This window comes from Georgenia sp. AZ-5 (genome assembly GCF_043952095.1).
GTDB lineage: Bacteria > Actinomycetota > Actinomycetes > Actinomycetales > Actinomycetaceae > Georgenia.
Genome location: NZ_JBINOU010000001.1, coordinates 894250 through 1007110 on the forward strand (window position 1 = coordinate 894250; position 112861 = coordinate 1007110).

Annotated in this window: 104 protein-coding genes and 4 tRNA genes (2 of these 108 running past the window's edge); 76 read left to right on the forward strand and 32 right to left on the reverse strand. The window is 72.0% G+C overall.

All coding sequences use genetic code 11. The features are described from left to right. Both ACF0H8_RS04270 and ACF0H8_RS04275 read left to right on the forward strand, forming a co-directional pair. Nucleotides 1–4, forward strand: the 3' portion of a protein-coding gene (locus ACF0H8_RS04270) for a bifunctional metallophosphatase/5'-nucleotidase (RefSeq protein WP_395287751.1). It extends 1964 nt beyond the left edge of the window; the window shows 4 of its 1968 coding nt (coding positions 1965–1968); the start codon falls outside the window, past its left edge; its stop codon occupies nucleotides 2–4. A gap of 100 nt (nucleotides 5–104) precedes the next feature. Beyond that, entirely contained in the window at nucleotides 105–527 is a 423-nt protein-coding gene (locus ACF0H8_RS04275; RefSeq protein WP_395287752.1) for a sterol carrier family protein, read from the forward strand. Nucleotides 528–542: 15 nt separating this feature from the next. Here ACF0H8_RS04275 and ptsP read toward each other — a convergent pair whose 3' ends face one another. After that, entirely contained in the window at nucleotides 543–2225 is a 1683-nt protein-coding gene (gene ptsP, locus ACF0H8_RS04280; RefSeq protein ID WP_395287753.1) for a phosphoenolpyruvate--protein phosphotransferase, read from the reverse strand. Nucleotides 2226–2394: 169 nt separating this feature from the next. Between ptsP and ACF0H8_RS04285 the strand changes: the two genes are divergently transcribed. The 8 genes from ACF0H8_RS04285 (at nucleotide 2395) to purM (ending at nucleotide 11814) form a co-directional block, all read left to right on the forward strand. Then, nucleotides 2395–3162 (forward strand): DeoR/GlpR family DNA-binding transcription regulator, encoded by a 768-nt coding sequence (locus ACF0H8_RS04285; RefSeq protein WP_395287754.1) that lies wholly within the window; start codon nucleotides 2395–2397, stop codon nucleotides 3160–3162. Then, the gene (gene pfkB, locus ACF0H8_RS04290) at nucleotides 3159–4118 is read left to right on the forward strand and encodes a 1-phosphofructokinase (protein ID WP_395287755.1); all 960 of its coding nucleotides are present in this window, start codon (nucleotides 3159–3161) and stop codon (nucleotides 4116–4118) included. Before ACF0H8_RS04285 ends, pfkB begins: the two co-directional genes overlap by 4 nt. A gap of 90 nt (nucleotides 4119–4208) precedes the next feature. Then, entirely contained in the window at nucleotides 4209–6323 is a 2115-nt protein-coding gene (locus ACF0H8_RS04295) for a fructose-specific PTS transporter subunit EIIC (protein ID WP_395287756.1), read from the forward strand. A gap of 76 nt (nucleotides 6324–6399) precedes the next feature. Next, nucleotides 6400–6666, forward strand: a complete 267-nt coding sequence (locus tag ACF0H8_RS04300; protein ID WP_395287757.1) for an HPr family phosphocarrier protein — start codon at nucleotides 6400–6402, stop codon at nucleotides 6664–6666. 79 nt (nucleotides 6667–6745) lie between these two features. Next, the gene (locus tag ACF0H8_RS04305; RefSeq protein WP_395287758.1) at nucleotides 6746–7387 is read left to right on the forward strand and encodes a hypothetical protein; all 642 of its coding nucleotides are present in this window, start codon (nucleotides 6746–6748) and stop codon (nucleotides 7385–7387) included. A gap of 9 nt (nucleotides 7388–7396) precedes the next feature. Then, on the forward strand, nucleotides 7397–8959 hold the full coding sequence (locus tag ACF0H8_RS04310; protein ID WP_395287759.1) for an RNB domain-containing ribonuclease: 1563 nt from the start codon (nucleotides 7397–7399) through the stop codon (nucleotides 8957–8959). A 147-nt stretch (nucleotides 8960–9106) separates the two neighbouring features. Next, entirely contained in the window at nucleotides 9107–10687 is a 1581-nt protein-coding gene (gene purF / locus ACF0H8_RS04315) for an amidophosphoribosyltransferase (protein WP_395287760.1), read from the forward strand. Then, complete coding sequence (gene purM / locus ACF0H8_RS04320; RefSeq protein ID WP_395287761.1) at nucleotides 10684–11814, forward strand: phosphoribosylformylglycinamidine cyclo-ligase; 1131 nt, start codon at nucleotides 10684–10686, stop codon at nucleotides 11812–11814. The genes purF and purM overlap by 4 nt, the downstream gene beginning before the upstream one ends. Before the next feature lie 207 nt (nucleotides 11815–12021). Here purM and ACF0H8_RS04325 read toward each other — a convergent pair whose 3' ends face one another. Further along, on the reverse strand, nucleotides 12022–12216 hold the full coding sequence (locus tag ACF0H8_RS04325; RefSeq protein ID WP_395290804.1) for a DUF3073 domain-containing protein: 195 nt from the start codon (nucleotides 12214–12216) through the stop codon (nucleotides 12022–12024). A 344-nt stretch (nucleotides 12217–12560) separates the two neighbouring features. Between ACF0H8_RS04325 and ACF0H8_RS04330 the strand changes: the two genes are divergently transcribed. Continuing rightward, entirely contained in the window at nucleotides 12561–12782 is a 222-nt protein-coding gene (locus ACF0H8_RS04330; RefSeq protein WP_395287762.1) for a BldC family transcriptional regulator, read from the forward strand. A gap of 76 nt (nucleotides 12783–12858) precedes the next feature. Here the strand turns inward: ACF0H8_RS04330 and ACF0H8_RS04335 are convergent, their stop codons facing one another. After that, nucleotides 12859–13125, reverse strand: a complete 267-nt coding sequence (locus ACF0H8_RS04335; RefSeq protein ID WP_395287763.1) for a DUF3618 domain-containing protein — start codon at nucleotides 13123–13125, stop codon at nucleotides 12859–12861. Then, entirely contained in the window at nucleotides 13122–13568 is a 447-nt protein-coding gene (locus ACF0H8_RS04340; protein WP_395287764.1) for a phage holin family protein, read from the reverse strand. Before ACF0H8_RS04340 ends, ACF0H8_RS04335 begins: the two co-directional genes overlap by 4 nt. A gap of 376 nt (nucleotides 13569–13944) precedes the next feature. Here ACF0H8_RS04340 and ACF0H8_RS04345 point away from each other — a divergent pair, with 376 nt between their 5' ends. Next, nucleotides 13945–16473 (forward strand): ExeM/NucH family extracellular endonuclease, encoded by a 2529-nt coding sequence (locus tag ACF0H8_RS04345; RefSeq protein ID WP_395287765.1) that lies wholly within the window; start codon nucleotides 13945–13947, stop codon nucleotides 16471–16473. Nucleotides 16474–16653: 180 nt separating this feature from the next. Here ACF0H8_RS04345 and ACF0H8_RS04350 read toward each other — a convergent pair whose 3' ends face one another. The 5 genes from ACF0H8_RS04350 to ACF0H8_RS04370 all read right to left on the reverse strand — a co-directional run bounded on the left by ACF0H8_RS04350 (nucleotide 16654) and on the right by ACF0H8_RS04370 (nucleotide 20707). Beyond that, a complete protein-coding gene (locus tag ACF0H8_RS04350; protein ID WP_395287766.1) occupies nucleotides 16654–19236 on the reverse strand; it encodes an ABC transporter permease in 2583 nt (860 codons plus the stop codon). After that, entirely contained in the window at nucleotides 19236–20189 is a 954-nt protein-coding gene (locus ACF0H8_RS04355; protein WP_395287767.1) for an ABC transporter ATP-binding protein, read from the reverse strand. Before ACF0H8_RS04355 ends, ACF0H8_RS04350 begins: the two co-directional genes overlap by 1 nt. 202 nt (nucleotides 20190–20391) lie before the next feature. After that, nucleotides 20392–20464 (reverse strand) — tRNA-Phe (locus ACF0H8_RS04360). A gap of 42 nt (nucleotides 20465–20506) precedes the next feature. Next, a tRNA-Asp gene (locus ACF0H8_RS04365) sits at nucleotides 20507–20580 on the reverse strand. A 54-nt stretch (nucleotides 20581–20634) separates the two neighbouring features. Next, nucleotides 20635–20707, reverse strand: a tRNA-Glu gene (locus ACF0H8_RS04370). 150 nt (nucleotides 20708–20857) lie between these two features. Between ACF0H8_RS04370 and ACF0H8_RS04375 the strand changes: the two genes are divergently transcribed. Then, a complete protein-coding gene (locus tag ACF0H8_RS04375) occupies nucleotides 20858–21214 on the forward strand; it encodes a metallopeptidase family protein (RefSeq protein ID WP_395290805.1) in 357 nt (118 codons plus the stop codon). A 17-nt stretch (nucleotides 21215–21231) separates the two neighbouring features. Here the strand turns inward: ACF0H8_RS04375 and surE are convergent, their stop codons facing one another. Next, nucleotides 21232–22092 (reverse strand): 5'/3'-nucleotidase SurE, encoded by an 861-nt coding sequence (surE, locus tag ACF0H8_RS04380; protein ID WP_395287768.1) that lies wholly within the window; start codon nucleotides 22090–22092, stop codon nucleotides 21232–21234. Between the two features lie 71 nt (nucleotides 22093–22163). Then, entirely contained in the window at nucleotides 22164–23234 is a 1071-nt protein-coding gene (locus ACF0H8_RS04385; RefSeq protein WP_395287769.1) for a 1-phosphofructokinase family hexose kinase, read from the reverse strand. Between the two features lie 135 nt (nucleotides 23235–23369). On the opposite strand from ACF0H8_RS04385, the gene ACF0H8_RS04390 reads away from it, so the two are divergent. The 9 genes from ACF0H8_RS04390 (at nucleotide 23370) to ACF0H8_RS04430 (ending at nucleotide 31754) form a co-directional block, all read left to right on the forward strand. Continuing rightward, complete coding sequence (locus tag ACF0H8_RS04390; RefSeq protein WP_395287770.1) at nucleotides 23370–23867, forward strand: GNAT family N-acetyltransferase; 498 nt, start codon at nucleotides 23370–23372, stop codon at nucleotides 23865–23867. Between the two features lie 69 nt (nucleotides 23868–23936). Next, nucleotides 23937–25880, forward strand: a complete 1944-nt coding sequence (locus ACF0H8_RS04395) for a mechanosensitive ion channel family protein (RefSeq protein WP_395287771.1) — start codon at nucleotides 23937–23939, stop codon at nucleotides 25878–25880. Between the two features lie 69 nt (nucleotides 25881–25949). Further along, a complete protein-coding gene (gene msrB, locus ACF0H8_RS04400; protein WP_395287772.1) occupies nucleotides 25950–26363 on the forward strand; it encodes a peptide-methionine (R)-S-oxide reductase MsrB in 414 nt (137 codons plus the stop codon). Further along, nucleotides 26360–27160 (forward strand): endonuclease/exonuclease/phosphatase family protein, encoded by an 801-nt coding sequence (locus tag ACF0H8_RS04405; protein ID WP_395287773.1) that lies wholly within the window; start codon nucleotides 26360–26362, stop codon nucleotides 27158–27160. The genes msrB and ACF0H8_RS04405 overlap by 4 nt, the downstream gene beginning before the upstream one ends. Before the next feature lie 151 nt (nucleotides 27161–27311). Continuing rightward, nucleotides 27312–28235 carry an AEC family transporter gene (locus ACF0H8_RS04410; RefSeq protein ID WP_395287774.1) on the forward strand — a complete coding sequence of 308 codons (924 nt, stop codon included), beginning with the start codon at nucleotides 27312–27314 and terminating at the stop codon, nucleotides 28233–28235. Beyond that, entirely contained in the window at nucleotides 28232–29125 is an 894-nt protein-coding gene (locus tag ACF0H8_RS04415) for an EamA family transporter (protein WP_395287775.1), read from the forward strand. The genes ACF0H8_RS04410 and ACF0H8_RS04415 overlap by 4 nt, the downstream gene beginning before the upstream one ends. Nucleotides 29126–29291: 166 nt before the next feature. After that, nucleotides 29292–30899, forward strand: coding sequence for a DEAD/DEAH box helicase (locus ACF0H8_RS04420; protein WP_395287776.1), 1608 nt, complete (start codon nucleotides 29292–29294; stop codon nucleotides 30897–30899). Between the two features lie 158 nt (nucleotides 30900–31057). Continuing rightward, a complete protein-coding gene (locus ACF0H8_RS04425; RefSeq protein WP_395287777.1) occupies nucleotides 31058–31336 on the forward strand; it encodes a GlsB/YeaQ/YmgE family stress response membrane protein in 279 nt (92 codons plus the stop codon). A 169-nt stretch (nucleotides 31337–31505) separates the two neighbouring features. Then, the gene (locus ACF0H8_RS04430; RefSeq protein WP_395287778.1) at nucleotides 31506–31754 is read left to right on the forward strand and encodes a DUF2945 domain-containing protein; all 249 of its coding nucleotides are present in this window, start codon (nucleotides 31506–31508) and stop codon (nucleotides 31752–31754) included. 81 nt (nucleotides 31755–31835) lie between these two features. On the opposite strand, the gene ACF0H8_RS04435 is transcribed toward ACF0H8_RS04430, so the two are convergent. Then, on the reverse strand, nucleotides 31836–32168 hold the full coding sequence (locus ACF0H8_RS04435) for a hypothetical protein (protein WP_395287779.1): 333 nt from the start codon (nucleotides 32166–32168) through the stop codon (nucleotides 31836–31838). Nucleotides 32169–32452: 284 nt separating this feature from the next. Further along, nucleotides 32453–32525 (reverse strand) — tRNA-Lys (locus ACF0H8_RS04440). A gap of 226 nt (nucleotides 32526–32751) precedes the next feature. On the opposite strand from ACF0H8_RS04440, the gene ACF0H8_RS04445 reads away from it, so the two are divergent. The 10 genes from ACF0H8_RS04445 (at nucleotide 32752) to pstB (ending at nucleotide 45863) form a co-directional block, all read left to right on the forward strand. Continuing rightward, entirely contained in the window at nucleotides 32752–33390 is a 639-nt protein-coding gene (locus ACF0H8_RS04445; RefSeq protein ID WP_395287780.1) for a hypothetical protein, read from the forward strand. Between the two features lie 143 nt (nucleotides 33391–33533). After that, on the forward strand, nucleotides 33534–35516 hold the full coding sequence (locus ACF0H8_RS04450; protein WP_395287781.1) for an acyl-CoA dehydrogenase family protein: 1983 nt from the start codon (nucleotides 33534–33536) through the stop codon (nucleotides 35514–35516). Between the two features lie 237 nt (nucleotides 35517–35753). Further along, nucleotides 35754–36629 carry a mycothiol synthase gene (gene mshD, locus ACF0H8_RS04455; RefSeq protein WP_395287782.1) on the forward strand — a complete coding sequence of 292 codons (876 nt, stop codon included), beginning with the start codon at nucleotides 35754–35756 and terminating at the stop codon, nucleotides 36627–36629. Nucleotides 36630–36997: 368 nt separating this feature from the next. After that, entirely contained in the window at nucleotides 36998–39211 is a 2214-nt protein-coding gene (locus ACF0H8_RS04460) for an RNA degradosome polyphosphate kinase (RefSeq protein WP_395290806.1), read from the forward strand. Between the two features lie 11 nt (nucleotides 39212–39222). Next, nucleotides 39223–40191 (forward strand): NUDIX domain-containing protein, encoded by a 969-nt coding sequence (locus ACF0H8_RS04465; protein WP_395287783.1) that lies wholly within the window; start codon nucleotides 39223–39225, stop codon nucleotides 40189–40191. A gap of 197 nt (nucleotides 40192–40388) precedes the next feature. Beyond that, the gene (gene pstS / locus ACF0H8_RS04470) at nucleotides 40389–41531 is read left to right on the forward strand and encodes a phosphate ABC transporter substrate-binding protein PstS (protein ID WP_395287784.1); all 1143 of its coding nucleotides are present in this window, start codon (nucleotides 40389–40391) and stop codon (nucleotides 41529–41531) included. 364 nt (nucleotides 41532–41895) lie between these two features. Continuing rightward, entirely contained in the window at nucleotides 41896–42930 is a 1035-nt protein-coding gene (locus ACF0H8_RS04475; protein WP_395287785.1) for a phosphate ABC transporter substrate-binding protein PstS, read from the forward strand. Between the two features lie 45 nt (nucleotides 42931–42975). Beyond that, nucleotides 42976–43959 (forward strand): phosphate ABC transporter permease subunit PstC, encoded by a 984-nt coding sequence (gene pstC, locus ACF0H8_RS04480; protein ID WP_395287786.1) that lies wholly within the window; start codon nucleotides 42976–42978, stop codon nucleotides 43957–43959. Continuing rightward, nucleotides 43959–45005: a phosphate ABC transporter permease PstA gene (pstA, locus tag ACF0H8_RS04485; protein WP_395287787.1), complete on the forward strand. Its 1047-nt coding sequence runs from the start codon at nucleotides 43959–43961 to the stop codon at nucleotides 45003–45005. The genes pstC and pstA overlap by 1 nt, the downstream gene beginning before the upstream one ends. A 78-nt stretch (nucleotides 45006–45083) precedes the next feature. Next, the gene (pstB, locus tag ACF0H8_RS04490; RefSeq protein WP_395287788.1) at nucleotides 45084–45863 is read left to right on the forward strand and encodes a phosphate ABC transporter ATP-binding protein PstB; all 780 of its coding nucleotides are present in this window, start codon (nucleotides 45084–45086) and stop codon (nucleotides 45861–45863) included. Between the two features lie 451 nt (nucleotides 45864–46314). On the opposite strand, the gene ACF0H8_RS04495 is transcribed toward pstB, so the two are convergent. Further along, complete coding sequence (locus ACF0H8_RS04495) at nucleotides 46315–47037, reverse strand: winged-helix domain-containing protein (RefSeq protein WP_395287789.1); 723 nt, start codon at nucleotides 47035–47037, stop codon at nucleotides 46315–46317. 229 nt (nucleotides 47038–47266) lie between these two features. On the opposite strand from ACF0H8_RS04495, the gene ACF0H8_RS04500 reads away from it, so the two are divergent. The 4 genes from ACF0H8_RS04500 to ACF0H8_RS04515 are packed head-to-tail and all read left to right on the forward strand — an operon-like array spanning nucleotide 47267 to nucleotide 51020. Then, nucleotides 47267–47992 carry a hypothetical protein gene (locus tag ACF0H8_RS04500; RefSeq protein WP_395287790.1) on the forward strand — a complete coding sequence of 242 codons (726 nt, stop codon included), beginning with the start codon at nucleotides 47267–47269 and terminating at the stop codon, nucleotides 47990–47992. Nucleotides 47993–48035: 43 nt separating this feature from the next. Next, nucleotides 48036–48644, forward strand: coding sequence for an FABP family protein (locus tag ACF0H8_RS04505; protein WP_395287791.1), 609 nt, complete (start codon nucleotides 48036–48038; stop codon nucleotides 48642–48644). 1 nt (nucleotide 48645) lies between these two features. Further along, nucleotides 48646–49791: a YgfZ/GcvT domain-containing protein gene (locus ACF0H8_RS04510; protein ID WP_395287792.1), complete on the forward strand. Its 1146-nt coding sequence runs from the start codon at nucleotides 48646–48648 to the stop codon at nucleotides 49789–49791. Further along, nucleotides 49788–51020 carry an aromatic acid exporter family protein gene (locus tag ACF0H8_RS04515; protein WP_395287793.1) on the forward strand — a complete coding sequence of 411 codons (1233 nt, stop codon included), beginning with the start codon at nucleotides 49788–49790 and terminating at the stop codon, nucleotides 51018–51020. The genes ACF0H8_RS04510 and ACF0H8_RS04515 overlap by 4 nt, the downstream gene beginning before the upstream one ends. On the opposite strand, the gene ACF0H8_RS04520 is transcribed toward ACF0H8_RS04515, so the two are convergent. After that, complete coding sequence (locus ACF0H8_RS04520; RefSeq protein WP_395287794.1) at nucleotides 51021–51479, reverse strand: Rieske (2Fe-2S) protein; 459 nt, start codon at nucleotides 51477–51479, stop codon at nucleotides 51021–51023. It abuts the gene before it with no gap. A 92-nt stretch (nucleotides 51480–51571) separates the two neighbouring features. On the opposite strand from ACF0H8_RS04520, the gene ACF0H8_RS04525 reads away from it, so the two are divergent. The 4 genes from ACF0H8_RS04525 (at nucleotide 51572) to ACF0H8_RS04540 (ending at nucleotide 55694) form a co-directional block, all read left to right on the forward strand. After that, the gene (locus ACF0H8_RS04525) at nucleotides 51572–51877 is read left to right on the forward strand and encodes a DUF2516 family protein (RefSeq protein ID WP_395290807.1); all 306 of its coding nucleotides are present in this window, start codon (nucleotides 51572–51574) and stop codon (nucleotides 51875–51877) included. A 4-nt stretch (nucleotides 51878–51881) separates the two neighbouring features. Continuing rightward, nucleotides 51882–52307 carry a D-aminoacyl-tRNA deacylase gene (gene dtd / locus ACF0H8_RS04530; RefSeq protein ID WP_395287795.1) on the forward strand — a complete coding sequence of 142 codons (426 nt, stop codon included), beginning with the start codon at nucleotides 51882–51884 and terminating at the stop codon, nucleotides 52305–52307. Nucleotides 52308–52392: 85 nt separating this feature from the next. After that, complete coding sequence (locus ACF0H8_RS04535) at nucleotides 52393–52962, forward strand: O-acetyl-ADP-ribose deacetylase (RefSeq protein ID WP_395287796.1); 570 nt, start codon at nucleotides 52393–52395, stop codon at nucleotides 52960–52962. A 155-nt stretch (nucleotides 52963–53117) separates the two neighbouring features. Further along, nucleotides 53118–55694, forward strand: coding sequence for an ATP-dependent Clp protease ATP-binding subunit (locus tag ACF0H8_RS04540; RefSeq protein ID WP_395287797.1), 2577 nt, complete (start codon nucleotides 53118–53120; stop codon nucleotides 55692–55694). A gap of 379 nt (nucleotides 55695–56073) precedes the next feature. Here ACF0H8_RS04540 and ACF0H8_RS04545 read toward each other — a convergent pair whose 3' ends face one another. Continuing rightward, the gene (locus ACF0H8_RS04545) at nucleotides 56074–56883 is read right to left on the reverse strand and encodes a glutamine amidotransferase (RefSeq protein WP_395287798.1); all 810 of its coding nucleotides are present in this window, start codon (nucleotides 56881–56883) and stop codon (nucleotides 56074–56076) included. A gap of 123 nt (nucleotides 56884–57006) precedes the next feature. Here ACF0H8_RS04545 and ACF0H8_RS04550 point away from each other — a divergent pair, with 123 nt between their 5' ends. Next, on the forward strand, nucleotides 57007–57198 hold the full coding sequence (locus ACF0H8_RS04550) for a CsbD family protein (protein ID WP_395287799.1): 192 nt from the start codon (nucleotides 57007–57009) through the stop codon (nucleotides 57196–57198). 603 nt (nucleotides 57199–57801) lie between these two features. On the opposite strand, the gene ACF0H8_RS04555 is transcribed toward ACF0H8_RS04550, so the two are convergent. Further along, on the reverse strand, nucleotides 57802–59040 hold the full coding sequence (locus ACF0H8_RS04555) for a thiolase family protein (protein ID WP_395287800.1): 1239 nt from the start codon (nucleotides 59038–59040) through the stop codon (nucleotides 57802–57804). Between the two features lie 187 nt (nucleotides 59041–59227). Here ACF0H8_RS04555 and ACF0H8_RS04560 point away from each other — a divergent pair, with 187 nt between their 5' ends. The 5 genes from ACF0H8_RS04560 (at nucleotide 59228) to ACF0H8_RS04580 (ending at nucleotide 66925) form a co-directional block, all read left to right on the forward strand. Then, nucleotides 59228–61294: a 3-hydroxyacyl-CoA dehydrogenase NAD-binding domain-containing protein gene (locus ACF0H8_RS04560; RefSeq protein WP_395287801.1), complete on the forward strand. Its 2067-nt coding sequence runs from the start codon at nucleotides 59228–59230 to the stop codon at nucleotides 61292–61294. Then, complete coding sequence (locus tag ACF0H8_RS04565; protein WP_395287802.1) at nucleotides 61291–62472, forward strand: acyl-CoA dehydrogenase family protein; 1182 nt, start codon at nucleotides 61291–61293, stop codon at nucleotides 62470–62472. Before ACF0H8_RS04560 ends, ACF0H8_RS04565 begins: the two co-directional genes overlap by 4 nt. Before the next feature lie 5 nt (nucleotides 62473–62477). Then, on the forward strand, nucleotides 62478–63647 hold the full coding sequence (locus ACF0H8_RS04570; protein WP_395287803.1) for an MFS transporter: 1170 nt from the start codon (nucleotides 62478–62480) through the stop codon (nucleotides 63645–63647). A 318-nt stretch (nucleotides 63648–63965) separates the two neighbouring features. Next, complete coding sequence (locus ACF0H8_RS04575; RefSeq protein WP_395287804.1) at nucleotides 63966–65894, forward strand: 2-oxoacid:acceptor oxidoreductase subunit alpha; 1929 nt, start codon at nucleotides 63966–63968, stop codon at nucleotides 65892–65894. After that, nucleotides 65879–66925, forward strand: coding sequence for a 2-oxoacid:ferredoxin oxidoreductase subunit beta (locus tag ACF0H8_RS04580; RefSeq protein ID WP_395287805.1), 1047 nt, complete (start codon nucleotides 65879–65881; stop codon nucleotides 66923–66925). Before ACF0H8_RS04575 ends, ACF0H8_RS04580 begins: the two co-directional genes overlap by 16 nt. 137 nt (nucleotides 66926–67062) lie before the next feature. Here the strand turns inward: ACF0H8_RS04580 and fdxA are convergent, their stop codons facing one another. Beyond that, nucleotides 67063–67392 carry a ferredoxin gene (gene fdxA / locus ACF0H8_RS04585; RefSeq protein WP_395287806.1) on the reverse strand — a complete coding sequence of 110 codons (330 nt, stop codon included), beginning with the start codon at nucleotides 67390–67392 and terminating at the stop codon, nucleotides 67063–67065. Between the two features lie 117 nt (nucleotides 67393–67509). Between fdxA and ACF0H8_RS04590 the strand changes: the two genes are divergently transcribed. From ACF0H8_RS04590 to ACF0H8_RS04715, 26 genes are all read left to right on the forward strand, one after another. After that, nucleotides 67510–69252 carry an FAD-dependent oxidoreductase gene (locus tag ACF0H8_RS04590; protein WP_395287807.1) on the forward strand — a complete coding sequence of 581 codons (1743 nt, stop codon included), beginning with the start codon at nucleotides 67510–67512 and terminating at the stop codon, nucleotides 69250–69252. A gap of 273 nt (nucleotides 69253–69525) precedes the next feature. Continuing rightward, entirely contained in the window at nucleotides 69526–70704 is a 1179-nt protein-coding gene (locus ACF0H8_RS04595) for an ABC transporter substrate-binding protein (RefSeq protein WP_395287808.1), read from the forward strand. Nucleotides 70705–70783: 79 nt separating this feature from the next. After that, nucleotides 70784–71671 (forward strand): branched-chain amino acid ABC transporter permease, encoded by an 888-nt coding sequence (locus tag ACF0H8_RS04600; protein ID WP_395287809.1) that lies wholly within the window; start codon nucleotides 70784–70786, stop codon nucleotides 71669–71671. Next, nucleotides 71668–72630 carry a branched-chain amino acid ABC transporter permease gene (locus tag ACF0H8_RS04605; RefSeq protein WP_395287810.1) on the forward strand — a complete coding sequence of 321 codons (963 nt, stop codon included), beginning with the start codon at nucleotides 71668–71670 and terminating at the stop codon, nucleotides 72628–72630. The genes ACF0H8_RS04600 and ACF0H8_RS04605 overlap by 4 nt, the downstream gene beginning before the upstream one ends. Then, nucleotides 72627–73412: an ABC transporter ATP-binding protein gene (locus tag ACF0H8_RS04610; protein ID WP_395287811.1), complete on the forward strand. Its 786-nt coding sequence runs from the start codon at nucleotides 72627–72629 to the stop codon at nucleotides 73410–73412. The genes ACF0H8_RS04605 and ACF0H8_RS04610 overlap by 4 nt, the downstream gene beginning before the upstream one ends. Then, a complete protein-coding gene (locus ACF0H8_RS04615) occupies nucleotides 73405–74121 on the forward strand; it encodes an ABC transporter ATP-binding protein (RefSeq protein ID WP_395287812.1) in 717 nt (238 codons plus the stop codon). Before ACF0H8_RS04610 ends, ACF0H8_RS04615 begins: the two co-directional genes overlap by 8 nt. Before the next feature lie 49 nt (nucleotides 74122–74170). Next, nucleotides 74171–75331, forward strand: a complete 1161-nt coding sequence (locus tag ACF0H8_RS04620) for an ABC transporter substrate-binding protein (RefSeq protein ID WP_395287813.1) — start codon at nucleotides 74171–74173, stop codon at nucleotides 75329–75331. Between the two features lie 112 nt (nucleotides 75332–75443). Beyond that, the gene (locus tag ACF0H8_RS04625) at nucleotides 75444–76613 is read left to right on the forward strand and encodes an ABC transporter substrate-binding protein (RefSeq protein WP_395287814.1); all 1170 of its coding nucleotides are present in this window, start codon (nucleotides 75444–75446) and stop codon (nucleotides 76611–76613) included. 23 nt (nucleotides 76614–76636) lie between these two features. After that, on the forward strand, nucleotides 76637–77116 hold the full coding sequence (locus ACF0H8_RS04630) for a nuclear transport factor 2 family protein (protein ID WP_395287815.1): 480 nt from the start codon (nucleotides 76637–76639) through the stop codon (nucleotides 77114–77116). Next, the gene (locus tag ACF0H8_RS04635) at nucleotides 77116–78795 is read left to right on the forward strand and encodes an FAD-dependent oxidoreductase (RefSeq protein WP_395287816.1); all 1680 of its coding nucleotides are present in this window, start codon (nucleotides 77116–77118) and stop codon (nucleotides 78793–78795) included. Before ACF0H8_RS04630 ends, ACF0H8_RS04635 begins: the two co-directional genes overlap by 1 nt. Further along, nucleotides 78792–79397, forward strand: a complete 606-nt coding sequence (locus ACF0H8_RS04640; protein WP_395287817.1) for a nuclear transport factor 2 family protein — start codon at nucleotides 78792–78794, stop codon at nucleotides 79395–79397. The genes ACF0H8_RS04635 and ACF0H8_RS04640 overlap by 4 nt, the downstream gene beginning before the upstream one ends. A 119-nt stretch (nucleotides 79398–79516) precedes the next feature. Continuing rightward, nucleotides 79517–79924, forward strand: a complete 408-nt coding sequence (locus ACF0H8_RS04645) for a nuclear transport factor 2 family protein (protein WP_395287818.1) — start codon at nucleotides 79517–79519, stop codon at nucleotides 79922–79924. An 8-nt stretch (nucleotides 79925–79932) separates the two neighbouring features. Further along, nucleotides 79933–81489: an AMP-binding protein gene (locus tag ACF0H8_RS04650; RefSeq protein WP_395287819.1), complete on the forward strand. Its 1557-nt coding sequence runs from the start codon at nucleotides 79933–79935 to the stop codon at nucleotides 81487–81489. Beyond that, nucleotides 81482–81940, forward strand: a complete 459-nt coding sequence (locus ACF0H8_RS04655; protein WP_395287820.1) for a hypothetical protein — start codon at nucleotides 81482–81484, stop codon at nucleotides 81938–81940. The genes ACF0H8_RS04650 and ACF0H8_RS04655 overlap by 8 nt, the downstream gene beginning before the upstream one ends. Next, nucleotides 81937–82374, forward strand: a complete 438-nt coding sequence (locus tag ACF0H8_RS04660; protein ID WP_395287821.1) for a MaoC family dehydratase — start codon at nucleotides 81937–81939, stop codon at nucleotides 82372–82374. Before ACF0H8_RS04655 ends, ACF0H8_RS04660 begins: the two co-directional genes overlap by 4 nt. Further along, the gene (locus ACF0H8_RS04665) at nucleotides 82371–82850 is read left to right on the forward strand and encodes an acyl-CoA thioesterase (RefSeq protein WP_395287822.1); all 480 of its coding nucleotides are present in this window, start codon (nucleotides 82371–82373) and stop codon (nucleotides 82848–82850) included. The genes ACF0H8_RS04660 and ACF0H8_RS04665 overlap by 4 nt, the downstream gene beginning before the upstream one ends. Before the next feature lie 8 nt (nucleotides 82851–82858). Continuing rightward, entirely contained in the window at nucleotides 82859–83506 is a 648-nt protein-coding gene (locus ACF0H8_RS04670; RefSeq protein WP_395287823.1) for a nuclear transport factor 2 family protein, read from the forward strand. An 89-nt stretch (nucleotides 83507–83595) separates the two neighbouring features. Next, the gene (locus ACF0H8_RS04675) at nucleotides 83596–84423 is read left to right on the forward strand and encodes a mycofactocin-coupled SDR family oxidoreductase (protein WP_395287824.1); all 828 of its coding nucleotides are present in this window, start codon (nucleotides 83596–83598) and stop codon (nucleotides 84421–84423) included. Between the two features lie 43 nt (nucleotides 84424–84466). Then, the gene (locus ACF0H8_RS04680; protein WP_395287825.1) at nucleotides 84467–85306 is read left to right on the forward strand and encodes a mycofactocin-coupled SDR family oxidoreductase; all 840 of its coding nucleotides are present in this window, start codon (nucleotides 84467–84469) and stop codon (nucleotides 85304–85306) included. Nucleotides 85307–85317: 11 nt separating this feature from the next. Further along, on the forward strand, nucleotides 85318–86901 hold the full coding sequence (locus ACF0H8_RS04685) for an AMP-binding protein (protein WP_395287826.1): 1584 nt from the start codon (nucleotides 85318–85320) through the stop codon (nucleotides 86899–86901). Continuing rightward, nucleotides 86898–87701, forward strand: a complete 804-nt coding sequence (locus tag ACF0H8_RS04690) for an enoyl-CoA hydratase/isomerase family protein (RefSeq protein WP_395287827.1) — start codon at nucleotides 86898–86900, stop codon at nucleotides 87699–87701. Before ACF0H8_RS04685 ends, ACF0H8_RS04690 begins: the two co-directional genes overlap by 4 nt. 159 nt (nucleotides 87702–87860) lie before the next feature. Then, the gene (locus ACF0H8_RS04695; protein WP_395287828.1) at nucleotides 87861–88727 is read left to right on the forward strand and encodes an SDR family oxidoreductase; all 867 of its coding nucleotides are present in this window, start codon (nucleotides 87861–87863) and stop codon (nucleotides 88725–88727) included. Continuing rightward, nucleotides 88724–89752, forward strand: coding sequence for an alpha/beta hydrolase (locus ACF0H8_RS04700; RefSeq protein ID WP_395287829.1), 1029 nt, complete (start codon nucleotides 88724–88726; stop codon nucleotides 89750–89752). The genes ACF0H8_RS04695 and ACF0H8_RS04700 overlap by 4 nt, the downstream gene beginning before the upstream one ends. Beyond that, nucleotides 89749–90159: a metal-sulfur cluster assembly factor gene (locus ACF0H8_RS04705; protein ID WP_395287830.1), complete on the forward strand. Its 411-nt coding sequence runs from the start codon at nucleotides 89749–89751 to the stop codon at nucleotides 90157–90159. The genes ACF0H8_RS04700 and ACF0H8_RS04705 overlap by 4 nt, the downstream gene beginning before the upstream one ends. Nucleotides 90160–90162: 3 nt before the next feature. Further along, complete coding sequence (locus ACF0H8_RS04710; protein ID WP_395287831.1) at nucleotides 90163–91260, forward strand: amidohydrolase family protein; 1098 nt, start codon at nucleotides 90163–90165, stop codon at nucleotides 91258–91260. 34 nt (nucleotides 91261–91294) lie between these two features. Beyond that, complete coding sequence (locus ACF0H8_RS04715; RefSeq protein ID WP_395287832.1) at nucleotides 91295–91705, forward strand: nuclear transport factor 2 family protein; 411 nt, start codon at nucleotides 91295–91297, stop codon at nucleotides 91703–91705. An 82-nt stretch (nucleotides 91706–91787) separates the two neighbouring features. Here the strand turns inward: ACF0H8_RS04715 and ACF0H8_RS04720 are convergent, their stop codons facing one another. The 8 genes from ACF0H8_RS04720 to ACF0H8_RS04755 form a co-directional block, all read right to left on the reverse strand. Next, entirely contained in the window at nucleotides 91788–92987 is a 1200-nt protein-coding gene (locus tag ACF0H8_RS04720; protein ID WP_395287833.1) for a helix-turn-helix domain-containing protein, read from the reverse strand. Nucleotides 92988–93255: 268 nt separating this feature from the next. Continuing rightward, nucleotides 93256–93693: a nuclear transport factor 2 family protein gene (locus ACF0H8_RS04725; RefSeq protein ID WP_395287834.1), complete on the reverse strand. Its 438-nt coding sequence runs from the start codon at nucleotides 93691–93693 to the stop codon at nucleotides 93256–93258. Nucleotides 93694–93855: 162 nt separating this feature from the next. Then, complete coding sequence (locus ACF0H8_RS04730; RefSeq protein WP_395287835.1) at nucleotides 93856–94977, reverse strand: NDMA-dependent alcohol dehydrogenase; 1122 nt, start codon at nucleotides 94975–94977, stop codon at nucleotides 93856–93858. 226 nt (nucleotides 94978–95203) lie between these two features. After that, nucleotides 95204–96667: an aldehyde dehydrogenase gene (locus ACF0H8_RS04735; RefSeq protein WP_395287836.1), complete on the reverse strand. Its 1464-nt coding sequence runs from the start codon at nucleotides 96665–96667 to the stop codon at nucleotides 95204–95206. 299 nt (nucleotides 96668–96966) lie between these two features. Further along, nucleotides 96967–97275: an EthD family reductase gene (locus ACF0H8_RS04740; RefSeq protein ID WP_395287837.1), complete on the reverse strand. Its 309-nt coding sequence runs from the start codon at nucleotides 97273–97275 to the stop codon at nucleotides 96967–96969. A 98-nt stretch (nucleotides 97276–97373) separates the two neighbouring features. Then, nucleotides 97374–97940, reverse strand: coding sequence for a hypothetical protein (locus ACF0H8_RS04745; RefSeq protein ID WP_395287838.1), 567 nt, complete (start codon nucleotides 97938–97940; stop codon nucleotides 97374–97376). Further along, nucleotides 97859–98236 carry an FAD-dependent oxidoreductase gene (locus tag ACF0H8_RS04750; protein WP_395287839.1) on the reverse strand — a complete coding sequence of 126 codons (378 nt, stop codon included), beginning with the start codon at nucleotides 98234–98236 and terminating at the stop codon, nucleotides 97859–97861. Before ACF0H8_RS04750 ends, ACF0H8_RS04745 begins: the two co-directional genes overlap by 82 nt. A gap of 4 nt (nucleotides 98237–98240) precedes the next feature. Then, nucleotides 98241–99206, reverse strand: a complete 966-nt coding sequence (locus ACF0H8_RS04755) for an alpha/beta hydrolase (RefSeq protein WP_395287840.1) — start codon at nucleotides 99204–99206, stop codon at nucleotides 98241–98243. 604 nt (nucleotides 99207–99810) lie between these two features. On the opposite strand from ACF0H8_RS04755, the gene ACF0H8_RS04760 reads away from it, so the two are divergent. The 4 genes from ACF0H8_RS04760 to ACF0H8_RS04775 all read left to right on the forward strand — a co-directional run bounded on the left by ACF0H8_RS04760 (nucleotide 99811) and on the right by ACF0H8_RS04775 (nucleotide 104185). Continuing rightward, nucleotides 99811–101340: an aldehyde dehydrogenase family protein gene (locus ACF0H8_RS04760; RefSeq protein ID WP_395287841.1), complete on the forward strand. Its 1530-nt coding sequence runs from the start codon at nucleotides 99811–99813 to the stop codon at nucleotides 101338–101340. A gap of 80 nt (nucleotides 101341–101420) precedes the next feature. Then, the gene (locus tag ACF0H8_RS04765) at nucleotides 101421–102182 is read left to right on the forward strand and encodes an SDR family NAD(P)-dependent oxidoreductase (protein ID WP_395287842.1); all 762 of its coding nucleotides are present in this window, start codon (nucleotides 101421–101423) and stop codon (nucleotides 102180–102182) included. A 117-nt stretch (nucleotides 102183–102299) separates the two neighbouring features. Then, complete coding sequence (locus tag ACF0H8_RS04770; RefSeq protein ID WP_395287843.1) at nucleotides 102300–103382, forward strand: LLM class flavin-dependent oxidoreductase; 1083 nt, start codon at nucleotides 102300–102302, stop codon at nucleotides 103380–103382. A gap of 8 nt (nucleotides 103383–103390) precedes the next feature. Further along, complete coding sequence (locus tag ACF0H8_RS04775) at nucleotides 103391–104185, forward strand: SDR family NAD(P)-dependent oxidoreductase (protein ID WP_395287844.1); 795 nt, start codon at nucleotides 103391–103393, stop codon at nucleotides 104183–104185. 1107 nt (nucleotides 104186–105292) lie between these two features. Here ACF0H8_RS04775 and ACF0H8_RS04780 read toward each other — a convergent pair. From ACF0H8_RS04780 to ACF0H8_RS04805, 6 genes are all read right to left on the reverse strand, one after another. Then, a complete protein-coding gene (locus tag ACF0H8_RS04780; protein WP_395287845.1) occupies nucleotides 105293–106159 on the reverse strand; it encodes a mycofactocin-coupled SDR family oxidoreductase in 867 nt (288 codons plus the stop codon). A gap of 27 nt (nucleotides 106160–106186) precedes the next feature. Further along, entirely contained in the window at nucleotides 106187–107323 is a 1137-nt protein-coding gene (locus ACF0H8_RS04785) for a sugar ABC transporter substrate-binding protein (protein WP_395287846.1), read from the reverse strand. A 55-nt stretch (nucleotides 107324–107378) separates the two neighbouring features. Next, entirely contained in the window at nucleotides 107379–108329 is a 951-nt protein-coding gene (locus tag ACF0H8_RS04790; RefSeq protein ID WP_395287847.1) for an ABC transporter permease, read from the reverse strand. A 125-nt stretch (nucleotides 108330–108454) separates the two neighbouring features. After that, a complete protein-coding gene (locus ACF0H8_RS04795) occupies nucleotides 108455–109945 on the reverse strand; it encodes a sugar ABC transporter ATP-binding protein (protein ID WP_395287848.1) in 1491 nt (496 codons plus the stop codon). A 518-nt stretch (nucleotides 109946–110463) separates the two neighbouring features. Then, nucleotides 110464–111834, reverse strand: coding sequence for a CynX/NimT family MFS transporter (locus ACF0H8_RS04800; RefSeq protein ID WP_395287849.1), 1371 nt, complete (start codon nucleotides 111832–111834; stop codon nucleotides 110464–110466). After that, nucleotides 111831–112861 carry the 3' portion of an NAD(P)/FAD-dependent oxidoreductase gene (locus ACF0H8_RS04805; protein ID WP_395287850.1) on the reverse strand. The gene runs 145 nt beyond the window's last position, so only the last 1031 of its 1176 coding nucleotides appear in the window; its start codon lies off the right edge, out of view; the stop codon is at nucleotides 111831–111833. The genes ACF0H8_RS04800 and ACF0H8_RS04805 overlap by 4 nt, the downstream gene beginning before the upstream one ends.

Sequence of the window (112861 nt, forward strand, 5' to 3'; positions counted from 1 at the left end):
CTGACGCACGCCCTCCATCCGGCCCCGGCCAGCCCAGCGCTGACCGGGGCCGCGGTGCGTGCGGGCCGACCAGGGCACCGGCGGCGGTGACCTACCGTGGGGACGTGCCCCCTCGCCGACGCATCGACCCCTCGGACGGCCTGGCCGCTCTCAAGCGGTGGGCCACGGCCAGGGACGCGCAGGCCGTCCCCGCCACCGCGGCCGCCGAGCCGCCCGCCACGGCCGAGCCGCCCTCCGCCGTCGTGCGCACCGCCGTCCGGTTCACCCTGGAGGAGCTCTCCGTGAGCTCGCCCGGCAACAGCGTCGAGGTCCGCGTCCCGCCGGCGGGCGCCGTGCAGGCGATCGCCGGGCCGCGGCACACCCGCGGCACCCCGCCCAACGTCGTCGAGACGGACCAGGAGACCTGGCTGGCGCTCGCGACCGGGCGGCTGGGGTGGGACGACGCCGTCGCGGCCGGCCGCGTCTCGGCCTCGGGCGTCCGGGCGGACCTGTCAGCGGTGCTGCCGCTGGTGCGCGTCCGGCCCTGAGGCGCCCGGGGCCGCTCAGCCGAGCGCGCCCGCCGCGGCCTGGCGCGCCTGCCGGGAGTCCGGAGCCTGCAGCGCCAGCCGCCCGGCCTCCTCGCACGCCTCGAACGACACCTCCGCCAGGCGGGCGCCCACGGCCGGGACCGCGGTCGCCGCCATGGACAGCGAGGTGATGCCCAGGCCCACGAGCACGCACGCCAGGTCCGGGCTCGCGGCCGCCTCGCCGCACACGCCGACCGGCTTGCCCGCCTCCTTCCCCGCGGCGGCGGTCATCGCGACGAGGCTCAGCACCGCCGGCTGCCAGGGGTCGGTCAGGTCGGCCAGGTGCGGCGAGAGCCGGTCCGCCGCCATGGCGTACTGCGACAGGTCGTTGGTGCCGATGGACAGGAAGTCCACGTGCTCGAGGAAGTGCCGCGCCAGCAGGGCCACCGAGGGCACCTCCACCATGATGCCGGGCACCAGCCGGCGCTCCCGGCAGAGGGCCGCGAAGTGCGCGGCCTCCGGCACGGTGGCCACCATCGGTGCCATCACCCACGGCGCCTCCCCGTCGCGCCCCTCCGCCGCCTGCACGACGGCGTCGAGCTGGTGCGTCAGCAGCCCCTCGTCCCGGGCGGCGACGCGGATGCCCCGCACGCCCAGGGCCGGGTTCTCCTCGTGCTCGAGGTTCGCGAAGCGCAGCGGCTTGTCGGAGCCGGCGTCGAGGGTGCGGACCACCACCCGCTTGCCCGGGAACGCCTCGAGCACCCCCCGGTAGATCCGCGCCTGCGTCGCAACGCTCGGCTCGTGGTCCGCGGTGAGGAAGCACAGCTCGGTGCGGAACAGGCCCACGCCCTCCACCGGACCCGCCGAGGCGGCGCGCGCGGCGGCGCCGTCCTGGACGTTGGCCATCAGCTTCACCGGGCGGCCGTCCTTCGTCGCGCCCGGGCCCTGCCAGGCCCGGGTGACCTCCCGCCGTGCCCGGTCGGCCTCGACGGCGGCGCGCGCCTCCTCCTCCGGCACGCCCCGGCGCAGGGACCCGGCGGCGCCGTCGACCAGCACCATCTCGCCCTCCTCCACCGCGTCGAGACCGGTGGCCGCCACGACGCACGGGATGCCGAGCTGGCGGGAGATGATCGCGGTGTGGCTGGTCGGGCCGCCCAGCGAGGTGACCAGGGCGACGACGAACTTCGGGTCGAGCTCGGCGGTGTCCGCCGGGGCGAGGTCCTCGGCCAGCAGCACCACCGGGCTCTCCGGCGTGGGGATGCCGGGCTCAGGGAGTCCATCGAGCTCTGCGACCACCCTGTCGCGGATGTCGCGCAGGTCCGTGGCCCGCTCCGCCATCAGCCCGCCGAGCTTCTCGAAGGTCTCGACGAACTGGCCCGTCGCCGCGGCCGCCGCCTGCGGAGCCGGTGTGCCGCCCTTGATCATCCTGGTGGCCGCCCGCAGCCACCCCCGGTCACGGGCCAGCGCCGCAGTGGCCTCCAGGACCTCCTTGGCCGGCCCGGTAGCCCTCTCCGCCCGCTCGGTGAGCCGCTCGGCCACGACCCGGGTGGCGGCGTCGAACCGGGACGCCTCGCCCTCTCGCTGGTCCTCCTCCAGCGGCGGCGCGTCCATGGCCACTGCCGGGCGCGGTCGCGTCCAGGCGGCCGGGGCGTACGCCAGTCCCGGGACGACGCCGGTGCCCTCGATCGTGGACGCGGCCGTGGGGTGGGTGGTGGTCATCTTTCGCCTCCGCGCTGAGGTCGGGCGGCACCGCGCCGTCCCGCTTGCCGCCCAGCGTACGGCAGCGCCTGTTGCTAAGCCACAGAGCCACATGTAATCTCACACGAGACAACATCCGGGTCGGTGGGATGCAAGGCAAGGGACGACGAGGTTCGAGGGCGAGGGCGCCGTGTACGCAGCAGAACGTCAGCAGGTCATCGCCGCGCGGGCGCTCCACGAGGGCCGGGTGTCCGTCTCCGTGCTGGCCGACGAGCTCGCCGTGACCGCCGAGACGATCCGCCGCGACCTGGAGGCGCTCGACCGGCGCGGCGTGCTGCACCGCGTCCACGGCGGCGCCGTCCCCGCCCAGGCGGTGCGGCTCGTGGAGGCGGCGCTGGGGGAGCGGGAGGGCACCCGCGTCGCGGAGAAGGAGCGCATCGCCAGGGCGGCGCTCGCCCACGTGCCCGCCGGCGGCGGCAGCATCATCCTCGACGCCGGCACTACCACCGGGCGTCTCGGTGCCCTGCTGCCCTCGGACGCCGACCTCAGCGTGGTCACCAACTCCGTGCCCACCGCCTCCGCCGTGGCGATCCGGTCCAGGTCCCCGGTCTTCCTCCTCGGCGGCCGCGTGCGGGGACTGACGCAGGCCACCGTGGGCGCCGACGCGGAGGAGCGGCTCCGGCGCACCCGCGTGGACGTGGCCTTCCTCGGCACCAACGGCATCACCCCACGCCACGGGCTCTCCACCCCGCACCCGGCCGAGGCGGCGGTCAAGCGCGCCATGGTCGCCGCCGCCCGGCGCGTCGTCGTCCTGGCCGACTCCAGCAAGGTCGGGCAGGAGCACCTCGTCAGCTTCGCCGGGCTGGAGCAGGTGGACGTGCTGATCACGGACGCCGCCGTCGACGCCCAGGACCGCGCCCAGATCGAGGAGCGCGGGGTCGAGGTCGTGGTCGCATGATCGTCACGGTGACGGCGAACCCGAGCCTGGACCGCACCGCGGGGCTCGGCGGGCCGCTCGTGCGCGGGGGCGTCAACCGCATCCTCTCCGTGGGAGTCCAGGCCGGCGGCAAGGGCGTCAACGTGGCACGCGTGGTCGCCATGGGCGGGGGCGAGGCGCTCGCGCTGCTGCCGGCCCGGGCGGACGACCCGCTCGTCGCCGCCCTCGGCGAGCTCGCGGTCCCGTTCCGCACCGTGCCGGTCCCGGGCCTGGCACGCACCAACCTCACCGTCGCCGAGCCGGACGGGACCACCACCAAGATCAACGAGCCCGGCGCCGCGATGACCGAGGCGGACCTGACGGCGCTCGGGTCGCTCGTCCTGGACGCCGCCCGGTCCGCCGACTGGGTGGCGCTGTCGGGTTCCCTGCCGCCCGGCGTGCCGGAGGACTGGTACGCGCACATGGTGCGCCAGCTGCACGCGCACGGCTGCCGGGTGGCGGTGGACACCTCCGACGCCCCGCTGCGCGCGCTCGCGGCGCGGATGCCCGACGCGGCGCCCGACCTGCTCAAGCCGAACTCCGAGGAGCTCGCCCAGCTCACCGGGGCCGACGCCGAGACGCTCGAGGCCACGGCGGCCGCCGGGGACCTGCGCCCCTCCGTCGAGGCGGCCCGCGCGCTCGTCGGCCGCGGCGTCGGTGCCGTCCTGGCCACGCTCGGCGCGGCCGGGGCGCTCCTGGTGACCGGAGAGGGCGCCTGGGCCGCCACGCCGCCGCCCGTCACCCCCCGCAGCACCGTGGGGGCGGGGGACTCCGCGCTCGCCGGCTACCTCCTCGCCACCACCTCGGGCGGGCAGCCGCCCGACTGCCTGCGCCAGGCCGTCGCCTACGGCTCGGCCGCCGCGTCCCTGCCGGGGACGACGCTTCCCCAGCCCGACCAGACCGACCCGAACGCCGTCCGGGTGAGAGCGGCCGCCTGAGCGGGACGCCCGTCCCACCGAGCCGGCCACCCGCACGACCTGTCCACCCAGGACTTCTGCACAGCACCTCCCTCCCGGAAGGAGACCCCCATGTCCGTAGCGGCACCGGGGCTGATCACCACCGAGCTGGTCGCCCTCGACGTCGACCTCGGCAGCTCCAAGGACCAGGTGATCGCCGGCCTCGCCGGCATGGTGGCCGCCGCCGGGCGCGCCACCGCCGAAGGGCTCACCGCCGACGTGATGGAGCGCGAGGCGAAGGCCGCGACCGGTCTGCCGGGGGGCATCGCCATCCCGCACTGCCGGTCACCGCACGTCACGCAGGGCTCCCTGGCCTTCGCCCGCCTGTCCCCGGCGGTCGACTTCGGCGCCCCGGACGGCCCGGCCGACATCGTGTTCCTCATCGCCGCCGCCGAGGGCACGGGGCAGGAGCACATGAAGCTCCTGACCAAGCTGGCCCGCGCGCTGGTGCGAAAGGACTTCGTCGCGTCGCTGCGCGCCGCGCGGACGCGGGAGGACGTCGTCGAGCTCGTCGACGCCGTCGTCAACCCGCCGGCGCAGGCACCCGCCGCGGCCGCTCCCGCCGGCGTGGACGCCGCCGCCCGGGCGGGCGCCGCCACCGAGGCACCCGCCGGCACGCCACAGGGCGCCGCGGGCACGGCCACGGGCCCGGGGGACGCCGCGGCGGCGGCGGGCGTGGCCTCGACCGCCGCGGCGGCGGCGGGTGCCGGCGCGCCCCGCACGATCGTCGCCGTCACCGCCTGCCCCACCGGCATCGCCCACACCTACATGGCCGCCGACGCGCTCGTCGCCGCCGGCAAGGAGACGGGCGTGACCGTCGAGGTCGAGACGCAGGGCTCGGCCGCCGGCACCCCGCTGAGCCCGGACGTCATCGCCCGCGCGGACGCCGTCATCTTCGCCACCGACGTGGGGGTGAAGGGGCGTGAGCGTTTCGCGGGCAAGCCCGTGATCGAGTCGGCGGTCAAGCGCGCCATCGCCGAGCCGAAGGTGATGGTCGCCGAGGCCCTGCGCGCCGCCGACAACCCCGACGCCCGCCGCGTCGGCGGCACGGCCGCGGCGGCAACGACGGCCGACACCAAGGGCCTCGGCTTCGGGACCCGGCTCAAGCAGGCGCTGCTCACCGGCGTGAGCTACATGATCCCGTTCGTGGCCGCGGGCGGCCTGATCATCGCGCTGGCGTTCCTCGTCGGCGGGTACGCCATCGTCGACAACTCCGCCACCGTCGTCATCGAGAACTCGCTGCTCAACCTGCCCGCCGGCGGCCTCGCGGAGTACGTCGGCTCCGTCCTGCACCAGCTCGGCGCGGCCGCCTTCGCCTTCCTCGTGCCGGCACTCGCCGGGTACATCGCCTTCGCCATCGCCGACCGGCCCGGCATCGCCCCCGGGTTCACCGCGGGCGCGGTGGCCGTGTTCGTCGGGGCCGGGTTCCTCGGCGGCCTGCTCGGCGGCCTGGTCGCCGGCGTCGCGGCGCTGTACATCTCCCGCATCCGGGCGCCGCGATGGCTGGCCGGGCTGATGCCGGTGGTGATCATCCCCCTGCTGGCGACCATCGTGGCGGGCGGGCTGATGTTCCTCTTCGGGCAGCCGCTCGCGGCCGTCACGAACGGCCTGTCCAGCTGGCTGAGCGGGCTGAGCGGCGCCTCCGCCGTCATCCTGGGCGTCATCCTCGGCCTGATGATGTGCTTCGACCTCGGCGGCCCGGTCAACAAGGCGGCCTACGCGTTCGCCACCGCCGGCCTGAACATCGACGACCCCGCGACCCTGCGGATCATGGCCGCCGTCATGGCGGCGGGCATGGTGCCGCCGCTGGCCATGGCGCTGGCGACGGCGATCCGGCCTCGGCTCTTCACCGAGGTGGAGCGGGAGAACGGCCAGGCGGCGTGGCTGCTCGGCGCCTCGTTCATCTCCGAGGGTGCGATCCCGTTCGCGGCGGCGGACCCGCTCCGCGTGATCCCCTCGCTCATGGCGGGCGGCGCGCTCACCGGGGCCCTGACCATGGCGCTCGACGCCATGTCGAGGGCGCCGCACGGCGGCATCTTCGTGTTCTTCGCGATGTCGAACGTGCTCGCCTTCGTCGGGGCGATCATCGCGGGCATGGTGCTCTCGGCCATCCTCGTCATCGCGCTCAAGGAGATAGGCGCCCGGCGCCCGGCCCGCGTCGAGGCCGGCGAGCCCGTCGCCGCCTGACCGCGCGAACCGTTAAGGACTCGGTCACGCTGGTGCGCACGACCGAGCGCAGCACCACACACCCACAGGAGAACCCATGCCCAGCAAGACCGTCATCGTCGGCTCCGCCATCGGCCTGCACGCCCGGCCGGCCGCCCTCATCGCCGAGGCCGCCGGCAAGTACGACGACGAGGTCACCCTCGCCGTGGACGGGGAGGAGCCCGTCGACGCGGCCTCGGCCCTGATGATCATGACGCTCGGGGCCGAGAAGGGCGCGGAGGTCACCGTGTCGTCGGACAACGCCGACGCCCTTGAGGAGGTCGCCGGCCTCGTCGAGAAGGACCTCGACGCCGTCGACGCCTGAGAACCCGTGCCTCCGCGCCCGCCGTCAGGTGGGTGAGGCGGCACGGCTCCCGCGGGGGAGCGCCAGGTACGTTGGTGCGGTGAGAACTGACCCCAGCGAGCCACGGCCTGCGGGGCCGTCGCAGCCCGACCAGGCGGGGCCCGAGGCCCGGGCACACGAGGCGACGGCCGCCGACGACGGTGCCGGGGCTGCGGCAGGAGCGCCCGCCGACGCGACCGCACCGGCAGCGGACCCGACGCCGGCCGCCGACGCCGGCACGACCGCCGCCGAGGGGCCTGCCGTCGAGCTGGCTGACGACGCACCCCGCTATCGCGTGGCGGACCTGGTGGACCCCGCGACCGTGCGTCGCGCCCCGCGGTTCGGCCGCTTCATCCTGACCGGCGTGGTGCTCGGCGCCCTGGTCTCGTTCGCCGTCACCCTGTTCCCGGGCTCCAGCGCCCTCGCCAGGTCGGATCTGTTCTGGCTGGTCTTCGTCACGCTCGGCACCGTGGGCGGGCTTGCGGGCGCCGGCCTCGCCGTGCGCGCGGACCGCCGCTCGTGGCAGCGCCGGCAGGCCTCGCACGCCCCGCGGGCGCACGAGGCCGCCGGGCACCAGGACGGGGCCGCCGGGGAGCAGGGCTCCGCCGCCGAGGAGGCGGCGGCCACGCCCGGGCCCGGTGCGGCCACGGCCGCGCCCGCGGAACCGGACGACCGCCGGGCGGAGGAGCGGCCACAGCCGTAGGGTGCCGGTGTGCCGAGCCTGCGCCTTGCCGCCGCGGCGCCCGAGGTGGGCGCCGCCCTCGATGAGCTGCGGGACGAGGTCGGCATCCCGCGTGACTTCTCGCCCGAGGCGCTGGCGGAGGCCGAGGGCGCCCGGATCGCGGACCTGCCGCACGAGGACGCGACGGACGTGCCGTTCGTCACCATCGACCCGCCTGGGTCCGAGGACCTGGACCAGGCCGTGCACATCGCCCGCGACGGCGCGGGCTACGTGGTCAGCTACGCCATCGCGTCCGTCGCGAGCTTCGTCGTGCCCGGCGGGGCGCTCGACCGGGAGGTCCACGCGCGCGGGATGACCGTCTACGGCCCGGCAGGGTCCTTCCCCCTCCACCCGCCGGTGCTCAGTGCGGGCGCGGCCAGCCTCCTTCAGGAGCAGGAACGCCCGGCCTACCTGTGGACGCTCCGCCTCGCCGCCGACGGGCGGCTGACCGACGCGGACGTGGTGCGCGCCCGGGTACGGTCCCGCGCCCGGCTCACGTACGAGCAGGTGCAGGCGGCGCACGACGGCGGCCCCGACCTTCCCGGCACCGTGCCGGCCGACCTGCCCGTGCTGCTCCGCACCGTGGGTCGGCTTCGCCAGCAGCAGGAGGTGGAGCGCGGTGGAGTCTCGCTCGACATCCCCGAGCAGGAGGCCGTGCGGGTCGACCACGGCTACGTCCTGCGCCACCGGGCCACGCTGCCGGTGGAGGGCTGGAACGCGCAGGTCTCCCTGATGACGGGGATCGCCGCCGCCCGCATGATGCGCGAGGCCGGAGTCGGGATATTGCGGACCCTGCCGCCGGCAGACCCCCGGGACGTCGCCCGGCTCCGTCGCACCGCCGTCGCCCTCGGCCTGGGCTGGCCGGAGGACGTCAGCTACGGCGAGCTGCTGCGCACCCTGGACTCGGCGGTGCCCACGCACGCGGCGTTCCTGACGGAGGCCACCACCCTCCTCCGCGGCGCCGGCTACCTGGCCTTCGGCGTGCCCGACGACGCCTCCGGACCCGACCGGGCCGCCGTCAGGCACGCCGGCGCCGCCACCTCCGGAACCGCAGCCGCCGCGCCCGCGTCCGCCGAGGACGCAGCGCCGGGGCTGGACGGCCGCGTGCCGGCGGAGATGGCGCACGCAGCCATCGCCGCGGAGTACGCCCACGTCACGGCGCCCCTGCGGCGGCTCGTGGACAGGTATGGGCTGGAGGTCTGCGTCGCGCACCGGGCCGGCGCCGCCGTCCCGGACTGGGTGATCGACGCGCTGCCCGGCCTGCCCGCGACCATGGCGGCCGCCTCGCGCCGCGCCGGCGCGTTCGAGCGCGGGGCCATGGACGCCATCGAGGCCCTGGCGCTCGAGGGTCACGTCGGCGAGCACTTCGGCGGCGTGGTGGTCGACGTCGAGGACGAGTCGGACTCCGCTCCCCGCCGCGGCACCGTCGTGCTGAAGGATCCCGCCGTCCGCGCCCGCGTGGAGGGCGACCGGCTGGCGCTGGGTGAGTCCGTCACCGTCCGGCTGGCCGAGGTCGACGTGCCCGCCCGCCGGGTCCGGTTCACCCTGCCCTGACCGGCGGACGCGGACGCGAGCACGACGGCCCAGAGGACCCGCGCCGGCGACCCGCTGCCCGGCCAGGTGGCGCGCGCCTGAGAGGCGCCGGTCCCCGATGCCGGACCGGCCCGCCGCGGCCTCCGCGGGGTGTGCGACCATGGGCGCGTGGCACGCGGTGACGGACGGCTTTCCCACGACCTCCTACCCGGCGAGAAGGGACCGCAGGACGAGTGCGGTGTCTTCGGCGTCTGGGCCCCCGGTGAGGACGTCGCCCGGCTGACGTACTTCGGGATCTACGCCCTGCAGCACCGCGGGCAGGAGTCGGCGGGCATCGCGACCTCCGACGGCGAGAAGATCCTGGTCTACAAGGACATGGGGCTGGTCTCGCAGGTCTTCGACGACCGGGCGCTCGAGCCGCTCAGGGGCCACATCGCCATCGGGCACACGCGGTACTCCACGACCGGGTCCTCCTCGTGGGAGAACGCCCAGCCGACGCTCGGCCCGACCGCCTCGGGCACGGTCGCCCTCGGGCACAACGGCAACCTCACCAACACCCGGGCCCTCATGGACCTGGTCCAGCAGCGCTTCGGCAAGGACCTGCGCGGTGAGCTCGGCCGCGGCTCCTCCACCGACACCGCCGTCATCACCGCCCTCCTCGGCGGCACCGCCGAGGCCGGGGACCGGCTGGAGGACGTCGCCATGGAGGTGCTCCCGGTGCTGGAGGGCGCCTTCTCGCTGGCGTTCATGGACGAGCACACCCTCTACGCCGCCCGCGACGCCCACGGCGTGCGGCCGCTGGTGCTCGGCCGCCTCGAGCGGGGCTGGGCCGTCGCGTCGGAGACCGCGGCCCTGGACATCGTCGGCGCCACCTTCGTGCGCGAGGTGGAGCCGGGCGAGCTGCTCGTCATCGACGCCGACGGGCTGCGCACCCGCCGCTTCGCGGAGGCCACGCCGCACGGCTGCGTCTTCGAGTACGTCTACCTCGCGCGCCCGGACACCAAGATCGCCGGCGTGCCGGTCAACGCGGCACGCACCGAGATGGGGCGCGTGCTGGCCCGGGAGCACCCGGTGGACGCGGACCTGGTCATCCCCACGCCCGAGTCGGGCACCCCCGCGGCGATCGGGTACGCCCAGGAGTCCGGCATCCCCTTCGCGCAGGGGCTGGTGAAGAACTCCTACGTCGGGCGCACCTTCATCCAGCCCACCGACACGATCCGCCAGCTCGGCATCCGCCTGAAGCTCAACCCGCTCAGGGAGGTCATCGCCGGCAAGCGGCTCGTCGTCGTCGACGACTCCATCGTCCGCGGCAACACCCAGCGGGCGCTGGTGCGGATGCTGCGCGAGGCCGGGGCGGCGGAGGTGCACGTGCGCATCTCCTCCCCGCCGGTGAAGTGGCCCTGCTTCTATGGCATCGACTTCGCCACCCGCGCCGAGCTCATCGCCAACGGGCTGAGCACCGACGAGATCCGCGACTCGCTGGGCGCCGACACCCTGGGCTACATCTCCCTCGACGGCATGGTGGAGGCCACCACGGTGCCGCGCCAGCGCCTGTGCACCGCCTGCTTCACCGGTGCCTACCCGATCCCGATCCGCTCGGGCGCCACCGTCTCCGGCGCCGACGCGCCCAGCGTCCCGGACGCCCTCGGCGCCCCGACCGCCGGGCCCGAGGTGCCCGGCGTCCCCGCGGAGGCCGCGCCCCCCGCCCGCGTCTCCACCCCGACCACCGCAGGAGCCCCGCAGCCGTGAGCGAGACCCGTCCCAATTCCGCGCCCATCACCTACGCCCAGGCGGGCGTGGACACCGAGGCCGGGGACAAGGCCGTCGAGCTCATGAAGGACGCCGTGCGGGCCACGCACGGGCCGGCCGTGGTCGGCGGCGTCGGCGGCTTCGCCGGGCTCGTGGACGTCTCCGCGCTGCGCGGCTACCGGCGCCCGCTGCTCGCCACCTCCACCGACGGCGTCGGCACGAAGGTGGCCGTCGCGCAGGCGCTGGACATCCACCACACCATCGGCCACGACCTGGTCGGCATGGTCGTCGACGACATCGTGGTCGTGGGCGCCCGGCCGCTCCTCATGACCGACTACATCGCCACCGGCAAGGTGGTCCCCGAGCGGGTCGCCGACATCGTGCGCGGCATCGCCGAGGCGTGCGCCGTCGTCGGCACCCCGCTGCTGGGCGGGGAGACCGCGGAGCACCCCGGGCTGCTCGCTCCGGACGAGTACGACGTCGCGGGCGCCGCCACCGGCGTCGTCGAGGCCGACGCGGTGCTCGGCGCGGAGCGCGTGCGCCCGGCCGACGTGGTGGTGGCCATGGCCTCCTCCGGTCTGCACTCCAACGGGTACTCGCTGGTGCGGCGCGTCCTCGACGTCGCCGGCTGGGGCTACGAGCGCGAGGTGCCCGAGCTCGGCCGCACCCTCGGGGAGGAGCTCCTCGAGCCCACCCGGCTCTACACGCCCGCGTGCCTGGACCTGATCGAGGACGACGGCGTCGAGCTCCACGCCCTCAGCCACGTCACGGGCGGCGGGCTCGCGGCCAACCTGGCGCGGGTGCTGCCGCAGGGCGTCGTGGCCGACGTCGAGCGGGCGAGCTGGGTCGTCCCGCCGGTCTTCGAGCTGGTCCGCGGCCTCGGCCAGGTGCCGTGGCACGACCTGGAGGGCACGCTCAACCTCGGGGTCGGCATGGTGGCCGTCGTGGCCGCGGACAGCGCCGACGCCACCGTCGCGGCCGTGCGGGCGCGGGGCATCGACGCGTGGGTGCTGGGCCGGGTGACCGATGACGACGGCGCCCACGCCCCGGGCGGCGACGTGGTGCGGGGGACGAAGGGCGTGGACGGCGGTGCCGTGCGCCTGCACGGCAGCTACCGCACTGCCTGAGCGTCCGGGAGAGGGCCGTCGGCGCGCGGAGCGTCGCCGAAGAGTTTCCGCGGGATGTGTTCGCTACCGATCAACGACGCAGGGCGTCGTGGTTCTGGCCTGCCCTCGCCGGGTGTGCACCCGGCAGGTGGGCAGGCCAGAACCTCACTGAGACCGACCGTGATTCACGACATCAGGCCCCGGCGCCGACCGAGGCCGGTGGAGGGGTCAGCGAGCGGACGGGACGTCCCAGTCCTCGTCCCAGTCGTCCGTTGCCGGAGGGATCCGCTCGTAGTCGCTGTCTACGTCGTCAGTGCGCGACGCGAGCTCCTTCTCGAGAGCCCGGTAGTCGGTCTCGGGGCTGAAGTACTTCAGCTTCCGAGCGACCTTCGTCTGCTTGGCCTTTTGACGGCCGCGCCCCATGGCGTCGACCCCCTCCAACGTAGAACCGGGGCAGGCACCTGCTGGTGCGGCCCCGCGTATGTGGTCATCTTTGTCGTGGGGCCACGCTACATGGTCGAAGTGCCTTACAGCCATTCCTGCGTGCGCATCCGTCGCCGCGCGCGTCGGCGCCGCGTCGGGCCGGGTCCTCGAGGGGCGCCATGCCGCCGGTTGGTTGCGGGGGAGACCTCCGGCGTGTGGCAGAAGTTACGCCGCAACAGTCCAGATTGTCGGGACCATGGGCCCGGCTGCGCCTGCCGGGCGCGTGATTGGCTGAGCTCCTGCGGCGCGCACGTAGCGCGCGGCCGAGGAGGAGGGAGGAAGCCATGGCCACGACCGATGGCGCCACCGGGCAGCTGCTCACGCCGTCCGAGGTGGCGGCACGGTTCCGCGTCGACCCGAAGACCGTGACGCGCTGGGCGAACGCCGGGAAGATTTCCTCGATCCGCACGCTCGGCGGCCACCGGCGCTTCCGCCGCAGCGAGGTGGAAGAGCTGCTCGCCGCCGGCGGACTCACCGACGACGGGCGCCAGGAGTCGCTGCACTGAGAGCCGCGGCGCGGGACGCCACGACGGACTACGGCGCGCCCTTGCGGGCGCGCCATCACGTCGCGGGGCCGGGGCGTCAGCGCCCTCGGCGCGCCGCCCCGACGATCATGAGACCGATGAACGCGAGCGCGCCGCCGACGATCGCGACCGCCTTCGGCTCGCCCTTCTTGACGTCGCCGGCGAAGGTCTGAGCCTTCGCCGTGGCGGCGGACCGGGCGGCGTCCAGCTGCGCGCGCGGGTCGAGGCGGTCACTCAGCTCGTCGACCGTGCTGGTCAGCTCGAGCCGCGCCCTGGCGATGTCGGCCTCGATCTCCTCCGCGGAGCGCTTGCGCTGGTCGTTCACCTCTGGATCCCCTTCTTCACGGCCTCGAGGTCGTCCTTGAGGCCCTCCTGGGGCTTCGGCGCGAACCGCTTGGAGGCGTCGATCTTCTTCTTGCCCAGCAGCGCGGCGATCCCCGCCACGATGAGCAGCACCACGCCGACGATGAGCGCGGAGAGCCAGGCCGGCAGCACCGTGGCCAGCCCCAGGATGGCAGCCGCCAGCAGCACGCCCACGGCGTAGAGGGCGACGACGCCGGCGGCGCCGAGGAAGCCGGCACCGGTGCCGAGCCGCTTGCCCTTCTCCGCCAGCTGGATCTGCGCCAGCTGCAGCTCGTCCCGGATCAGGCGCGAGAGCTGCTCGGACACCGTGGCGATCAGCTCGCCGACGCTGCGCCCCCTCCCGGGCCCCTCGACCTTCGTGGCCTCGACCACCGGGGTGGTCTGGTGCTGTGCGGATGTGCTCACCGCGATCGTCTCCTCGTCAGCGCCGTCACCGGCGCCCAGTCGCTTGCGGGCGATCCGGCCCGAACACCTCATGATTGCGGTCTCGGGCCGGGCGTGCACGCCCATCGCCCCAGGGTTTCACGATTGTGACCGGCCGTAGGCGCGCCGGGCCGGGCGATCGCGGCCCGCGCCGCCCGGGGCGGGCACGGGTGCTGGGGCGGCGGGTGTCCGGCGGATGACCTGTGGATGAAAATTCGGGCGGTAGCGCGCGCTTTTCCTTGACCCCGGGTTGACCCGTCTGAATCATGACTCGTGCCTCCCCCGTGGGGGAGGACCAACGTGTGCGGGGGCACCCGCGTTCGAGCCCGCCGGTGCGCCGGCGCATGAAGGAGTGGCCGTGAGCCTGCTGTCCCGTCTGTCCCCGAGCAGGAAGGCGGGTGCGGCGGCTGCCGTCGCGGGCGCCGTCGTCCTCGCTCCCGTCGCCGGCGCCGTGCCGGCCTTCGCCGCGCCCGACGGCAGCGGCGTGGTCATCAACGAGGCGTACCTCGTCGGCGGCAGCGCCGGCCAGCCGTACACCAACAAGTTCGTGGAGCTCTACAACCCCACCGACGCGCCGGTGGAGCTCACCGGGCTGAGCCTCCAGTACAAGTCGGCGACCGGCACCACCTGGAGCGTCGTCCCGCTGAGCGGCACCATCGCCGCCGGCGGCTACTTCCTGGTCCAGGGAGGGGCGAACAGCAGCAACGGTGAAGCCCTGCCTTCTCCAGATCTGCAGACGAGCCTCAACCCGGGCGGCGCCAACGGCGTGCTGCTGCTGGCCGAGGGCACCACGGGCGCCACGATCCCCACCGGCGACGCCGCCGGCGCGCCCGGGGTCGTGGACCTGGTCGGGTACGGCTCCGCCAACACGTACGAGGGCACGCCGGCGCCGGCCGGGAGGGGCACCGGGACGGTCGGTTCGCTGGCGCGCATCGACGGTGCGGACACCGACGACAACGGCGCGGACTTCTCGTTCGTCACCGAGGTGACGCCACAGGGCTCCGGGGGCACCGGCGGCGGCGACCCCGAGCCGGCGGAGCCGACCGAGGTCACCATCGCCGAGATCCAGGGCACCGGGGACGCCTCGCCGTTCGTGGGCCGGGAGGTCGTCACCCGGGGTGTCGTCACCGCCGCGTACCCCACCGGCGGCTTCGACGGCGTGTACGTCCAGACGCCCGGCACCGGCGGCGACCTCGCCGGGCACGACGCCTCGCACGGCGTGTTCGTCTACGGCTCGGGGATCGCCGGCGCGGTGCAGGTCGGCGACCACCTCGAGGTTACCGGCGAGGTGGACGAGTACCTCGGACTGACCGAGATCGTCTCCCCCGAGTGGACGGTGCTGGACGAGGAGGTCGCGCCCGTCGTGCCCGCCGAGATCGCCTTCCCCGGCACCGACGCGGAGCGTGAGGACTTCGAGGGCATGCTCGTCGCCCCGCAGGGCGCGTACACGGTGACCGACACGTACTCCACCAACCGCTACGGCCTGGTGGGGCTCGCCGCCGGCGAGGAGCCGCTGCACACCCCCAGCGAGATCGCCAACCCGGTGACCGACCCGGCCGGCTACGCCGCGGTCGTCGCGGACAACGCCGCCCGGGCCGTCTCCCTCGACGACGGCGCGAGCTGGGACTACACGAACTTCAACCGCGACTACCACGAGACGCCGCTGCCGTACGTCAGCCTGGAGAACCCGGTCCGGGTGGGCGCCGCGGTCACGTTCACGGACCCGGTGATCCTGGACCACCGCTTCCAGTGGAACTTCCAGCCGGCCACCCAGGTGACCGGCGACAACGGCGCGGCGCCCGCGACCTTCGAGAACACCCGCGAGGCCGCCCCGCAGCAGGTCGGCGGCGACATCCAGATCGCCTCGTTCAACGTGCTCAACTACTTCACCTCCCTGGGTGAGGACGAGCCCGGCTGCGACGCCTACGTCGACCGCGAGGGCGAGGAGACCACCACCGACTACTGCGACGTCCGCGGCGCCTACGACGAGGACAGCCTCGAGCAGCAGGAGGCCAAGATCGTGGCCGCGATCAACGCCCTGGACGCGGAGATCGTCGCGTTGGAGGAGATCGAGAACTCGATCCACTTCGACGGCGACCGCGACGAGGCCCTGGCCACCCTCACCGCCGCGCTCAACGCGGCCGCCGGCGCCGGCACCTGGGCCTACGTGCCCTCCCCGTCCGTGGTGCCCGAGGGCGAGGACGTCATCCGCAACGCCTTCATCTACCGCTCCGCCCGGGTGGTGCCGGTGGGCGAGTCGGTGATCCTGGACGACCCCGCGTTCGACAACGCCCGCCAGCCGCTGGCCCAGACCTTCCGGGCGCTGAACCCCGGCGGCCGGCCCCAGGGCGCCGAGCTCGCCGTCATCACCAACCACTTCAAGTCCAAGGGGTCCGGCGAGGGCCCGGGCAACGAGGTGGACGAGGGGCAGGGCAGGTCCAACGCCGACCGCGTCGAGCAGGCCGAGGCGCTGGCCGCCTTCGCCGACGACCTCTACGGCGCGGACACCCCGGTGTTCCTCGTGGGGGACTTCAACGCCTACACGGCCGAGGACCCGCTCGCCGTGCTGGCCGAGGCGGGTTACACCAACGTCGGCCAGACGATGACCACGGAGGACACCTACTCCTTCGACGGCATGGTCGGCTCCCTGGACCACGTCTTCGCCAACGAAGCCGCGCTCGGGCTGGTCACGGGTGCGGACATCTGGAACATCAACTCCGGGGAGTCCATCGCGCTGGAGTACAGCCGGGCGAACTACAACGTGCTGGACCTGTACGAGCCGACTCCGTTCCGGTCCTCCGACCACGACCCGGTCCTGGTCGGGCTCGACGTGCTGCCCGGCGAGGCGCCGGACCACGCCTGGGTGGAGGGCGAGCGCGGCCGGTAGCCCGGGCCGTGCCCGCGTCGGCGGACCGGCCACGTAGAACGGCAGCGCCGAGGTAGAACGGCAGCGCCGAGGTAGAACGCCACAACGTTCTACCTCGGCGCTCGCGTTCTACCTCGCCGCTTGTGTTCTACCTGGGGGTGGTCCTGTTCCTGCCTCGCCGTCGAACCGGGCCGCCGCCCGCTACTCGTCGGCCACGGCCTGCAGCACCGGCAGCGACGTCGCCCGCCACGCCGGCAGCACCGCCGCCACCACCCCCACCACGCCCGAGAGCAGCACCATCACCGCGAGCAGGTCCCAGGGGATCGCGAGCTCGGTGAGCCCCTGGTCGGCGAAGACGCTGGGCAGCGCGGAGGCGAGCCCCACGCCGACGGCCACGCCGAGGACGGTGCCGTACACCGCCGTCAGCACGGACTCGATGACGATCGTGGCGGCGAGCTGGAGCCGGCCGAGCCCGACGGCGCGCATCAGCCCGATCTCGCGGGTGCGCTCGATGACCGCCAGGGCGAGGGTGTTGACGATGCCGAGCACCGCGATGACGACGCTCAGCCCGAGCAGGGCGTACAGGATCACCATCGCCCGCTCCACCTGCTCGGCGAGGGAGCTCGTGAGCTCCTCGGCGTCCTGGACGGTCAGCACGGCGTACGGCTCGACGACGGCGTCCAGCGCCGCCCGCAGGTCCTCCGACGCCACCCCCGGGGCGCCGTCGACCAGCACGGCGAGCACCGACGTCTCGTTCGCGGGCACCGCGGCGCGGAACAGCCCGGCGTCCATCACCACCGGCGCGGCCAGCAGCTGGGACTCCACGACCGCCGTCACCGGGGCCTCTCGCGGCCCGTCCGCGGTGGGGACGGTGAAGGTGTCGCCGACCTGCCAGCCGTGCTGCACGGCCGCCGTGCGCGCGACCGCCAGCTCGCCGTCCGCCAGGCCGCCGAGGTCGCCGTCGACCACGGCCACCTGGATGGTCTCGCCGAGGGCGTCCGCCGGCAGCCCCGCGGCGCGGAAGGCCTCCGAGGCGCCGTCCGGCCCGGTCAGGGTCACCCGCCCGAGGGTGACCGTGTCCGCCCGCCCCACCTGCGGCACGGCGGCGATGTCCGTGGCCACCTGCGGCGGCACCGCCCGCGTCGCCGACTGCACCCAGAAGTCCGCCCGCGACTCGGTGGCCACGATGGCGCTGGTGGAGGCCTGGGCGGACTCGGCGAGCACGGCGCACGCGCCGACCAGCGCCATGCCGATCATCAGCGCCCCCGCGGTGCTGGCGGTGCGGCGGGGGTTGCGGGTGACGTTCCCGCGGGCGAGCCGGCCCATGGGCCGGGCCAGGGCCACGAAGGGCACGGCCAGCCCGGCGAGCACCGCGCGGGCGATGGCGGGGGAGACGGCGAGCATCCCGAGCAGCACCGCGCCGGCGCCCACGCCGAGCCAGGTGCCCGCCCGCTGGTTACCCTCCTGCACCGACCACACGGTGGCCGCCACGCCCCCGGCGAGGGCGACGGCGCCGACGACCGCCCGCAGCCGCAGGGACCGCTCGACCACGACCACGTCGTCGCGCATGGCCTCCACCGGCGGGGTGCCGGCCGCGCGCCGGGCGGGCACGAGCGCGGCCACCAGGGACATGCCGGCGCCCAGGACGACGACGGCGACCGCCTGCCCGCCCGTGATCACGACGTCCCCGGCGAGCTCCATGCCCATCGACCCGAGCCAGCTGCGCACCAGGGCGATGAGCCCGATGCCGCCGGCGATGCCGGCCGCCGAGCCCACGATCCCGACGACGCTCGCCTGGCCCAGCACGGTGAGGAGCACCTGGCCGGGGGAGGCGCCCACCGCGCGAAGCAGCGCGAACTCCCGCTGGCGCTGGCGCACGGCCATGGCGAAGGTGTTGGCGATGATGAACGCGCCGACGAACAGCGAGATGAGGGCGAACACGAGCAGGAACGTGCCGAGGAACCCGAGCAGCCGGTTGACGGCGTCCGTGGCCTCCTCCCGCATGCGCTCGCCGGTGACGACCTCGACGGCGCTGTCCGCGACCTCCGCGGCCACCCGGTCCTCGAGCGCGGCGAGGTCGGTGCCCTCCTCGGCGAAGATGGCCACCTGCGGGACCAGCCCCTGCGGCGCGAAGGCGGCCGCCCCGGTCGCGGGGTCGACCAGCACCAGGGTCGTGCCGACCATCGGGTTGCCGTAGGTCACCTCGCCGACGACCGTGACGTCGCGCAGCTGGCCGTTGCCCACCACGACCTGGGTGGCGTCGCCGATCTCCAGGCCCGAGGCCTCGCGGGTCGTGGTCTCCAGCGCGATCTCGCCCGCGTCCCGCGGGGCGCGGCCCGCGACGAAGGTGGCCGAGGGGTCGTTCTCACGCACGGCGCTGCCCAGCGACGGCGCCTGCCCGTTGACCACCGCCTGCCCGTCCGCGCCGATGAGGACGACGGTGCCGAGCAGGTCGGGCACCGCCTGCTCCACGCCGTCGACGTCGGCGACCTGCTCGGCCAGCGTCAGCGGGACCGGGGCGCGGGCCTCCGTCAGGGTGCCGCCGGGCGCCTCCGGGGCGCCGCCGCCCTCGCCGGCCGCGCCGTCGGGCACGGCGGGCTCGGCGCCGCGCAGGTACAGGTCGCCCTGGGTGGTGGAGGCGATGATCGAGCCGAAGGTGTCGGCCAGCATGGCGCGCAGCGAGAACGTGCCGGTGACGAACGCGATTCCCAGCGTCACGGCGAGCACGCTGAGGAGGAAGCGGCCGAGGTGGGCGCGGATCTCGCGCAGGGCGACGCGGAGCATCAGGCGCCGCGCCGGCGCTCCCGGGCGGCGCTGAGCGCGCCCAGGGCCTCCAGGATCGTCGCCTCGTCCGGGCGGAGCAGCTCGGCCTCGATGCGCCCGTCGGCGAGGAAGATGACGCGGTGCGCATAGGCGGCCGCGCTCGGCTCGTGCGTCACCATGACGACCGAGTGGCCCAGGTCGTCGACGCTGCGGCGCAGGAAGGCGAGGACCTCCGCGGCCGCCCGGGAGTCGAGGTTGCCGGTGGGCTCGTCCGCGAAGACCACCGACGGCTCGGCGATCAGGGCACGGGCGCACGCGACCCGCTGCTGCTGGCCGCCGGAGAGCTCCGAGGGCCGGTGGTGCAGCCGGTCCTCCAGGCCGACGGCCCGGACCACGGAGTCGAAGTGCGCCTTGTCCACCGGGCGCCGGGCGATGTCCAGCGGCAGGCGGATGTTCTCGGCCGCGGTGAGGGTGGGCACGAGGTTGTAGGCCTGGAAGACGAAGCCGATGCGGGTGCGGCGCAGCTTGGTCAGCTGGCGCTGGTTCATCCGGGAGATCTCCACGCCGTCCACGACGACGGAGCCGGCCGTGGGCGAGTCCAGCCCGGCCATGCAGTGCATGAGGGTCGACTTGCCCGAGCCCGACGGGCCCATGACCGCCGTCAGGGCGCCGCGGCCGAGGTCGACGTCCACGCCGTCGAGGGCGCGGACCTGCGTCGGGCCGGCGCCGTAGACCTTCGTCAGGCCGCGCGCCGAGGCGATGACCTCCCCGCCGGGCGCGAAGGCGACGCCCGGGCGTGCCGCGGTGGCGGCGCGCGGCCCGGGCCGCCCGGCGCCCGCCGGAACGGGACCGGCGGCGGTGACCGCGCCGCCCGACGTCGCGCTCGCGGCCGCGACCGTGCTCGTTGCCGGGGCCACGCCCACCGCGCGCGCGCCGGCGCCGTCGGGTGGCCCGCCGGCCCTGTGCCTGCCCATGTGGCGATTGTCGCCCACCGCCGTCCCCCGCGTCCCGACGGCGGGGCGGGGACGGTCCACGGCGACGGCGGCGTGGTGGCGTGGCGCGGGGACGGGTGAACGGCCGCACGACGACGGGCGAGCGGAAGCGCGAAGGGCCGCGGCGTGCGGACTCACCGGAGACGCGCGAAGGCCCCGCACACAAGTGCGGGGCCTTCCGAGGTGGCTCCGACCGGCGTCGATCCGGTGACCTTTCGATTTTCAGTCGAACGCTCTACCAACTGAGCTACAGAGCCCTGACACGAACGCCCGGTCCTGAGACCGGGCGTCCGTACCGGCGACCCCGACGGGACTTGAACCCGCGACCTCCGCCGTGACAGGGCGGCGCGCTAACCAACTGCGCTACGGGGCCTCGTGTGAGGCGTGGAGCCTGGTACTGCTATGAAGTTGTGGTCCTGCTGGAGCGTACCCCCAACGGGATTCGAACCCGTGCTACCGCCGTGAAAGGGCGGGGTCCTAGGCCGCTAGACGATGGGGGCCCGTTCTTGCAGTGGACGCCCGTGACGCCGGAGCGCCCCAAGACCTCGGTAAGCATATGGGGAAGGTGGGGCCGGGAGCAAAATCGGGAGACTGTGCTTCCGGTCACCCCCGTGCCGGGCCCCGGGGGGCAGGATGGTGGCGTGGTGGAGATGACGCGCGAGGCCTTCGAGGAGGCCGTCTCGGACGCGCTGGACCTCATCCCCGTCGAGCTGGCGGACCGGATGGACAACGTGGTCGTCCTCGTCGAGGACGAGCCGACGGCGGAGCAGCTCCAGGGCGAGGAGGACGACCTGCTGGGCATCTACGAGGGCACCCCGCTCACGGAGCGGGACTCGTGGTGGGCCGGGTCGCTGCCGGACCGCATCACGATCTTCCGCGGGCCGACGCTGCGGATGTGCGACTCGGCCGAGGAGGTCGTGGAGGAGGTGGCCGTCACGGTCGTGCACGAGGTCGCGCACCACTTCGGCATCGACGACGAGCGCCTCCACGAGCTGGGCTGGGCCTGACGTACCGGCGTCGCCGCTCAGACCTCCTCGTCCTCGGCGACCTCGCCCGCCACGGCGTCCGCGCCGGAGGACATCACCGTGCCCGTGCTGACCTCGACGAGCCCCTCCGCCTCGGCCACCGCCCCGTCGAAGGCGGGGAGCACGATGTCGCTGTCGTCGTCCACCGGGGCGCGCACCATGCTGACCGTCGCCCAGCCGCGGGCCAGGAGGTAGTGGTCGGTGCCGGGCTCCTCCTCCGCCTCCACGCCCGAGTAGGTGAGCTGGACGTAGCCCGAGCCCTTCTCCTTCACCCGCGCCTGCACGGCACCGAAGCTGGCCAGCGGGGCCGCGCGCAGGCCGCGGAGCCGGTCCGGGGCGACGTCCGGCACGTTGATGTTGAGCACCCGGTCGTGCCAGGGCTGCTCGACCAGCCAGTGCAGGGCCCGCGCGGAGACCTCCTGGGCCGTGTCCCAGTGCTGCGGCTTGGCGGAGGAGATCGACACCGCCATGGCGCGGATCTGGTGCGCCGAGGCGGAGAGAGCCGCCCCCACCGTCCCGGAGTGCAGGGTCGCGCGGCCGGTGTTGGCGCCGAGGTTGATGCCGCTGAGCACGACGTCGGGCTTGGGGCCGAACGCGCCGAAGGAGGCGACGAACGTGATGAGCGCGGGGGCCGCCTTGACCCCGAAGGACTGGACGTCGTCGGGCAGGCCGGGTGGCCGCTCGTCCACGAGCACCAACTGCCCGTCCTCCTCCTGCGCCGTGAGCGACGCGCTCGCACCGGAGTACTGCCGGTGGGGCGCGGCCACGACGACCTCGTGCCCGGCTTCGAGCGCCGCCTGCGCCAGCACCGTCAGGCCGGGGGAGGCGATGCCGTCGTCGTTGGTGACGAGAACCCGCACCGTTGACCATCTCCTTCAGATCCTCGAGGCGCTCCCACCATCATCGACGAGGAGGCCCTTCCACGCCCGCGCTACGCCATCGCGCGGATGGTGATGCGCTGGGCGAAGCGCTCGATCTGGTCCCGGCGCCCGGTGCCCAGGCCTCGGCGGGTCACGTTGAGCGCGCCGGCGGCGGCCCCGAGCCGGACGGCGTCGGTGATGTCCAGCCCCCGGCCGAGCCCGACGGCGATCCCCGCCGTCATCGAGTCGCCGGCGCCGCGGTGGTCCAGCGGCGTCATCACCGGGCCCTCCGCCTCGTACACGCCGTCCGCGGTGACCAGGAGCGAGGGGTCCTGGGCGCGGGAGATCACCATCGCCCCGACCCCGTCGGCCACCAGCCGCTCCGCGACGGCGACCAGCGACGTCGGGTCCGCGTCCGGCGCCAGGCCCGCCCCGCAGACCTCCTCGTGGCTCATCTTCAGCACGTTGGGGCCGGCCTTCGCGGCGGCGACGGCGGCTTCGCCGGACAGGTCCGCCACAACGGGGTACCCCGCCGAGCGCAGGTCCCGCACGATGCGCCCGAAGAAGCTCGCCGGCACCACGTCCTCCGGCTCCGAGCCGGTCACGACGAGCACGTCCGCCTCCAGCGCGTCCACGAGCACGGTGCCGTAGAGGTCGTCGAGCTCGTGCCGGTTGAGCGCGAACGGCGGCATGTGCGCGACGATCTCGCGGTCCTCCCCGCGCAGGTCGTACACGTAGGCGCCGTTGCCACCGTTGTAGGTGACGCCGTGGATCGTGAGCTTGTCGGTGCTCAGCATCTGCGCGACGAGCGGGCCGATCTCCCCGCCGAAGGGCCCACAGACCGTGACGTCCGCCCCCAGCGAGACGGCCATGCGCGCCACCCACAGGCCCTGACCGCCCGGATGGAGATGGACGTCCGCCTGGTAGTCGGAGCGGCCGGGGACTCCCTGGGGGTCGGCGATCTCCACGGCCAGCAGCGGGGTGGGGGCGAGCACGCAGATCCGCGGCCGGCCGTGCGCGGCGCCCGCCACGGCGTCCGGCATGCCGCCGGGCGTGCGCGCCGAGGGGGCCTGGCGGGTGGAGCGCCAGCCGGTGGCGTCGGGCGCGAAGACGGGGTCGCCCGGCCCGGAGGTGCCGTCCATGCAGGGAGACTAGGGGGGCGCGCCGTCGCGCGCGCGGGATCAGTCGACGAGCGCGGATGGCCCCGCGCGAAACCGGCACAACTCCATCTGTCTCACCCCCTGGCACCTGACGGCGCCCGGGGGCACCATGGGGGCATGACGAGCCCCCAGCAGGCGACGTCGACGCCGCCGGTGCGCATCCTCGAGGGCCAGGCCGCCAGCGAGCGCGCCACGCGCGCCCTGAACGCCTACTTCGCCGAGCTGGACGAGCGCCTGCCCGGCGGCTTCGACCCCGCCCTGACCGAGCAGGTGGACCCCGACGACGTCACGCCGCCGCGGGGGGACTTTCTCCTGCTGACCGAGCTGGCGACCGGGCGGGTGCTCGGCTGCGGCGGGGTGCGGCGGCTCGAGTCCGGCGACATCGAGCTGCGCCGCATGTGGCTCGCCCCCGATGCGCGCGGCAAGGGCCTGGGCCGGTTCCTCCTCCGCGCCCTGGAGAACCGTGCCCGCTCCCTGGGCGGGCGCCGCGCGGTGCTCAGCGTCAGCGAGGAGCTCACCGAGGCCATCGCGCTGTACAAGGCCGCCGGCTACACGCCGACGGACCCGTTCGAGGAGAACCCGTACGTGCAGACCTTCCTCGGCAAGGACCTGTGACGGGTCCGACACGGGGCGTTGCCGGTCCACCCAGGAAACGCCCAGGGTGGCTTCCGTAGCCTGGGACGCATGACGTCAGACTCGCTCGAGGACACCGTCTCCGACACGCTCGATGACACGCTCCAGGTGACCGTCGACCTCCTGACCCTGGTCCTGTGGGTCGCCGGAGGGGTGGTCGCCGCCCTGCTGCTCAGCTACGTGATCACCGGCATCGCCCGGGTGATCAACCGGCGCCGCCCCGTGGTCGGCATCATCTCCCGCCGCGGCCGGCGGCCCTTCCAGGCCATCCTGGTGATCGTCGGCGCCTGGACGGGGCTGGTCCTCGCCGTGCCGGTGCCGCAGGGCATCCGGGAGCCGGCCTGGCGCAGCCTGGCGACGCACGGCCTGCTGATCGCGCTGATCGTCGCGTGCACCTGGTTCGTGGCGGCGATGGTCCGCGTGGTCGAGGACATCGCGCTCGCGCACGTGAAGGAGTCCGGGTCCAACTCGCGGGCCCGGCGGGTCCAGACCCAGGCGCAGGTGCTGCGCCGGGTCGGCGTGGTCGTCGTCGTCGTCCTCGGCATCGCAGCGACCCTGCTGACCTTCCCGGGGATGCGAGCCGCCGGCGCCAGCATCCTGGCCTCGGCGGGCATCCTCTCCGTCGTCGCGGGCCTGGCCGCGCAGACGACCCTCGGCAACGTCTTCGCCGGCCTGCAGCTGGCCATGACGGATGCCATCCGCGTCGACGACGTCGTGATCGTCGAGGGCCAGTTCGGCCACATCGAGGAGATCACCCTCACCTACGTGGTGGTGCGGCTGTGGGACGACCGCCGCATGATCATGCCGTCGACGTACTTCACCTCCACGCCGTTCGAGAACTGGACCCGGCAGGCGCCCGCCCTGCTCGGCACGGTGGAGTTCGACGTCGACTGGCGCGTGCCCGTCCCCGCCATGCGGGCCGAGCTCGAGCGGCTGCTGCGCCACACCGACCTGTGGGACGAGCGCGTGGGCATCCTGCAGGTCGAGAGGGCCACCGGCGGCGGGCTGCAGGTGCGTGCCCTGGTCTCCGGCAAGGACGCGCCGACCCTGACCGACCTGAAGTACTACCTGCGCGAGAACCTCGTCGACTGGCTGCAGACGGTGGCGCCCTACGCCCTGCCGCGGACCCGTTACGAGCCGCAGGAGGTCGTCGAGCTCACGGACCGGCGCACCGACCCCATGTACAAGGAGCTCCGCGAGGAGATCCACGAGCTGGCCGAGCTCGACGGCGCCGCCGAGGCGGAGGCGGAGCCGGACACCCTGCTGATCCCCGCCGGGAGCGAGGATCCGGAGCGCCGGCGCGAGCGCGAGGCGTCGGCCCGCCGGGCCCGCCGCCGCGCCGAGCGCGAGGACAAGCGCCGGCTGCGCAGCGGCGAGGGGCTCGGCCGGCGGGCCGAGCGTCGTTCCCGCGGGTCGGTGGACCAGACCGAGCTGCTGGAGCTCGGCGCCCTCGACGGGGCCGACGGCACGCCCGAACGCACGAGGTCCCATGCCCAGCACGGCGCCGGGGCCGACGCGACGGCGCAGGGCCGCGCGGTCGCTGACGCCCAGGGCGGCGACGACGCCCGCCGCCCGGCTCCCGCCCCGGCCGGCCCGGAGGAGACCGGTGTGATCGAGGTGGGGGCCGCCACACCCGTCGTGCGCGACGGCGCCTCCCCGGCCGAGGGGCACCCCGGCACGCGCCGCACGTCGATGCGCAAGCGCGCCGCGCGGGCGGAGCGCGAGACCACCGGCACCGCGGTGCTGCACCCGACGGCGACCACGGCCACCACCTCGGCCGCCGGGCACGAGGCGAGCATGTTCACCGGCTCGCCGCAGGCCGAGGAGCGCGCCCAGGCGTTCAGCGGTCCCGGGGAGGAGGCGATGGAGGAGCGCGAGCTCGAGGCGGAGCGCAAGCGCGCCGCCGAGGACAGCCGGCGGGCGCGCGAGCTGCAGGGCAAGGACGCGACCCCGGAGGACTCGGGCGGCGGCGACGGCGGCGACGGGGGCGACTGAGGGTCGTGGCGGCGTCGCCCGGACGCCGGCAGAGGTGACGAAGGGCCGTGCGGGGCGCAACATGGAGCCATGACGAAGATCTCCAAGACCGACGAGCAGTGGCGCGCCGAGCTCGACCCCTTCGAGTACCACGTGCTGCGCGAGGCGGGTACCGAGCGGCCCTTCACCGGGAAGCTGCTGAACGAGGACAGGGTGGGCGTCTACCGCTGCCGGGCGTGCGGGGCCGAGCTGTTCCGCTCCAGCACGAAGTTCGAGGCCCACTGCGGCTGGCCGAGCTTCTACGCCCCCAAGGACAACGACGCCGTCCAGCTCCTCGAGGACCGCTCGCACGGCATGGTCCGCACCGAGGTGCGGTGCGCCAGCTGCGGCTCGCACCTGGGCCACGTCTTCGACGACGCGCCCCAGACGCCCACCGGCGACCGGTTCTGCATGAACAGCGTCTCGCTGACCTTCGAGGAGAGCCCGGACGGCGCCGCTTCGTGACGCTGCGGCTCCTCACCCTCAACCTCCAGCACGGGCTGCCCGCGGTCGGGGCCCCGCGCGCCGGGCAGCTGCCCGACGCCCGGTCGCTTCGCGAGGCGGCGGGCGAGCTCGCGGCGGTGGGCGCCGACGTCGTCCTGCTCCAGGAGGTCGACAAGGACCAGCCGCGGTCCGGCCGGGCGGACCAGGCGCGCCTGCTGGCCGCCGAGCTGGGCATGCCGTACCACCGCTTCGCCGCCAGCGTCGCCGGGAACGTCACCGGCCTGCGGATCGGGGCGCGCCGCAGCCAGGTGCGCGGGGCCGGGTACGGGGTGGCGCTGCTGAGCCGGTACCCGGTGCGGTCCTGGCACGTGCTGCCGCTGCCCGGCGCCGGCCTGCGGCTGCGCCGCGGCGACCTGCTGGGATGGTCCCTCGGCGGCTGGTACCCCCAGCTGGACGGACGGAGGGTGTGCCTCGCCGCCGTGATCCGGACGCCGGAGGGGCCGGTGTCGGTGGCGGTCACGCACCTGTCCACCGTTCCGGAGACGGCCCGGCGCCAGCTGGCCCGGTGCGTGCAGGCGCTCGGGACGCTGCCCGGGCCGCGCCTGCTCGGCGGCGACCTCAACCTGCTGCCCGCCGACGTCTCGGCGGTGACGGGCTGGCGGGCCCTGGCGGGCGCCCACACCTTCACCAACGCCCGGCCCCGCAAGCAGCTCGACCACCTGCTCTCCGACGGTGTGACCGCGGCGGGGCCCGGCCGGGCGCACCACCTGGGCATCTCCGACCACGCCGGGCTGAGCGTGGACGTCCGGCTCGGCTGAGCCACCGGGAACGGCGCCGTCGCCGCCCGCGAGAAATCCGTGGCGCGTCCGGGCCGCCCGGGCCACCGCCGAAGTTCCGAGCCTCGAGCGTCCGGTGGGAGGATGGCCCGTGCCGCCCGGCCCGGCGGCTCGACCGACGGGAGGCGTGCGCGTGGGAGCTGTCCTGACCGGGTTCGCCTCCCTCGCCGTCGTCATCGCGCTCGGCTACCTGCTGGCCCGGTCCGGCGTCCTGGGCCCCGGCGCGGACGTCGTGCTGTCGAAGCTGACCTTCTTCGCCGCGACGCCGGCGCTGATGTTCCTCACGGTCGCCCGCGCGGACGTCGCGGACGTCTTCTCCCTCGGCGCGCTGGTCAGCGTGCTGACCGCCTTCGTGCTGGTGGTCCTGTACGTGCTGGTCGCCCGGCTCGTCATGCGCCGCCGCGGCGCGGAGGTGACGCTCGGCGCGCTGAGCGTCAGCTACGTCAACGCCGGCAACCTCGGCATCCCCATCCTCATCTTCGCCTCGGGGAACGCCGCCCCGATCGCCCCGGTGCTGCTCCTGCAGCTGCTCGTCATGGTGCCCGTCGGCTTCACCGCGCTGGACATGCAGACGGGCCGGCGTGGGCTGTCGCTCGGGAACGCGCTGACGACCCCGGTGCGCAACCCCCTCGTCATCGGCGTCGCCCTCGGCCTGCTGTTCTCCCTCACCGGCTGGCGGCTGCCCGCCCCGGTGCTGGCACCCGTCGAGCTGGCGGCGGACATGGCCGTGCCCACCATGCTCATCGCCTTCGGCATGTCCCTGCGCGGCTCCCCGGTGCCCGGCACGGGCGCGGACCGCGGGCCGCTGTGGACCGCCGTGGCCATGAAGACCCTCCTCGCGCCCGCCGTCGCCTACGCGCTGGGCCGGTTCGTCTTCGGCCTCTCCGACGCCGAGCTGATGGGGACGGTGATCGTCGCGGCGCTGCCCACCGCCCAGAACGTCTTCGTCTACGCGATGCGGTACGGCCGCGCGGTCCCGCTGGTGCGCGACACGGTGCTGCTGAGCACGCTGCTGTGCGTCCCGGTGGTGGTGGCGCTCACCGGGGTCCTCGGGTGAGCGCGCCGCGCCGGGCGCCGGTCCCCGCCCCCGCCCTGTTCATGCTGTCCGGCCTGAGCCAGTACCTGGGAGCGGCGGTCGCCGTCGGGCTGTTCGCCGTCATGCCCGCCACCACCGTGGCGTGGTGGCGCGTGCTCGTCTCGGCGGTGCTGCTGCTGGCCTGGCGCCGGCCGTGGCGGCGCCGCTGGACGGCCCGCAACCTGGCCGCGTCCGCCCTCTTCGGGGTGGTCCTCGCGGGGATGAACCTGCTCTTCTACGTGGCCATCGACCACCTGCCGCTGGGCACCGCGGTGTCGCTGGAGTACCTCGGGCCCGTCGCGGTGGCCGCGATCGCCGGGCGCGGGGCGCGGGTCCGCGTGGCCATCGCCCTGGCGCTGCTCGGCGTGCTGTCCATCTCGGGCCTGGGCGTCGACTGGTCGGAGCCGGGCACGGGCGTGGGCGTCGCCTTCGCGCTCGCCGCGGGCGCGGCGTGGGCCGCCTACATCGTGCTCGGCCGCAGGATCGCCGCCGGGCGCAGCGGCCTGGACTCCCTGGCCGTGGGCATGGCCGCCGGCGCGCTGGTCTTCGCCCCGGTGGTCGCGCGCACCGCCGGCCTGGCGGTGGGCTCACCCGCGCTGCTGCTCGGGGTGGTCGGCGTCGGCGTGCTGTCCTCCCTCGTGCCGTACGCCATCGAGCAGGTGGCGCTCACGCGCCTGCCCGCGCCGACGTTCGCGCTGCTCACCTCGCTGCTGCCCGCCACGTCGCTGCTCGTCGGGCTGGTGGTGCTGCGGCAGGTGCCGACCGCGGGGGAGGTGCTCGGCCTGGTGCTGGTGAGCGTCGCCGTCGCCCTCGCCTCGCGGGAGGGCGAGGCCCCGAACGCCGCCGGGCCGCCGCGTGGCACCCGTCACTGATCGGACGGCACAGCCCCGCATATCGGTCCGCCGTGCCATACTGGCGGCAGGGACGCGCCCCAGGGCCCCCGACATCGCACAGCACGGCTACAGCGCCGGCGGCCCCGCCGCCGATGACGCAGTCAGCGGAGATGCCTGCGGTGACCTCCTGCTGAGAGAAGCTTCCGTGCTCGACACCACCACCATGCCCATCGCCACGCCCGCCGGCACCCCCGGCTTCGCCGACCTCGGCGTCCCCGCGCAGCTCGTGCGCTCGCTGACGTCGCGCGGCATCGCCGCACCGTTCCCCATCCAGACCGCCACGCTGCCCGACACGCTCGCCGGGCGGGACGTGCTCGGCCGCGGCCGCACCGGCTCGGGCAAGACGCTCGCGTTCGCCCTGCCGCTCGTGGCGCGCCTCGCCGCGCTCGTGCCCTCCGGCGAGACCATCGCCGGGCGCAGCCGCCCCAGCCACCCCCGCGGCCTGGTGCTCGCCCCCACCCGTGAGCTCGCCACCCAGATCGCCGAGACGGTCGAGCCGCTGGCGCAGGCCGCCGGCCTGCGCGTGACCACCATCTTCGGCGGCGTCAAGCAGGGCCGGCAGGTGGAGGCGCTGCAGCGCGGCGTCGACATCGTCGTCGCCTGCCCCGGGCGGCTCGAGGACCTGATGAACCAGCGGCTCGTGCACCTCGACGCGGTCGCCGTGACCGTGCTCGACGAGGCCGACCACATGGCGGACCTCGGCTTCCTGCCGGGCGTCACCCGCATCCTCAGGGCCACCCCGGCGGGCATCCAGCGGCTGCTCTTCTCCGCCACCCTCGACAACGGCGTGGACCGGCTGGTCAAGCAGTTCCTCCGCCAGCCGCTGCACCACAGCGTCGACTCCGCCGCCTCCCCGGTGGCGGCCATGCAGCACCACGTCTTCGAGGTCGCCTCGTCGGAGGAGAAGAGCGACCTGGTGCAGGCCCTGGCCTCGGGATCGGCGCGCCGGATGCTGTTCACCCGCACCAAGCACCAGGCCAAGAAGCTGGCGCGCCAGCTGACCGCCGCCGGCGTCCCGGCCGTGGAGCTGCACGGCAACCTCTCCCAGAACGCGCGCGAGCGGGGACTGGAGGCCTTCGCCTCGGGGGCTGTCAAGGTCATGGTGGCCACCGACATCGCCGCACGCGGCATCCACGTCGACGACGTCGACCTCGTCGTCCACGTCGACCCGCCCGCCGAGCACAAGGCCTACCTGCACCGCTCCGGGCGCACCGCCCGTGCCGGGCACGGCGGCGACGTCGTCACCGTCCTGCTGCCCGAGCAGCGCGGCGACTTCCGGTCGCTCGCCCGCGCCGCGAAGATCAAGGTCGAGCCGGCCCGGGTGGACGCTCGCGACGCCCGCGTCGTCGCCCTGGTGGGCGACGTCGCGCCGCACGTCGCGCCGGGCGCCGCGCCCGAGGCCGCCTCGCGCAAGGCCGCGCCCCAGCAGCCCGGCAGGCCCAGGGCCGCCCGCGGCCAGGCGGCCGGCCGCCAGGACGTCGCCGCGCCCGGCACGGGCTCCGGCCGGTCCGGGCGGCGCCGCGGGCGGGGCGGGCGCCCCGCGCAGCCCGGCCACGCCGCGGCGGGCCAGGGCGGCCGCGCCGCCGCACCGGCCGGCCGGTCCGGCGGCTCCCGCCCGGTCTACAGCTCCACCACCGGGGAGCGCCCGGGTGGCGACGGCGGCTCCCGCCGTGGCGCCGAGGGCACCCGGGGCGGCTCCGCGCCGCGCCGTCCGGGCGGCCGCCGCGCCACCGCGACCGGCCGCGGGCTGTAGGACCCCGGGCTCCCGCGGCCGCCGGGACCCGGGGGCACCCGCGCGGTCGAGCGCTCGACGTGCGAGCGGGGCCTTGACCTGCCACGCTTCCTCAGTAACGCCGCACACGCAGCGTCCGCGCCAGCGTGCGGCACGACGAAGGAAGAGGGGGATTCCCAGTGGGTGAGCTCATCGGCCTCATCATCTTCGGCGCCGTCATCGGCGCCCTCGCCCGGCTCGTGATGAAGGGCGACCAGAACATCGGCATCATCTGGACGATCATCCTGGGGGCCCTCGGTGCCCTGGTCGGCTACTGGCTCGCCGGCCTTCTGGGCGTGGGGGACACCGGCGGCATCGACTGGATCCGCTGGATCATCTCGATCATCGCGGCGGTGATCTTCATCAGCATCTACATCGCCGTCGCCGGCGGCAGAGGTCGCCGGGGCATCACCCGCTGAGGCAGCCGCCCGCCGCCCTGGTGGGCACGGGGGCCGGTCGCACCACGGGTGCGGCCGGCCCGTCGTCCTTCGCCGGGACCGCCGGACCTGTGGTCCCCCTCGCTCAGCGGCGCCAGGGACGGGGGGCGCGTCACGAGTTGCCCGGCTGCGCACGCCCCGCACACTGGCCGTGCGGGCCACGACGGACGGGAGGCCGATCGCGATGGCGGACGACGAGCTCAGCAAGGGCGACAAGGTCTCGTGGAAGAGCCACGGCAGCACAGCCGAGGGCAAGGTGGAGCGCAAGATCACCGAGGACAGCGAGGAGGCCGGCCGGACGGTGCGGGCGAGCAAGGACGACCCGCAGTACCTCGTCCGCAGCGACAAGAGCGGGAAGACCGCCGTGCACAAGCCGTCCGCGCTGGAGGACGAGAGCTGAGCAGGCGCTCCCCGGCGATGAAGGGACCCGGGTGACGCGATGAAGGGACCCGGGTGACGGCGAGGCGTGTGGCCCGCGCGGCTACGACTCGACCGGTACGGCGAGGTTCGGCCCGACGACCTGCCAGCCCTCCCCGACCTCGCCGGCGAAGTCGTCCGGCAGCAGCAGGGCCTCGCCGTGCTGGCCCGTCCCGCCGCTCACCTTCGTCCAGACGCCCCGCTTGGCGAACCGGGCGTCGTCGGCGCAGGAGGAGCCCGCCGTCCAGTCCCCGGCCTCCGCGCGCCCAGGGAGCACGACCACGACGCACCACGGCATGTCGGCCTGCTGGGCGGCGTAGACCAGCGCTCCTTCGGACTCACCGATGAAGCGGACTTCGCGGAGCCCCTCGAGCGAGGCCTGGACTCCCTCGGGCAACGCGTCCTCGCTCGTCGCTGGTCGGTCGAACGGGGCGAAGCCGGGCGGTGCGGGTGTGCTCGCTGGAGGCGTGCTCGCTGCGGACGCGCTCCCCCCGGGCGCACTGCCCGCGGACGCTGTCCCAGAGGAGTCGCTGCAGCCCGCGACGGTCAGCACCGCGGCGGCGACAATGGCAGCCGTCCCCTTCGACGCCCTCCCATGGACGGACCGTAGCGGGAAAGTCGGGACCTCGGTGGCAGTTGTGGCGGCCCTGTACCCGGCCCGCGAGGGCTCGGGTCCCGTCGTGGGCCCCGTGGGGATCGAACCCACAACCCGCGGATTAAAAGTCCGCTGCTCTGCCAATTGAGCTAGAGGCCCGCGCTCCGGCCGGCGGGGGACGCCGCGCGGGAGGCGGGTACAACCGTAGCGCGCCGCACCCGTCGTCTCGGCGCGGGCATCCTCTGGCGGCACTCGTCGTGCCGGAGTGCGGGCGTCCGCCGAGGTGCCGGCGGGGACCGGCGCTGCGCCGCCACCGCCGGTGGGGGACAATCGCGGAGGACCGGGTCGCCGACGGCGGCCACCCCGACGGCAAGGAGCAGTTGAGATGAGCGAGCCCCGGCGCCACCGCCGACCGGCCATGCTCGACCCGGCGCAGGCCGAGGAGATCGAGGGCGACGAGGACCCGGCCACCCGCTCCGAGATCGCCCACACCACCGCCAACGCCTTCGTGCACCGCGGCCGGGCCGGCGCCGAGGAGGACCCCGAGCTGCTCCAGCGCCTCGTGCGGCTGGTGGACACCGAGGGGCTGGACGAGATCGCCGCGCTGTGGTCCCGCAGCCCGCACACCACCCTGCCGGGCACGCTGTGGCGCCTGTACCTCCTGCGCGAGTGGGTCCGCCGCGACCCCGCCACCGTCGCGAGCCGCTACCGGCTCGGCCTGCAGCGCGCCGAGGTGGCCGGGGCCGTCGCCGGGGTGGCCAGCCCGCCGGGCCCGGAGGACGTCAAGGTGCTGGTCGACAAGGTGCTCGCCGGCCTGTACGGCGCCGACCTGGCGGTGGCGCTGGAGCGTGCGGCCGCCTTCCTGCGGGTGCTCGCCACGGGCTCGGCCATGGACGCCGACTGGATCCAGGAGGACGACGACGACCTCGCCTTCCTGGTCACCCGGCGCGCCGGTGGGCTGCTGTCCACGGCCGAGGAGCTCGAGGAGGCCGCGGACCTCTACCGCTCCGGCAAGCTCGACTGAGCGGCCGGCCACCCGGCACGCCAGCCCCGGCGAGCGCCGCGCCGCGTTCGCGGCGTTTCTTGTGACGGCTGTCGTCAAACCCTTCCCGCCGCCGCTCCGATAGGTGATACTGCCGGTACCGGCAACGAGGGCGGGAGGGTCCCATGGGGGCACCGACGCAGGTCAACGGCATGCAGGACGGCGTACAGGTCACGGAGCGGGAGTCCCGCCGCGCCGTCGAGAAGGCGCGCGAGACGGAGTGGCGCAAGCCCTCCTTCGCCAAGGAGCTCTACCTCGGCCGGTTCCGGCCCGACCTGATCAGCCCCCACCCGCGGCCGACGGCGGAGATGGACGCCCGCGGCAAGGCGTTCCTCGCGGTTCTCGAGCAGTTCCTCCGCGACAACGTCGACGGGCGCGCCATCGAGCGCGAGGCCCGCATCCCCGACGAGGTGGTCCAGGGCCTGGCCCGCATCGGGGCGCTGGGCATCAAGATCCCCACCGAGTACGGCGGGCTGGGCCTGAACCAGGTCTACTACGCCCGCGCGCTCATGCTCATCAGCACGGCCAGCCCCGCGCTGGGCGCGCTCGTCTCCCCGCACCAGTCCATCGGGGTGCCCGAGCCCGTCAAGCAGTTCGGCACGGAGGAGCAGAAGCGCGCCTTCCTGCCCCGGTGCGCGGCGGGCGCGCTGTCCGCGTTCCTCCTCACGGAGCCGGACGTCGGCTCCGACCCCGCCCGCATGCGCACCACCGCCACGCCCACCGACGACGGCGAGGCGTACCTGCTCGACGGCGTGAAGCTGTGGACCACCAACGGTCCCGTCGCCGAGGTCTACGTCGTCATGGCCCGCGTGCCCGCCTCGGAGGGGCACAGGGGGGGCGTGACGGCCTTCGTCGTCGAGGCCGACAGCCCCGGGATCACGGTGGAGCGGCGCAACGCCTTCATGGGCCTGCGGGGCATCGAGAACTCGGTCACCCGGTTCCACCGGGTCCGCGTGCCGGCGGCGAACGTGCTGTGGGAGGAGGGGCGGGGGCTGAAGATCGCCTTCACCACCCTCAACGCCGGCCGCCTGTCGATCCCGGCGATGTGCGTCGGCGCGAGCAAGTGGTGCCTGAAGATCGGCCGCGAGTGGTCGCGCGAGCGCATCCAGTTCGGCCGGCCGATCGGCGAGCACGCCGCCATCGCCCACAAGGTCGCCTTCATGGCGACGTCGTCCTACGCTCAGGAGGCCATGGTCGAGCTCACGGCGCACATGTTCGACGCCGGGGAGACCGACATCCGCATCGAGGCCGCCGTCTGCAAGCTGTTCACCTCCGAGCTGGCCTGGCAGGTCGCCGACACCCTCGTCCAGGTCCGCGGCGGCCGCGGGTACGAGACGGCGGACTCCCTCGCCGCCCGCGGGGAGCGGGCCGTCCCCGCCGAGCAGGCGCTGCGCGACCTGCGCATCAACCGCATCTTCGAGGGCACGTCCGACATCCAGCGGCTGTTCGTCGCGCGCGAGGCCGTGGACGCCCACCTCGCCGTCGCCGGTGACCTCATCGACCCCGACACCGGCGTGGGCGCCAAGGCCGGCGCGGCCGGCCGCGCCGCCGCCTTCTACGCCACCTGGCTCCCGCAGCTGCTTCTGGGGGACGGCCAGAACCCGCGCGCCTACGCGGAGTTCGGGACGCTGGCCACCCACGTGCGGTTCGTCGAGCGCTTCTCGCGGCGGCTCGCCCGCTCCACCTTCTACGGCATGGCTCGCTGGCAGGGCGGCCTGGAGAAGAGGCAGGGCTTCCTCGGCAGGGTCGTGGACATCGGCGCCGCGCTGTTCGCGATGGCGGCGGTGTGCTCCCGGGCCCAGATGCAGCGCGAGGACGACCCGCCGGAGGTCGCCCGCGCCGCGGAGCGGCTCGCGGACGCGTACTGCCGGCGCGCCCGGCTCGAGGTGGAGCGGCTCTTCGACGCCCTGTGGGCCAACACCGACGCCGGCGACGAGGTGCTCGCCCGCCAGGTGCTCGCGGGCGAGCACACCTGGGCCGAGGCCGGGATCATCGACGCCTCGGAGGGCACGGGCCCGTGGACGGCCGAGGCCGCGCCGGGCCCCTCGCAGCTGCCCAACCTCGCCCGACGCATGGTGCCCCGGCCCAGCCGACCACCTGGCCCATGAGAGGACCCGCCCGGCGACCTCGGCCGGACTGAGGCTCAGCGTGAGCACGCCCCCCGACCCTCCGGCACCGAACAGGCCCTGATCCGGCTTTCGAGGCGCCGAACGCCGGATGAGGGCCTGTTCGGCAGGGGTTCGGCGTGCAGGCGTGGAACCTGCCGCCGCGGCCCGGCATTTGCGCCACGGACGGGGCACGGGTGGAATGGCCGGGGACCCGCGCGAGCGGGAGGGAGGCGGCGCATGATCACCCAGGCGGACCGGCTGGACGGGGAGGTCCGGGAAGTCCTCGAGCTCGCCGAGGAGGTCGAGCGGACCGACGGCGTCGCGGCGCTGTCGGAGCAGACCCTCCTCGAGATCCGCACGCCCGTGCGGCAGGTGCGTCACTTCCTGGCGGTGGAGGACGCCCTGGTGGGTTACGCGCAGCTGGACGTCGAGGGCGCCAGCGCCGAGCTGGCGGTGCGCCCGGCCGCCCGCCGCCGCGGCGTCGGGCGCGCGCTGCTCGACGCCGTGCGCGCCGCGGCCCCCGGGGTGGCGGTCTGGGCGCACGGCAACCTCACCGGCGCGCAGGCGCTCGCCCGGTCGGCCGGCATGGAGGTGGTCCGGGAGCTGCTGCAGATGTCCGCGCCGCTCGGTCCACTCACGGCCGAGTCGATGCACACCATGCACGGGCACCCGCACGCCGCCGTGCGCACCTTCGCGCCCGGCCGGGACGAGGAGGGCTGGGTGCGCCTCAACGCCGCCGCCTTCGCCGACCACCCGGAGCAGGGCCGGATGACCGTGGACGACCTCCGGGCGCGCGAGGCGGAGGAGTGGTTCGACCCGACCCTGCTGTGGCTCGTCGAGGACCCCGACGCGCCGGACGCGGGGCCCATGGCGTCGATGTGGGTCAAGGTGGTCCCGGGAGAGGGGTCGGGGGAGATCTACGCCCTCGGCGTCCACCCCGAGGCGCAGGGCCGGGGCCTGGGCGGCATGCTGACCCGCCGGGCGATGGTCGAGCTGGCCCGGCGCGGCCTGCGCCGGGCCACCCTCTACGTCGAGGGCGACAACGCCGCCGCGCTCCGGACGTACCAGCGGGAGGGCTTCCATTGCGTCGCCATCGACGTCCAGTACCGATGAGGCGCGCGGGTGGCTCCGGGCACCCGGACCTGGACACCCGGCCGACACCTGGGGGTGCGAGTATGAGAGGCATGAGCAGCTCGGAGCAGGCCGCCGCGGACGGCGTGGCAGAGAACCTTCGCAGCGAGGAGCCGTCGGACGACGTCCGCGAGGCCGACGGGGCCGAGGACGCCGTCGTCGAGGAGCTCGCGGGCCTGGAGGACGAGGACGACGACCTCGGCTCCCCGATGCCCGACGTGGCCGCGGTCGAGGGGGACGACACGGACGCGGTCGCGGACCCGGCCGCGGGCGACGGCGGCACGCGCGACCGCCTCGAGACCGACGCCGACGACGAGCTCGCCTCCCAGGCCCGGGCCCGGGTGGCGCACATGCTCGGCGGCGTCGCGACGTCGTCCGCCACGCTGGCCCGGGAGGCCGTCGCGACCGAGCGGGGCGCCGCGGCGGAGAACGTGCGGCCCGAGGACGCCGAGCTCCCCGAGGGCCGCTTCGCCGACCGTGAGCTCAGCTGGCTGGCGTTCAACGAGCGCGTGCTGGAGCAGGCCGAGGACCGGGACCTCCCCATCCTCGAGCGGACGTGGTTCCTGTCGATCTTCGCGTCGAACCTCGACGAGTTCTACATGGTCCGCGTGGCCGGCCTGAAACGGCGCATGGCCACCGGGATGGCGGTCACTGCCGCCTCCGGGCTGTCCCCGCGCCAGGTGCTGGAGGGCATCAGTCGCCGGGCGAAGGAACTGACCGCCCGGCACGCGCGCGTCTTCGCCGACGACGTCCAGCCCAAGCTCGCCGACGTGGGCATCCGCCTGCTGCACTGGGAGCAGCTCAACGAGTCCGAGCAGGACCGGCTGCACAAGTTCTTCCGCAAGCAGATCTTCCCGGTCCTCACGCCGCTGGCGGTCGACCCCGCGCACCCGTTCCCCTACATCTCCGGGCTCTCGCTGAACCTGGCGGTGCTCGTGCGCAACCCGGTCAGCGGCAAGGAGCACTTCGCCCGCGTGAAGGTGCCGCCGCTGCTGCCGCGGTTCATCGTCGTCGACTCCGACGGCAAGCCCTACCGCCCCGAGGACGTCCCGTCGGACTCCAGCGGGCGCACGTCGTACGTGCCGCTGGAGGAGGTCATCGCCCACCACCTGGACGCGCTGTTCCCGGGCATGGAGATCGTCGAGCACCACACCTTCCGCGTCACCCGCAACGAGGACGTCGAGGTGGAGGAGGACGACGCCGAGAACCTCCTCAAGGCCCTGGAGAAGGAGCTGGTGCGCCGCCGCTTCGGGCCCGCGGTGCGCCTGGAGGTCGCCGAGGGGATCAGCGAGCACGTCCTCGACCTGCTCAAGCGCGAGCTCGGGGTGGCGGAGCAGGACGTGTTCCACCTGCCGGCGCCGCTCGACCTGACCGGCCTGAACGTCATCCACGACCTGGACCGGCCCGCGCTGAAGTACCCCAAGTTCGTGCCGGTGACGGCGCAGGGCCTCGCCGAGGTCGAGTCGGCCAACCCCACGGACTTCTTCGCGGCGATCCGCTCCGGGGACATCCTGCTGCACCACCCGTACGACTCCTTCTCCACCTCCGTCCAGCAGTTCATCGCCCAGGCCGCGACCGACCCGAAGGTGCTGGCCATCAAGCAGACGCTGTACCGCACCTCGGGCGACTCCCCGATCGTCGACGCCCTCATCGACGCCGCCGAGGCCGGCAAGCAGGTGCTGGCGATCGTGGAGATCAAGGCGCGCTTCGACGAGCAGGCCAATATCTCCTGGGCGCGCAAGCTCGAGCAGGCCGGCGTCCACGTGGTCTACGGCATCGTGGGGCTGAAGACCCACGCGAAGCTCTGCCTGGTGGTGCGCCAGGAGGCGGACGGGCTGCGCCGCTACTGCCACGTCGGCACCGGCAACTACCACCCCAAGACGGCCCGCGGGTACGAGGACATCGGCCTGCTCACGTGCGACCGCGACGTCGGCCAGGACCTGACGAGGCTGTTCAACCAGCTCTCCGGGTACGCGCCGCGCACGCGCTTCCACCGCCTGCTCGTCGCGCCGCGGTCCATCCGGCCCGGCCTGGTCGAGCGCATCGAGCGCGAGATCGAGCACCACCGCGCCGGCCGGCCCGCGTGGGTGAAGTTCAAGGTCAACTCCATCGTGGACGAGGCCATCATCGACGCGCTGTACCGGGCGAGCCGCGCCGGGGTGCCGGTCGACGTCGTCGTCCGCGGCATCTGCGCCATCCGGGCGGGCGTGCCGGGGCTCAGCGAGAACATCCGTGTGCGCTCCATCCTGGGCCGCTTCCTGGAGCACGCCCGCGTCTTCGCGTTCGGCAACGGCGGGGACCCGGAGGTCTGGATCGGCTCGGCCGACCTCATGCACCGCAACCTCGACCGCCGCGTGGAGGCCCTCATCCGCATCGCCGATCCCGGGCAGATCGACTTCCTCGTCGAGCTGCTCGAGGTCTCCGCGGCGGACAACACCTCCTCGTGGCACCTGGAGCTGGACGGCTGGCACCGCCGGCACCTCGACGCTGACGGGCAGCGCCTGGACGACCTGCAGGAGATGCTCATGGCGCGCGCGCGGCGCCGCGTGGCCGCCCGGCGGTGAGCGTCACCGCGGTGCGGGGCAGGACCGTCGTCGAGGCCGCCGGGGCGCTCGTCTGGCGCGTCCGTGGCCGCACGCTGGAGGTGCTGGTGGTCCACCGGCCCCGGTACGACGACTGGTCCTGGCCCAAGGGCAAGCTCGAGCCGGGGGAGAGTCTGGTCGCCTGCGCGGTGCGGGAGGTGGCCGAGGAGACGGGGCTGCACGTGGTCCTCGGCGCGCCGTTGCCCACGGTGCGGTACCGCAACGGGGACGGGCGCCGGAAGGTCGCCCACTACTGGGCGGCGCAGGCCGTGGACGACGCCGCCCCGAGCGTCCGGGGCCGGGAGGACGTGGCCGCCGCGCCGGAGTCGGAGATCGACGAGGTGCGCTGGGTCAGCGCCACCAAGGCGGTCAGGCTCCTCACCTACGACTACGACCGCGAGCCGCTCGGGGCGCTGATCGACATGTGGCACGAGGAGCGCCTGCGCACCTGGACGATGGTGGTGGTCCGGCACGCCAGGGCCAAGAAGCGCTCCGCGTGGCGGGGCGGCGAGGCGACGCGTCCGCTGACGCCGGCCGGACGCCGCCAGGCCGAGGCGCTCGTGCCGATGCTCGCCGCGTTCGGCGTCGAGGACGTCATCACCTCGCCCTGGGAGCGCTGCGCCGCCACGGTCCGCCCCTACCTGCTGCGCACGGGGGTCGGGGCAGAGCTCAAGCCCGAGCTGACCGAGGACGCCCACGCCCGCTCCAAGAAGCCGGTCCGCCGGCTCGTCGACAAGGAGCTGGCCACCCGCGACGTGCCGGTCGCGATCTGCACGCACCGCCCGGTCCTGCCCACGGTGGTGGAGGGCATCGCCGAGCGCACCCCGCACCGGATCATGAAGATGGTCCCGGCCTCGGACCCGTGGCTGCGGACCGCCGAGATCCTCGTCGTCCACCTGGCGAAGCGGCCGGGCCGCCGGGCCGCCGTGGTGGCGCTGGAGAAGCACCGCCCCGCCATCTGAGGGCCGGCGCCGGCGCGGGAAGTGACCCGGCGCACACCGCGATGCTCCGCAGCGCACCGTTGCGAGATCGCGACGCAACGGTCCCGAAGCGTTCACCGAGCGTTCACCGCGTGCCCGCCGGCCGGTCACCGGCGCTGCCTAACGTCCCGTCTTGGTCGGCGATCCCCCCGCGCCGCCCCACCGAGACAGAGGATGGAATGACCGTGAAGCTTGCAGGTAGCCGCCGCGTGGCGGGAATGGCGATGCTCAGCGCCGTGGCGATCACGCTCGCAGCGTGCGGCGGCAGCACCGAGGCCGAGGAGCCCGCGGCCGGCGCGAGCGCCGAGGAGGAGGGCTCGTCCCTCTCCGGCGACCTCGCCGGGGCCGGTGCGACCTCCCAGGAGGCCGCCATGAACGCCTGGATGGCCGGCTTCCAGGAGCAGAACCCCGAGGTGAACGTCTCCTACGACCCGACCGGCTCCGGGACGGGCCGCGAGCAGTTCCTCAACGGCGCCGTGCTCTTCGCCGGCTCGGACGCCGCCATGGACGAGGAGGAACTCACCGCGGGCGCCGAGCGCTGCTTCGGCGGCGAGGTCATCGAGCTGCCGCTGTACATCTCCCCGATCGCCGTGGCCTACAACCTGCCCGGCGTGGAGGCGGAGAACGTCAACCTCAAGCCGGCCGTGCTCGCCGACATCTTCGACGGCACCATCACCAAGTGGAACGACCCGGCCATCGTCGCCGACAACCCCGCGCTCGCGGACGTCGACCTCGACATCAAGCCGATCAACCGCTCCGACTCCTCGGGCACCACGGAGAACTTCACCGAGTACCTCTCCGAGGCGGCCCCCGAGGCGTGGGAGCACGGCCCGGTCGAGGACTGGCCGATCGCGGGCACCCTCTCCGGCAACGGCACGTCCGGCGTCGCCACCACGCTCGAGGGCTCCGAGGGTGGCATCGCCTACCTCGACGCCTCCCGCGTCCCGGACGCCGAGGGCGTCGGCACCGTCGCCGTGGGCGTGGGCGAGGAGTTCGTGCCCTTCTCCCCGGAGGCCGCCGCCGCCGTCGTGGACGCCTCCCCGGCCACCGAGGACGCCACCGACCTGCGCCTGACCGTGGACCTCGCCCGCGACACCCAGGAGTCCGGGACCTACCCGATCGTGCTGGTCTCCTACTCCATCGCGTGCTCGACCTACGAGAGCGAGCAGGACGCCGAGAACGTCAAGGCGCTGCTGAGCTACATCGCCTCGGAGGAGGGCCAGGAGCGCGCATCCGACCCCAGCGTGGCCGGCTCCGCGCCGATCTCCGACGCCCTGCGCGAGGACGTCACCGCGGCGATCGAGAAGATCACCGTGGCCTGAGCTGATCCCTCCTGATCAGTGAGCTGGTGGGCCGGCCCCTCGGGGGCCGTCCCACCAGCGCGTTCGTGGCGGCCATCCCGTATCTTCACTCCGATGCCAAGTTCTGTGCCTGCCGGCGTGCCGTCGGCGCGGCAGGCCTCGCCGGAGTGAGGGCCCGCCGAACATGATTTTTCTCCGCAGTGCGTCTTCCCCCTGTGAGCGAGCCGACAGGGGTCGTTCACCGTTCGTTCACCTGCCGCCCGCCGGCCGGACACCGCGGTTTCCTACCGTCGTCTCCGAACGGGCGCGCCGCGCCCGTCGGACCAGGACGGAGAACGCCACGAGTGCTCAGCCACGCCACCGCCGCACCGGGCGGGCGGTCCTGGTGAGCGGTGCCCTCGGGCTCGCGCTCGCCGGCTGCGGCACCTCCGCCAGCCCGCTGCCGGGCGCCGGTTCCTCGGCGCAGGAGATCGCGATGACGGCCTGGATCGCCGGCTTCCAGGACGCCCACCCGGGCGTCCTCGCCTCCTACGACCCGGTCGGCTCCGGCTCGGGCCGTGAGATGTTCCTCAACGGCGCCGTGCTGTTCGCCGGGTCGGACGCGGCCATGGACGCCGAGGAGCTGGAGCAGGGGGCGGAGCGCTGCCACGGCGGCGACGTCGTCGAGCTGCCCCTGTACATCTCCCCGATCGCGGTGGCGTACAACCTCTCGGGCCTGGACGCCGGGCACCTCAACCTGAGGCCGGAGACCATCGCCGCCATCTTCAACGGGGACGTCACCCGGTGGAACGACCCGGCCATCGCCGAGGCGAACCCCGGGGTCGAGCTTCCCGACCTGCAGATCTCGCCGGTGAACCGCTCGGACGACTCGGGCACCACCGAGAACTTCACCGAGTACCTCGCCGAGGCCGCGCCCGAGGCCTGGCCGCACGAGCCGAGCGAGACGTGGCCGCGCTCGGGCACCCTCTCCGGCACCCAGACCTCGGGCGTCATCACCACCCTGCAGGCCGCCGAGGGCACCATCGGCTACGCCGACGCCGCCCAGGTCACCGAGGGGCTCGGGACGGTCGCGGTCGGGGTGGGGGAGGAGTTCGTGCCGTTCTCCCCGGAGGCGGCCTCGGCAGTGGTCGACGTCTCCCCGCCCGCGGAGGACGCCACCGAGCTGCGCCTGACGATCGACCTGGCGCGCGACACCGAGGAGGCGGGGACGTACCCCATCGTGCTCGTCTCCTACACGATCGCCTGCTCGCGGTACGACAGCGAGCGGGACGCCGAGAACATCCAGAACCTCCTGACCTACATCGCCAGCGAGGAGGGGCAGCAGCGCGCGGCCGACCCGGCCGTCGCGGGCTCCGCGCCCATCTCGCCGGCGCTGCGCGAGCGCGTCGCGAACGCCGTCGCGCAGATCACCGCCGTGTGAGGCCCGTCGATGTCCCACCAAGCCCCTGACAACCCCGGAGGATCCGTGGCAGTCGTCAACACGCCCGAGACCGAGACCGGGAGCGCGCCCGAGCTCCGGCTCAGCCGCCCGCCCGGGAAGGTGGGCAACTCGGTCTTCGCCGGCATCTCCACCGGCGCGGGCATCGCGATCGTCGTCATCCTCGGGGTCGTCGCCGGCTTCCTCCTGCTGCGCTCCTGGCCCGCGCTGACGGCCTCGCAGGCGGAGTACGCCGAGGTCGGCTTCCTGGGCGGGCAGAACCTGGGCCAGTACATCGCGCCGCTGATCTTCGGCACGCTGCTCTCCTCGGCCCTGGCGCTGCTGATGGCCGTGCCCGTGAGCATCGGCATCGCGCTGTTCATCTCCCACTACGCCCCCCGCCGCATGGCGCAGGGGCTGGGCTACCTGGTGGACCTGCTCGCCGCCATCCCGTCGGTCGTCTACGGCATGTGGGGCATGGCCTGGCTGGTGCCGCAGATGGAGCCGCTCTTCACCTGGCTGAGCGACACCCTCGGCTTCCTCCCGCTGTTCGCCGACTTCCAGGCCCCGGCCAAGAACACCATGTCCGCGTCCATCGTGCTGGCGGTGATGATCCTGCCGATCATCACGGCGACGATCCGTGAGGTGTTCCTGCAGACGCCACGCCTGCACGAGGAGGCCTCGCTCGCCCTGGGCGCCACCAGGTGGGAGATGGTCCGCATGGCCGTGTTCCCGTTCGGCCGCTCCGGCATCATCAGCGCCTCGATGCTCGGCCTGGGCCGCGCGCTCGGCGAGACCATGGCGGTGCTGATGATCCTGTCGCCCGGGTTCCAGATCAACTTCCGCCTGCTGCAGCCCGGCCAGCACCAGACCATCGCCGCGAACATCGCCAACCAGTTCCCGGAGGCCTCCGGGCTGGGTGCCGACGTCCTGATCGCCACGGGCCTCGCGCTGTTCGCGATCACCTTCGCGGTCAACCTGATCGCCCGGTGGATCATCTCCCGCCGCGCCGAGTTCTCTGGAGCGAACTGATGACCGCGACCACCTCGGACCTCGCCACCCGCGCCGGGAAGCTCCCGCGCTGGGCACCGTGGGCCATGCTCGCCGGCTCGGTGGCCGTCGCCTGGTTCCTCCTGGTGCTGCTCGCCCAGCCGACCCCGGTCTCCGTCGTCCTGCTCGGCGGCATCATCTTCGTGGTCGTCAACTGGGCCGCCTACCGCAGCGTCGAGGGCCAGCGCGTCGCCAAGGACCGGCTCGCCACCTCCATCGTCACCGGGGCGTTCATCATCGCCATGGTGCCGCTGGTCTCCCTGGTGTGGAGCGTGCTCGAGCGTGGTTCGCGGCTGTTCAGCTGGGAGTTCCTCACCACGGACATGACCGGCATCTTCGGCGACATGACCGAGGGCGGCGCGCTGCACGCCATCGTCGGCACGCTGTGGGTCACCGGTCTCGCCGCGCTGATCTCGATCCCGCTCGGCATCTTCACGGCGATCTACCTGGTCGAGTACGGTCGCGGGAAGCTCGCCCGCGCCATCACGATCCTGGTCGACGTGATGACCGGCATCCCCTCCATCGTCGCCGGCCTGTTCGCCTTCGCGCTCTTCGCGATCCTCCTCGGGCCCGCCTACCGCTCCGCCCTCATGGGCGCCGTCGCGCTGGCCGTGCTCATGACCCCGGTGGTCGTGCGCTCGGTGGAGGAGATGCTGCGGCTGGTGCCCAACGAGCTGCGCGAGGCGTCCTACGCCCTGGGCGTGCCGAAGTGGATGACGATCATCAAGGTGGTGCTGCGCACGGCCATCGCGGGCATCACCACCGGCGTCATGATCGCCATCGCCCGCGTCATCGGCGAGACGGCGCCGCTGCTGCTGACGGTCGGCATCATCGCGACCGTCAACAACGACCCGCTCGAGGGCCGGATGGCCACCCTGCCCGTGTTCGCCTACCGCCAGTTCTCCCAGGGGGGCGTCGGCATCGACCGCGCCTGGGCCACCGCCCTCACCCTGATCATCATCGTCATGCTGCTCAACCTCGGCGCCCGCCTCGTGAGCCGCTACTTCTCCCCGAAGGGCGAGCGGTGAGCCGGCCTCGCCACTCCCGCCCGCACCACCAGCCCCGCGTCCCCACCGACGCCGCCCTCCGCCCCGGAAGGACCACCCGTGTCTAAGCGCATCGACGTCAAGAACCTCAACGTGTACTACGGGGACTTCCTCGCGGTCGAGGACATCACCATGACCATCGAGCCGCGGTCGATCACGGCCCTCATCGGGCCGTCCGGCTGCGGGAAGTCCACGTTTCTGCGCACCCTGAACCGCATGCACGAGGTCATCCCCGGCGCGCGGGTCGAGGGGCACGCCATCATGGACGGCCAGGACCTGTACGGCGCGGAGGTCGACCCGGTGATGGTCCGCCGCCACGTCGGCATGGTGTTCCAGCGGCCCAACCCGTTCCCGACGATGTCCATCGCGGACAACGTGCTGGCCGGCGTGAAGCTGAACAACCGCAAGATGAAGAAGTCCGAGGCCGAGGACCTCGTGGAGAGCTCCCTGCGCGGTGCGAACCTGTGGAACGAGGTCAAGGACCGCCTCGGCCGGCCCGGCTCGTCCCTCTCCGGCGGTCAGCAGCAGCGCCTGTGCATCGCGCGGGCGATCGCGGTGAAGCCTGACGTCCTGCTCATGGACGAGCCGTGCTCGGCGCTGGACCCGATCTCCACCCTGGCGATCGAGGACCTCATGGCCGAGCTCAAGAACGAGTACACGATCGTCATCGTCACCCACAACATGCAGCAGGCGGCCCGCGTCTCCGACCGCACCGGCTTCTTCAACATCGCCGGCACCGGCAAGCCCGGCCACCTCATCGAGATGGACGACACCGAGAAGATGTTCTCCTCCCCGTCCAAGAAGGACACCGAGGACTACATCTCCGGCCGCTTCGGGTGATCCAGGGCGGCGTCACCCCGCCGCACGCACAGAGCCCGCCGGTCCCGCGCCGGCGGGTTCTGTGGTCCCCGTGCTGTTCTCGGCGAGCACGGCCGATCTCCTGGCTCCGCTCGCGACGGCCAGTGGCTGGGGCCTCGACCGGCGCGCGGGTGGTCGTGCCGTCGTCGAGCCGGCGCGCGGGTGGCCAGGCAGTGGCAAGGCTGACCGAACCAGGCCCGATTCGTGCCAGTCCTGTGGCCCTGCTCGCGCCGGTGGCATTCCCCACCCCCGCTCGACTCGCGCGTCATCCGGGCCGCTGACGTAGAGTGGTTCGCGACGTCGGGTCGCGAAAGCCCCGGGCTCCAACACAAGCCGCTACGAGCGGCCTTCGCGCCGACAGGCGCTCTCCGGCCCGGCGTCCTCAGCGAACGGGCGCACGCGCCCCGCGATCCCCACGACGACGTGGGTCCCGCTACTCCGCCACCGCCGGCTCACCCTCGGGGGCCTTGGTCACCACGTCGCGGCCGCGGGGGTCGAACCGGTAGCCCACGTTGCGGACCGTGCCGATCATCTGGTCGTACTCGGCGCCCAGCTTCGCGCGCAGCCGGCGGATGTGGACGTCAACGGTGCGCGTGCCGCCGTAGTAGTCGTACCCCCAGACCTCCTGCAGCAGCTGGGCCCGGGTGAGGACCCGGCCGGGATGCTGCACGAGGTGCTTGAGGAGCTCGAACTCCTTGTAGGTCAGGTCCAGGACGCGCCCGCGGATCCGCGCGGTGTAGGCCGAGGCGTCGATCACGAGGTCGCCCGCCTCGAGCTGCTCCGGCGTTTCATCCTCGGTGCCGATCTGGCTGCGTTCCGCCATCATCCGCAGCCTTGCCTCGATCTCCGCCGGGCCGGCGGTCTCGAGGATCACGTCGTGGGCGCCCCAGGTGCTGGAGACCGCCGTGAATCCGCCCTCGGCGAGGACGAGCAGCACAGGCGGACCCTGCATCGGGCCGCTGAGCACCCGGCACAGCGTCCGCGCGGAGACGAGGTCGCGGCGGGCGTCCAGAAGCACGGCGGCGACGTCCTGGTGCTCGACGATCGAAGACGGCGACAGGGCCGCCACGGTGACCTGGTGACCCAGCAGCGTGAGCGAGGGCAGGACGCGCGCCGCTCCGCCCGGTTCAGCGGTGAGCAGCAAGAGCTCCGCCACCATCCCCTCCTCTCCCGGGTTTGGAGGTCACTGTAATGGCCACCACAGGGTGCTCGTTCACGGCGACCATCCCGGAAGGGCGGCCCCCACCGCGGCGCCGAGTGCCCCGGTCGGCCCGTCCGCGAGCCATCTGCAAGAATCGGACCGTGCCTGCGTCCTCCCTCTCCGTGCGTCGGGCGGGACGGACGCCCGCCCGCCCCGCACGGCCGGACCGCGGGGGAGCGGCCCGATGATGGGGGCGTCGACGCGGGCCGCGGTCACGGCGCTGGGTGCCGCCGCGGTCGCCGTCGCCGGCTACTTCTCGCGCGACCTGCTCACCGCGCTCGTGCTGGTCCTTGCCGTCGTGTTCGCCGCCGGCTGGCCGCGGCTGCTCGACCTGCCGACCTTCGGCGGGCCGCGCGTCGTCATCGGTCTCGCCGCCGTCGCGGCGCTTGCGGCGGTGCGTGTGCTCTCCGTGGGCACCCTCGCCGTGGTCATGGGCATCGCCGTGGTCGCCGCCTTCGTGCACCAGATGCTCCGCCGCGACGGCCGCCCACGCCTGGTCGAGTCCGTCTCCGGCGTCGTCGCCGGCGCCGTGGTGGTCGTCTCCGCGGCCGGCTGGGTGGCCGCGGACACCGGACCGCTGGCGGCGTCACTGGTCGTCACCGGCGCGGCCGCCATCGCCGCCGCGGCCTCCGCCACCGCCGTGCCCGGGCGGCCCGAGCTCGTGGCGTCGCTCTCGACGGTCGCGGGCGGCGCGGCCGGGCTGGTCGCCGGCCTGCTGCTGGGCGTCGTCGGCGTCGTGCCCGGCGTCCTCGTGGGCCTGGCCGCCGGCATCCTCACCGCCGCGCTGCACGTCCTCTTCGGCCGCTTCCCCGCCTCCAGCCGCGTCCGCCCGGCGCTCTCCGCGGCCGTCCTGCCGCTGCTCGTCGCCGGCGTGCCGGTCTACCTGGTCTCCCGGCTCCTGGCGGTGTGACGCCTGCCGCCGGACGTCGCGCCCTTCAGGCTAGCCTGGGGACATGCCCTTCACCATCCCCGACGACCTGGCCCCGGAGTGCTACCCCATCGCGTGGCTGCTCGGGCGGTGGCGCGGCTTCGGGATGCTCGGCTACCCGGGCGTCGACGAGCAGACCTTCGTCCAGGAGATCGTCTTCGACCACGACGGCGGTCCCTACCTGCGCTCGACGAGCACCATCTGGCTGGCCGACCAGACCCGCTCCGGCGAGGTGCACCAGGAGATGACGGGGCGCGAGGGGGCCGCGGCGCTGGTGCCCGCCCAGCAGTGGTCCACCGAGACCTCCTACTGGCGGCCGGTCCCCGCCGCGCACCCGGCAGCCGGGAATGGGGCGCTCAGGCGCGGCGACGGCGCCGAGACGCAGCCGACCGAGCTCGAGGTGCTGGTATCCGACCCGGCCGGGCACCTGAGCGTCTACGTGGGCTCGGTCAGCGGGCCGCGGGTGAACCTGGCGACCGACGCCGTGGTGCGCACCGCCACCGCGGCGGAGGTCTCCGGCGCGCGCCGGATGTACGGACTGGTCAAGCACGACCTGCTGTGGGCGATGGACCTGGCGGCCTTCGGCCACGAGCTGCAGTCCTACGCCTCCGGCCGGCTCAGCCGGGAGGAGTGAGATGAGCGTGGTGGACGAGGCGGCGTACCGCAGCCCGCTGCTGGGGCGTCCCGGCGCCGTCGAGGGCCCCGGGCCGGACGCCGGCGTGCCGCTGCACCTCGGCGACCCCGTCCACGAGCAGCGCGCGCTCGCGCGCGGCGAGGCCGTCGTCGACCTGTCCCACCTCGGCGTGGTCACCGTCAGCGGCCCCGACCGCATCAGCTGGCTGAACACGCTCAGCTCGCAGCTGCTGCTGGGCCTCGAGGCCGGGGTGAGCACGGAGCTGCTGCTGCTGGACGTCAACGGGCACATCGAGCACGCCCCCGCGGTGCAGGACGACGGCACGCGCACCTGGCTGGTCACCGAGCGCGCCGACGCCGACCCGCTGGCGGAGTTCCTCGACAAGATGCGCTTCATGCTCCGCGTGGAGGTCGAGCGGCCGGACGACGTCGCCGTCCTCGGCACGGCGGCCGGCGGCTGGCAGCGACTCACCGGCGACCCCGCGCACCTGCTCACGTGGCACGACCCGTGGCCGCGGACCGCGCCCGGCTCGACGGCGTACGGCCCGAAGGACGCCGACCACCCGGGCATCGAGATCCGCCGCGCCCTGACCCTCGTGCGCCGTGACGCCCTGGGCGACGTCGTCGACCGCTTCTGCGCCCCCGACGCCGCCGGGCGCCCGGGCCGCCTCGCGGGCACCTGGGCGTGGGAGGCGCTGCGGGTGGAGGCCTGGCGCCCCCGGCTGGCGCGGGAGGTCGACGAGCGCGCCATCCCGCACGAGCTGGACTGGCTGCGCACCGGCGTCCACCTGTCCAAGGGCTGCTACCGCGGCCAGGAGACGATCGCCCGCGTGGTCAACCTCGGCCGGCCGCCCCGGCGGCTCGTGATGCTGCACCTGGACGGCTCCGAGCACCTCCTGCCCGACCCGGGCGCGGAGGTCCGGCTGGGGGAGAAGGCCGTCGGCCGGCTCACCTCGGTGGTGCGCCACGAGGAGCTCGGCCCCGTGGGCCTGGCGGTGGTCAAGCGGTCGGTGCCCGCCGACGCCACGCTCGACGTCGGCGGCGTGGCCGCGGCGCAGGAGGTCGTCGTCAACCCCGACGGCACGACCGACGCCCGCCCGGCCGAGCGGCCCGGCTCCGAGCTGCGGCGCCGCGACCTGCGCAGATGACGCAGCAGCCGGACCGGCCGGGCGGCGGGGAGCGCCGCGGGGCCACGCCGGCGGGTGCGTCCCGGGACGCCGCTCCACCCGGCCGGCGCGCCCGCGGGGCGCCCGCCGCCGCCCGGCTCATCGCTGCGGGGCTGGGCCACTCCATGGACCTGCGCCGCTGGCGCGTGCTGCTCACCGTCCGGGCGCGCGTCGGCGGGCGGCGCGTGCGCGACGCGTTCGTGCCCATCCTCACCGCCGCCGTCACCGCCGGGGTCGCCTTCTTCGTCTCCGGGCAGCTGCTCGGCCACGACGTCCCCGTCTTCGCCCCCATCGCCGCGTGGCTGGCGCTCGGGCACAGCCAGGACCGCCAGCTGCGTCGGGTCGCCGAGCTGGGCGCCGGCGTCACGGTGGGGGTGCTGCTGGGCGAGCTGTTCGTCCACCTGTTCGGGGTTGGGCCGGTGCAGATCGCCGTCGTGCTCCTGATCGCCGCCCTCACCGCCAAGTTCCTCGACCGCGGCGTGCTCCTGACCACGCAGGCCGGCGTGCAGAGCGTCTTCATCGTCGCCATGCCGGCCTCGCTCTCCACGGACGGGGCGATGGGCCGGTGGTCGGACGCCCTCGTCGGGGCGGCGCTGGCACTGCTGGTGACCGCGGTGCTGCCGGTGGACGTCGTCCGCCGCCCGCGCCGCCTGGCCCGCACCGCGCTGGCGGAGATCGCGTCGCTGCTGACCACGCTCGCCCGGGGCCTGCGCGAGGGCGACGCCCAGCTCGCCGCCGACGCCCTCGCCCAGGGCCGCGGCTCCCAGCCGATCCTGGACTCCTGGGCCTCCGCGACGCGCAGCGCGCGCGACCTCGTGCGGGTCAACCCCGGCCTGCGGTCCGAGCGGGGCACGGTCGCGGAGCTGACGCGCGCCTGCACGCTGGCGGACCGGGCCATGCGCAACGCGCGGGTGGTCAGCCGCCGGGCGGTGTTCGCCATCGAGGAGGAGGGGCCCGCGCCGGACGTCGCCGCGCACGTCGACACCCTCGCCACGGCCATGTCCTCGCTGGCGGGCGCGGTGGGGCGCGGCGACCCACCCGACCACGCGCGGCAGACCCTCGTCGGGGTCGCCAGCGAGCTGCGCCCGGACCGGTACGAGGGCTGGCGGCTCCAGACGCTCGTGTCCCTGCTGCGATCGCTCGCCGTGGACGCGCTGCAGATCTCCGGGATGAGCCAGGCCCAGGCGCTCGACCAGCTCGCCGAGGACTGATCAGCCGCGCACCACGTCCTGTCCCGCCACGAGCACGGGCACGGGAGGAAGCGGCTCGGTCGCCGGCCCGTTCAGCACCTCGCCGGTCGCCGCGGTGAAGCGGGAGCCGTGGCACGGGCAGGCGAGCTGGTCGCCGTCCACCGCCACCAGGCAGCCCTGGTGCGTGCACACGGCGCTGAACGCCAGCACCGTGCCCGCCTCCGGCTGGACAACGACGACGGCGGGATCGCCCTCGACCACCACGCCCGAGCCCACCGGAACGTCGGCGAGGCCGACGAGCGGCTGCCCCGTCCCGGACTCGATGGTCCCGCCCGCGGGCCCTCCCGCCGAGCCGGCCCCTGAGCCCCCGCCCGGTGCGACGTCGTCGGCACCGCAGGCGGCGAGCAGGGGAGCGGCCACCGCGCCGGCGAGCAGGACCTGCCGGCGGGACGGCGTGAGCGGGGCGTGCGCGACGTCCATCGCCCCATGCTGCCCGACGACGCGTGCCCGCGGCGAGTGCTTCCGCCGTTCGCGCTGCCGGCATGGGCGGATACGCTCTGCTGGTGCTCTACATGCTGCAGCAGTACGTCATGCTGGCGCTGGCCCTCGTGCTCTTCGGCATCGAGGTGTGGGCGCTCGTGGACGCCGCCCGCCGCCCGGCCGCGGCCTTCGTGGCGGCCGGGAAGCGCACCAAGAACTTCTGGCTCGTGCTGACCGGCGTCGCCGCGGCCGTCGGGTTCGTCGGGATCGGTGGCTCGGTCGGCTTCCTGCAGTTCATCGCCGTCGTGCCCGCGGGCGTCTACCTCGCCGACGTGCGCCCCGCCGTCTCCGGCTACGGCCGCGGCCAGCGGCGCCCTCCGCGCGGCGGCGGCTGGTGAGGCAGTGAGGGCGGTGCTGCAGCGGGTCACCCGTGCCGCGGTCCGCGTCGACGGCGAGGTGGTGGGCGAGATCGGGCGACCCGGCCTGGTCGCCCTCGTGGGCGTCACGCACGACGACGGGCCCGACCAGGTGGCCCGGCTCAGCCGGAAGATCGCCGAGCTGCGGATCCTGCGCGACGAGCGCTCCGTGCTGGACGCCGACGCCCCGGTGCTCGTCGTCTCCCAGTTCACCCTGTACGCCGACGTCCGCAAGGGCCGGCGCCCCACCTGGAACAAGGCCGCCCCCGGCCCGGTGGCCGAGCCGCTGGTCGAGGCCGTCGTCGAGGACCTGCGCGGCCGCGGCGTGGAGGTCGCGCAGGGACGGTTCGGGGCCGACATGGCCGTCGAGCTCGTCAACGACGGCCCGGTCACCGTGCTCGTCGAGGTCTGACCCGGTCGTCCACCGTCACGCGCCGCCGCGCCGGCGGTCCACCGCGGTGTCGCCCGTCCACGCCGACGCGCGGGAGGATGCGGGCATGAGGATCGAGGCCGTCCAGGGCGACATCACCCGCGAGGAGGTCGACGCGATCGTCAACGCGGCGAACTCCTCCCTGATGGGCGGGGGCGGGGTGGACGGCGCCATCCACCGCGCCGCGGGGCCCGAGCTCCTCGAGGAGTGCATGGAGCTGCGGCGCACCGAGCTGCCGGACGGCCTGCCGGTGGGCCGGGCCGTGCCCACCGCGGGGTACCGGCTGCCCGCCCGGTGGGTGATCCACACGGTGGGGCCCAACGCGCACCGGGGCGAGACCGACCCCGCGCTGCTGGCCTCGTGCTTCACCAGCTCGCTGACCGTCGCGGCGGACATCGGCGCCCGCACCGTCGCCTTCCCCGCCGTCAGCGCCGGCGTGTACGGCTGGGACGCCGACGACGTCGCGCGGATCGCCGTCGACGCGGTGCGCGGCTTCGCCGCCCGGCAGGACGCCGCGTCGGGGCGGGACGTGTGCGGCCTGGACGTCACCGACGTCGGCACCACCACCGTGGAGGAGGTGCGGTTCGTGCTGTTCGACGAGCGGCTGCTGCACGCCTTCTCCGCCGCCCTCGGCTGAGTACGGTCGGGCATCTTCCGCACCCCGGGCGCCCCTATCACGCCGGTGGCGAACACGGGCAGTACGGCCGCCCCCGCGCCGTTAGCCTTGACGAACGCTGCCCAGACCGGTCGCCGCCGGGCACTGGCCGAGGCAGCCGCCCGTGAGGAGTGCACATGTTTGAGAGATTCACCGACCGTGCCCGTCGTGTGGTGGTCCTCGCCCAGGAAGAGGCGCGGATGCTCAACCACAACTACATCGGCACCGAGCACATCCTCCTCGGCCTGATCCACGAGGGTGAGGGGGTTGCCGCGAAGGCGCTCGAGGCGCTGGACATCTCGCTCGAGGCCGTGCGCGCCCAGGTGACGGAGATCATCGGCGAGGGCCAGCAGTCGCCCTCGGGTCACATCCCCTTCACGCCGCGCGCCAAGAAGGTCCTCGAGCTGTCCCTGCGCGAGGCGCTGCAGCTCGGCCACAACTACATCGGCACCGAGCACATCCTGCTCGGCCTGATCCGTGAGGGCGAGGGCGTCGCCGCCCAGGTGCTCACGAAGCTCGGGGCGGACCTCAACCGCGTGCGCCAGCAGGTCATCCAGCTGCTCTCGGGCTACCAGGGCAAGGAGCCCGTCGCCGCCGGCGGCCCGCAGGAGGGCCAGCCCTCCGGCTCCGCGGTGCTCGACCAGTTCGGCCGCAACCTGACCCAGGCCGCCCGCGAGGGCAAGCTGGACCCGGTCATCGGCCGCACCCAGGAGATCGAGCGGGTCATGCAGGTGCTGTCCCGCCGGACCAAGAACAACCCCGTCCTCATCGGCGAGCCCGGCGTCGGCAAGACTGCCGTCGTCGAGGGCCTGGCGCAGGACATCGTGCGCGGCGACGTGCCCGAGACCCTGAAGGACAAGCAGCTCTACACGCTCGACCTGGGCTCGCTCGTGGCCGGGTCGCGCTACCGCGGTGACTTCGAGGAGCGCCTCAAGAAGGTGCTCAAGGAGATCCGCACCCGCGGCGACATCATCCTGTTCATCGACGAGATCCACACCCTCGTCGGGGCGGGCGCCGCCGAGGGCGCGATCGACGCGGCGAGCATCCTCAAGCCGATGCTCGCCCGCGGCGAGCTGCAGACCATCGGCGCGACCACGCTCGACGAGTACCGCAAGCACATCGAGAAGGACGCCGCCCTCGAGCGCCGCTTCCAGCCCATCCAGGTGGCCGAGCCGACCCTCGCGCACACCATCGAGATCCTCAAGGGCCTGCGCGACCGCTACGAGGCGCACCACCGCGTGTCCATCACCGACGAGGCGCTCGTGGCCGCCGCCACCCTGGCGGACCGCTACGTCTCCGACCGGTTCCTGCCGGACAAGGCCATCGACCTGATCGACGAGGCCGGCGCCCGCCTGCGGATCCGCCGCATGACGGCGCCGCCGGAGCTGCGCGAGCTCGACGAGCAGATCTCGAACGTGCGCCGCGAGAAGGAGTCGGCGATCGACGACCAGGACTTCGAGCGCGCCGCGCGCCTGCGCGACGACGAGAAGCGCCTCGGCGAGCGCCGCGCGCACCGCGAGAAGTCGTGGAAGAACGGCGACCTGGACGCCGTCGCCGAGGTGGACGAGGAGCTCATCGCCGAGGTGCTGGCGATGTCCACCGGCATCCCCGTGTTCAAGCTGACCGAGGAGGAGTCCTCCAAGCTGCTGCACATGGAGGACGAGCTGCACAAGCGCATCATCGGCCAGGACGCCGCCATCAAGGCGCTGTCCCAGTCGATCCGGCGCACGCGTGCGGGCCTGAAGGACCCGAAGCGGCCCGGCGGCTCGTTCATCTTCGCCGGCCCCACCGGCGTCGGGAAGACCGAGCTGGCCAAGGCGCTGGCGGAGTTCCTCTTCGGCGACGAGGACGCCCTCATCCAGCTCGACATGTCGGAGTTCTCCGAGAAGCACACCGTCTCGCGGCTCTTCGGCTCCCCGCCCGGGTACGTCGGCTACGAGGAGGGTGGTCAGCTCACCGAGAAGGTGCGCCGTCGCCCGTTCTCCGTGGTCCTGTTCGACGAGGTGGAGAAGGCCCACGCGGACATCTTCAACTCGCTGCTCCAGATCCTCGAGGACGGCCGCCTCACCGACTCCCAGGGGCGTGTGGTCGACTTCAAGAACACCGTCATCATCATGACGACGAACCTGGGCACCCGGGACATCGCCAAGGGCCTGCTCACCGGCTTCCAGGCGCAGGGCGAGCTGTCCAACAGCTACGAGCGGATGAAGACGAAGGTCAACGAGGAGCTCAAGCAGCACTTCCGCCCCGAGTTCCTCAACCGCGTGGACGACGTCATCGTCTTCCCGCAGCTGTCGGAGGACGAGATCGTCCAGATCGTCGACCTGATGATCGCCCGCCTGGACAAGCGCCTGCGGGACCAGGACATGACGATCGAGCTCACGCCGTCCGCCAAGGAGCTGCTGGCGGAGCGCGGGTACGACCCCGTCCTCGGCGCCCGGCCGCTGCGCCGCGCGATCCAGCGGGAGATCGAGGACGTGCTGTCCGAGAAGATCCTGTTCGGCGAGCTCAAGCACGGCCAGAAGATCATGGTCGACGCGCAGGGCGAGGGCCTGCTCGGCGAGTTCATCTTCAAGGGCGTGCCCGCCGGCGAGATCGCCAAGCCGGAGCCCGTGGCCGTCGGCCACGGCAGCACGGTCGAGCAGCGGGACATGCCGACGGCGCCCGAGGGCGGCGGCGCCGGCGGGGGCGGTCAGCTCCAGCCCGAGGGCTGACCCAGCAGCACTCCGCACACGGGAGAGGGGCCCGGCGACCACGGTCGCCGGGCCCCTCGCTGCTTGCCGGGCGCACCGCCGTGTCCACCGTTCTGCCTGCCGTGCCCGCTGTCTGCCGTGCTCGTTGTCTGCCGTGCTCGCTGGCTGCCGTGCCCGTTGTCTGCCGTGCCCGCTGGCTGCCATGTCCGCTGGCTGCCATGTCCGCGCTTGGCGGGCGGTCCGGCCGGTGGCGCGTCCCCCGCGCGTCGCGAGGTAGCACGTTCGGGACGAGGTAGAGCCCTGCGACCGTCTGCGAGGTTCTACCTCGGTGCGCGTGTTCTACCTCGGCGGGCGTGTCCTGCCGCGGCGGGCGTGAGCGGGCGCCCGACGGGCGCATGCGTCAGCCGGCGTAGCGCTCGACGAAGGTGCGCAGCAGGCGGTGCGAGTGGCGCACGTCGGCGCGTGAGACGCGGACGATCACCTGGTCCACATCCGCCGCGGGGAAGTACCCCGCGTGCCGGTAGACGTCGATCCGGGTCATCATCGCCTCCCGGTCCATCTCCGGGTGGAACTGGGTGACGTACTGGTTGGCGCCGAGCCGGTACATCTGCACCGGGCAGGCCGCCGACGAGGCGAGCAGGACGGCGCCGGGCGGCAGCACCCGGCACGCCTCCCTGTGACCGACGTAGGCATGGAAGCGCTCCGGCACCCCGGCCAGCAGCGCGTCGTCCCGGCCCTCGGCGGTCAGCCGCACCTCGACGGCGGCCGTCTCCTCCGCGTAGGTCCCGTCGACGACGCCCCCCGCCAGCCTGGTCAGGGTGCCGACGCCGTAGCACAGGCCGAGGAACGGGAAGTCCCTGGCCCGAACGTCTGTCAACAGCCCGCCGAGCTCGGTCTCCACCCGCAGCTGCTCGTCGCTCTTGTACTCGGTGGGGATCGAGGCGGTGTACGGGCTGCCGCCCAGGAACAGGCCGGAGTAGTCGTCGAGGTCCAGCGGGGTGAAGCGGCCCGACTCCATGCGGATGCGGGCGAGCTGGTCCGGGCGCAGGCCGGTGAAGCGCAGGAAGCTGGCGTACTCCTCGTCCGCGGCCACGTCCTCGCTGCGCGAGGCGAGCAGGGCGAAGGGCTTCATGGCAGCAGTGAACACCCGCATGGCGTCGCCCGTGGGCAGGTCCAGGATCGAGCACGGCAGGCCTCGTGAGGTCCGCATGCTGGGACGGGACGGCCCCGGCAGCTGCCGTCTGCTGCGCGGCGCCGGGGTGCGGCCAGGAGGTTGGGGACCTACCGTTGAACTGCCATCCCGCATGGTGATCGTCGAGGGAAGGAGCCCACGATGGGTCTGGGAGACAAGATGGGCCACGCCGCCGAAGAGGCGAAGGGCAAGATCAAGGAAGCCACCGGCAAGGCGACCGGCAACGAGGACATGGAAGCCCAGGGTCAGGCCGAGCAGACCAAGGCCGGCCTCAAGAAGGCCGGGGAGCAGGTCAAGGACGCCGGGCGAGACGCCAAGGACGCCTTCAAGTGAGCTGACCACCAGGCCCCCGCGAGCTCGCGGGGGCCTGTGCATGCCGGGACGGCCTTGGCCTTGGCCGCCGGGCACCACCATGAAAGGTCGCCGGGTGGCCGACCGGTTCCCACGCCGGACTGCCGGCGGGAATATTCATCCTCGCCCGGCCGCCAGCGGGAACGACTGGTCCGCTCCAGCAGCCGATGGCACGACCGCCGCCGCCAGCAGGCAGTCTGGTGCGCGCCTGGACCTCCCCGGCGGCGCTCGCGGCCTACGGCGACTTGCTCGGCCGCCAGCGGAGGCAGCTGGCCACCAACCGCCCGCACTTGCACTCTGCCGGACACGCTGCAGCGGCTCTTGGAGGAGGAGCGCCTTGGGGCACGCTGAGCTGCCCATGGGCAACCGGATCGTCATGCGCCGCTTTGCAAGGTGCCGTGCGCCGCCGCGCGGAGGGACCCGACCAGCGGACCGTTCGGCTACGGCCGGCGGTAGCGGATCGGTCGGTGAATCTAGGAGAACGAAGGCGAGTAAGGGCTGACGTGACCGAACGCCGACGCACGCCATGTGCACGCGTATTCAGCACGAGATGTACCGCTCACTAGGGGCATTTCCCGCGAGCCGTCAGCCGTCGTAGCGGCGCAGCAGGGCAGCGAGGGCCTGCCCGCCGCCGATGCACAGGGAGACGACGGCGAGCTCGAGGTCCCGGCGCACGAGGTCTTTGGCGGCCCGGAGGGTCAGGATGGCCCCGGTCGCGCCGATGGGGTGGCCCAGGGCGATGGCGCCTCCGTAGGGGTTCGTCCGCTCGGGGTTTAGGCCGGCGTCGCGGATCACGGCCAGCGCCTGGGCGGCGAAGGCCTCGTTGAGCTCGACGACGTCCACGTCGGCGACGGTGAGCCCGTTGCGCTCCAGGAGCCTGCCGATGGCCAGGGTCGGCGCGTAGCCCATGATCTCGGGCTCCAGCGCTGCCGTCGTCACGGACTCGAGGACGGCGAGCGGTCTCAGCCCACGGTCTTGGGCGACCGACTCGCGCGTGAGCACGAGGGCTGCGGCGGCGTCGTTGATCCCCGAGGCGTTGCCCGGGGTGACCGTGCCTCCGTCCTCGAACACCGGGCGGAGGCGGGAGAGGGCCTCGACGGTGGTGTCGGGCCGGGGGTGCTCGTCGTCGGTGATGACCGCCGGTCGCCGCCCGCCGATCTCGACGGGAACCATCTCTTCGGCGAAGGCCTCCCGGGCCTCGGCCTGGGCCGCTCGGCGCTGACTCTCGGCGGCGAAGGCGTCCTGGTCGGCCCGGCTGACGCCGTACCGCCTGGCGACCGCCTCGGCCGTACGGCCCATGTGGATGCCGTGGAAGGGATCGGTGAGGAGAGCGACGGTCCCGTCGACAAACGTGCGGTCGCCGAGGGCATAGCCCGTACGGGCCGAGAAGTCCAGGAACGGCTGGCGGGTCATGTTCTCGTCACCCCCGGCGACGGCGAAGGCCACCTCGGGGTCGCAGCGTAGCTGCATCGCCGCGGACCACACGGCCTGCAGGCCGCTGCCGCACAGGCGGTTGACGGTGTACGCCGGGGTCTTGTCGGGCAGGCCCGCGGCGAGGGTTACGCGCCGGGCGTTGTAGGCGTCCGGCCCGGTCTGCCCCACGCAGCCCATGACAACCTCCCCCACCTCCTCGGCGGCCACGCCGGCGCGGGCCAGCGCCCCACGCACCGCCGTGGCGCCCAGCTCATGCGCCGGCACGGACTTGAAGGCGCCGCCGAAGGACCCGACCGGGGTGCGGGCCCCGTCCAGCAGGACGATGCGGTCTTGCATGTCTTCCTCCTCGTCGAGGGCGAGCCACCGCGGGCAGGCGCGCGGTTTCTGCATCAGACACTACATCAGTGTATGCAAAAGAGGGCGTGTTCGGGGGGTGGGCCGCAGCAAGGCGGCGGCGGGCGGCGCTTATTGACAAACATGTATACACGGACGGGGGATCCGCGTACAGTCGCCGCCATCCAGCGGGCGACGGCGGGGCCGTCCCCGCGGGTGCTATCGCCGACGACCCGGAGGACCCGTGACAGCGTCAACAGCCGTGGCCGAGCGCCCGGTCCTTCTCCGCACCGCCGACGTCGAGGTCGCCGGAGCAGGCACCATCGCCGTCGTCACCATCAGCCCGGAGGTCCCCGCACAGCCTGCGACGCTGGGCGTGAGCGGCCTGGCCGAGCTCGAGGCCACGGTGCACGAGCTCGCCGCACGGGCGGCTTCCGGGGCGCTCGCCGGCGCAGTGCTCACCGGAGCGGGGGAGACGTTCCTTGCCGGCGCCGACCTCGGCGTCATCCGGCAGACCGCAGACCGCGAGAGCGCCCGGGCGCTCGGCGCGGCGGGCCACCGTGTCGTGGCGGCCCTCATGGACCTCGCCGTTCCCACGCTCGCCCACCTCAACGGCACGACGCTGGGTGGCGGGCTCGAGATCGCCCTGGCGTGCACCTACCGGACGGCGGCCCCAGGTGTCCGGCGCATCGGCCTGCCCGAGACGTACTTGGGCCTGGTACCGGGCTGGGGTGGGTGCACGAACCTGCCACGTCTTGTCGGTGCAGATGCCGCGTTGCGTGTCATCATCGACAATCCCGCGGCCAACAACCGGCTGCTGGATGCCGGACAGGCCGCCGACCTCGGGATCGTCGACGCGCTCGTCGAGGACCCCGATGCCGCCCTGGCCTGGCTCGGTGCCATCCTCGCCGGGCGGCAGGCCGCCCGGCGCAGGCCCGAGGATGACGCCCAGACCTGGCGGCGCGCCGTCGAGCACCGCCGCCTGCTTGTCGAGGCACGCGCCGAGGGTGAGGCCCCCGCGCCGGGCCGAGCTCTCGATCTCGTGGCCGCCTCCCGGCTGCGTGACCGGGCAGCGTCGTTCGCCGCCGAGGACGATGCGCTCGCGGAGCTGATCGTCTCCGAGCCGCTACGCGCGAGCCTGTACGCCTTCGATCTGCTCACACGCCGTGCCCGCCGGCCGGCTGGGGTGCCTGACGTGCAGCCGCGCCCAATCGCTCGCGCGGGGATCGTGGGCGCTGGGCTCATGGCCAGCCAGGTGGGGCTGTTGCTCGCCGGATCGCTCGGCGTTCCCGTGACACTGACCGAGGTGGACGACCAACGCGCCGCTCAAGGGCTGGCCCGGGTTCACGAGGGGATCGACGGTCTGGCCCGCCGCGGCCGGCTGAGGCCAGGCGAGCGCGAGCGCCTGCGCGCGCTGATCACCGTTACCACCGACCTGGCTCTTCTCGCCGACGCAGATCTCGTCGTCGAGGCGGTCGTCGAGGAGATGGGCGTCAAGCGGCACGTTCTGAGCCGGGTCGAGCAGGTGGTCGGTCCCCAGACGGTCCTCGCCACCAACACCTCGGCGCTGTCCGTCACCGAGATGGCGGCCGGCCTCGACCACCCCGAACGCGTGGTGGGCCTCCACTTCTTCAACCCGGTGGCGAGCATGCCTCTGGCCGAGGTGGTGCGCGCGGACCACACTGACGACGTCGTGTACGCCACCGCCTTCGCGGTGGCCAAGGCGTCCGGCAAGGTGGCGGTCGCTGTGCGTGACACGCCGGGCTTCGTGGTGAACCGGTTGCTGCTGCGAATGCTCGCCGAGGTGTTCGGCGCGCTCGAGGAGGGCACCGACGTGCTCGTGGCCGACCGTGCGCTGCGTCCGATGGGCCTGCCCATGGGCCCCTTCCAGCTCGTCCAGCTCGTCGGGGGCGCCGTCGTTCTCCACGTCATCGACGAGCTCCGGGCGCGGCTGGGCGACCGGTTCGCGAGTTCCCCGGGTCTTGCGCGGATGGTCGAAGAGGGCCGGCCGTTCGTCCTCGCCGAGGGGCGGCCGATCCCGGGCTCGCCAGTGGATCCAGAGATCAGGGAGTACTTCGGCTTACGGCGGGCCGCCACGCCGGCGGACGAGGAGGCGCTCCTGCGGCGCGTCCAGCGGGCGCTGGCAGAGGAAGTGTCGCTGCTGCTCACCGAGCGGGTGGTGGAGGACGTGCGCGACGTCGACCTCGCCATGCTGCTCGGGGCGGGCTGGCCCCTGCACAACGGCGGGATCACCCCGTACCTCCGCCGCATGGTCGGTTGGACGGCGCCGACGGAACCGGTGAAGGCATGAGCACCGTGGGCACGCCGCTCGGCGACGCCTGGGACCTGCTGAGCGCCGAGTCGCTGATCAGCGACGACGAGCGGGCGGTAGGTCGGCGCGTGCGCGAGCTGGTCGACACCACCGTCCGGCCCCGGGTCGCCGAGTGGTACGAGGCCGGAACCTACCCGGCCGAGGTCGTCCGGGAGCTCGCGCGGCAGGGCCTCCTCGGCATGCACCTGGACGGCTACGGCTGCGCCGCCCGCTCCGCCGTCGAGAACGGCCTGGCCGCCATGGAGCTCGAGGCCGGCGACTCGGGGCTGCGCACGTTCGTCAGCGTGCACAGCGCCCTCGCCATGACGGCCATCCATCGGTGGGGCTCCGCCGAGCAGCGGAACGCCTGGCTGCCGCGCATGGCAGCCGGCGAGGCCATCGGCTGCTTCGCGATCACCGAGCGCGAGGCCGGCTCGGACCCCGCCGGCATGACGACCTTCGCCCGACGGGACGGCGGCGACTGGGTGATCACGGGGACCAAGCGCTGGATCACCCTCGCCTCTCTCGCGGACGTGGCGGTGGTCTGGGCGATGACCGACGACGGCCTGCGTGGTTTCCTGGTGCCGACCGACGCCCCCGGGTACCACGCGAGCCCCATCGGGCCGAAGCTCTCGCTGAGGCTCTCGGTGGAGTGTGACGTCCTCCTCGACGAGGTGCGCCTGCCCTGTGACGCCGTGCTCCCCGGCGCGTCGGGGATGTCCGGGCCGCTGTCCTGCCTGAACGAGGCGCGCTACCTCATCGCCTGGGGCGTGCTCGGCGCGGCGCGTGACAGCCTCGACGCCGTGCTGCGCCACGCGGCGCAGCGCCGGCAGTTCGGCAAGCCGCTCGCCGCGTTCCAGCTGACTCAGCAGAAGCTGGTCGACATGGCGCTCGAGCTTGACAAGGGCATCCTCCTCGCCGTCCAGCTCGGCCGCCTCAAGGATGCCGGGCTGCTGCGTCCCCACCACATCTCTGCCGGCAAGCTCAACAACACGCGCGAGGCGATCGCCATCGCCCGCCAGGCGCGGGCGATGCTCGGTGGCGACGGCATCACGACGGCGCACTCCCCGCTGCGGCACGCCAGCAACCTGGAGGCGGTCCGCACTTACGAGGGCACCGACGAGGTGCACACCCTGGTGCTCGGCAAGCGCATGACCGGGCTGTCGGCCTTCGCGTAGCGGCTGTGGACGCCCGTGCGGTGGCCCTGGTCACATCCACCAGCCTGCTCGCCTCGTCGATGGTCGTGCCGGTGCTCGTCGGAGTGCTGGCGGTTGAGATGCAGGGCGAGCTCGGGTTCGGTGACAAGGGCCTGGGCGTCGCGGTCTCCGTCTTCTGGGCTGCCACCAGCGCGCTGGCGCCGCTGGGGGGACGCCTCGCCGACCATCACGGGTGGCGCCCGGCGGCGGTGTGCGGAGTGATGCTCGTGGCCGCGGCAACCGTGGGCATCGCGACGCTCGCGACATCCCTCGCGCACATCGTTGCCTGGCTGGTCGTGGCCGCGGCCGGCTACGCGATCTGCTCTCCCACGAGCAACCTCGTCCTGCTGCGGCACACCCCGCGGGCCCAGAGCGCCCGCCTCTTCGGCGTCAAGCAGTCCGCCCCACCGTTGGTGTCCATGCTGGCAGGCGTCAGCGTGCCCGTGGTCGCGCTCACGGTGGGCTGGCGCTGGGCGTTCCTCCTCGGGCTGTTTGCGTTGCCCCTCGTCCTGTGGGGCGTCCGGCGGCCAGACGCCGCCCTGCCGGCTCTCGGCGCCGCGAAGAACCGGTGCGTGCCCCCCGAGACGGGGCGTGCAGGCAGGAGTGCCTCCCCCATCTGGCCCCTTGTCCTGGCGGCTGGCCTGGGGACCCTGGCGATGTCGTGCCTGACCACCTTCGGCGTGCGGACCCTGGTCGAGGCGGAACTGTCGACAGGCGCGGCCGGCCTGGTCTTCGCCGTCGCGAGCGCTCTGGCGCTGGTGCTGCGGCTCGCCGCCGGCTGGTACCTCGACGGGCGCGTCGAGGGCGACCTGCGGCCGGTGCTCGGCATCATGCTCGGTGCGGTCACGGGCCTCCTCCTGGTGGCCTCAGGGTCGACGCAACTGGTCGTCGCCGGCGTCGTGCTCGGCATCGTGGCGGCGTGGGGCTGGCCGCCCCTCCTCCTGCTGGCCGTGCTGCAGGCGCGTGCAGACGCACCGGCGCGCACCTCTGGGTCCCTGCAGGTCGGTTCGGGCCTGGGGTCCGCGTTGGGCCCTTCTCTGTTCGGCGTCCTGACGGGCTATGGAGGCTTCGTCGCTGCCTGGGCCGGCCTTGCGCTGGCCACGGCGGTCGCGGCCGTCCTCGTCTGGACGGCGCACGGGCGACTGCGTGGAACATAGGTGGCAAGCGCCGCGAACGCACGGGCCGCGTGGGACATAGTCGCAAGCGCTCCGAACGCAGGGAGTCGCACGGCCGTGCTGGCCGGGCGGCGGGGCGCGGACGGGGACCCTAACGTGCCCGCGCCTGCGCGGAAGTCCTTGCCGGGGCGGGTGGGGTGCCCTACAGTTGAGGCGATTCAGTATCAGGAATTGGTCGCCGTGGGCCAAGGGCGGCACGCAGCCAGGGTGAGACCTAGGAGCACCTCAAGGATCTGCACGTCCCACGCTCTCCGTGGGCAGGCGATCCCTCGTGCTCATGATCCGGGGAGGGGTCGATCGATGAAGCCGACCAAGGGGCTTGATCGCGTCGTGGTGAGGTTCGCCGGCGACTCCGGAGACGGGATGCAGCTCGTCGGTGACCGGTTCACCGCTGAGGCCGCGTCGTTCGGCAACGACGTCTCCACCCTGCCGAACTTCCCGGCCGAGATTCGTGCCCCCGCCGGGACCCTGGCCGGCGTGTCGAGCTTCCAGCTGCAGTTCGCGGACTACGACATCCTCACCCCGGGCGACGCCCCCGACGTCCTCGTGGCGATGAACCCGGCCGCGCTCCGGGCCAACCTGCCGGACCTGCGGCCCGGCGGGGACCTCATCGTCGACACCGCCGAGTTCACGCCCCGTGCGCTCAAGAAGGTCGGATACGACACCAACCCGCTGCAGGACGGGTCGCTGAGCGCGTACTCGGTGCACGGGGTGGACATGACGAAGCTTGCGGTGGCCGCCGTCGAGCACCTGGGGCTGGGCCGCAAGGACGCGGCCCGGGTGAAGAACATGTTCGCCCTCGGCCTGCTCTCCTGGCTTTTCCAGCGCCCGCTCGAGGGCACCGTCGCGTTCCTCGAGGCCCGCTTCGCCAAGCGGCCCGAGGTCGCCGCGGCCAACGTGGCTGCCCTGCGTGCGGGGTGGAACTACGGTGACACCACCGAGTCGTTCTCGTCGAACTTCAAGGTGGCGCCGGCGACACTCCCGCCCGGGCGCTACCGCAACGTGTCCGGCAGCCTGGCGTTGTCCTACGGCCTCATGGCGGCATCCGTCCGCTCGGGGCTGCCCCTGTTCCTCGGCGCCTACCCCATCACGCCGGCCTCCAACATCCTGCACGAGCTGAGCCGGCACAAGGACGCGGGGGTGACCACCTTCCAGGCCGAGGACGAGATCGCCGGGGTCGGCGCGGCGCTGGGGGCCGCCTTCGGCGGCATGCTCGCCGTCACGACCACCTCCGGTCCCGGTTTCGTCCTCAAGGCCGAGACGATCGGGCTCGCCGTCTCCCTCGAGCTGCCCCTTGTCATCGTCGACGTCCAGCGCGGCGGGCCGTCCACCGGGCTGCCGACGAAGACGGAGCAGGCCGACCTGCTCACGGCCATGTTCGGTCGCAACGGCGAGGCCCCTGTCCCGATCGTCGCCCCGCAGTCGCCGGCGGACTGCTTCGACGCCGCGTTCGAGGCGTGCCGGATCGCAGTCACCTCCCGCACGCCGGTCGTCCTGCTCTCCGACGGCTACCTGGCCAACGGCTCCGAACCGTGGAGGGTCCCGGAGCTTTCGAGCCTCCCGGTGATCGAGCCGGCGTTCGCCACCGCGCGGAACCACACGACGGCCGACGGCGAAGAGGTCTTCTGGCCATACGCTCGGGACGAGCTGACGCTGGCGCGACCATGGGCCGTCCCCGGGACGCCGGGGCTCGAGCACCGCATCGGCGGCATCGAGAAGTCGGACGGGCCGGGCGAGATCTCCTACGCGCCGGACAACCACCAGCGCATGGTGACGCTGCGCCAGCGGAAGGTCGACCGTGTGGCGGACTGGCTGCCGCCCGTCCTCGTCGAGGACCCGGGGGCGGAGCGGGGGGAGGGTGCGTCGGTGCTGGTGCTCGGCTGGGGGTCCACGTACGGCCCCGTCGGCGCCGCCTGCCGCAGGATCCGGCGCACCGGCCGCCGGGTGGCTCAGGCCCACCTGCGCCACCTCAACCCGTTTCCCAACGACCTCGGTGCCATCCTGCGGCGCTACGAGCGGGTGATCGTCCCCGAGATGAACCTCGGCTACGGGTACGGCGGGCAGCTGGCAATGCTCCTGCGGGCGAAGTACCTCGTCGACGTCCAGGGGCACCAGCAGGTGCGCGGCATGCCGTTCAAACCCGCAGAGCTGGCCGAGGTGCTGGTGGAGGCGATCGACGCGCTTTCCAGTGACGATGAGAAGGCAGGTGCGACATGGTTGCAGAGCTGAAGCTGTCCCGGGCCGTGCCCGGCGCCACCGAGCCGCAGACGCGCAAGGACTTCACCTCCTCGCAGGAGGTGCGGTGGTGCCCCGGTTGTGGCGACTACGCAATCCTGGCCGCGGTCCAGGGCTTCCTGCCCGAGCTCGGGGTCCGGCGCGAGAACATCGTGTTCGTCTCCGGCATCGGCTGCTCGTCGCGGTTTCCGTACTACCTCGAGACGTACGGGATGCACTCGATCCACGGCCGGGCCCCGGCCATCGCCACCGGCCTGTCGGTGACGCGGCCAGACCTGTCGGTCTGGGTCGTCACCGGCGACGGAGACGCCCTGTCGATCGGGGGGAACCACCTCATCCACGCGCTGCGGCGGAACGTGGACATCAAGATCCTGCTGTTCAACAACCGCATCTACGGTCTCACGAAAGGGCAGTACTCCCCGACGTCCGAGGTCGGCAAGATCACCAAGTCCAGCCCCGCCGGGTCGGTGGACGAACCCCTCGACGCTGTTTCCCTCGCGCTCGGGGCCGGCGCGACGTTTGTCGCCCGCACGATCGACTCCGACCGCGCCCACCTCACCGGTGTCCTGCGCGCGGCGGCGGAGCATCCGGGCACCGCCCTGGTGGAGATCTACCAGAACTGCAACATCTTCAACGACGGCGCCTTCGAGGAGCTGAAGTCACCGGACACTCGGGATGCGCGCCTGCTCCGTCTCGAGCGTGGGGTCCCGATGACGTTAGGTGCGGAGGGTTCGGGGCGGGTCGTCCTCGGCGAGGACGGCGCCCTGGAGGTGACCTACGACACCACGCGCGGGGGCCTTGTGCATGACCCGGCGGCGGCCGACCCGTCCCGGGCGTTCGCACTCTCCCGACTGGGAGCGGCGCCTGGGGGCGTCGTGCCGATCGGGGTGTTCCGCGACGTCGTACGGCCCACCTACGACGCCCGCGTCGCCGAGCAGCTGGTGACGGCGAACGGGACCGACCCGGTTCGCCGTGCGCAGGCCGTGGAGCGCACGATGCTCGGCACGGATTCCTGGACCGTCTGATGGCGGGCGGAGGGCTGCCGGCGCACGGTCCCAACAACGGCGCCCTCACATGACGAGCGCGACCGGCACGACGAGACTCGCCGTCCTGGACGGCGGGTCTCGGTCCAGCGTGACCGGTGGCGGGTCGGCGCCCGGTGTCACTCGGCGCCGTGCACCTGCAGAGGGAGGGTAGCGATGAGCGGGTGGTCCTTGTGGATGGGGCCGACCTTCGAGGCGCCACCCGGGCTGCCGAGCTCGGAGAAGAACTCCACGTTCGCGCGGTGGTACTCCGACCACTGCTGGGGCAGGTCCTCCTCGTAGTAGATGGCCTCGACCGGGCAGACGGGCTCGCACGCGCCGCAGTCGACGCACTCCTCGGTCTGGATGTACATCGCCCGTTCGCCCTCGTAGATGCAGTCGACGGGACACTCGTCGACGCAGGCCTTGTCCTTCACGTCCACGCAGGGCTGTGCGATCACGTACGTCACGGGGCACCTCCTCGTTCCCGACACCCGCTCTCGCTCATCGGCCGCGGGCTATTGACAGTATACCTGATCATCATATTCCCTAACTGTCAAGGTGATGGTCCAACCGAAGGGGACGACATGAACGACCAGGTGCCTCCGACGACGATGTCGGAGACGGAACCCGTCATCGTGGTCGGGGCCGGGCTCTCCGGCCTCGCCACCGCCCTGGGCGTGGCCCTGCGCGGGCACAGGGCCGTGGTGCTCGAGGCGGCAGACCTCGTGGGGGGTGCCGCCGCCTACTCCGGCGGGCAGGTGTGGTCGGGCGCGAACCACGTGGAGGCGCGGCAGGGCATCGCGGACACGCTGGAGCTGACCGAGCGGTACGTGCGCGACATCGCCCGCTCGGCCCCGGAGGTTCTGGACGAGGCGGCGATGCTCAGGTGGATCGCGGCCTCTCCGGTGGCCATGAAGTACTGGGAGGAAATCGGTGCCATCCGCTGGCAGGTCATCCCCGGCCTGGCCGACTATCACAACGAGGCCGAGGGGGCCCTGCCAGAGGGGCGCTACCTGACCAACCAGGTCATCGACGGCAGCGTGCTGGGGGAGTGGCGGCAGCGCCTGCGCTACAGCCCCTACTTCCCCGTGGGCACCACCTACGACGACATGCTCAACAAGGGGCGGCGGGCGTCCTACGTGGACGAGTCGGGCGAGCAGAACGCGCCGACCAAGCACGCCCACGCCGGGCTTCCTGCCTTCGGTCTGGCGGACGGGACCGGGCCGGCGGAGCGCGACGCAGGGGGTGACGACCCGCTGACGTTCGGCACCGGCGTGGTGGCGTCGTTCCTCGCCCGCGTGCTGCAGGAGGACCGCATCGAGATCCGGCTGCAGCACCGTGTCACGGAGCTTCTCCGGCGTGACGGCGGACCCGTCATGGGGGTCCGGGCGGAGACGCCCGAGGGCGCCGTCGACCTGCACGGCCCGGTCGTCCTCGCGACCAGCACGTACGACTGGGACCCGGAGCTCGTGGAGGAGATGCTGGGCCTGCCCCCGGAGGACTTCGGCAGCGTTGCCCCCGAGACGCTCCGCGGCGACGCGATCAGGCTCGCCCGCGCGATCGGGGCCGCGGTCGCGAAGATCCCGGCCACCAGCGTGCCGATCCTGCCCGGCTGGAAGTCCCAGGTGGGCACCGGGTACGGTTACGGCCCGGAGTACGCCATGCCGCACTCGATGATCGTCGACAGCGCGGGCAACCGGTACTGCAACGACTCCTACTGGGTCGACATCGTCGCGAAGACCCTGGCGCCGGGGGACCGGCACCTGCCGTTCTTCCTCATCTGGGACGACCAGCATCGGCAGAAGTACGGGCTCGCGGCGACTCCGCCGGGAGGGGAGTACCCCGAGGGGTGGGTCGTCTCCGCGGCGACCCTCGAGGAGCTCGGCGAGAAGCTCGGCATCGACGGTGCGCAGCTCGCCGAGACGGCCCGACGGTTCAGCGAGAACGCCGCCCGCGGCGTCGACCCCGACTTCGGTCGTGGCACGGTCACCTACGTCAACAAGTTCGCCGGCGACCCGACCAACGAGCCGAGTCCCGTGCTCGGGCCTATCGTGCAGGCGCCGTTCCACGGCATCCGGCTGAAGTTCGTGGGCACCGGCATCGGGTCGAGCGGCGTGCGGATCGACGGCGACGGCCGGGTGCTCGACGAGTCGGGCGGGGTCGTGCCCGGGCTCTACGCCGTGGGCTCGGCCGCGGGGATGACCACCACGGGCACTGGCTACAACAGCGGGTTCGCGCTGGGCCGCGGCATCACGCTCGCCTACCTCGTCGCCCAGCAGCTCGCCGGCGAGCCCGTCGACGAGCTGGTGACCCAGGCGGCGCGCTAGGCCTCGGCGTCGGTGAGGCTCGCCGACGGCGGCCGCCGGGCCCCGAAGCCGGCGGCCGCCTCTCAGGCGGGCTGGCGCCGGCTCCACCGGAGCGCCCGGGGGCGTGATGCCCTTGTCGGACATTGTCCCGCACCGGGCCGGAGCACCCGTCGGACATGTGGGTCCCGTTGGGCGACGCCCACAAAGCCGCAGTGAAAGCCCTGGTCCCCTGGGACGGCTCGTGCTAGCGTCCAGATAAATCATGCGCATCATATGGATGGAGGTGGAGGACCTATGAGAGCTCCTACCACGCGTCGTCGTCTCGCCTTCGCTTCTCTCGTCGCGGGAGCGATGCTCCTTGGCACGGCGTGCAGCTCGGCAGAGAGCGACACCGACGAAGGCCCGGCCTCGGGGGGCGGCGGGATCGCCTCCGAGATCAAGCTCGTGGGCGTCCGGGACACCACCGGCCCCGTGGCGTACGCGGGCCTCGGTGCGTCCAAGGGGAGTGCGCTCGCCGTCGATGAGATCAACGATCAGGGCTTCCTCGGGGAGGGCGTCACCCTCACCCTGGAGGAGGTCGACAGCGCCAACGAGATCGAGCGCGCGTCGAGCGAGATGAGCAAGGCCGTCGCCGACCCCGAGGTGATGGCCATCCTCGGCCCCGCGGCGGGGCAGCAGGCCGCGACGGTGGCGCCGATGGTCGAGCAGGCCAAGGTGCCCACCGTGTTCACGCAGGCGGGCTCGGACGGCGTCGTGATCGGCGACTACACCTTCCGTGCCACGGCACCCATGTCGACGTACTACCACCTCGCGGCGGAGTGGCTCGCCGACGAGGGGCTGACGAACGTGGCGGTGCTGTACAACGCAACCTTCCCGACGTTCGCCGAGCTGGGCGAGAAGGTCTTCCCCGCGCTGGCCGAGGAGAACGGCCTGACGTTAGCGTCAAGCGACGCGGTGCAGAGCACGACGCAGGACTTCTCGGCGCAGGCGCAGGCCATCGCGTCGAGGAAACCTGACGCCGTCGTCATGTTCCTCATCGCCCCGCAGTCCGTGACGGCCATGACGCAGCTGCGCCAGGCCGGGTACGAGGGCCAGTTCGTCGCCACGTCGGTCCAGGCCGCCGGGAACGTCGCAGAGGCCGGGGAGAACGCTGCGGGTCTCGTCTACCCGGTGGACTTCTCCGTGGCCCAGACGGACGAGGGCGCGGCTGCGTTCACCGAGGGCTTCACCAAGAAGTTCGGGGAGGCTCCCGACCCGTACGCGGCCGAGGGGTACGACGCCGTGTGGTGGATCGCCCGGGCGATCAAGGCCTCAGGGGACTCCAGCCGCGAGGGCATCAAGGAGGGCCTTCAGCAGGTCGCCGGCGAAGGGTTCGAGGGTGCTATGGGTGCCCTGACCTTCGAGGGCAACGACATGCGGGTACCCGGCGTGCTGGTGCGCTGGGACGGGTCCGCCGAGCAGCTGGTCGAGTAGACCACCAGGGGGCCGTGGCACACGGCCACGGCCCCCTGGTCCACCGAACGACAACGGCGTCGTCGAAAGGAAGTGCGGCGTGCAAGAACTCCTCAACACCGCCACCCTCGGGTCCATCTATCTCCTCTTCGCGCTGGGGATGGCGCTGGCCTGGGGCACGATCGGCATCCTGAACTTCGCGCACGGCGCGATCTTCATGTTCTCCGCGTTCGTGGCGCACCTCATCACCAACGAGGTGACGCTGCCCCTGCCGGTGATCGTGCTCCTGGCCGCGCTCGTCGGGGCTGTCATGTCGGCGCTGACCCAGTGGCTGGCCTTCGAGCAGATCCTCAAGCGGTCCAAGGACCACAGGGCGGCGGAGCTGCGGATCCTCATCGGCGGCATCGGGGTGGCCGCGATCCCGCTGGCCATCGCCCAGAAGGTGACCCGCAGCAGTCCCTTCGGCTTCACGGGCTCGAGCTACCAGCCGGAGGTGTTCCAGCTCGGTCCGCTCCGGGTGACGAGCACCGCCCTCATCATCATCGTCGCCGGCGTCGGCATCGGCGTGGCGCTGACGTGGTGGCTGAAGGTCTCCCGGCAGGGGCTGGCGTTGCGGGCCATCGGGGTGGACGCCGAGACGGCCTCCGTCATGGGCGTGAACCGGTCCGCCCTCGCCGTCGCCACGATGGCGATCGCCGGAGCCCTCGCCGGCATGGCCGGCGCGCTGCTCACCTTCCATCTGCAGGCCATCGCCCCGGAGACGGGCGACCAGCTCCTCATCAAGGCGTTCGCCATGATCGTGCTGGGCGGCCTGGGCTCCATGGTCGGCGTCATCGTCGGAGCATTCGTCCTCGCCGGCGCGGAGACGTTGGTGTTCGTCACGAACTTCGGGACCTGGGTGGACGCCGTCTCCTTCGGGCTCATCTTCCTGGTGCTGCTCATGCGGCCCCAGGGGCTCTTCGGACGCCAGGAGGTGCGTCGCACATGACTGGTTGGTACCTCTCCAACACCGTGCTCATCCAGTCGACGCTGACCACGTTGCTCCTGGCCCTGAGCATCCAGGTGCCGCTGCGCGCGGGCGTCTTCTCGTTCGCCGGGGTCGGCTGCTTCGGGATCGGCGGCTACACCGCGGCCATCGCGATGACGCGGCTGGGCCTGGACACCTGGGGCGCCATCCTGCTGGGCACCGCGCTCGCCGGCCTGCTCTGCTTCGTGCTCGGCCTCGTCATCCAACGGCTGACGGGCCTGTACCTCGGCATGGCGACCGTCGCCTTCACGCTCATCGTCGCCGTGGTGGCCACGAACGGCGGACAGCTGACCGGCGGCGCCTCGGGGATCTTCGGGGCGCTGGGGTCCCTGACGACGGGGCAGATCGCGCTCGTCGTCCTCGTCGTGGTCGCGCTGCTGGCCCTCTCCGAGAAGGGAGGGATGGGGCGCCGGGTGGACACCGTCCGGGAAGACCCCGAGCTCGCCTCGGCGCTCGGGATTAACGTGGGCCGCTACCGCCAGGCCTCGTTCCTCGTCAGCGGGCTCATCGGCGGTCTCGCCGGTGGCATCACCACCCTGCTCCGCTCGACGATCACGCCCGCCGAGGTCAACTTCCACCTCGTCGTCCTCGCCCTGACGGTAATCATCGTCGGCGGATCCGGTTCCTGGCTGGGCGCGCTCATCGGGTCGGTCATCCTCGTGTGGATGCCGACGGTCCTGGGCTTCGTCAGCGCGTGGGAGGACATCGTCTACGGCGTGCTCGTGGCGCTCGCGGCCGTCTTCCTGCCCGGTGGCGTCCTCGGCCTCGGCACGGAGACCTACCGGAGGGCGCGGGCGCGCGGCCGTGGCGGACGGCGCGGCGGCGACCTCGCCGCCGAGCGGGCCGAGGCCCCGCCGGCCCCGCCGGCCGCGCAGCAGCCGTCCGCAAGTGCCGTGCCGGCCCGAGGAGGTCTGTCGTGAGCCAGCCGACGAACGACGAACGGCCGGGGCCAGCCGCAGCCCGCGCGGTCCTCGAAATACGGGACGTGGCCGTGCACTTCGGTGGCGTCAAGGCGGTCGACGGGGTGTCCATGACGCTGAGCGAGGGTGGGATCGCCGGCATCCTCGGCCCGAACGGCTCGGGCAAGAGCACCCTCGTCGGCGCGATCACCCGGCATGTGCCGCTGACCCGTGGCGAACTCGTCTTCCTTGGCGCGTCCTACGTGCGGGACCACCCCCACGCGGTGCCGCACCGGGGGATCGCCCGGACGTTCCAGACCGTGCGTCTCCTGGAGGACCGCACGGTGCGCGACAACGTCCTGCTCGGCACCGACACGCTCGCGGGCCGCGGCAGGGCCGCACGGCGGGCGGCGGAGGAACGCGTAGAGCAGGCGATGGAGCGCACCGGCATCTCAGGCATGGAGAAGGTACGGCCCGACGAGCTCTCCTACGGCGTCCGCCGTCGGGTGGAGATTGCCCGGGCCATCGTCATGGAGCCCAAGCTGCTCCTGCTCGACGAGCCGACGGCCGGCATGAACCGCGCGGAGCGTGAGGAGATCGCCAGGCTCATGCACGAGCTGCGTGGGGAGGGACTCACCCAGCTCCTCATCGAGCACGACGTCCAGATGATGGTGGACACGTGCGACCACCTGTTCGCCATGAACTTCGGGAAGCTGATCGTGGAGGGCACGCCGCAGGACGTCGTCCGCCACCCAGCGGTCCAGGAGGCCTACCTCGGGAAGCGGGCGGCCCACCATGCTTGAGGTCAACGATCTGCACGTGAGCTATGGCTCGGTCAACGCGGTCCGCGGGGTGTCCGTGTCCGCCTCACGCGGGCGCGTCACCCTCGTGCTCGGAGCCAACGGTGCCGGCAAGACCACCTCCCTGCGGGCCGTCTGCGGCCTGCAGAAGGCCGTCGGTGGTTCCGTGACGCTGGACGGCAAGGAGATCCTCGGCCAGGCGCCGCACCGCACCGTGCGGCAGGGCCTCGTGCTGGTGCCGGAGGGGCGCAAGGTGTTCGCCGAGCTGACGGTGGAGGAGAACCTGCGCATGGGCGCCTACACCGTTGCCCGGGGCACGAGCGAGAAGACGCTTGCCGAGGTCTACGAGAAGTTCCCCATCCTCGCCGAGCGCCGGGCCATGCACGCGGGCCTGCTCAGCGGCGGGGAGCAGCAGATGCTCGCGTTCGGCCGTGCCCTGATGTCGCAGCCCAGGGTCATGCTCATGGACGAGCCGTCCATGGGGCTTGCCCCCGCCATGGTCGACCGTGTTATGACCGGTGTGCGGGATATCGCGGACACCGGCATCGCGGTGCTCATGGTCGAGCAGAACGCCGATGCCGGTCTCGCCGTGGCTGACGACGTCGTCGTCGTCGAACGCGGCGAGGTCTCGTGGTCCGGCACGGCCGACGCCGCCCAGGCCGACACCGCGCTCGTGCGCGCCTTCCTCGGCGAGGCCGCCCTGGGCGTGTGAGAGGCCGCCCCCGTCCCTGTGCAACAACGACCATTCACCAGGAGTACCGATGTCTGCAATCTCGGCCCGGCGCGGCGTCACGGCGCTGGTGCTCACCACCGCGGTGCTCGCCGTGGCGGCCTGCGGGTCGTCCGCCGGCCGCACGGACGGCGGAGGGATCGACTCCGAGATCAAACTGGTCGGCGTGCGCGACCTGACCGGCCCGGTGTCCTACGCCGGCGAGGGGGCCGCACGGGGCAGCGCGCTCGCGGTCGCGGAGGTCAACGGACAGGGCTTCCTGGGTGAGGGCGTCACCCTCGTGCTCGAGGAGGTGGACAGCGCCGGGGAGATCGAGCGTGCGTCGAGCGAGGTCACCAAGGCGATGTCGGACCCGGAGGTCATGGCCATCCTCGGGCCCGTCCAGGGCCAGCAGTCCGCAGCCGTTGCCCCAGTCGTCGAGCGCGGCCGGTTGCCTACCGTGTTCACCCAGTCCGCTTCCGAAGGAGTCGTGATCGGGGAGTACACCTTCCGGGCCACGGCGCCGATGAGCACCTTCTACGGCCTCGCCGCCGAGTTCCTGGCCGAGGAGGGCCTCACCGACGTGGCCGTCCTGTACAACGCGACGTACCCGACGCTCGCCGAGCTGGCAGAGAGCCAGTTCCCGCAGATGGCGGAGGAGAACGGGTTGACGATCGCCACCAGCATCCCGGTGCAGAGCACGACGCAGGACTTCACGTCCCAGGCGCAGGAGCTGGCGGCCGAGGGCCCCGACGCGGTCCTGCTCCTGCTTCTTTCCTCCCAGTCGGTCACCGCGATGACGCAGCTGCGCCAGGCGGGCTACGACGGCCAGTTCGTCGGCAACACGAACAACGCCGGGGGCAACGCCGCCGAGGCCGGGGAGCACTCGGTCGGGATGGTGTACCCCGTCGACTTCTCCGCCGCCCAGGACGATGAGCAGGCCAAGGCGTTCACCGCCGCCTACCAGAAGGAGTACGGGGAGCTGCCCAAGGCGTACGCCGCGGAGGGGTACGACGCGGTGTGGTGGATCGCCCGGGCGATCAAGGCCTCGGGGGACTCCTCGCGCGAAGGCATCCGGGACGGCCTGGCCCAGGTGGCCGCCGAGGGCTTCACCGGCGCGATGGGGGAGATCAGCTTCGAGGGCAACGACATGCGTGTCCCGGGCGTGCTGGTCCGTTGGGACGGCACCAAGGAGGTGATCGAGGCCCGCTGAGACGACGGCGGCCCCGCGTTGCCGGGGCCTTCCGCCACCGCTGCCGGACCTGCGGCCGCACCTGCTGTGCTACCTGGCTCGAACCCCGTCAACGACGACACCTGGAGGACGCATGTCCGGTAGTTGGAAGCGACGCCCGTTGCTGACCCTCATCCTCGCCGGCGCCCTCGCCGGGGCCACCGCGTGCGGCGGCGTCTCCGCCGACGACGGCGCCGCGGACAGCGGCATCGCCGACCAGATCAAGCTCGTCGGCGTCCGGGACCTCACCGGGCCGGTGTCGTACGCCGGGATCGGCGCCGCGGAGGGCGGTGAGCTCGCGGTGGAGGAGATCAACGAGCAGGAGTTCCTCGGCGAGGGGGTCACCCTGGTGCTCGAGGAGGTGGACAGCGCCGGGGAGATCGAGCGCGCGTCCAGCGAGGTGACCAAGGCCGCCAGCGATCCCGAGGTCATGGCTCTCCTCGGTCCCGTGGCGGGACAGCAGGCTGCGGCGGTGGCGCCGATCGTGGAGCGGTCGAATATCCCGACGGTGTTCACCCAGGCGGGCTCCGAGGGCGTCGTGATCGGCGACTACACCTTCCGGGCGACGGCGCCGATGGAGACGTTCTACGACATCGCCGCGGAGTACCTGGCCGACCAGGGCCTGACCGACGTGGCGGTCATCTACAACGCGACCTTCCCGACCTTGGCCGAGCTCGCCGAGAAGCACTTTCCCCGGATGGCGGCCGAGCACGGTCTCACGATCGGCACCAGCATCCCGACGCAGACGACCACCCAGGACTTCACGGCACCGGTGCAGTCCGCGATGGCGGGTGACCCGGACGCTGTTCTCCTCCTGCTGCTCGCCTCCCAGACGGTGACCGCACTTGCCCAGCTCGACCAAGCCGGCTTCGACGGCCAGGCCGTGGGAAACACCGCAGGCTCGGGCCAGAACGTCCTCGAGGCCGGCGGCGACCCGGAGAACTTCATCTATCCGGTGGACTTCTCCGCCGCCCAGGAGGACGAGCGCGCCAAGGCGTTCGTCGCCGCCTACCAGGAGAAGTTCGGCCAGCTGCCCCGGACCTACGCCGCCGAGGGGTACGACGCCGTGTGGTGGATCGCGCGGGCGATCAAGGCCAGCGGTGACTCCTCGCGCGAGGGCATCCGGGACGGCCTCGAGCAGGTCGCCCGCGAGGGCTTCTCCGGGGCGATGGGAGACCTCACCTTCGAGGGCAACGACATGCGCGTGCCGGGTGTGCTGGTCCGCTGGACCGGCGGCAAGGAAACGATCGCCGCGGCCGGCTGAGGCGCGCGGGAAAGGAATCGCACATGACCAGCTCAACGCTCACCGACGACGTGCTGCTGCACCACCTGGCGCACCAGCTGCTGCACACCTACGCCCGGCTCGTCGACGCCCAGGACCTCGACGGCCTCGCCACCATCACGCACCCCGACGTGGTCCTCACCCGCCACGACGGGACGCGGGAGGGCCGGGAGGCCTTCCTCGACCTGTACCGCCAGTTCGCCGCCTCGGACGTGCACCGCAGCCAGCACATGGTGACGAACGTCGTCGCGACGCGAGGCGCGGACGGTGTCGTGCACGTCGCCTCGACGTTCCTCGCGTTCACCGAGCATGACGCCGGCGGCGCCCGGCTCACCTGGGGCAGATATGACGACGACATGGTCGAGCACGAGGGTCGGTGGGTCTTCGCCGCCAAGCGCATCCGGATTGCCCGGACGGTGCTGGTCGACGAGGCGATGCTCGCGCCGCTGACCCTCGACTCCTTCGGACCGATCGCGAGGGCATGATGACCGGGCAGACCGCCAAGGAACGGTACGACGTCGTCGTCCTGGGCACCGGGGCGGCGGGGCTGACGGCGGCCCTCGCCGCCGCCGACGCTGGGGCGTCGGTCGGCCTGTTCGAGAAGGGCGACCTCGTCGGCGGCACGACGGCGCTGGCGAGCGGCGTGGCCTGGATCCCGGCCAACAAGTACGCCGCCGAGGCGGGCGTCGAGGACTCCGCCGAGGAGGCGCTGGACTACCTCGCCTCCCTCTCCCACGGGATGATCCTGCCCGAGCTGGCGGAGGCCTTTGTCCGGACGGGTCCCGAGCTCGTCGACTGGCTCGAGACCCGCACCCCGCTGCAGCTTCGGCTGGTGCCCGGCTTCCCCGACTACCACCCCGAGCGACCCGGCGGAAAGCCCCGCGGCGGGCGGTCCCTGGAGCCGGAGCTGTTCTCCTTCGACGAGCTGGGGCCGTGGGCCGACCGTTTCGTCGGTGCGCCCCGCCCGATGTACGTCACCGAGACGCCGATCGGCGGGGGCACCGGCTTCCTCGAGGCCGACGTCGAGGCCGAGCGCCGCGCGCGCCGTATCGAGGGCCTCGGCCGGGCCATGGTCGGCGCCCTGCTCAAGGGCTGTCTCGACCGCGGGGTGGAGCCGCGCACCGGTGCGCGCGCCACCGACCTGCTCGTCGAGAGCGGGCGGGTCGTCGGGGTCCGGATCCAGCGGGCCGAGGGCGTCGTCGACGTCCGCGCCGACCGTGGGGTGGTCATCGCCACGGGCGGGTTCGAGTGGGACGAGGCGCTCGCGGCCTCGTTCCTGCGCGGGCCGATGTCCTACCCGGCCAGCGTGCCGACGAACACCGGTGACGGCCTGCGGATGACCATGCGGGCCGGCGCGATGCTCGGCTGCATGCGCGAGGCCTGGTGGGTGCCTGTGGCGGTCATCCCCGGACAGTCCATCCAGGGGCGCCAGGGGGTGCAGCTCGTGCTGCGGGAGCGCACCCTGCCGCGCTCGATCATGGTGAACCGGTCGGGTCGCCGCTTCACCAACGAGGCTGCCAACTACAACGCCCTGGGCGGCGCGTTCCACCAGTTCGACGCGGCCCGCTTCGAGTACATGAACCAGCCGTGCTGGCTGGTCTTCGACCAGGGCTTCGTCGACCGGTACGGGGGCTTCGGTGTCCCGGCCGGTGGCCGGATGCCCGCCTGGGTCACCCAGGCGGCCACGTTGCATGGGCTCGCCGGCCAGCTCGGCATTCCGGCCACCGAGCTGGAGCGGACCGTGGACCGGTGGAACTGGCTCGTCACCGCGGGCCGGGACACCGACCACGGCCGCGGCGAGAGTGCCTACGACGGCTGGTGCGGCGACCGCCGCCACTACCCCGGGCGCGCGGCAACTCTCGGCCCGCTGGACGAGGGCCCGTTCTACGCCGTCGAGATCCACAGCAGCACGCTGGGCACGAAGGGCGGTCCGCGCACGACCGCCGACGGCGAGGTGCTCGACGTCGACGGTGACGTCATCCCCGGGCTGTGGGCGGCCGGCAACGCCATGGCGGCGCCCACCGGGATGGTCTACGGCGGAGCCGGCGGCACGCTCGGCCCCGCCCTGGTCTTCGGGTACCGCGCCGGTCGGTCGGCCGCGGGCACGCCGGCGCTCGCAGAGCCGCTGGCCACAGGTTCGTCACGACAGGAGGAGAGGGCATGAACGAGGAGCGCACGATCGAGGAGCGGGTCCGCCGCATCGAGGACCGGGAGGCCATCAAGGACCTCGCGGTGCTCTACGGGTTCGTCATGGACGAGCGGGACATCGACGGCATCCATCGGCTGTTCGCCGCCGACGCCGAGCTGCGGTCCCAGGACGGGGTGTTCGCCGCCGTGGGGATCGACGACATCGTCGAGACCTACAAGGGCCGGTTCGCGGTGCTCGGGCCCACGAACCACGTCAGCCACGGGCACGTCGTCCGGCTCGACGACGCCGACCCGGACCGGGCCACCGGTCTCGTCGCAGCCTCTGCCGAGGTGGTCCGGAACGGGCAGACGATGTGGGTGGCGCTGCGCTACAAGGACACCTACCGACGCACCGAGGCCGGCTGGCGCTTCGCGTCCCGGTTGATGTCGTACATGTACTACATCGACGTCAACGAGTACGCCGACGGGCTCCGGGAAGAGGGGCGCAACCGGGCCTACCGCGACGAGCGTCCCGCCGACTGGCCGGAGGCTCTCACGCCCGACCCCGACCTGAGCTGGCTCCGCGACGTCCTCCGGGAGCCCGCCGCCGCCCCCTCCAGCGCCCCCACCCGGCCGTAGGCCCGGAGCAGGCACCTCAGCCTTCCCCAGAGCAGCACGGCTGCCGCCGCCAGGCGGCGGCCGCAGGGCACGGCCCAACCCCCTAGGGCGATGACGTCGCCAGAAGAGAGGAAGCAAGCATGGAACACCGTGGAGCAATCGAAAATGTGCTCAACCGCTACGCCCTGGCCTACGACGAGGACGACATGTCCGACATGGCGGACTGTTTCACGCAGGACGCGTCGTTCAGCATGCGGATCCAGGACGGTGACCTCATCGGTCCCTTCGAAGGCCGTGAGGCGATCGTGAAGCTGATGCGCGACTCGATGGAGGCGCAGACCGACCGGCGCCGTCACCTGACGACCAACATCGTCGTCTCAGGGAACGGTGACGGGCGGGCCACGGCCAGCTCGTACCTGACCCTCGTCTCGGTCGAGAACGGCACCTTGACCGTGCTCAGCAGCGGTCGGTACGTCGACGAGTTGGTGCAGGACGGTGACGCCTGGCGCATCGCCCGGCGCCACCTCGACTTGGACCTTCCCTACTGAGGCGCGGCATGTCGAACCAGGGACTGATCCCGGCCAAGTGGGCCGCCCTCACGCCAGACCGTCAGGCCCTCTACGACGTGCCCAACGACCGCCGGGTGACGTGGCGGGAGCTGGACGGCATGGTCCGACGCCTGGCCAACGGCCTGAGAGCCCTCGGGCTCGAGACCGGCGACCGCGTCGCGATGCTCTCGCGCAACTGCGTGGAGTACCAGGCGCTGTACTTCGCCGCAGGCCGCGCGGGCCTGGTGACCCAGCCGCTGAACTGGCGGCTGGCCGGACCGGCGCTGGCCGAGATCGTCACCGACGCCGCCCCGAAGGTCGTGATCTCGGCGGCGGAGTTCGGCGACGCCGTCACCGGCCTCCAGCGTGAGGTCGACGTCCCGCACTGGCTACAGTTCGGTCCGGGCGGTGACGGCAGCTTCGAGCGGCTCGTCGAGGCCTCCTCCGACGACGAGCCGGTGTGGACGGACAAGATCGGGGACGACGACCCGTTCTTCATCCTGTACACCGGCGGCACGACCGGTCAGTCCAAGGGGGCATTGCACACGCACCGCAGCGCCGCGGCGGGGATGCTCAACCAGACGGTCGCCGAGCGGATCGTGCCCTCGGACGTGTACATGCTGACCGGCCAGATGTACCACATCCCCATCGTGCTCTCGATGAACTACATGAAGCACGGCTGCCCGGTGGTGCTGGTGAACTTCGAGGCCCGGCAGGCCCTGGAGATCATCGAGGAGGAGAGGGTCTCGGCGTTCCTGGGAATCACCACCATGCTCAACTGGATGATGGCGGTCGAGAACTTCGCCGGCTATGACCTGTCCAGCCTGAGGAACATCCAGTACGGCGGCGGGCCGATGCCCTCCGCCGTGGTGCGCCAGGCCCTCGACTCCTTCCCCTGCACCCTCATCCAGGGCTACGGCCAGACCGAGGGCACGACCATGTGCTTCCTCTCCCAGGAGGACCACGCCCTGGCGGTGGCCGGCGTGCACGAGGAGCGGCTGCGCTCGTGCGGGCGCGAGGGCTTCGTGACGACGGTGCGCGTCGTCGATGCCCAGGGCCGGGAGGTGCCGCGCGACGGGAGGACGCCGGGCGAGATCATCGTCCGCTCCCCCGCCAACACCATCGGCTACCTCAACCGGCCCGACCTCACCGCGCAGACGCTCCGCGACGGGTGGATGTGGACCGGGGACGTGGCGACGTGGGACGAGGACCGCTACGTCTTCATCGTCGACCGCGCCAAGGACATGATCATCTCCGGCGGGGAGAACATCTTCAGCGTCCAGGTGGAGGAGGCCATCGCCAGGCATCCCGCCGTGCTCGAGTGCGCCGTCGTCGGCGTGCCCGACGAGGAGTGGGGTGAGTCCGTCAAGGCCTTCGTGGTCCTCAAGCCCGGGCTCCAGGCCACGGAGCAGGAGATCATCGACGAGGCGCGCCGGCACCTCGCGAGCTACCAGAAGCCACGCTCCGTGGAGTTCCTCCCCGAGCTGCCCAAGGCGCCGACCGGCAAGATCCGCAAGCGCGACCTGCGCGAGCCGTACTGGGCCGAACAGGAGCGTCGTGTCTGACGGGCGCGCCACCGCCACCCTGGAGGACGTGCGGGCGCAGGTGGGCCGGGAGTTCCCGGGCGGGCACTACACGCTCGAGCCGTGGCGTGTCTGGCTCACCTGCGACGCCGCCCTCGCGCAGCCGGACGCGGAGCTGGCGCACCCGCTCCTTGCCTGGATGGCGGCCGTCGGCGGGATGGGGATCACCTGGGACGAGCTGTTCTCCTGGTTCGGTGCCACGGCCGCGGACGGCCCGATGTTCGGCGAGCACGAGACCACGCTGCACCGCCCACTCCGGGTGGGCACCACCTACCAGGTCAGCGGAGGGATCGTCTCGGCGGAGCGGAAGGTCGGTCGTGCCGCCGGCACCTTCGACCTGGTCGGGTACCGCACGGAGCTCCGCGACGTCGACGACGGCGCGCGCGTGGCCACCTGCTGGAACTCGATCGTGTTCCCGCGGAGGACGTCATGACCGTCTCGGTGGGCACCGTGCTGCCGGCGTGGGAGGTCCCCGCCGTCAGCGCGGAGAAGATGAAGACCATGGCGGCGCTGCTGGCCGACCCCAACCCCATCCACTGGGACGCCGGCGTGGTCTCCGCGCTGGGCATGGGGGACAGGCCCGTCAACCAGGGACCCCTCAACATGGCGTACGTGATGAACATGCTCGCCGCGTTCAGCGGCGGGCACGAGAACCTGCGGCGGTTCCGGGTGCGGTTCCTGGGCAACGTCCTCGCGGGCGATCACCTTCGGGCCACCGGCGTCGTCACGGCGCTGGCGCGCGGCGTGGGTGAGCTCCTGGCCGAGTGCGAGGTCCTGCTCAGCGTGGAGGGCGGCGGCCCGGTCCTGGGCGGTACCGCCACCGTCGCACTGCCCGACGAAGCAACAGACATCGAGGAGGAGACATGAGCAGCAGAGCACCCGAAGGGCTGGACGTCGCCGAGCACGCCGAGCGCGGAGAGGCGCCGGACCGGCTCACCTTCCGCCTGGCCTACGGCGAGTGCGACGTGGTGGGCATCGCCTACTTCGCCATCTACTACCGCTGGATGGAGCGGGCCTACACCATGTGGCTCTACTCCCACGGCATCCGCAGCGGGGAGATGCAGCAGCAGCTGGGCATCCTCACGGTGGGCGTCAGCTCCGGGGCGACGTACCACCGGACCGCCAAGGTCTTCGACGAGCTGACCTGCCAGCTCGTCCTCGACCACATAGGCACGAGCTCGTACGCCGTCGGCTACGAGTTCACCCGCGACGGGGAGCTCGTCACCCGAGGACAGATGACCTACGCCTGCCGCGACCTGGACTGGGCGAGGACACCGGTGCCCGACCGGCTCCAGGCGGTGCTCAGAACCCTGCCCGGGCCCACCTTCCCGACCAAGGACTGAGGCCGGCCGTGAGCGCGGGAACCCGCGGGACGCAGAGGGTCGTCGCACCGACGACGTCGGCGGGGGCCACGTCGCTGGCCATGCTCGTGCGGTCGAGGACCACCGTGCGCCGCGACGACGGGGACGTCGCGGCCCAGCTGGCCGAGCTGCGTGCGCTGCGCGACCGGGAGGCGATCCGTGACCTCGCGCTGCTGTACACGCGGGCCACCGACGACTGCGACGTCGACGCCGTGGTGGACATGTTCACCGACGACGGGGTCTTCGAGCTGCGAGGGCGGGTAGCGGTCGGGACGGACCAGCTCCGGGCCGCCTACCTGGTCCCGATGAAGGCCTACCGCACCATGCGCCACCGGGTCGACGCCCACGTCGTCGACCTGGTCTCCGACGACGAGGCGGTCGGCTGGCTCACCGGCTCCGCGGAGCTCGCGACGACAGAGTCCGTCGTCGGCACCGTCTTCCGCTACGACGACAGGTACCGGCGCGTCGAGGACCGCTGGAGGCTCGCCCACCGTTCGGTGCAGTTCATGTACGCCGTGCCGGTGGCCGAGCTGTCCACCGCTCTCATTGGCCCCGACAGGATCCGCTGGCCCGGGACGAGACCACGCCAGGCCGACTACCCCGAGTCGGTGGCCACCTGGGCGGCGCTCAAGGGTTGAGCGGCGCGGGCTAGCCCGAGGGGCAGCGCGCCGCCACCAACAGGCCCTAAGTGACCAGCAGAAACGTCAATGACCGGAGGACAGATATCATGAATCGCTTCGAGGGCAAGGTCGCCTTCATCACAGGGGCCGCCCGGGGCCAGGGCAGGAACCACGCGGTGCGACTGGCGCACGAAGGGGCTGACATCATCGCTACGGACCTGTGCAAGCCCGTGGACAGCGTCGGCTACGCGATGGCCGAGCCGGCGGACCTGCACGAGACCGTGGCGCAGGTTGAGGCGCTGGGACGGCGGATCATCGCCACGGAGGTGGACGTCCGGGACGGTGACGGCCTTGCTGCCGCGCTCGAGGCGGGCGTCTCGGCGCTAGGTGGACTGGACGTAGTGGTTGCCAACGCCGGCATCGCCGGGAGCCACGTGACGCACACGATGCCGGCGGCTATGTGGCAGGACATGATCGACATCAACCTCACCGGCGTATGGCAAACCGTCCGGGCGGCGGTCCCGCACCTGCTCGCGCGCGGTGGCGGCAGCATGGTCCTGATCAGCTCGATCGCCGGTCTGAAGGGGCTGGCGAACAACGCCCACTACGCCGCGGCCAAGCACGGGGTGGTCGGGCTGATGCGCACGCTCGCCAACGAGCTGGGCGGCGAGCGGATCCGAGTCAACGTCGTCAACCCGACCAACGTCGAGACCACGATGCTGCTTAACGACGCGATCTACCGCCTCTTCCTCCCCGAGGAGGAGGCGCCCACCCGCGAGCAGGTCGAGCCGCTTTTGCACGCGATGCACGCCCTCGACGTCCCGTTCGTGAGCCCGGACGACGTCAGCGAAGCAGTGCTGTTCCTGGCGAGCGACGAGGCGCGGTTCATCACGGGCGTGACCCTCCCCGTGGACGCGGGTGCGCTCGTCAGGTGACCTCGTCCCGGTATAGCAACCATCACGGAAACGGAGAGCTGTCATGGCAGGACGCATGGAGGGCAAGGTTGCCTTCATCACCGGCGCCGCCCGCGGGCAGGGGCGTAACCACGCACTGCGGCTGGCGAAGGAGGGGGCGGACATCATCGCGGTAGACATCTGCGAGGACATCGACACGGTGACCCCCTTCTATTCCTTGGCCACGCGGGAGGAGCTTGAGGAGACGGCGCGCATGGTCGAGGCGCTGGACCGACGGATCGTGGCCCGCAAGGCCGACGTGCGTGACGTGGACGCGCTGCAGGCGGTGTTCGACGAGGGTCTGGCCGAGCTGGGCCGGATCGACACGGTCGTCGCCAACGCGGGCATCGCGACCTACGGCAGGGCGTGGGAGCTCTCGAATGAGCAGTGGAAGGACATGATCGACGTCAACCTCACAGGGGTGCACCACACGGCGAAAGTGGCCATCCCCGCTCTGATCGAGGCCGGAAACGGCGGCTCGATCATGTTCACCAGCTCGATCGGGGGGCTCAAGGGCATCCAGCACGTGGGGCACTACGTCGCGGCGAAGCACGGCATCGTGGGGCTCATGCGGACGCTGGCTAACGAGCTGGGGCCGTACCGGATCCGCGTGAACACCATCCACCCGACGAACGTGGACACCATCATGATCCAGAACCCGGGGACGTACGCGATGTTCTCCCCGGGCGACCCCGAGCCGAGCCAGGAGAAGGCCATGCCGGGCTTCATGTCGCTGAACACCCTGCCCGTGCCGTGGGTGACCGCAGACGACATCAGCAACGCCGTGCTGTTCCTGGCCAGCGACGCCTCCCGGTACGTCACCGGTGTGACGCTGCCCGTGGACGCCGGCGCATTCGTCAAGTGACAGGCGCGGGAATGACGTCCATTCAGACGGACGCCCGCCACCTATCGATCGGTGACTGGCTCAAGGACGCCGTGAACCGCGCGCCCACCTCGGCATCCCTGCTCGTCGCCGGCGAGCGGATCGGCTACTCCGAGCTGGACCCGACCTCCGACCGTGCCGCGGCGGGCTTCTCCGCGCTCGGCCTCCGGCGCGGCGACCACGTCTGCCTGATGATGCGCAGCAGCGTGGAAGCCTTGCAGGTGTGGTTCGGCCTGGCCAAGGCGGGCCTGGTAGAGGTTCCGATCAACGTCGCCAGCGGCTCCTACCTGCTGAGGTACTTCCTCGAGCATTCCGGCGCGAGCGTCGTGGTCTGCGACGCCGAGTTCGAGCCGCTCGTGCGGGAGTGTGCGGCCGATCTTCCCCGGATCAGGCACCTGATCGTCTCTGGTCCCGAGTCCGACAGTGCGGCGCATGCCAGGTTCGCCCGCCACAGCCTGGCCGGCCTCCTTGCCCACCCTGCCGGTCCTTTGCCGGTGGTGGCACCGACGGACCCGGCGGTCATCCTCTACACCTCCGGGACGACCGGTCCGCCCAAGGGCGCCCGCCTCAGTCACCGGGCCAACGTGAATCTGGCCCGGCACACGGTGGACCTTCTGGGCTACACGGCCGAGGACCGTCTCTACAGCGTCTTTCCGCTCTTCCACAGCAATGCCCGCTACTGCAGCGTCATGGCGGCGATGGAGGCCGGCGCCGATCTCGTGATGGACCGGAAGTTCTCGGCGAGCCGGTTCTGGGACACCTGCCGCGAGCACGGCATCACCGCCTTCAACTACCAGGGCGCCATGATGAGCATCCTGTTCAAGCAGCCGCCGCGGCCGGACGACGCTGACAACCCCGTCCGCCTGGCCTTCGGGGCGCCGTGCCCGCCGGAGATCCTCGAGGCCTTCGAACGACGCTTCGATGTCCGCCTGACGGAGATCTACGGCAGCACCGAGGTCTCCATCGTCACCGACATGCCGCCGTGGGACCGCAAGATCGGCACGGCAGGGAACGAGTCCGTCAACTACGAGGTCGCCGTCGTCGACGAGCGCGACGAGCCCGTGCCGCCCGGGACGGCCGGGGAGATCGTCGTCCGGCCCAAGAAGCCCGGCTGGATGTTCGACGGCTACCACGCGATGCCGCAGGCGACCGCGACGGCGTGGCGGAACCTGTGGTTCCACACCGGTGACCGCGGGATGCTCGACGACGAGGGTTACCTGACGTTCCTGGACCGGATGAAGGACACTATCCGCCGTCGGGGCGAGAACATCTCCTCCTGGGAGATCGAGAGGGTGGTTTCCGCCCATCCGGCCGTGGCGCAGGTCGCGGCCTACGGCGTGCCCTCGGAGCTGTCCGAGGAGGACGTCATGGTCGCGGTCGTCGCGGCTGCCGGCCGCGACGTCGACCCTGCGGACCTGGTGCGGCACTGCGCGGGCGAGCTCACGGCCTTCGCGGTTCCCAGGTACGTCCGGATCGTGCCGGAACTACCCATGACACCGAGCCAGCGTGTGGAGAAGTACAAGCTGCGCGCCGACGGCGTCACGCCCGACACCTGGGACCGGGAGGCCTCGGCATGACCACGGAGCTGACGCGCTTCGCCCTCACCCGGCCGGCGGCCGGCGTCGCCCTGCTCACCATGACCCGCCCGGAAAAACTCAATGCCATGGACCAGGCGTGGTTCCGCGAGCTGACGCGGCTCATGGGTGAGCTCGGCCACGACGACGACGTCCGCGCCGTCGTGCTGACGGGAGCCGGACGGGCATTCTCCGCCGGCGGCGACATCGACATGTTCCACGACCTGGCCGGCGAGGTCAGCCAGGTTCGCCCGCACCTCAGGCGTGTGTACGACGCCTTCCACGCCGTCGAGCGCTGCGCCGTCCCGGTCGTCGCCGCGGTCAACGGCATCGCCTACGGCGGGGGCACGGAGCTCGCGCTCGCGTGCGACGTCGTCCTCGCCGGGACCTCGGCACGGTTCGCGTTCAAGGAGCCCAAGGTCGGCCTGATGCCCGGGTACGGCATCGTCCGTGGCCCAGATGTGCTGGGCCGGCACTGGACCCGTCTCCTCGCCCTGACGGGGCGGGACATCGACGCCGAGACGGCCGCGCGGGCGGGCCTGGTGCAGGAGGTCCACGACGACGACGCGCTCGTCAGCGCCGCCCTGGGGCTCGCCGGCGAGATCGCCGCCAACCCGCCGCTCGCGGTCCAGGTCGCGAAGGCCTTCGTCAACCGCGAGACCGGGGGAGGGTTCAGCGAGTCCGTCGAGGCCACCGCGCTGCTGTTCGGCACCGAGGAACACGCCGAGGCGGTGCGAGCCTTCCGGGCGGCACACGCGGGGAGGCCCGTGCGTCAGCCGGGAGGGCAACACGCGCAAAAATGAACGGGCAAGACTGTCCCCCGCGCATGTGACCGCCCGCTATTTGTACGCGGCTACATGAAGCCGGTTGTGGCTTTGGCATCGGGGGCCATGGGGAACGGACCGGGACTGGTCCAGGGTGAGTCCCACCGCAGGTCCCATGGCACCCGAAGGAGCGCGGCAATGACGCCAGCGACTACCCCGGCGACGCAACGCCGCCACGTCACATGGAACTTCGAGGACGAGAACGTCCTCATCACCGGCGCCGCACGCGGCCAGGGACGCACGCACGCGCTCCGGTTCGCCGAGGCCGGCGCCAACCTCGCGCTCTGCGACATCGGCCGGCCGATACCGACCGTGGAGTACGAGCTGGGCACCCGCGAGGAGCTGGAGCGCACGGCCGACGAGTGCCGCGCGCTTGGCGCCAAGGTCCTCACCCAGACGTGCGACGTCCGGGACCACGACGCGGTCGCGGACTTCGTCGCACAGTCGGCTGCCACGCTGGGCGGGATCGACGTCGCCGTCGCCCAGGCCGGCATCGCCTCCCTCGCCCAGGTGATCGACATGGACAAGGACGTCTGGAACGACATGCTCGGCACCAACCTCAACGGCGTGTTCCACACGTTCAAGCACGCCGCCCGGGTCATGGTCGAGCAGGGCACCCCGGGGCGTCTCGTGGCCACCGGGTCCCTGAACTCCTTCGTCGCCTATCCCTACAACGTCCACTACACCGCGGCCAAGCACGGCATCGCCGGGCTCTGCAAGGGGCTGGCGCAGGAGCTGGCCCCCTACCGCATCAGGGTCAACTTCGTGGCACCGACGGCCGTGCGCACCCCCATGGCGACGGCGACGCTGAACAGCAGGACGGCGCCCGACGGGTATGCCGAGAGCCTGGGAGCGTTGACGGGTCCGTTCAACCTTCTCGACGCCGACGGCGGTCTGCTGGAGCCGGAGGAGATCTCCGAAGCCGTCATGTGGCTCGCGTCGGACTCGTCCCGGTACGTCACGGGGACGCATGTCCTCGTCGACGCGGGGTTCATGACGAAATGACGGCCGACGAGATGACGGACCGGCGTCCCCACCCGCACACCCCGGAGCCGTTCCTGGCGAGCATGGATCCTGAGATCGCGGCGGTCCTCGACGCGGTCCCACCGATGGACTTGCGGGACCTGGACAGGGCACGCCGAGAGCGGGATGAGCTGGCCAGCAGCGCCCGGGCGGCGTGGACCCCGAACGGCACGGTGGGCATCGACTCGAGGACCGTGACCGCCGGATCGGGGCAGAGCATCGGCCTGCGGATCTACCGTCCGCTTGCACGCACGGCCTCGGGCTCCGCCCTGGTCTGGATGCACGGCGGAGGGCACGTGATGGGGCGTGTCGAGCAGGACGACCCGTTCCTCCACCAGGTCGTGGATGACACGGGGTGCGTCGTGGTGTCGGTGGACTGGCGCCGAGCCCCCGAGCATCCCTACCCGGCGGCCATCGAGGACTCCTACAACGCCCTGGCCTGGACGGCCGAGCATGCCGACGAGCTGGGGGTCGACGAACGACGGATCGTGATCGGCGGAGCGAGCTCGGGCGGGGGCCTGGCCGCCGGCCTGGCCCTGCTGGCACGCGACCGCGGCGAGGTCCGGCCTGCCGCGCAGTTTCTCATCTACCCGATGCTCGACGACCGCGGCATCACACCGTCGAGCCGGGCCGTCGCACATCCGCATCTGTGGAACGCGGAGTCCAACACCATCGCGTGGCGGCACTACCTCCGGGGATTGCCGGACGGCGACGTGCCCCCCTACGCGGCGCCGAGCCGAGCGACGGATCTTTCCGGTCTCCCGGAGACGTGGCTGGCCACCGCGACCCTGGACCTGTTCGTCGACGAGAACGTCGACTACGCGCAGCGCCTCATGCACGCCGGTGTTCCCGTCGAGCTCCATGTCTACCCACAGGCGGTGCACGGCTTCGACCTCTTCGCCCCGCAGGCGCGCGTGACCCGGCGCTACAAGCGCGAGCGCGACGCCGCGCTCGCGCGCCTCCTGGGCCGGGCGCAGCACACCACCGCACCACGAACCGGTGCATGAGAGCAAGGAAGGAGAACGAGATGCCCGTGCTGGACTCGGTGAACGAGGTGCTGGACTCCGTCTACGACCCGTGCAGCGCCGCATTCGGCTGTGCGCTGTCCCTGAACGAGATGGGGCTCGTGCGTTCCGTGGAGGTAGACGGTTCCCACGTCACGCTCACCCTGCGACTCACCGAACCGAACTGCATGTACTCCTTCCGGATCGAGGAGGAGATCCGCGCACGCCTGGAGTCGAGCCTGCCTGGCTACTCGATCGACATCCAGCTGTACGCCAACTTCGAGAACCCCTGGTCCGAGGAGGACATCCACCCCGAGGCGCGCACGCGCCTGCAGGAATGGCGGCGGAAGCGCTACGCGAACCTGCCCATCATCCCCGTGCACGACGTGACCGTGAGCAAAGGAGCTTGACCGATGACCAGCACCCCGACACCTGACGCCGCCACTGGCAAGCCGAAGCTGGTGGTCGACGGCGTGCTCCACGCGTTCAATTTCACCCGGGAGAACGTCCTCACCCCGCTGGCGGACGACATCCTCCGCAACAGCTATGGCGGTCTGGCCCTCACCGGCGACAACGAGCTCATCGGTCCCGAGGACTTCCTGCGCAACTGGACCGTCGAGGAGCTGGCGCACCTCGCCTTCGTGGAGAGCGACATCGACGTCGGCGTGTTCCACGGCGTGCCATGGTTCGACTACTTCGCCGACGGTTTTGTCGACAATGCCAAGGGCATCGAGATGCGCCGGCGTTGGCCCAACCGCGTGCTTTTCTACGGGACAGTGGACCCGCTGCGCCCCGACGCGGTGGAGCAGGTCGAGTACCTCGTGCGGGAGGGCGGGGCGATCGGCATCAAGCTCTACCCGGAGAACTGGCGCCACCGGGAGAACAGGGTGGAGCCCGTGCTGCTCGACGCGCCCAACCTCGAGCCGGTCGTCACCAAGGTGCTCGAGCTCGGCGTGCCGATCGCCATCCACAAGGCCATCCCGGCAGGGCGTGGGCTCACGGACCTCTACAAGCTGGGCGACGTCGAGCAGGCCGCGCTGAGGTACCCGGACCTGCAGATCGAGGTCGTGCACTCGGGCGCGGCCTTCATCGAGGAGACGGCCTACATCATGCTGCGTTACCCGAACGTGTGGGCGAACCTGGAGTCGACGGCCATCTATGCCGTCCGGTTCAAGCGGCGCTTCGCCCAGATGCTCGGTGCACTGATGTCGAGCGGGGCAGCGGACCGGATCATCTTCGCCTCCGGGTCCCCGGTGGGTCACCCACAGCCGATGCTCGAGGCCCTGTACGACTTCGAGATGCCGCAAGACCTCGTGGGGGACTACGGGTACCCGCCGATAACACCGGAGGTCCGGGCAGGCATCCTCGGGCTCAACTTTGCCCGGCTGCACGGCCTCGACCCCGACGCCCTGCGCGCCGGGATCGCCGACGACGAGTTCGCCCGGGCCAAGGTGGCTGGCCGGCAGCCGCGCTGGAGCGGCGTGACGGCCTCGTTGTCCCGGACCCAGTGAGAAGAAGACCTAGTGAGAAGTTGGAGGAGAGTCGATGGTGACGAAGACATCAAGCCCTGAGCACGTGGCTCGCACGTTCGCCAGCGCCACCGCGTCGGGAGACGTGGACATCATGCAGCAGCTGCTCGCCGACGACGCGACCTGGTGGATACCCGGCGAGCTCCCCGTGAGTGGCACGTGGACCGGGCACGACGAGATCTTCGGCCGCATGTTTGCCACCGCGGGTCAGCACATCGCGGAGGGGACGCTGAAGATCGAGGTGTCGAAGGCCATCGCCGACGAGTCGCACTGCGTGCTCCTCTGGCAGGCGCAGGCGGAGTCCGTACACGGGCACCGTTACTCGAACCAGTACTGCATGGTGTTCGAGGTCCGTGACGGCAAGATCGTCTCGGTGCGCGAGTACATCGACACGGCGCCGGCCAAGCGGGCGCTCTTCCCGGCGTAGTGCCGCGTCGGGCGGACGGTCCCGTAGCCGACGGCCTGCGGGACCGTCCGCCCGCTGCTTGGTTGCGCTGTCCGTGGTGCGGTCAGCGTTCGTCCGCGACGCTCATCACGCCCCTGTGCCGGTAGTGCTGCAAGGCCCACCACACTTGCACCAGTTGGCCGGTGTTCCGCAGCGAGCTGTCCGTGAGGTCCTCGAAGCGTGCGACGCGATACCGGACCGTGTTCGTGTGCAGGTGCATCCTGCTCGCGGTGTCGGAGACGCTGCGGTGGCAGTCAAGGAACGTCATGACGGTGCGGAGGACGGACTCCGGGTCGGCGCAGCCGCGAAGGACCGGGCGGATGAAGCGGCGGTGCATGGCCTCACCTACGTCATGGTCGTCAAGCACCGCTGGAATGAGGCCGAGGTCGTCCATGGTGGACGCTGCCGGACAGCCGAGGGCGAGCGCTGCGCGCAGCGCCCGTGTCGCCGTGCGAAATGCGGCCGGGAAGCGGGCGGGAGGGACCGCCGCGGACACGCCGACGGGGACCGGGGGGTCGAGCACCTCGGCGTCGGCGATACCGACGACGTCGTCGTCAGCGAGCCCGAACCGCAGCACACCGCAAGTCCGCTGGTGATGCCTGAGGTATCGCACCGTCCGGGCCAAGGGCTCGTCGCCGGTGGGCCGGCACCGGAAGACCCTGTACGTCGAGGCCGGGTCGAGCCCGCTCGAGCCGAGCGTCGTCTCCCAATGCTCCGAAGTGGTCTCCGGGGAGAACAGAACCATCAGCGTGTTCCCGGTCCGGATGAGTCCCGCCGTGTCGGTCTCGATCTCGGCGTCCTCGTACCCGGAAACCATCGCGAGCATCCCGCGGTCGAGCTGGTTGGTGATCTCGACGGTACGCAACAGGAGCTCGCCCCGGTTGGGGACGTGGGCAACGAGCCGGTACGCCTCCTCCTGGAGGCGTTCGGTGAGGCGCCGCCACACCGCCACGAGGTCACGGATGGACACACCTTCCCGCGCACGTGTGGCTCCCATGTGATGGAAGAAGGCAAGGTCGGCCGAGGTCAGTTGGAACTCGGCCTCGGCGAAGTGCGCCAGGACGCCGTCGACGTGCCGGGTGACGGCGGCGCGCAGCTCGTCGTCATCGACCGTGCGGTACGAGGCCCGGGCTCGGATCTCCTTGAGCACGTCGTCGACGAACAGCTCCCGCCTGGCCATGAGCTTCGCGGCCAGGTCTGCTTCCGACGACGGCCCTCCGGCTCCTGCGGTGCTGGCCGCGCGCCCTCCCGGAAGACCTGCCACCTGGCTGACCATCAACCACCCACCCCCCTTTTTTTGCTCGTAGTCGGTGGAGGGCGCCGTCGACATCCTCGAGTGCGACGGGGCTGTGCAGGGGTCCGCCATCAGCGGGATGTCGGCGCGCGAGTGGCCGGTGCGGGAGGCTCTGGAGCCCGCCTGCTCAACATCGCGGAGGCAAACAGGTCGGTCTCCCTGCGACCCTTCGTCGCGGGCACCGTAGGCCGGCCACCTGGGGCTCGCGGCAGATGGGGTGCATCGGCCGCTGCGCCCCCTATGGTGCAGCGGCCGCGGGAAGGGAAAGGTGCCCGCCGAGCGCTTCGACGAGCGGGACGGGGTTGAAGAACTCCGCGAGCACGGCGATCTTCGCGCCACGGACGGTGACCCGTGTGATGTACCGGTTGCGATACCGGGCACCCGTCGCCTTCATGGAGGAGTCGGAGGTGTACTCCGCGACAAACTCGCCGGGGGCATCCAGCGCGAAGATCTGGTAATCCCTGAAGTTCAGGTTCGTCGCCATGTCCGGAAGCGCGCGGTAATACGCGTCGATCGCCGCCTGGCCCTCGATGGCGGGGGGCACGCCGGGTGGGGCGTAGGGCAGCAGCACCTTGCCGTCCTCCCGGAACAGCGTGGCGATCCCCCCGACGTCGAGCGCGCTCACCGCATCGAGGTAGCTGGTAACGAGCGCCTTGCCCGTGTCGATGTCACTCATGCCTTCAGATCCCTTCCTTCGATTTGCCCGGGTCGCTCGGCTGCGATCCGATGCCGGTCCGTGCATCGCAGCCGGGCAAAGAGATGTTGACCGAGACGCCGGCGGGCGCGTCCTCGGTCCCCCGAGGCCGCGCCCGCGCAGCCAATGGCTGGGGCGCTTCGCTCAGTTGGGGTAGATGATGACGCCGCGGATGTTCTTGCCCTCGCGCAGGTCGTCGAAGGCGGTATTGATGTCCTCGAGGTCGTACGTGCGCGTGATCAGATCGTCGAGGTTGAGCTGGCCCCGCCGGTAGAGGTCGGTCAGCAGGGGGATGTCGGTGCGCGAATTCGTCGTGCCGTACAGCGTCCCCTGGAGTCGCTTGCCCGACATCGCGAACGTGAACAGGTCGATCTTCACGTCGCGCTGCGTGACCGGCGCGGCCGAGGTGAGCACCAGGGTCCCACCGCGGCGTGTCATCGCCTGGGCGGGCTCGATGATGTCGCCATAGGCCACGCCCACGGTGACGATGACCCTGTCGGCGCCCTGGCCGTTGGTCATGTCGGCGACGAGCTTCGCGGCCTCCTCGGCGTCTGCGGCGGTGTGGGTCGCGCCGAACTTCGGGGCCATCTCACGCTTGTAGGGCTCCGGGTCGACGGCGATGATGTTCTTCGCCCCGCGGTGGCGCGCCCCTTGGACCGCATTCATGCCGACGCCGCCCACCCCGAAGATCACCACGGTGTCACCGAGCTGCATCTCGGCCGCGTAGACAGAGGAGCCCCAGCCGGTCGGGACCCCGCATCCGATCAGCGCGGCCTTGTCCAGCGGGATGTCCTTGTCGATCTTGACGATCGCGTCGACCGGCACCGTGACGTACGGCGCGAACGTGCCCAGGTAGGACATCGCACCGACGCCCTGGCCGCGGGCATGGATGCGGTGGGTCCCGTCCGGCGCGCGACCCGCCAGGACGCCGGCGCCGAGGTCGCACATGTTCGACCGGCCGCTCACGCACATGCGGCAGTGCCCGCAGGACGGCAGGAATGACAGCACGACGTGGTCGCCCACCTCCAGGTCGGTCACGCCCTCGCCGACCTCGGTCACCACACCGGCGCCTTCATGACCGCCGAGAATGGGGGCCCAGCCCAGCGGGATGTCACCGGTGTCGAGGTGGTCGTCGCTGTGGCAGATGCCGGATGCGGCAAGTTTGACAGTGGCCTCGCGGAACTTCGGCGGGTCGAGCTCGATCTCCTCGACCGACCACCCGGACCTCGTGCCGGGCTCCCAGAGAATTGCGCCGGGGATCTTCATCGCGGTTGCTTCCTTTCGCAGGCTGACAGGCTGACTGGGTGAGTAGGAGGTGGTGCCGTACCCCCCGGCGGAGAGCGTGGAGCCGCCGCTCAGGAGTGCCGTGCGGTGAGTCGGTGAAGCTGGCCGTCTCGTCGACCGTCCCGTTCACAGTCCTGACGACGGCTTCAATGGGGCGAACGCCGTGCGCGTGGGGCTGGGGCGGCAAACCGCCCCAGCCCCACGAGCATCAAGCGAACTGGATCAGCTTGGTCTCGAGGTACGCGCCAAGTCCCTCGACATTGCCCTCGCGTCCCAGCCCTGACTGCTTGTAGCCGCCGAAGGGCTGCGTCACACACATGTCCCAACCGTTGACGGCGATCTGGCCGGTGCGGATGCGACGCGCGATCTGCTCGGCCAGTGCCGAGTCCTTGGCCCAGACCGCGCCGGAGAGGCCGTAGTCCGTCCCGTTCGCGATGTCGACTGCCTCGTCGATGCGGTCGAACGGGATGACCACCACGACCGGGCCGAAGATCTCCTCCTGGGCGATGCGCATGTCGGGCCGCACGTCGGCGAAGAGGGTCGGCTGGACGTACCAGCCCTTGTCCAGCCCCGGTGGGCGACCGCCTCCGGTGACGAGCCGGGCCCCCTCGGCCTTGCCGATCTCGATGTAGCTGAGAACCCGCTCGAGTTGGCGCTCGGCGGCGAGCGGGCCGAGCACGGTGCCCGGCTCGCGCGGGTCGCCTACCGTGATCGACTCGTAGGCCGGGACCAGGGCGTCGATGAGCTCCTGTTGGCGCTCCCGGGGCACGAGGATGCGCGTGAGATTGGCGCAAACCTGCCCGGAGTTGCCAAGCCCGGCGAAGACCAGCGTGGGAAGGACCTCGTCCAGCGGGATGTCGTCGGCGATGATGCCTGCCGACTTCCCGCCCAGCTCCAGGGTGACGCGGGCGATCCGTTCGCCGCAGAGGCTCATGATGCGCCTGCCGGCGGCCGTGCTGCCGGTGAAGGCCACCTTGTCGACGTCCCTGTGGCTCACTAGGTACTCGCCTACCTCCCGGCCCGCCGGCAGCACGCTGATCACGCCCTCGGGCAGACCTGCCGCTTCGAGCGCCTCCGCGAGCATCATGACGCTGACCGGCCCCTCGGGGGCGGGCTTGAGCACCACCGTGCACCCCGCGGCGAGCGCGGGACCGATCTTGAGGGAGGCGGTGGCCACGGGGCCGTTCCACGGGATGATGGTTGCCACCACGCCCACCGGCTCCCGCACGAGCCGGCCGTGCCCGCCCTCCCACTCCCGCTCCTCCTCGAAGGCGAGGCGCTCGTGGAGCGTCGAAGCGTCACCCCACATCTTGAGAGCGTTGTTGTGGAACGCGCGGGACACGGCGGCAGGTGCACCGATCTCATTGGTGAACGCCTCGGCCATCGCGTCGAACCTGGCCTCGACCTCCTTGCCGATGCGGACCAGGAACGCGGCCCGCTCGGCCGGTGTCATCCGTGGCCAGGGACCTTCGTCGAAGGCCTTGCGTGCAGCGGCGACGGCGGCGTCGACGTCGGCCTCTCGGGCCTCGGGAACGGTCGCGATCACTTCCTCGGTGATGGGCGAGACGACCTTGATGACGCTGTCCGTGGCGGGCTCGACCCAGCGGCCCCCGATCATCAGCTTGTCGTAGCTCTTCATGGCGGTGGTCTTCGGTGCCTCGGTCGTGGTCATGCTGCTCCTTGTGATGTCAGCGACGGTGCTGGACGGTCATGCTTGGGGAGAGGGCTTGCTCTGCGCCTCCGGCGGAGTCAACCTCGAGCCGGTCCGTGAGGCGTCCCACGGTCACGGTGGTCAGTCCACGAGTGCTCTCCTTCGAGCTGCGCCACTGCGCCGCGACCGCCCTGGACGTACTGGTGAGCTGCAGACTGCCGATGTCGGAGATCCGTGTCAAGCAGTCTCTGATATTGATTGCTCGCGTATCCAGCACACGACCGGTCGACCGTCGTGCCCGGCACGCGGCGGAGCACATTTCACCGGGGGGTGACCACCTCGTGAAAGCTCACGTCGGCGCCGGCCTGCGCGAAGTTGCCCATGTCGGCGGCCGCGGCCTGTCCCTCGGGTGAGGCCAATGCGCTGATCGCGTCCTCCTTCGTGTCCCAGTCCATGATCGCGACGAGGAAATGAGGAGAACGGCTTCCGTCGAGAGTCTCGCACTGCCCCCATTCGTAGTTCCTCAGCCCCGGTAGCTGGGTGGCCAACCGGGAATGGGTGGCGCGGTAGTGGTCGAGGAACTGCTGGGGGTCGTCGGGGTGGTGGTACGTAGCGGTGATGCGGTACATGAAGTTTCTCCTTGTGGATGGTGAGCGATCATGGGCGGACGATCTGCGAGAAGTTCGCGACCCGGCTCGGTCCGGCGCATGCGTGGTCTTCGCAGCTCCTAACGGAGGATGAATCCCGCATAGTCGTTGGCGGCCGATTCGTTGATCGCCTTTTCGTACTCGACGATCCCTCCTGCGTAGGGCATGAACATCTGCGGCTTCCCGGCGATGTTGGCGCCGCGGTACCAAGACCCCGACTCGCCATCGGGCCAGACAGTCATGTTGGCGATGGCTTCCACGGTCTGCACCCACTGCTCCTGCGACTCCACGGTGGCCTCGATGGTGCGGTACCCGTTTCGGCGCATGTACTCCAAGCAGTTCGCGGTCCAGTCAACATGCTGCTCGATGGCCATGACCATGTTGGACAGGACGGACGGGCTGCCGGCATTCGCGATGATGAACAAGTTGGGAAATCCGGCTGTGCCCAGCCCCAGGTACGTCTTCGGCCCTTCGCGCCATCTCTCCATCAGAGCGACACCGTTGGCCCCTCGGATGTCGATGCGCGCGAGCGCCCCTGTGAATGCGTCGAACCCGGTTGCGAGGACTATGGCATCGAGCTCGTACGTCGTTCCATCGGCCAGGTGTACGCCTTCCTCCGTGAAGGAGTCGAGCGGCGTCTTTCGCACGTCGACGAGCGTGACGTTGTCCCGGTTGAAGGTCTCGTAGAAGTGGGTGGCGATGACCGGGCGCTTGGCCCCGAGCGGGTAACCGCTCGGCTTGAGGCTGTCGGCGGTCTGCGGGTCCTGGACGATCTCGTCGATCTTCGCGCTTCGGGAGCCCGCTCCAGGACCTGTACGGAGTATCCGAGCCCACGAAGCTTCCACAACATGTGCAGGCCGGCGAATCCGGCACCGACGACGACGACGTCGACATCGTGGGTTCTTTCGCCGGTCTGCGTGGCAATGTGCTCGTCCCTGCCCATGGGATCAGTCCCTTCCCTCGTCGCTCCGGTGATCAGGAAGTGATGGTGCGAAGACCTGCGTCAGGCGCCGACGGACAGCGTCGGCGACGAAGTCGATGCCCGCAGCGCTGCCGGGAAGCACGTTCACCATCGTGAAGAAGCCGTGCATCTGGCCCTCGAAGCGGCGGAACTCGACCGGCACCCCAGCCGCCCGCAGACGCTCCGCATAGGCCTCGCCCTCGTCACGCAGGACGTCGTGCTCGGCGGTGCACACCACCGCCGGCGGAAGGTCTGAGAGGTCGTCGGCGCGCAGTGGCGAACAATCAGGGGAACGGCGCGATTGGGTGTTCGGCGCGTAGTGGTTCCAGAACCAGATCATCGTCTCCCGGCTCAGCAGCAGCTGGTTCTCGGGGTCCTGGTAGGACTCGTTGTCGAAGTCGCAGTCGGTGACCGGGTACACCAGCACCTGCAGCGCCAGGTCAGGGCCACCCTCCAACCTCGCACGCTGGGCGACGATCGCCGCGAGGTTGCCCCCGGCACTGTCCCCGGCGACGATCACCGGTACACGGGCGCCCGCGATGCGTTCGAGGTTCTCGGCCACCCAGCACAGAGCGTCCCAGGAGTCCTCGACCGCCGCCGGGTAGGGGTCCTCGGGGGCCATCCGGTAGTCAACCAGCACCACCCCACAGCCGGTGCGGTCGGCGAGCTGACGGCCCAGGGTGTCGAACTCGTCGAGCGCGCCGATGACCCATCCCCCACCGTGGTAGTAGACGATGACGCCGCCGACCTTCCCGCTCGGCACGAGTACGCGCACCGGTATTGCGCCGGCTTTCAGGTCCTCGACCCGCGCCATCTCAGGGCCGGGCCCGTACATCTCCCGGAGCGCCCCACCGAACCCGCGCGCCTCCTGGGGCGTCATCTCGTGGAGCGGAGGGCCGCCCGCCTGCGCCATCTGGCTCAACAGGGTGGTCGTCGCCTGGTCCAATGCCATGATGAGAGTCCTTCCATCGGGAAAGGGATGTGCTGGGTCGCTGCCGCGTCAGGCGCGTCATGATCTGGCCATGCTGTGAACGGCTGTTCCAGTGCGGTGCGGTGCGGTTCGGGCCCGGTCAAGATGCGGGTGGTCGACTGCCGACCGGGTGCTCTGCGGACCTCGTCGTCCTCCGTCGATCAGGTGCCCGCTCGGCGGCTCTGCCGAGCGGTGACCTCACTTGCCTCGTTCGGATTTCTCACCTGCGAACACCGACGAGATTGGCATCGGGGCCCATCCCTGTCAAGGATTCGTATCGTTGTCATAGATGCGGCTCGGCGCGCGCTGGCGAGTGCGCCGGCTCGTGAGCCTTTCGCTTCCGGCTGCCGCTGAGGAAACGGGGGAGCCACGTCGCATTTACAGGGGCGACGGTGAGGCTAGCGTCCATATATCTGCGCGGGCCCGCGCGGTCGCGACGCGGCCGTGTGTCGGCGTCGGCGCCTCGAGCGGGACGGGCGCCGACGGCGGCCGACGGGCAATCTCATGACACCTTGCCAGTCGAGTCCTATTCTAGTATAACGATTGACATGTAAGGCAGTGCGTCGACGGAGACAATGGAGTCCGCATGACCTCGCTCGAGATCCAAGGCATACAACACACCGCCCTGAAGACCCGGAGCACAAGCACCTACATCGATGGAACGTGGCAGGAGGGGGCCTCCGGCGAGACCCACCAGACCCGCAGCCCGTCCTCGGAGCGGATTATCGGTGTCACGGCCACAAGCTCGCTGGAGCAGGTCGACGCGGCGGTCGTGAGCGCGAAGCGGGCGTTCCGATCAGCGGAGTGGCGCTCGTACGGTCCTGCGGAGCGGTCGGCCGTCGTCGGCAAGCTGGCGGACCTGCTCGAGCAGGAGATGGAGCCGCTCGCCCGCCTCATCGCCGACGAGGTGGCGACGCCGATCGGCGCGGCCCGTGGGATGCAGGTCGGCGGACCGATCGAGGCGCTGCGGTGGTACGCCGAGATGGCGCGGCGTGGCCCGCGCGGCGGCTATGAGCACGCCCTGACGCTCTACGACAATCCCGTGATCTCCGCCAGCCTGCTGCGCTACGAGCCGGTCGGCGTCGTTGCCGCCCTGCCGGCGTACAACTACCCGATCAACCTCCTCGCCTGGAAGCTCGGCGGCGCGCTCGCGGCTGGGTGCACTGTCGTCGTCCTGCCCTCCCCGCAGGGCACGCTCACGACACTGAAGGTCTTCAAGCTCATCGACCAGCTCGGCCTGCCACCCGGTGTGGTCAACCTCGTCGTCGGCGGCCCAGAGGTCGGCAAGCGACTGACCGGCCACCCGGACGTCGACATGGTGTCGTTCACGGGCTCCGACGCCGTCGGCGCGCAGGTGATGTCCCAGGGCGCGCTCGGCTCACTCAGCAAGGCCGTGCTCGAGCTCGGCGGCAAGAGCCCGAACATCGTCCTGCCGAGCGCCGACCTGGCCGCCACCGTGGCGCCCTCGGTGCTCCGGTTCGCCCGCAACGCAGGGCAGGGGTGCGCAGCCTGGAGCCGGGTGCTCGTTCACGAGTCGCAGATCGACGAGTTCCTCGAGCGCGCGGACGCCTTCATCGACACCATCAAGGTCGGCGACCCCCAGGAGGAGGACACCATCGTCGGCCCGGTGATCTCCGCAGCCCACCGCGAGAAGGTGGAGCGCTGGGTGCAGGAGGCCATCGACCGCGGCGCCCGCTGGGGCGCCGGTGGCGGCCGCCCCGACGGGCTCGACACCGGCTTCTACCTCAAGCCAGGCATCCTCGCGGGCGTTGACCCGATGGACCCCATCGCACACACCGAGCTGTTCGCACCCATCGGCATCGCGCTGCCCTACTCGGACGTCGACGAGGCGGTCGAGATCGCCAACTGCACCGCGTACGGACTGGCCGCCAACGTCTTCGGCCCGTTGGACGAGGCGATGGAGGTGGCCGGGCGGCTGCGCTCCGGCACCGTGACGATCAACGGCGGGTCCGGGATGCGGCCCGACGCCCCGTGGGGCGGGCCCGGCCGCAGCGGCGTGGGCCGCGAGCTGGGGGAGGACGGCTTCGCCGAGTTCTTCGAGGTCAAGCACATCCAGTACCCCCTGGCCGGCATCACCCGGCCGCCGGGCACCTGAGCCGGAGCGGCCCGGCGCGGTGCCTCGGCGCCGGGCCGCACCCTGACCACGCCTCACCTCGAAGACGACGGAGAAGAAACATGCTGCTGGAGAACAAGGTCGCCCTAATAACCGCCGGCGCGTCCGGCATGGGCAAGGCAGGTGCCGAGCGATTCGCGAAGGAAGGTGCCCACGTCATCGTCGTCGACCGTGACGAGGCCGCCGCCAACGAGGTGGTCAACACCATCCGGGACAACGGCGGCAGTGCCGCCGCGGCGATCGCGGACGTCCGCGACCTCGACACGCTCAAGCGCATCGCCGAGCAGGTGGAGGAGGAGCACGGCGCCCTCCACGTGCTCTACAACAACGTCGGAATCCCGGGCGCCGCCGGCCTCGACCTCACCGAGGAGGAGTGGGACACGCTCATCGAGATCAACGCCCGCTCGAACTTCTACCTCACCAACTACCTCACCAATGCGCTCAAGGCCGCCGACGGGGCGTCGGTCATCTTCACCAGCTCCACTTCCGGCCTGGTCGGGTCGCCCTACAGCCCGCTGTACTCGTTCACCAAGGGCGGCATCATCGCCCTGGTCCGCTCGCTCGCCCTGGCCTTCGCCCCGGACAAGATCCGGGTCAACGCCATCGCCCCGGGCTCGGTGGAGACGCCCGGTCTGCCCGCCTTCTTCCGTGCTGCGCCGGAGGAGATCGAGGAGCGCAAGAAGGCCTTCTTCGCGCAGATTCCTCTCGGTCGCCCGTCGCAGCCCGAGGAGATCGCCAACGTCGCGCTCTTCCTGGCCAGCGAGATGTCCAGCTACGTGACTGGGACCACGCTGCCTGTCGACGGCGGCATGACCGCCAAGTAGGACCACCGGGCCGCCGCAGGCTGTACGAAGCTGCGGCGGCCCGGTCACCAACGTCTGTGCGCGCAGCCGTCGGTCGGAGCGGCGTACGGCCGCACGACACATGAAAGGGGACCAACGATGGAGTTCGGGATCCTGATGGGCGACCAGCCCACGAGTTCCTCACCCGCCGAGCACCTCGACCTCATGCTCCGCAAGGTCGAGGCCGCCCAAAAGGCGGGCTTCAAGTACCTCACCATCGGCCAGCACTTCCTGTACGACGGGTTCCGCTGGCTGCAGCCGGTCCCCCTGCTCAGCCGGCTGGCGGCCGAGCTGGACGGCGACGTCCGGCTCGGCACCACCGTCCTGATCGGTCCCGTGCACCACCCGGTGATCCTGGCCGAGGAGCTCGCCACGCTCGACATCATCACGGGCGGCCGGCTCGTCGTCGGCATCGGCACGGGATACCTGCCGAGCGAGTACGAAAGCATGGGCGTCCCCTTCAAGCAGCGGTACCGACTGCTGGAAGAGCTCATTGAGCTGATGTCGAAGCTCTGGTCCCAGGACCGGGTGACGCACCAGGGCCGGTACTGGCAGGTCGAGGACGTCCCGACCCACATCCGGCCCCTTCAGCAGCCCCGCCCGCCGATCTGGCTGGGGGCGATGAAGGAGACCGGCGTACGCCGCGCCGCCCGCCACGGGGACGTCTGGACCATCACGCCCCAGCAGACGGTCGACCAGGTCGAGGAGCTCATCCGGATCTACGTCGAGGAGCGGCTCGCCGCCGACCTGCCGCTCAACAAGCTGCCGCTCAGGCGCGAGCTCATGATCGGCCGTGACTTCGACGATGCGGTCGACAACTTCGCCGCGGTCGCCAGGGTCAAGTACGAGGCGTACGCCCAGCGCGGCATGGACCTGCTGTCCGACGAGGCCGTGCGGGACAGTTTCGTCTCCACGATCCAGGACCACGTGCTGCTCGGCTCCGCCGACGAGGTGCGCGACCAGATCATCGGAATAGCGGAGCGGCTACCGATCGGCCCGCTCCTCGTGCGCCCGCACTGGCCCGGCATGGACGCCGCACAGACTGTCGCGTACCTCCAGCAGGTAGGCAAGGAGATCGTTCGACCGCTTGCCGACCTTGTGAGCGCGTCGTTTGAGGGCGTCCTAGCAAGCTTGCCGGGCGGCGGTGAGGCGGCTTCCGAGCCGCAGCCGGTCGCGGGCTGAGGAACGCCATGAGCGGACGGAAGACGCAGACCGTGGTCGACAACCTCGTCGCCGGGACCACGGGCGGCGCACGCGGTGTGGTGGTCACCGGCGCCGCGCGGGGCATCGGCCTGGCGGTGGCACGACGGCTCGCCGCCGACGGCCTCGCGGTGGTGGGGGTCGACATGGCGGGATCGGTCGTCAAGGCGATGCGCGAGGCCGGGGCGACCGCCGTGGTCGCCGACGTCGGTCAAGCAGAGGCGATGAGCGAGGCGTGCCGGCTCGCAGCTGAGAACGGCGCGGGACTGCGCACCTTCGTCGCGAACGCGGGGGTCATCGCGCCGGGGGAATCCGTGGGGCTGGACCTGGCGGACTGGGACAGGACCGTGGACACCAATCTGCGGGCCGCCTTCGTGGGCGCACGCACGGCCGCAGAGTTGATGCCCGCCGGCGGGAGCATCGTCATGATCTCCTCCATCTCCGCCTCTCTGGGCTTCGGTGGGCGGGCCGCCTACTGCGCCTCCAAGGCTGGCGTGGAGGGGCTTGTCCGGGCGCTCGCGATGGAGTGGGGCGCACGCGGCCTCCGGGTCAACGCGGTCGCACCGGGTGCCACGCGCACGCAGATGCAGGCCTCGATGAACGCGAGCGGCCGCACCTCCGACGCTGCCTACCTCTCCCGCATTCCTCTGAACCGTCTCGGCTTGCCCGAGGAGATAGCTGCTGCGGTCTGGTTCCTGGCCTCCGACGAAGCCAGCTACGTCACCGGAGCGGTCCTGCCCGTGGACGGCGGCTGGGTGGGGGCCGGGCTCCCCAGCGTTGTCTGATGCACCACGCGCGAGACCGCCATCGTGTTCCGCGGGACGATATCGACGTTGACCTCCACAGCCTCGCTCTCCGAGCGCGGATGCGCCGGAACGGCGTCAAACACCTCTACGCGTGAGTGATTTCCTGTGCGGGCACGATGAGCGTGGATTGCGGTCGAGCAACGCCTCGACCGCAATCTTCGCATCGAACGTCGACGCATAGCGCCCTCGGTGGAACACGCGCGAGGCGGGCAGGTAGACAGCTTTGCACCGGCTGGGCGATAAGAGGTGGGCGGCGTGTCCACCGCCGCGGACGACGCGCGCTTCGCTGCCCTCGCCGTCATGGAGGCCGGTTCCGGGACCATGTCGTCGCTCGGCGCCCTCCACGCACGGTGACGAGGCCACAGACGTACGCTTCCTGCTCCAGCACATCACGCCACAGGACCGAGGCTCGCTCGGGCGAGTACTTATGGGCGCCCAGAGGCTCCGTCGACGGACGTGGGTCGCCCTCCGGCCGGAAGCCGAGGACGAGGCTGATCGAGCGGATTGGGATCGGGTTCGTGCACGCACTCACGAGATTCGTGCCATCCCAGCGGACGTTGTCGACCAGAGCATTCGCGGAGGTACCCCACAGAGAGGCTCATCGGCCAGGACCACTCGTGGTGTGTCAGCGACGGTCGCTGAAGTGAGTCCAAGCGGGTAAACCGGGAACGGCGCCGGGGCAACGCCATCTTAGGTCGCGTCGGATCTCGGAGCTGGACCGTCCTCGAGGTAAGGGCCGACCGCGTCGACCCAGCTTAGGGACGAGCCCGTGGGCCAGCCGACTGCCAGACGCCCAAGCGCGTCCCTGACACTAGATCCACACCGAGAGTTACGGCCCTCTACGGGGTTTAGGAAGTTTGCGCCGAGCTCCTGCGCCACCGGCATCACGCGTCTCGGTGCACCATCGGACCCGGACGCACGCACCTTTGCACGTCGTCGGAAATCGGGGGCACGTGAGGACCTCCGAGCTTGGTGTGGGGGCATTCAATGGCTCACACCACCCGGAGGTCCTCACCTGATCCGGATGTCCTGTCGCGTAGAGAACTTCCCCGGGGCAGTGCACCTCGTCGCCCTTGACGCGGGGTGTCACTTCACTGCTGCCCCGGCGTCCACGGGCAGGGTGGCGCCGGTGACGTAACGCGCCTCGTCGCTCAGGAGGTAGACCACCGCATTGCTGATGTCGTCCCGCTCCACCCACGGGACCGGCAGCAGATTGAGCGAGCTGAACCCTGTGAGTGCTTTCTCCTGCGTGGGCTCCGGATCCCCTGGCGCGAACAGGCCCCACGTGCCGGGGTTCTGGATCATGATCGTGTCCACGTTCGTGGGATGCACGGTGTTGACCCGGATTCGTGCCGGCGCGAGTTCGTTGGCCAGTGTCCGCATCAACCCCACGATCCCGTGCTTCGCCGCGACATAGTGTCCGACGTTCTGGATCCCCTTGAGGCCGCCGATGGAGCTGGTGAAGACCATGGCACCCCCGCGCCTCTGCTCGAGCAGGGTCGGTACGGCCACCTTGACGGTGTGCCACACGCCTGTGAGGTTGACGTCGATGACGTTTTGCCAGTGCTCCTGCGGGAGTTCCCATGTGTGGCCGTGGTAGCTGGTTATTCCGGCGTTCGCGACGACGCCGTCCACGCGGCCGAACTCGGCCACTCCCTCGTCGAACGCTTCCTGCAAGGTGGCCAAGTGCCGTACGTCGGCCTTTCGCGCCACGATCCGCCGACCGGTCGCCTCGACCAGCCGTACCGTCTCACGAAGGTCCGCCTCGGTGGCCAACGGGTAGTAGGGGGAGACCGTGTCGATGTTCTCGCAGATGTCCACTGCAATGATGTCGGCACCCACCTCTGCCAACCGCACGGCATGGTTGCGGCCCTGCTCGCGCGCAGCACCGGTGATGAATACGACCTTGTCTTTCATACGTCTCGTCATGTCTGTCCCTTCATCGGTGGTCATGGGAGAGGCGGGATAGTGAACCCCGCATCAGCCGCGGGCCTCGGTCACGCCCCAGAGCTCGAAGTACTGCTCGTTGTTGTCCTCAACAAGGGGAAACAGCTTCGTGTCGTCCGGGATGTTCTCCTCCGTGAGGATCCATTCCGGGACGACGACCTCCTTCTCCATCGGCACGCCGGCGAACTTTCGGGCCAGGGCATCGACGAGGGAAAACATCTCCTCGTAGTACGCGAAGGCCGTCGTGGCCTCGCGCTGGCCGCTGGTGACGTACTGCAGCGTGGTCTCATCCGGGCCGTTGCCGATGACGACCACGTCGTTTAGCCCTGCCGCGTTCATGGCCGCCGGCAGGCCTCCCGCAATGGACTCGGTCGCGATGGCGACGTACTTCACGTCCGGATGTGCGCGCAGGTACGACACGATGCGGTCGGGCACGTCCTTGCCCACCGCGGTGATGGGAATCTCGAGAGTGTCGGTGGTGCAATTCTCCGGGCAGGTCTCTTTCAACGTATCCACGTACCCCTGCTTGATGGAGCCCAGGATCTTGAAGGCAGGGACGTCCACGTAGACGGTCTTGGCGTGGCCCCCGCTGCGCGCGACCATCCAAGCGCCCATCACGCGGCCGGCTTCCTCCGTCTGCTCGGGTGTGCCGATCACGAAGTCCAGCCCGTCCCCGACCGGGTCGGTCGTGCAGCAGCCGACGACGCTGATCCCCATCTCCGTGGCCTGGCGAAGCTCGTCGTTGAAGACCGCCCGCTCGTTCGCGGTGTAGATGACGCCGTCCGGCTTGGTCCGCAGGATCTGCTGCCATGCGCCCTTGACCTTCTCGGGTGTGCCGTCGGTGTTGATGACGTCCAATGACCAGCCCAGTTGGTCGGTCGCCTGGCGAACGATGTCGGCCTCGAGGGTGCACGCTGGGGCACCACAGCTGATGAAGGTGACCCGCTTCCCCTCCGGGATGGGGGCGGTGATCGGCTCGTCGTTGGGGATCTCGGTGGGCCGTTGAGAATACTCGGCCACCATGGCCTCTGCCTTCTCCAGGCCGGCCTGGTCGGTGGTACCCGTGCTCGACCCGGCGTTGGCGCCTCCGCAGGCGGTCAGGAACGCCACGATGAGGATCACGAGGGCGGGAAGGCTGCGGGCACGGTGAGCGCTTGGCTGTCGACGCATGTAGAACTCCTTCGTTCGGTTGGGGTGTGCTGGATGACCGCCCCCGATGTGCGCCCTAGTTGGTACGTCTGGAGAGGGTCGCGCGGAGACGTGCGCCGAAGCCGCCGCCCGGCCGGCGCTGGACCATCGTCACGGCGAGAGCGGCGATCAGGACGACGCCGGTGAACATGTTCGCGGCCCACGCCGGTGCAGTCGCCAGAGCCAGACCTGTTGTGCCGGCGCCGAGCGTGACGACGCCGAGCAGCGTGCCCCAGGCGTTGAACCTGCCCGGACGGATCTGTGTGGCGCCGAGGAACGCCGCGGCGAAGGACGGAAGGAGGTACGGCGTTCCGGCGGTCGGCGAGCCGGAACCCAGGATCGACGCGAGGCAGATGCCGGCCCAGCCGGCGATCAGTGACGAGACGAGCAGGGAGGTGAACTGGATGCGCTTCGTCTTGATCCCTGTGAGCCGAGCCGCCTCGGTGTTGAATCCCGTCGCGTAGATCCGGCGTCCCATAGGGGTCTGCTCAAGCAGGTACCACAGTGCGAAGGCAACCACCACCATGAAGTACACCGGCAGGATGAAACCGCCGACATTGGTCTGACCGATGGCCGAGAAGCCTCCCGCGAGCTTGGCGCTGGTGATGCTCATGTCTCCGGTGACGAAGGTGATGAAGGCCTGGATGATGGACCCGGTGGCCAAGGTTCCGATCATCGAGTCGACGTGAAGGATGACGACGACGACGGCGTTGATCAGACCCACGACCAGGGAGATGCCAAGACCGGCGCCAACAGCGAGCCACAGGTTCCAGTCCATGACGGCATAGAAGTGCGCCACCGTGACGCCGGCCAGCGACATGGTGTAGGCGAAGGACAGGTCAAACACCCTGGCAGACAGTGGAATCGCCAGCGCTAGGGCGGCGAGGCCGATTACGGCGTTGCTGTTCAAGACCTGTTGGATCGTCGCGATCCGCGGGAACGTGGTTGGTGCAAGGATCGAGAAGAGAACGATGATGGCCGCGAGCACGTAGAGGGCGCTGATCCTCTTCGGCGAGAAAGGTACGAGGAACCGTGTGGCTGCGGCCCGTCCCTCCGGCCGCTCATTCCTTGCCGGAGCCGTGGTGGTAGGAGTGGCGGTGACGCGCGTTGTGCTCATTCCCGTCCTGCTTCCATCGAGGCGAGCAATTCGTGCTCGGTGATCTGGTCGCCGGTGAGTTCCCTCACGACCCGGCCGTCGGACACGACCAGGACCCGCGAGCAGAGCGCGAGGAGGTCGGTGGTGTCGCTGGAGGTGACGATGACCGCGAGGCCATCGGCCGCCAGCAGACCGATCAGGGTGTAGATGGCCTGCCTGGTGCCGACGTCCACGCCGGCGGTGGGTTCGGCCATGATGAGGACCTGTGGATCTTGGGCGAGGCAGCGTGCCATCACGACTTTCTGCTGGTTGCCCCCGCTCAGCGACGTGATCGGTGCATCGACGTCGGGGACCTTCACCTCCAGGCGCTCCACCCAGTCCCTCGCGAACCTGTGCTCAGCCTTCCGTGAGAGCCGGCCCTTCACTGAGCTGCGCTTTAGGGCACCGATTGTCAGGTTCTCTCTGACGCCGAACTCGGCGAAGATCGCCTCCCGTACGCGGTCTGCGGGCACGTGCGGCAGGTTTACCTCTTGCAGGCGATCCGCCGGCGTCCACCGACCGTGGTCGCCACCGATGCGGAAGCTTCCCTCGGCGCCGAGGGCAGGAGTGGCTCCGGAGAGGAGGTACGAGAGCTCGTCCGCGCCGGATCCGGCGAAACCTGCGACCCCCACGATCTCTCCCCGCCGGATCTCGAAGCTGACGTCCTTGAGGGTGCGGCCAGTCAGGTGCCGGACCGCCAGTGCGGTGGGAGCCGTCTGAACGGGTTGCTGGTCCAGCCGGAAGGCGGCGTCGACGCGGTCCCCGACCATCAGCTCGGCGAGCGACTGGGTATTGAGCGTGGCGACGTCATAGGTTCCGGTGAGCTGCCCGTCCCGCAGGACCGACACGCGGTCTGCGATGGCGAAGACCTCGTCCAGGCGGTGAGAGACGTACAGGACGCTGGCGCCCATGCGCCGGATCTCGCGGACGATGTCAAGCAGGTGCCGAACCTCGGTGTGCGGTAGGACGGCCGTGGGTTCGTCCATGACGAGAAGGCCACGCCCGCTCTCCCAGCCGAGCAGCGCGGCGGCGATGGCGACAACGCTGCGTTGCACAGGCGACGCCTCGCTGAGCGGACGTTCGACGTCGACGTCAAGCCCAAGGCGAGCAACCGCGTGTCGCGCGATGTCCGTCACCTCGCGCCACCGGATGCGGCCGCCCCGTCCTGTCACGAAGGACGACTTCAGGGCGAGGTTGTCGGCGGCGGTCAGTTCCAGGATCAAGCCGAGGTCCTGATGGACGAAGCGGATGTGCTGGCCGTCCTCATGGGAGTCACCGTGGAGGGGCCTCCCCTCGAACAGGATCTCGGACCCTGGGTCCGGCTGGTGGTAGCCGGAGAGGACCTTGATCAGGGTCGACTTCCCTGATCCGTTCTGCCCCACGAGAGCGTGGACCTCACCTGGCTCGATGGTCAGGTCGACGCCCTTCAGGGCTCTTGTCCCCGAAAAGGACTTGTGCAGATCTCGCACGGAAAGCACAGGGGCGGCGCCGGCCGCGCCCGACGTTGGACCTCTCAGCGGACGTGTTGCTGTTCCAGACATGCTCGATCTCCATCGACGTGCGGTGCCTGCCAGACCTCACTTGGTGACGTCGATCGGTGGCTGCGGTGTCGTGCGCCAGCTCCGGTGCCGCCGAGGGCCTGAGTCTGATGGAGGTTGACAATGATGTCAATGAATCGCACATAGAAAGTAACCGACCATAATCTTAGGAAACCTGCCCCGACAGGCTGGTTGCTGGCTGGCCATTGCGGCGCGCCCGTTCGCCGTCGTGAGGCCAATTGCCAGGAACCCCAGGAGGTGGAGGGTGCGTACGACGGCATGCCAGGCGCAGGGGGTCGACCCGGACCCGCGTGGCTGGCTGCGCAAGGCTGAACTCCACCAACAGCGGCCGCTGATGCTTTCGGTCCGTAGTGGGGTGTACGTCGAGGGTGTCGCGCCTGGACGACCTATTCCAAGGGTTCGTCGAAGCGCCCGATGCTGGGACCGGACTACGACCGCCGATCGTGCGCGCCGCCCGCTGGATCCCGGGCGACGGACGGAGCTCGGGGATCCGGCGCGTCTGGGTCGAGTGAGACGGAGCGCGCCTCCGGGTGTGGGGCGACGGCGACGAACTGCTCCACCACGCGCCCCGGCCGCAGCATTGGCACCATCGCCAGGCCGAGCGCCACCACGCCGAGGACAACAGCGAGGCCCGCAGTGAAGCCGCCCGTGACGTCGTGCAGCGCGCCGAGAGCCAGCGGCCCGAGCGCACCGGCGCAGTTGGCGACCATCATCACCATGGCGCTGAGCCGCCCAGCCTCGGTCTGGTCGCGCGTCGTGTCCTGGATGAGCACGAGCACCAGCGCCGACGTACCGCCCACCCCGAAGCCGAAGAGCAGGGCGGCGAGCACCGCGGGACCGTCAGGCACCGCCATGAGCATGGAGACCCCGGCGATCGACGAAAGCAGCGGGAGCAAGAACAACGGTCGGCGGTCCTTCGTCAGGTCCGTCAGCGTCGGCAGTGTCACCATCGCCAGCAGCTGGACGAGCTGGAACCATGCGAAGGTCGAGGCCGCCTCGTGCGCCGTGGCTCCGTGCTCCTCGAGGATGGGCGCGATCCAGCCGACGCCGCTGAAGCCCCCGAGCATGCCGACCGTGGTCATCGCGGTGACCCACCACGCGGTCGGGCTGCGCCACGGAAGCCCCCGTTGAACCGCGCCGCTGGCCGGGGCCGGCGGCCGGGGCGGTCGTGCGGAGATGCGGGGCAGCACCAGGAGCCAGCCGACGGCCGTCAGGATCGCGAACCCGCCCCACAGTGCCAGCGAGGCGCGCCAGTCGCCCAGGGCCTCTGTGGTGGGCCAGGCGATCCACGCGGCCAGCGCGACGCCGCTGGCCATGGACATGGAGTACACCCCCGTGGCGGTGCCGGGGATGCGCCTGAGGTGGCGACTGATGAATCCCGGCACGAGGGCGGACGTCGCCCCCATCGCCGCGCCGGTGACGACAGCGCAGAGCATCAGCGTGAGCACGGAGTCCACGCCGAGGCGCGCGACACCTCCGAGCCCCAGGAGCAGCACCAGCCCGAAGATCGCGCGCTCGGGCCCGAACCGTGCCCCCAGGAGCTGACCCAGCGGCGCGCACAGGCCCATGGCCAGCACCGGGACGGCCGTGAGCAGGCTCTGCAGGGTGGCGTTCAGGCCCAGGTCGGCGCCTATGTCGTCGACCAGGGGCGGCGTGGCCCCGAACGTGGCGCGGACGTTCACCCCGACGGCGACCACGAGGAGCAGTAGGAGCCACAGCGGGGCGAACCCGCGGTCGTCCCGACCGGCCCCAGCCGCAGAGCGGCCGCGCCGCCGCGTGTCCCGCCGCCGCGCGATCACCTCTGGACCGGCAGCCCGGCCTCGGCCGGGGTCGGCCGCGTCCGGACAGCCGTGCGAGCCTTGACGAGCTCGCGCGCACGGTCGACGCCGAGCCAGGCCGTCAGCACGCCGTCGTTGTCGAACCACCGCACGACCGGGAAACCCTGAGCGTCCTCGCGGTCGATCTCCACGCGGTCGAGGGCGCCGTGGCGGCCCACGTACTGGATCTTGTGCTCGAACTGGTCCGACCAGAAGTACGGCACTGGGTCGTGCACCGCCAGCTCGTCGTCGGCGCCGGCCAGCAGCGCCGCCGCGGCCACGGCGGGCGCGGTGCCGGCGTCGTCCCAGTGCTCGACGAGGATGTGCTCACCGGCGCGTGGGGAGTAGCGCTGTGCGACGTCGCCCACCGCCACCACCCCGGGCGCGCTCGCACGCAAGTGCTCGTCGACGCGCACGCCGCGTCCCAGCGCCAGGCCCGAGCCGGCGAGCCAGCCGATCGCCGGGCGCACCCCCACACCGGTGACGACGACGTCGGCGGGCACGGTGCCGCCGTCGGCGAGGCACACCTCGCCCGGTGCAACCTCACGCACCGCCGTGCCCAGCCTCAGGTCGACGCCCGACCACCACGGCAGGAAGAGGCGGCCCACCTCCTCACCGAGGGCCTGGGCCACCGGAGCGGTCCCCGCCTCCAAGCAGGTCACGCGGCACCCTGCCTCGAGCGCCGCCGTCGCGACCTCGGCGCCGATCCAGCTGGCACCGATGATGACGACACGTGCGCCGGGCGCGAGGCGTCCGCGTAGGGCGAGCGCGTCCTCGAGGGTGCGCAGGACGAGCTGTTCGCCGTCGCCGGGCAGCCGGACCGGCGCGGCGCCGGTGGCGATGACCAGTCCGTCGAACGGTTCCTCGCCGGCGCTCGTGCGGACCAGACGGGAGTCGAGGTCGAGGCCCGTCGCCGTGGTCGCCACGCGCACCTGCACCCAGAGCTTGCCGGGATCGAAGGGTAGCGCCGTGGACTCGCGGGTCCCGCGCAGCACCTCCTTCGACAGCG

Excerpts from the sequence above, each read along its gene's own strand:
- ACF0H8_RS04605 (WP_395287810.1), top strand. The coding sequence starts at position 71,668 with ATGACTGGTTGGTACCTCTCCAACACCGTGCTCATCCAGTCGACGCTG.
- ACF0H8_RS04635 (WP_395287816.1), top strand. The coding sequence starts at position 77,116 with ATGACCGGGCAGACCGCCAAGGAACGGTACGACGTCGTCGTCCTGGGC.
- ACF0H8_RS04730 (WP_395287835.1), bottom strand. The coding sequence starts at position 94,977 with ATGAAGATCCCCGGCGCAATTCTCTGGGAGCCCGGCACGAGGTCCGGG.
- ACF0H8_RS04295 (WP_395287756.1), top strand. The coding sequence starts at position 4,209 with ATGTCCGTAGCGGCACCGGGGCTGATCACCACCGAGCTGGTCGCCCTC.
- ACF0H8_RS04580 (WP_395287805.1), top strand. The coding sequence starts at position 65,879 with ATGGTTGCAGAGCTGAAGCTGTCCCGGGCCGTGCCCGGCGCCACCGAG.
- ACF0H8_RS04640 (WP_395287817.1), top strand. The coding sequence starts at position 78,792 with ATGAACGAGGAGCGCACGATCGAGGAGCGGGTCCGCCGCATCGAGGAC.
- ACF0H8_RS04705 (WP_395287830.1), top strand. The coding sequence starts at position 89,749 with ATGAGAGCAAGGAAGGAGAACGAGATGCCCGTGCTGGACTCGGTGAAC.
- ACF0H8_RS04725 (WP_395287834.1), bottom strand. The coding sequence starts at position 93,693 with ATGAGTGACATCGACACGGGCAAGGCGCTCGTTACCAGCTACCTCGAT.
- ACF0H8_RS04695 (WP_395287828.1), top strand. The coding sequence starts at position 87,861 with ATGACGCCAGCGACTACCCCGGCGACGCAACGCCGCCACGTCACATGG.
- ACF0H8_RS04690 (WP_395287827.1), top strand. The coding sequence starts at position 86,898 with ATGACCACGGAGCTGACGCGCTTCGCCCTCACCCGGCCGGCGGCCGGC.
- ACF0H8_RS04390 (WP_395287770.1), top strand. The coding sequence starts at position 23,370 with ATGACGAGCCCCCAGCAGGCGACGTCGACGCCGCCGGTGCGCATCCTC.
- ACF0H8_RS04660 (WP_395287821.1), top strand. The coding sequence starts at position 81,937 with ATGACCGTCTCGGTGGGCACCGTGCTGCCGGCGTGGGAGGTCCCCGCC.
- ACF0H8_RS04620 (WP_395287813.1), top strand. The coding sequence starts at position 74,171 with ATGTCTGCAATCTCGGCCCGGCGCGGCGTCACGGCGCTGGTGCTCACC.
- ACF0H8_RS04395 (WP_395287771.1), top strand. The coding sequence starts at position 23,937 with ATGACGTCAGACTCGCTCGAGGACACCGTCTCCGACACGCTCGATGAC.
- ACF0H8_RS04535 (WP_395287796.1), top strand. The coding sequence starts at position 52,393 with ATGAGGATCGAGGCCGTCCAGGGCGACATCACCCGCGAGGAGGTCGAC.
- ptsP (WP_395287753.1), bottom strand. The coding sequence starts at position 2,225 with ATGACCACCACCCACCCCACGGCCGCGTCCACGATCGAGGGCACCGGC.
- ACF0H8_RS04330 (WP_395287762.1), top strand. The coding sequence starts at position 12,561 with ATGGCCACGACCGATGGCGCCACCGGGCAGCTGCTCACGCCGTCCGAG.
- pfkB (WP_395287755.1), top strand. The coding sequence starts at position 3,159 with ATGATCGTCACGGTGACGGCGAACCCGAGCCTGGACCGCACCGCGGGG.
- ACF0H8_RS04575 (WP_395287804.1), top strand. The coding sequence starts at position 63,966 with ATGAAGCCGACCAAGGGGCTTGATCGCGTCGTGGTGAGGTTCGCCGGC.
- ACF0H8_RS04775 (WP_395287844.1), top strand. The coding sequence starts at position 103,391 with ATGAGCGGACGGAAGACGCAGACCGTGGTCGACAACCTCGTCGCCGGG.
- ACF0H8_RS04615 (WP_395287812.1), top strand. The coding sequence starts at position 73,405 with ATGCTTGAGGTCAACGATCTGCACGTGAGCTATGGCTCGGTCAACGCG.
- ACF0H8_RS04680 (WP_395287825.1), top strand. The coding sequence starts at position 84,467 with ATGGCAGGACGCATGGAGGGCAAGGTTGCCTTCATCACCGGCGCCGCC.
- msrB (WP_395287772.1), top strand. The coding sequence starts at position 25,950 with ATGACGAAGATCTCCAAGACCGACGAGCAGTGGCGCGCCGAGCTCGAC.
- ACF0H8_RS04785 (WP_395287846.1), bottom strand. The coding sequence starts at position 107,323 with ATGCGTCGACAGCCAAGCGCTCACCGTGCCCGCAGCCTTCCCGCCCTC.
- ACF0H8_RS04515 (WP_395287793.1), top strand. The coding sequence starts at position 49,788 with ATGACGCAGCAGCCGGACCGGCCGGGCGGCGGGGAGCGCCGCGGGGCC.
- ACF0H8_RS04300 (WP_395287757.1), top strand. The coding sequence starts at position 6,400 with ATGCCCAGCAAGACCGTCATCGTCGGCTCCGCCATCGGCCTGCACGCC.
- ACF0H8_RS04760 (WP_395287841.1), top strand. The coding sequence starts at position 99,811 with ATGACCTCGCTCGAGATCCAAGGCATACAACACACCGCCCTGAAGACC.
- ACF0H8_RS04350 (WP_395287766.1), bottom strand. The coding sequence starts at position 19,236 with ATGCTCCGCGTCGCCCTGCGCGAGATCCGCGCCCACCTCGGCCGCTTC.
- ACF0H8_RS04540 (WP_395287797.1), top strand. The coding sequence starts at position 53,118 with ATGTTTGAGAGATTCACCGACCGTGCCCGTCGTGTGGTGGTCCTCGCC.
- ACF0H8_RS04450 (WP_395287781.1), top strand. The coding sequence starts at position 33,534 with ATGGGGGCACCGACGCAGGTCAACGGCATGCAGGACGGCGTACAGGTC.
- ACF0H8_RS04715 (WP_395287832.1), top strand. The coding sequence starts at position 91,295 with ATGGTGACGAAGACATCAAGCCCTGAGCACGTGGCTCGCACGTTCGCC.
- ACF0H8_RS04675 (WP_395287824.1), top strand. The coding sequence starts at position 83,596 with ATGAATCGCTTCGAGGGCAAGGTCGCCTTCATCACAGGGGCCGCCCGG.
- ACF0H8_RS04630 (WP_395287815.1), top strand. The coding sequence starts at position 76,637 with ATGACCAGCTCAACGCTCACCGACGACGTGCTGCTGCACCACCTGGCG.
- ACF0H8_RS04650 (WP_395287819.1), top strand. The coding sequence starts at position 79,933 with ATGTCGAACCAGGGACTGATCCCGGCCAAGTGGGCCGCCCTCACGCCA.
- pstA (WP_395287787.1), top strand. The coding sequence starts at position 43,959 with ATGACCGCGACCACCTCGGACCTCGCCACCCGCGCCGGGAAGCTCCCG.
- ACF0H8_RS04595 (WP_395287808.1), top strand. The coding sequence starts at position 69,526 with ATGAGAGCTCCTACCACGCGTCGTCGTCTCGCCTTCGCTTCTCTCGTC.
- ACF0H8_RS04710 (WP_395287831.1), top strand. The coding sequence starts at position 90,163 with ATGACCAGCACCCCGACACCTGACGCCGCCACTGGCAAGCCGAAGCTG.
- ACF0H8_RS04355 (WP_395287767.1), bottom strand. The coding sequence starts at position 20,189 with ATGGGCAGGCACAGGGCCGGCGGGCCACCCGACGGCGCCGGCGCGCGC.
- pstS (WP_395287784.1), top strand. The coding sequence starts at position 40,389 with ATGACCGTGAAGCTTGCAGGTAGCCGCCGCGTGGCGGGAATGGCGATG.
- ACF0H8_RS04460 (WP_395290806.1), top strand. The coding sequence starts at position 36,998 with ATGCTCGGCGGCGTCGCGACGTCGTCCGCCACGCTGGCCCGGGAGGCC.
- ACF0H8_RS04735 (WP_395287836.1), bottom strand. The coding sequence starts at position 96,667 with ATGACCACGACCGAGGCACCGAAGACCACCGCCATGAAGAGCTACGAC.
- ACF0H8_RS04590 (WP_395287807.1), top strand. The coding sequence starts at position 67,510 with ATGAACGACCAGGTGCCTCCGACGACGATGTCGGAGACGGAACCCGTC.
- ACF0H8_RS04765 (WP_395287842.1), top strand. The coding sequence starts at position 101,421 with ATGCTGCTGGAGAACAAGGTCGCCCTAATAACCGCCGGCGCGTCCGGC.
- ACF0H8_RS04550 (WP_395287799.1), top strand. The coding sequence starts at position 57,007 with ATGGGTCTGGGAGACAAGATGGGCCACGCCGCCGAAGAGGCGAAGGGC.
- ACF0H8_RS04750 (WP_395287839.1), bottom strand. The coding sequence starts at position 98,236 with ATGGGCAGGGACGAGCACATTGCCACGCAGACCGGCGAAAGAACCCAC.
- ACF0H8_RS04770 (WP_395287843.1), top strand. The coding sequence starts at position 102,300 with ATGGAGTTCGGGATCCTGATGGGCGACCAGCCCACGAGTTCCTCACCC.
- ACF0H8_RS04740 (WP_395287837.1), bottom strand. The coding sequence starts at position 97,275 with ATGTACCGCATCACCGCTACGTACCACCACCCCGACGACCCCCAGCAG.
- ACF0H8_RS04510 (WP_395287792.1), top strand. The coding sequence starts at position 48,646 with ATGAGCGTGGTGGACGAGGCGGCGTACCGCAGCCCGCTGCTGGGGCGT.
- ACF0H8_RS04545 (WP_395287798.1), bottom strand. The coding sequence starts at position 56,883 with ATGCGGACCTCACGAGGCCTGCCGTGCTCGATCCTGGACCTGCCCACG.
- ACF0H8_RS04525 (WP_395290807.1), top strand. The coding sequence starts at position 51,572 with ATGCTGCAGCAGTACGTCATGCTGGCGCTGGCCCTCGTGCTCTTCGGC.
- ACF0H8_RS04780 (WP_395287845.1), bottom strand. The coding sequence starts at position 106,159 with ATGACCACCGATGAAGGGACAGACATGACGAGACGTATGAAAGACAAG.
- ACF0H8_RS04665 (WP_395287822.1), top strand. The coding sequence starts at position 82,371 with ATGAGCAGCAGAGCACCCGAAGGGCTGGACGTCGCCGAGCACGCCGAG.
- ACF0H8_RS04385 (WP_395287769.1), bottom strand. The coding sequence starts at position 23,234 with ATGGACGGCACCTCCGGGCCGGGCGACCCCGTCTTCGCGCCCGACGCC.
- ACF0H8_RS04325 (WP_395290804.1), bottom strand. The coding sequence starts at position 12,216 with ATGGGGCGCGGCCGTCAAAAGGCCAAGCAGACGAAGGTCGCTCGGAAG.
- ACF0H8_RS04555 (WP_395287800.1), bottom strand. The coding sequence starts at position 59,040 with ATGCAGAAACCGCGCGCCTGCCCGCGGTGGCTCGCCCTCGACGAGGAG.
- ACF0H8_RS04755 (WP_395287840.1), bottom strand. The coding sequence starts at position 99,206 with ATGGCATTGGACCAGGCGACGACCACCCTGTTGAGCCAGATGGCGCAG.
- ACF0H8_RS04445 (WP_395287780.1), top strand. The coding sequence starts at position 32,752 with ATGAGCGAGCCCCGGCGCCACCGCCGACCGGCCATGCTCGACCCGGCG.
- ACF0H8_RS04565 (WP_395287802.1), top strand. The coding sequence starts at position 61,291 with ATGAGCACCGTGGGCACGCCGCTCGGCGACGCCTGGGACCTGCTGAGC.
- ACF0H8_RS04375 (WP_395290805.1), top strand. The coding sequence starts at position 20,858 with ATGACGCGCGAGGCCTTCGAGGAGGCCGTCTCGGACGCGCTGGACCTC.
- ACF0H8_RS04500 (WP_395287790.1), top strand. The coding sequence starts at position 47,267 with ATGATGGGGGCGTCGACGCGGGCCGCGGTCACGGCGCTGGGTGCCGCC.
- ACF0H8_RS04685 (WP_395287826.1), top strand. The coding sequence starts at position 85,318 with ATGACGTCCATTCAGACGGACGCCCGCCACCTATCGATCGGTGACTGG.
- ACF0H8_RS04505 (WP_395287791.1), top strand. The coding sequence starts at position 48,036 with ATGCCCTTCACCATCCCCGACGACCTGGCCCCGGAGTGCTACCCCATC.
- ACF0H8_RS04700 (WP_395287829.1), top strand. The coding sequence starts at position 88,724 with ATGACGGCCGACGAGATGACGGACCGGCGTCCCCACCCGCACACCCCG.
- ACF0H8_RS04520 (WP_395287794.1), bottom strand. The coding sequence starts at position 51,479 with ATGGACGTCGCGCACGCCCCGCTCACGCCGTCCCGCCGGCAGGTCCTG.
- ACF0H8_RS04645 (WP_395287818.1), top strand. The coding sequence starts at position 79,517 with ATGGAACACCGTGGAGCAATCGAAAATGTGCTCAACCGCTACGCCCTG.
- mshD (WP_395287782.1), top strand. The coding sequence starts at position 35,754 with ATGATCACCCAGGCGGACCGGCTGGACGGGGAGGTCCGGGAAGTCCTC.
- ACF0H8_RS04625 (WP_395287814.1), top strand. The coding sequence starts at position 75,444 with ATGTCCGGTAGTTGGAAGCGACGCCCGTTGCTGACCCTCATCCTCGCC.